This window comes from Quyinboa sediminis, assembly GCF_042219855.1.
Taxonomy (GTDB): Bacteria; Bacteroidota; Bacteroidia; order Bacteroidales; family UBA5342; genus JBHJHP01.
In genome coordinates this window covers 520384-635726 of record NZ_JBHJHP010000002.1, presented here as the reverse complement: position 1 = coordinate 635726, position 115343 = coordinate 520384, and the positions used below count along the sequence as shown (strand labels likewise).

Sequence of the window (115343 nt, the reverse complement as noted above, 5' to 3'; positions counted from 1 at the left end):
TAAAACCGCAGGGTGGAGCTTAGGCTCCATCCTTTTCACACTTTTCATCGGTTTCTTGGTGTACCGGATGCGCATACGCAAAATACGTCGTCAGGAAGCCCTGAAACGACAAATTAAGGAGTTGGAAATTAAGGCTATTCGCTCGCAAATGAACCCGCATTTTGTTTTCAATGCGCTCAATTCCATCCAATCACTCGTAAACAGTTCCCAATATAAAGAAACCAACATTTACCTGGCTAAATTTTCGGTATTGATGCGTAGTGTCCTCAATAACTCGGAACGTAGCATGGTAAGCCTGTCCGAAGAGCTGGAAGCCGTGAAACTGTATTGTGAACTGGAACAATTGCGCTTCGAATTTGAGCTGAGCATTGAGGTCGCATCCGATATCAACAGTGACCTGATTGAAATACCCGGGATGATCATCCAGCCCCTGGCCGAAAACGCGGTTGTGCACGGGTTATCGTCACTCGGTGGAAAGGGAAAGCTTAGCATTAAAGTAGATCGGTGCAGGGACAAAATCTGCGTTTATGTAACAGACAACGGAACCGGTCTGTCGCAACAAAAGGAGGACAAACTGAGCCAAAAAGGCTTTGGATTGAAACTTGTACAGGAACGCCTGGCTATTTTAAACCACAAAAACAAACAGGCCCGACTGACGGTGGAAAATAACAGTGAAAAAGACGGAACAACAGCTACTCTGATAATACCGGTTGATTAAATTTAAAGACATACAAATGAGCATTAAAAGTATTATAGTTGACGATGAGCCCAAAAGCAGGAGAAACCTGCGTGACCTGCTTACCGAATATTGCAAACAGGTAGAAATTATTGGCGAAGCAGCATCGGCTCCCGAAGCGTTGAAATTACTGCAACAAACACAGCCTGATTTATTGTTCCTCGACATTGAAATGCCGGGTGGCTCGGGTTTCGACCTGCTAAAATCACTTAATGACCAGTTTTTCGAAGTGATTTTTGTTACAGCATTCGACAAATACGGCATTCAGGCTGTAAAGTTTTGTGCCATCGACTACATACTTAAGCCCATTGATATATTTGAACTTTCGAAGGCAGTTGAAAAGGCTTCAACTCAGATTAACCGAAAAAAAGAAAACCAGCGCCTGGCAGAACTTGTAGCCAACATTGACCGCGCTGACGAAGAAAAACGCCTGGCCCTTCCCTTATCCGAGAAAATTGAATTTGTTGTGATCAAACACATTATCCGCATGGAGGCCGATGGTAATTATACGCGTATTTTTATTGAAGGCAACAAAGAATATATGGTATGCAAAACGCTGAAAGAATACCATGAAATACTTGAGGCCTACGGCTTTTTGCGAACCCACCAGTCTCACCTTATTAACTGCCAAAAGATCTCAGCCTACGTAAAATCAGATGGAGGCTATATTTTAATGGAAGGTGGGGATAATGTTCCCATCTCGCGCCAAAAAAGAGAAGAAGTGCTGAAAAGAATACTTTAAAATACCAAGCACCACTTTCAGAATATACATAAGAATTTGAAGCTTAAATTGTAATAAAATAAGCGGTTCGTATAAACAGAACAAGCATAATCCTTGTTATTCCAATTGGTTTTCAAAATACGCATTAAAGAATATTTATCAGCTTTTTGATGGCAAATTTGACTAATTTTGTGATCTTTAAAAATCAAATAATTAGTTTGACAATCTCAGAATTGAAATGCTGCACAGAAGTCCCGTAACTTTCGCACGAATTAATTATGTATAATTTCAATATATTATCATGAAACACATTTCTTATTTGCTGGTAGTTTCGCTATTCGCGATCATGGCGTCCTGCTCAAATGGTTCTAAAAAAACAAACACAGAAACAATGAACAATAATCCATTGCTTAGTGACAGTGGTCTGCCGTATGGTGCACCGGATTTCACAAAGATCACAAATGCAGATTTTCAACCTGCCATTGAACAGGGGATGAAGGAACAGATGGAGGAGATTAATGCAATAGCCAACAATAACGAAGAGCCGACTTTTGAAAATACTTTTGTTGCACTCGAAAAGAGCGGCCAGACTCTACACCATGCTTACGGTGTATTTAGTTTATTATCCGGGGCCAATACCAATCCGGAAATTCAACGCATAGAAGAGGAGGAGGCCCCCAGGCTGGCAGCTCATTCTGATGCCATATTTTTAAATGATAAGCTATTTCAGCGCGTAAAAAAGATTTATAACGAACGCGAAAGTCTGGATCTGGATCCGGAATCCAAAAGGCTGGTAGAATACTACTATCAGAAGTTTGAGCTGGCAGGTGCTAATCTTTCGGATGAGAAAAAAGCAGAACTGAAAAAACTGAACGGTGAAGAAGCGACTTTAAGTGCAAAATTCAGTAATAAGTTAATCGCGGCTGCCAAGGCCGGTGCCCTTGTCGTTGATGACGTAAATCAGCTGAAGGGATTATCGGATGCAGAAATAAGTGCTGCTGCTAAACAAGCCACTGATGCAGACAAAGACGGGAAGTATTTACTACCACTACAAAATACAACACAGCAACCGGATCTTCAGTATTTAAAAGATCGTGATACCCGTCATAAACTATTTGAAGCATCCTGGAACCGGGCAGAAAAGAACGATAGCAACGATACACGGGCTATCATTATCCGACTGGCTGAAATCAGGGCACAGCAGGCTAAAATTATGGGTTTTAAAAATTATGCGGAATGGGCACTTAAAGACCAGATGGCTAAAACACCGGAAGCTGTTAACAAACTACTCAACCGTTTAACCCCTGATGCCATGGCTAAAGCAAGAGAGGAGGCTGCAGATATTCAGGTGTTGATTGACAAGCAGAAGGGCGGATTTGAACTGGAGCCATGGGACTGGAATTTCTATTCAGAGCAGGTTCGTAAAGCTAAATACGACCTGGATGAGAGCCAGATTAAGCCGTATTTTGAATTGAATAATGTTCTGGAGAACGGTGTTTTTTATGCTGCTACACAGCTTTATGGAATAACCTTTAAAGAACGCAAGGATATACCGGTTTACCAGGATGATGTCCGTACGTTTGAACTGTTTAACGAAGATGGTTCATCCATCGGACTGTTCTACTGCGATTATTATAAACGCGATAATAAATCAGGTGGTGCCTGGATGGGTAATATCACAGAGCAGTCTAAACTACTGGGTAATAAACCGGTAATTTACAACGTATGTAATTTTTCCAAACCGGCACCGGGACAGCCGGCACTCATCAGCTACGATGATGTAACCACGATGTTCCATGAGTTTGGGCATGCTTTGCACGGATTTTTTGCTGACGAAGAATATCCAAGTATTTCAGGGACCAACGTTTCCCGTGATTTTGTAGAACTTCCATCACAGTTTAATGAGCACTGGGCATTATATCCGAGCGTGTTTGCACATTATGCCAAACATTATAAAACGGGTGAACCGATGCCGGAATCGCTCGTTAATAAGATTAAAAAATCGGTAACATTTAACCAGGGCTATGCCTTTACCGAGTTACTGGAAGCGTCAAAACTGGATATGGCCTGGCACACGATCAGTGCAGGACAAAAAATTGAAGATGCCGATGCATTCGAATTGAACGCCTTAAAGGAATCAGGTGCTTATATGAAAGAAGTACCACCACGTTACCGTTCAAGCTACTTCCTGCACATTTGGGGGAATGGCTATTCGGCAGGTTATTATGCCTATACCTGGGCTGCTATGCTGGATAATGATGCCTTTGAATGGTTCAGGGAAAATGGAGGGCTAACCCGTGAAAACGGACAGCGTTTCCGTGATATGATCCTGTCGCGGGGCAACTCAGAGGACCTTGAAAAGATGTACAAGGATTTCAGAGGGAAAGATCCGGAAATTGAGCCTTTGTTAAAATCAAGGGGTTTATTATAAAACATTAATCAGTTTAGTCAGGGCCTCACTTCAAGTGAGGCCCTGACTTTTTTAATATGTTCAGCCACATCCGGTTGATGCAAACATGCAAAAATGATGTGGCTGTTACTAAAAAAAATATGGCCTCTTTTACAGGGTATTCAAAATTTTTGTTCGGATGTAATTTGTTCTATTGGCTCAGCCTTACTCATATCGAAGTGTTTCGATCCCGATTGTTTTGTTTGTAAGCACAGTTTTATGGCCATTTATGCATGGCGTATCAGGTAATAGGTTAGGAAATGGTAATGGCCGGTTACAACCACTTAGAGAATGTGCGTAATAATAACTCATTAATCTCCATGATATTAGAATCTCATTTTTTCTGAAGACATATTACTTTATTCATCCATTAAATAAAAATTGCATGCAATTAAAAGTGTTTAAGTGGGGATTTGATCTTGCATCTTTGTCATAGTCGAAACAAACGTTATCGTCTAAATTTTCCTTTTCAGGGTTTTTATTTCAATCCTTATTTTTCAGAACATTATTGCTATTTAACCGTTGTTTTGATACGATAATAAGTCTTTCAAAAATAACTGATAATTAATGAATAGCATTCAGTATTTAGGCGGCCTCCCACGAAATGTATGGATTCTCACAATTGCGCAAGCTCTTATTTTATCGGTAAGTTCAATGGTCGTTTTTGTAGGTGGTTTAGTAGGTTCGAAGTTGGCCCCGATGGAAAACCTTGCTACACTTCCGGTTGCAAGCATCGTGGTTGGAACCGCTGTCACCATTCCGCCCGTTACCTTGCTAATGAATACATTTGGTCGCCGGCATTCGTTTTTTATCATCGGAATATATTCTATACTCGTAGCTTTTCTGGCCGCTTATGCTATTTCAATTTCAAACTTTTATCTTTTTTGTTTCAGTACTTTTTTGTTCGGTGCAACCTATTCGTGTGTTATGCAGTTTCGGTTTGCCTCCATGGAAAGTGTTTCCGAAGAACTGATTCCCAGAGCTGCTTCAATGGTTTTGGTTGGAGGAATAGTAGCTGCTTTCCTTGGACCAGAGATAGCTATGTTTGGAAAAGACATACTTCAGGTTGAATTTGCCGGATCATTTATGTTGCTTGCCGGATTATTTGTTGTCGCACTTTTGTTTTTGCTGGGTTTTAAAAATCCGGTCATACAGGAAGAGAAATCAGATATTCCACAAAGGCCTTTAAAAGTTATTCTGACGCAACGCATATTTTGGGTGGCACTATTAAGTGCGACTATTGGCTATGCAGTAATGAGTTTTATTATGACCGCAACTCCGGTGAGTATGCACGTAATGGATGGACATTCTCTCGGTCATACCAAATGGGTAATTCAAAGTCATATTATTGCCATGTTTTTGCCTTCGTTAATTGCAGCCTGGGTGATAAAAAAACTCGGGATTTCCAATATGATGATAATGGGTTTAATTGCATACCTGATATGTATTGCAATAGCATTTACCGGAAAACAACTTGGGAACTACTGGGTTTCGCTGGTGTTGCTCGGGATTGGCTGGAACTTCCTTTTTATTGGAGCCACTACTTTGTTGCCACAGACATATCAACCAGCCGAGCGTTTTAAAGTGCAGGCCGTTAACGACTTTGTAATATTTGGAATTCAGGCACTTGCATCACTTTCTGCAGGGTGGTTTATTTTTGCAGTTGGGTGGAAAATGTTACTACTTATTAATTTACCGTTTATTATTTTTCAGATGATTGTGGTTGCGAGGTGGAAAATAAAGAAAGGCTCAACCATGTCCTGAGTTTTGTTTTGTCTGATTTCCTGATTGACTTTGATTATCTCAATGTCCTCAATCATGGTATTCAATGAATTATAGTCCAGGGCTTAATTATATCGCAAAGCCACTATCCCAATGGTTTGTAGTCACGGTGTCCTTTGCAATCGGGAATACAAACAATGCATCGGGATCTCCGCTCTCCTCTATTCATATCTCAAACTTTCAACAGGATTTTTAGTTGCAGCTTTCCAGGATTGAAATGAAACGGTCAGTAATGCAATTCCCAACGCCAGCAAACCTGCCAGGGCAAAAATCCACCAACTCAACGAAGTTTTGTAAGCAAAATTTTCCAGCCATTTATGCATGGCAAAGAATGCAACGGGTATGGCAATGATAAAAGCGATAGAAACCCACTTTATAAAATCTTTGTTTAAAAGAGCCAGAATTTCTGAAACTTTGGCGCCATTGACTTTTCGGATGCCGATTTCCTTAATGCGCTTTTCAACCATGAAGGTAATCATACCATAAAGTCCCATAACTGAAAGGATGACTGAAAGTAAGGTAAGAATTATAAATATGCTGACAGAGTTGTTTTCTTTGTCATAATAATGAGCCAAAGCCTCATTGAGAAAAGTGTAGGTAAAAGTATGATTCGGTTCATACTCTGACCATTTTGATTCAAGAAACTTCAATGTCTGTTGCATATTGCTGCCATTTATTTTGACAGAAATCACCCCATAGGGGATTACACCTCTTGAAAGAACGAGCGGCCCGATTGGCTGATGCAATGAATTAAAATTGAAATCCCTGACAACACCCACAATCTCACCCCAGCCTGTATTATACATCCTGAATTTCTTTCCAATCGGATCATCGCAATTCAATTGATTTGCTAATGTTTCATTGATGATAAAAGCCTGAATATTCTGGTTCCGTATCCTGGCTGAGGAAAAATCTTCACCTTTGATCACGTTGATATTGTAAACATCAATAAAATCGTTATCAACGAACATGTAGTTGGATTCCTGGCGTTTATTTTCAGGTTGCCCTTCATAAGCATAACCATTGCCCCATTCACTCTCTGCAAAATGCGTGTTGGAATAAGCAACGCCATTTACCGAAGGATTACGTTGTAATTCCTCTTTAATGACATCCAGATGACCGGATATGTAGTTGCTGGATGGTAATACCACCGTAAGTTCGGGATTATATCCAAGCTTTGTTGATGCAATATAATCTACCTGCTTGTTGATTATAACCAGGGCAATGATGAGCGCAATGGCAATTCCAAATTGTGCAATAATAAGAGACATCCGTGTTTTTTCACCATTTTTATCCGCACTGAACTTCTTTCGAAGGGATTCTATCGGTGTTAACGATGATAAAATAAGTATGGGATAAAAGCACGACAGAATAACAATTAGTACGCCAATGCCAATCATGAGGAAAGCAGCATTATACCAATTTTCGAAAAGAACATGTTGCCCTCTGACGAAAAAATTTTCAAAAACCGGAGTGGTATAGTGAAGAACAATGATTGCTATAAGGGATGAGATTAACAGTAAAACACTAGTTTCAAAAACCAGTTGGAAAATAAGTTTTGTCTTTCCTGAACCAATGATTTTTTTAACGCTTATTTCCCGGTGTCTTTTCGATAAATTTGCGATGGAAAGATTCACAAAATTGGCCGAGACGATAATCAGGATTAGAAAAGCGGTTAAAAGATATACCGTCAGATAACGGTTGTCGTATTTAAACCAGTTGATGCCTTCATGTTCAATATGAACTGATTTTAGATGGACATCTGAAAGTGGCTGTAACTCAAAGGTTACCTCATTACCCATCTTGGGCATGTGCTTTTCAACAAATGACTTTAATTTTCCACTAAGTGCCGAGGTCGGAATGCCGGGTTTAAGAATAACATAGGTTGTTGCAATGTGGTTGTAGTCGTTTTCCATGTTCCAGCCTGCTTCCCTTTCTTTCATTGAAAGCAACATATTGAAACGGATATGTGAGTTTTGTGGAAAATCGTTGACAACAGCAGTAATAGTATAGCTTTGGTTTCGTGTATTTGTAATTGTTTTACCCACGGGATCTTCATTTGGGAAAAGTGTATTGGCTGTGCGTTCTGAAAGAACTGCAGTATATGGTCGGGTGAGGGCATTTTTAAAGTCCCCGGCAACTTTATTAAATGTCAGAATTTCAAACACTTTATTATCAGCAAATAATACCGTATTTATCTCAATCGGTTTTTTGGCTTGAGATACCATAAAGTTTGAAGCCCATGACAAGGACGTCGAAGTCTCAATTTCCGGAATCTCTTTTTCGAAGACATTAACCATCCATTCCGGAATGGTAGAGCTGTAAGATATGTCCTCTCCCGGATAATACTTCTTTTCTACGATCCTGTATATATTCTTTTGCTTATTATGAAAGCTATCATAGGATTTTTCGTACATAACCCAGGACGATACAAGAAGGACAATGGTTAAAGCTATTGCAAATCCAATTGTATTGATAAAAAAATATGTTTTATCCTTTAAAAAAAAGCGAATTGTGTGCTTAAGGTGATGTCGTATCATGATTTGGTTATTTTTATTTTTTACTCATAACGTAAGGCCTCCACCGGATTCCTCGTGGCTGCTTTCCAGCTTTGCCAGCTTACCGTTAGCAACGCAATTCCCAACGCGAGCAAACCGGACAAAGCAAAAATCCACCAACTCAAATTAGTTTTGTAAGCAAAGTTTTCAAGCCATTTATTCATGGCGTAGTACGCTATCGGTGCGGCAATAACAAAGGCTATGACTACCCATTTTACAAAGTCTTTATTGAGCATGGTCATCACTTCTGAAATTTTGGCCCCGTTTACTTTACGTATACCTATTTCTTTGATTTTTAACAAAGAAGAGAAATAGGATACACCCAGCAAACCAAGAACAGCTATCAAAATTGAAAGCAGGGTGAGCAAATTAATAATATTACTAAACCTTACCTCGTCGCGATAGACCGATTTAATACGCTGGTCAAAAAATTCGTATTCGAAGATGGTTTCTGGGAGGTATTTTTTTGCCATTTTTTTCATCAATTCAACCGTTTCAGAAGGGTTACCGGTAAATCGGATAATTGCATGCGAGATTTTATCAGGGGCGTAGTGTGCCACAAAAGGCGTTATTGACATTTGCATTGATTTGTTGTGAAAGTCGTTAACCACACCACAAATCTGATAGTTTTTGCCTCCAAGTTTAATTGTTTCCTTCAGTGGATCTGTTATGCCACGTTGGTCAATAAGAGTTTGGTTTACAATGCATTGGTTTGAGGCATTTTCTTTAAAATCATGACCCTTAATGAAGGATATTTCCAACGTTTTGAAAAAATCATAATCAATATTGATAAACTCCGTTGTTTTTATTTGCTGGTTACCCATACTATCGGTAAATACTTCACCATATATTGTACTAAATTCAGACAGAGGAAGAGAGTTTGTCGCTGCCACATTTTTGATGTTTGAGTGCCTTAATATCTCGGATTTAAAAAGCTTGTAAGCATGAATATCGCCGGGTGCAATATTCATTGAAATGAGAGATTCTTTGTTGAAGCCAATATCGCTTTCACGCATAAAGGTAAGTTGTTTTTGAATAAACATTGAAGCCGAAATCAAGGCAATAAATGCTATTAACTGGAAGGTTAACAGTGAATTAAAAACAATTTTTCCGGTCCTTCCTTTACTGTATTTATTTTGTAGAATTTCAATTGATTTAATTTTTCCACTAATGAATTGATTAATAAATGTTGACAGTAAAATGACAGATAATAAGCATATTATTACCGCGGGAATGATTTTATTTGAATCCAAACTGGCATTAAAAGCCACTTCATTGCCGACGAAATTGAGAAAGTAGGGCTGTGTAAGTTTAAACAATCCAAGTGTAATGATACCGGCTATAAAAGAGTAGATTAAAGCAGAAGTTGAGTTTTTAAGCAATAAATGGAATCTTTTAGCACCAGAAATTTTTTCAATTCCCCAGTAACGCAGCTGCCGTGTTTTTTCAATCGTTGATAAAAGAACATAATTGATAATTGAAATCAGGAGGATTAATATACCCAATGTTGTAAAGATTCGCAGACGTTTGTTGACGTGTAATTTGCTAAGCACCGTTAATAGAATCTTTGGTGTACGTTTTAGCTTGGCAAGTCCGGCATATTCCTGTGATAACTTATTCGCAAACGCTGAAGGTTCAGTTCCAGGGAGGAGTTCTACATAGTTTTTACATTGGTAGTTCCAGTCCGATTTATAATCGTTTTTTCCCTGTGTTTGCATAAAGTGCGGCAGGCTTCCAATCCAATGCAAGCAAACATTAGAATTGCTTGGCGGATTTTCAATGACTCCGGAAATTGTATACTCAATTGGTTGTTCATTTACAATAAGAGAAACAGGGGAGCCAATAATGTCGATCCTGCCAAAGTATTTCTTTGCAATGTCTCTCGATATTATTAACGGATTTGGAAAATTAAAGCTCTCCCCTGCATTTCCCGCGATAAAATCGAAGCGGAAGAAGTTGAAAAAATCCTGTTCAACAAATCCAATTTCCGAATAGTCTGACTTGATAAGATTGTCTTCCTGTTTTATATATACAGGTGTTTTTTTGATATCGAAGCTTGTGCTCTTAACTACTTCAGGATAATGATCAGCCAGAGAGTTGAATAGTACATAGGGTAAAGGAGATTGAAAATAGGCTTCGCCAAACTGGTCTCTGCTTTCCAGACTAAACTTGTTTTCGGCAGAATCCTGAAAATGATCGAAACTTGTTTCATGCAGCACATAGTAACCTGTTACCATAAAAACCCAAAGTCCAATTGTCAGCCCTGCTATTTTAAGAACTGAAATATATTTGTTCTTCATCAGGTTGCGAAGTTCTCTGATAAAATACTGTTTAATCATTTTATATTATATTTTAGCTGTGTGATCTTGTTATAATATCTATTCTTTTAATAAATCTATTATTCATATCTCAGACTTTCTACGGGGTTTTTAGTTGCAGCTTTCCAGGATTGAAAGGATACAGTTAGCAATGCAATTCCCAACGCTAACACTCCTGCCAGAGCAAATATCCACCAGCTCAACGAAGTTTTGTAAGCAAAGTTCTCCAGCCATTGATTTGCGGCGTACCATGAAATAGGAGAGGCAATTATAAAAGCAACGAGGACCCATTTCACAAAATCCCTGTTGAGCATAGCCATCACCTCACCAATTTTAGCTCCATTTATTTTTCGTATTCCAATTTCTTTTTTGCGTGTATTGACTGTCAGCAATGTTAATCCAAAAAGGCCTAATGAAGAAATAATAATGGCGATAATAGCAGCATATCCAATGATCTGACTCCATTGTTCTTCAGACTGATAACGATTATTTAATTGCTCGTTCCAGAATTTGAGATCCATATTCTTATCAGGAATAATATCCTTCCAGGCATTGCGAATAAAAGGGAGCAAGGAAGCCAACTGTTGCGGCTGATATCTTAAAAAAATAAAATTGCTCCGAAAGCCGGTTGTTGGTTGTCGTAAAATAAGCGGCATGATCTCTTCTTCCATCGAATCGTAGTGAAAATCTTTTACTATGCCGGTAATTTGGTATTTGGTTCCACTTACGTTGATGGTATTTCCAATAGGGTTTTCTTTCATGTCAAGGGAGGCCAGAAGTTTTTCATTGACGATGACTAATTCATCATTGCCATTTGCTTCCCTGAAGTTTTCCCCATCAATGAGTTTTAGTCCCAATGTGGGGATATAATTATTGTCTACATTTAAAACTCGGGTATTAAACCAGTCTCCATCCTCTTTAATAACGGCGTCTGATGATCTTCCTCCCATATAGTCACGGTCTGTTAAAGTAAGATTGATTACCGCAGGGTAACTTTTTAACAGGTTCTTAAATGAAAGTTTTTCGCTTTTTGTCAAATGGTAAATCCGAAGGTTGATTATATTTTCGGAAGAGAAGCCAAGATCTTTGTATTTCATGTAGTTAATCTGGCGTACAACTGATATGGTGAGAATAATTAAAAGAATTGAAAGGCCATATTGCGTTGTGACGAATAGCCGGGTGGCGCCAACACTTTTTCCAAATTTTATTTTTTTAGTTGAAAGTAAATTGGGTTGAATGTTCACCAGCTTTAACATTGGTATAATGCTGGTTGAAAAAGCAATAATGAGCAAACAGCCAATTACAAAAAGAACAACCATTGGGATGTTAATCAGGCTTTTATATATTTCAGTTGGGGCCAGATCATTAAAAACCGGCAGAGACAATACACAAATAACAGTACCCAAAGCAAATGCGACAACAGACAGAATTAAATTTTCAGCAAAGAAAATAGTAAAGATATTCATCTTTTTTGCACCCAAAGTATTGCGAATTCCAACTTCTCCGGCTTTCTTAAAGGCTTGACCAAGCGAAAGCATGATGAAATTAATACATGCAATAACCAGAATGAGCAATCCAATAAGTGAGAGAATATATAAACTGGATTTGCTGTTATTACTTTCATAGTCCGAAAGAACATTGCTGAGATGAGTTTCTTTTAATGATATCATGAATGGTTGAAAATCGTCTGCATCTGCGAGTGCCTTGTGCCCCTGAAGACGTTCGGTTAAATCCTGATAATAGGTTTTTACAACCGAACTGACCAGTGCTTCTGAGTTCGCGTTATCTCCTTTTCTTTCAGTTTGATAGAAGATGATAGAATTTCCAAACGTATTGTTGGACTTTGAAAAACTCCCTTCATATTTATATGGAATTAAGGCACTGAATTGAAGGGTGGAATTTTCAGGAACATCTTCCAGTATTCCTGAGATTACAAATAACTGATGACCCGAATTCATAAAAGAGGCTGTTTTACCTATTAATTCTTCAGTTCTACACTTGCTAATGGCGCAGAGTTTTTCAGCCAGATTTTCTGTAATGACCAACGCGTTTGGATTTTTGAAAAACTGATCTGGATCTCCATAAAGAACCTTGAAACCAAACATTTTAAAAAAATCAGATTCAGTAATACACAAAGTCTCTTCCAGTTTATTGTTTTCAAAGTTCAGCGTTTGTTTTTGTGCACTTCTAAAGGCTGTACTCAATTTTATTTGAGGAACTTTTTCTTTCAGGACTTGTGATAAATCAGGATTCAGAGAGGCAGATTCATTTACACTTCCATTAGCCCACTTCACTGAATAATTTACCCTGAAAATATCGTCTGCGTTTTTATGAAAACTATTATAGTTATACTCTTGCGTTACATAAAGAAAAATCAATAACAGACATGCAAATGCAACAGATAATCCGGTTACTGTAATAATGGAATTTACTTTATTCTTTAGGATGTTTCGAAATGCGTAAGTTATGTTTTTATTCATGTCTTAATGTCTTTAATTATTCATACCTGAGTGCCTCAACCGGATTCCTCGTAGCTGCTTTCCAGCTTTGCCAGCTTACGGTCAACAATGCAATTCCCAAGGCCAGTAACCCGGACAGGGCAAAAAACCACCAACTCAGGTTTGTTTTGTAGGCAAAGTTTTCGAGCCATTTGTGGATAAAATACCACGCTATTGGACTTGCAATAACAAATGCCAGTGTTACCCATAGCAATAGGTCTTTGTTCAGGAGGATCATTATTTCAGAAATTTTGGCGCCGTTTACCTTTCTCACCCCGATTTCTTTGGTCCGGTTCAGGCTGATAAGGAAAATCTGTCCCAGAATTCCCATACAGGTTAAGATAATGGCCACCAGAGAAAAAAATGTAACGGATTGAGCCAGCTTATCATCTTTTTTATACATCGCTTCAAACTGAACATCGTAAAATGAAAATTCCATTGGAACGTCCTTTAAAAGCGTTTTCCAAACCTGCTTTATCTGTGCCATTTGCTGGCCTGTATTTCCCGGAGCCAGTCTTAACGAGAGCGAACCGAATCTGTAATCCGGGTCATACATTAACATTAGTGGTTGAACTGCAGCGTAAAGCGATACTACATTAAAATTATCAACAACACCGACGACATCATACCCATCTCCATAGTTGTATTTTTTATTCTCTATGTTTTCCCAACCGTATGCTTTTATGGCGGCTTCATTCATCATGCACGCCTTCTTTTTGTCCCCGGGAAGGAAGTTTCTGCCTTCCTTTAAATGGATATCCATCGTTTGAAGAAAGTCGTCTGAAACGTGGACGCAATTCATTAAAAATGGTTTTTGGTCATCCCCACTTCCCATTCTGAGTTTTATCCAGCCCGGATGTCCGTCACTCAGGGTGGCATCGGTAACAAAGGGGAGCCTGGTCATCGATTCCCGAATCAAATCCTGATGTTCGTATTGGTAAGGTAATTCAAGCCTGACGAGATGTTTTTCATTGAATCCCAGGTCGTAATTTTTTACATAATTTAGCTGCTTAAAGATCATTATCGCGCCTGTTATCAATGCTATTGATACAGCCAACTGGAAGGTCAGCATAACCTGTTTTCCAAACATTTTTCCGGTTTTTTTGCGTGATCCGGATAAGAACTCAGTTATACTAAAACGGGAAATGACGTAAATGGGGGCAAGACTGTTTATGACCACAATACCTGCCAGTAAGCCCAGAAAAACAGGAATTATCTGGGAGAAGTTAATATCTGAAGGAAGAATTTCCCGGCCAAAAAATACGTTTGTATAAGGCATTAAAAGAAAGGTAAACAAAAAAGCCAATGCCAATGAAATAATTATTCCCATCGAAACTTCAATCAGAGAGTCCAGCAAAAGTTCTTTCCGGCCTGCTCCGCTTGTTTTATTAATTCCAATCTCCCTGAACTTCGCATACTGAACCGAGATGGTATAATTCAGATAATTGATGCTTGACAGGATCAGTATCAGTATAGCAATGGAAAGAAATACGATCAGCATCCTGGAATTTCCTTTGCTGTGTGCATCTTTAGCGCTCAGAGGAGACAAATAGATGTCTGATAAATTCTGAAGAGCCAGGCTTTCCGTATTGGCATTATAGTCATCAATAGTACTATTTAAGGTTTGAGTAAATTCATCCGCATCAGCTGTTTGATTTAACTTAACAATCAGGTTGGTCGGATAGATACATTTTCCATCTGCACATTCCTGTGAAATTTGAAAAGCCTTATTTTCACAGTTCAGAAGCAGTTCGGCCTTAAAACTTGAATTCTCAGGTATATCTTTTATAACAGCAGAAATCACACCTGTGAACCTTTCATGTTTTATGGTTCTTCCGAGTGGGTTCTGGTCTCCATACATTCTTTTAGCCATAGATTCTGAGATAGCCAACGAATTGATTGTATTAAAGGGCAGGTCGGATGAGCGCTGCAATATATCGATGGAGAATATACTGAAAAAGCTGTTCGTAGTACTAATAATTTGATCCACACGTGTATATGCATTGCTTTCAGTATCCTTAATGGTAATAGGAAAGCCGGATGAATATTCCATTGGGCATACGGCCTCCACCTGGGAATAATGTTGTGCCAGAATAGGGTAAAGCTTATAATCCAGATTGAACCTATCCCGATTTACGTCGTATACGCGGTAGATGTTTTTATAGCCTGGAAAATTTGCGTTTACATTGTGTTCGGCATTGTAGTATAAACCGATTAGGATACAGGCGGTAAATCCAATGGAAAACCCACCAATGATCAATAGGGAGTATAATTTATTTTTCAGGAGATTTCTGAAGGCCAGTTTTATTTTAAAGCGTAACATAAGCTCTTCTTTTAAAATGTTGTTTTTTAAAACTCAAACAACGTGCCTTTTGCTTAAGTGGCATTATACCAGGAGTATACAAATTTAAGAATAATCCGGAATGTCAAAATTATTAACAAAAGGTGTATGATTATTTGTCAAGTTAGGGTCTCCCTATAAGAGAGGCCCTGACTATTTTTCCAATTTCTAAACTTTTGTCAGTTTTCCACCCCTACCCCTAAGCTTGGTAGCCCTGAAGGGGATTAATCTTATCTATGGTTCGCTTACTGCCTATTTGTAATTAAAAATCACTGTTGTCCTGTTAAAGCTTCAGAGATTCCTCGCTACACTCGGAATGACAGGCATTTGCTGGCTGTTGGGCTGGAGGACTGTCATTCTGAGCGTAGTAAAATGAAGCGAAGAATCTTTAAGTTATAATGATTTTTAGCCGGACAACAATGATTAACACTCACGTTCTTCACAAATCCTGTTCAATACTCAATGCCATAAGCCCCTTTAGTCCCGATAATTATCGGGATGGGGTAAAATCTCACTATTCGTATCGCAACGCCTCAACAGGATTTTTTGTTGCTGCCCGCATAGCCAGCCAGCCAATGGTAATGAGTGCAACCGTAAAAACGATGGCTCCCGAAAAAATAAAAGGCCATATCCCAGGCGAAATGCGGTATGCAAAATTCTGTAACCATTGCTTCATGGCATAATATGCCAGTGGCCAAGCAATGATATTAGCCACAAGAATCCATTTTAAATAGTTTCTGGAAAAAACTAAAATGATATTTGACATGGTGGCTCCCAAAACTTTATGGACACCTATTTCTTTAAAGTGCTGTTCAATGGAGAAGGCCGTTAGTCCATACAATCCAAGGCAGGCAATGAATATGGCCAGAAAGGAGAAGTATTTAAAGAGCGAACCCATACGAAATTCACTGATATAGCTGGAGTTTAGGTCCTGATCAAAGAAATAATACTCCATGGGTTCATTGGGATAAAATCTCCTCCAGGTCTCTTTTACAAAGGTCATACTTTGAGGCAATGAATTAGGTTTCAGTCTGATGGAAACAGATCTGAAATATATGCCTGCTTCTTTGTCTGAAGGAATGCGCATTATGGTTGGTTCAATGGCATGGTGCAACGAATTAAAGTTAAAATCGCGTGCGATTCCAATAATTTTTCCTTTGCGACCCCAGAATGTTATTTCAGTTCCCAAGGGATTTTCCAATCCCATTTGATGTACTGCAGTTTCATTTAATACATACGCAGCTGTTTCATCCGACGGATGCTGGTCAGAAAAAAAGCGACCGGCTGCCATGTCAATCTTGTAGGTCGACTGAAAATCATTATCTACGTTCAGAACCCAAACACTGAATTTTCCCTCCTTCCCAGGCCAGTCTATTCCTTCTGTTTTTCCTAATGCGGCTGCATTGAGTGGTTCGGATCTGCATATGCTTTGAATTTCGGTATTCTGAAGCAACGTGTTTTTAAAAGCCTCATAGTTCTTCTGGATATCACCCTTAATTTTTATACACGCTATATTTTCTTTATCGAAACCAAGTTTTGCATTTTGTATAAATTTTAACTGGCTTAGCACAGTAATAGTGCTGATAATAATGATGATGGATAAAGTGAACTGAAAAATGATCAAAGCTTTTCGCAAACTCAGACTTTTGGTTCCTCCATCAAACTTGCCCTTTAATATTTTTACCGGCTGAAAAGAAGACATAAACACCGCTGGGTACAAACCAGAAATGATACCGGTAATTAAAACTGCAGAGACTATTGTGAGCAAAAAACCGGAGTTTGTTACACTTATAATCAGTGATTTGGCTGCAACACTGTTGAGTGTCGGCAACATCAGTTTTACCAGAATCAAAGCGATGCCCAATGCAACGAATGTAAGAATCAGTGTTTCGCCAAAGTATTGAATTACCAGGCGTTTGCGTCCGGCGCCTGCTACTTTTTTTATCCCGATCTCTTTTGCACGCTTTAAGGAAAGTGCATTGGAAAGGTTGATATAATTCATGCAGGCCATTAATAAAATGATCGCTGCTATGATACTGAAAATGTACACGTATTTTATATCGCCGGTAGAATTAAAGAAACTAACATGTGAGGTGTGGAGGTGAATTTTCTTTAAAGGAAGCAGAGAATAGCTCACTCCTTCCTCCTTGTAATTCGCCTGCTTGTATGCAGTAATTTTGGACGCCAGTTCGGTCTCATCTATCTTTCCCTGTACCTGAATATACGTTTCAGGAGACTGGTTTTTCCAGTTATCCCAATTTACGCCATACATTTTTATAAAATCGATTGGGATAAAGAATTCTCTCTTAAAATTGGTGTTTGCAGGAATATTCTTTAAAATCCCGCTTACACGCATCAAGCTCTTCTGACCCAAAAACGTTAATTCAATGCTTTTCCCCAATGGGTCCTGATCTCCAAAATATTTCTGACACATTCGTTGAGTCAGAATAATTGAATTCGGATCATCAAAAACATGTTCCGGGTCACCTTCGATAAACGGGAATGAGAAAATTTTAAAAAACTCAGGATCGGTTAACGCAATGTGCTCCGAATATCCATTATTCTGATACTTTAACAAGGGTTTTAACGACTCAGGAAGAGGAGAATAAGAAGTGGCATTGATCACTTCCGGAAGCGCACTTTTTGTGCCGGCAGCCAAACGCTGCGATGTGGCGCCACTCAGGCCTTTATTATCTTTCCGTAATACAATATAAATCTGATCCGCATTTTTGTGAAAGGTGTCGAAAGAAAGTTCATCCTGCACCCACATGCTGATGATCAGAAAACAGGCCAGGCCAATAGCGAGTCCCAGAATATTGATCAGGGAATAACGCTTGTACTTCCATAAACTGCGTATCGTAATGATGAATTCATTTTTAAACATCTGCTCCGGGTTTGATGATTGGTTAGTATTGATATGTTTTATAAACCAAAAAGAATGCCCTTTATGTAATTCGCATAATTACAGGATGTTAAAGAATGGTGTTTTTCAGAATCGTCAAGTAATTTGACGCGGATTGTCCAAATATTTGTCAGTGATCCACGAAAAAGAAGTGACACTTTAACACAATTATTATGACCTTATTCAGGTTCAAAAGTTATTGTCAGATTTCTGAAATTTCCATCCGATCCGTTTCCAACCCAAAAACCAACCCATCCCGTTTCCCTGCCGGATATTTGATTTACTACAAGCGAAGGTTCGTTAGCATTGTTAACAAAAACCTTTACCAGGGGAAAACGGATAAGAATTGTTGCATGGAACCAGGCATCCGGTTCAGGAACCGGAGAAAGGTTGTTTTCATATAAGTTTCTATTTGATGGGTTTCTGTTGCTTTTATTCATATCTCAGGCTATCTACAGGATTTTTGGTAGCAGCTCTCCACGACTGAAACGACACAGTCAGTATTGCAATCCCCAGCGCCAGGATACCTGCCAGTGCAAAAATCCACCAGCTAAGCTCTGTTTTGTAGGCAAAGTTTTCTAGCCAAGAGTGCATCACGTACCAGGCCACAGGAGTGGCAACAATAAAGGCAACGATGACCCATTTCACAAAATCTTTATTCAGCATGGCTAATATTTCATATACTTTAGCACCGTTTACTTTGCGGATGCCGATTTCCTTAATCCGTTGTTTTGACGCAAACAAAGCCAGAGCAAACAATCCCATGGCTGCAACGGCAATGGTGAGCAGCGAAAGAAACAAATACACTTTTCCAAAATTGTTGTCTGCGGTGTAGGCTGCATTAAAGGTATCATCAAGAAACGTATAGTGGAATTTTTCTTCTGGGTATAATTGCTCCCACAATGCAGTAATGCCGGCAATGGTTTCGGGCCTATCCTGCGGTGAAATCTTAATGAAATAATAACCAACAGTCCGGTTCCACCGAATACTGTTAAAGAAAACCACAGGTTGAATGGCATCTTTTAAGGACAGGTGATGATGGTCTTTTACAACGCCAATAATCCGGTTGTTACGGTTTTCAGCAAACAATGTTTTATTGATGGCTTCTGATGGTTTCAGACCAAGCTGTTTACATGCCGTTTCGTTCAGAATCACTTCATCGCCATCTTCCTGGAAAGCGGTACTGTACCTTTTGCCCTCCAGAAGTGGGACTGCGAAGAAATCAAAATAATCATAATCGATGTGCGCAACCGCAAATTGTTTTTTGTGTTGATCCTGTCCGCTCAGGTAAATATTATTACTGGATCGTTTGTAGTCTTCGCCCGCCTTGATCTCAGCCGTTGTAAAACCGGTAACACCCTGTATCTTCTGCACTTCGTTTCGGAAGGTTTCAAGGTTCATGCGCTCATTGGGTTTCTTGATCATTGTCATGGGGCTGAATGATACCAGTGTTTGTTCCATCTTCATTCCGGTTTCGCTTTGCTGCATAAACAGGAGTTGGCGGTATATGGTAAGAGTCCCGATAATCAGGAATATGGAAACGATAAACTGGAATACCACCAGCGTTGTTATGGAGAGTGGGGACTTTTTGTTGTTGGATTGCTTTGTGCCCCTGATTACAGTGGTAGTTCTTTTTCCTGAAAATATAAGTGGATAGACGGATGACAGTAATGTGCCGGAAACAGTTAGCAACGTACACCATTTTAGCAACATCCACCAGTTGGTCGGAAGAATGTCAAAACCGAAAATACCGCTCCCGTTTCTCAGAATTAAAAAGCTGAGTGTAAAACTGACGGTTCCGGCCAACACAAAAATCATAAAGGATTCAATGGCTGACCCGTAAAAAAAGTGAAGTTTTTTTGCACCTAATATGGAATGAATATTTTGGGAGCTTCTCATATTTATGGCCGAAGCCACAGACAGGTTGATGTAATTCAGTACAGATGTAATGATGAGCAAAATTGCAATTAAAAGAAAGGCAATGACTTTGATATGGCTTCCGTTGGCAAACATTTCGTTTTCTTTTTTTGAGTCCAGATGAATGCTTTTTACCGGTTTGAACTCAAACGTAACTTCCTCATTATTTTCTGCGAAATGACTGATGCAGGGAGAGATGGCTTTAGCATATTTATCTTCTACAGATTGTATCATACTGCCGTTTTTCAAACGAATATAAGTATAGCCTCTTCGTCCGTTCCACTGGCCCCTTGAATACGGATCACGGTCGGCAAATGAAGCGATATTGCTGTTATCAAGCTGCCCGGTTGCGTAATCGAAGTTTCGCATGTAATACAGCAGCGCTTTTCTTTGCAGGATCAGGTCGAATTTTATATGGCTGTTTTCCGGCACATCATCAAAAACAGAATTAACAATAAACTCCCAGCCTTCATTCAGTTTGAATGTTTTATTAACCGGATCCTGATCGCCAAACAAACGGCTCGCCAGCGATAGGCTAATGGCTGCATAATGAATATCGTTAAAAAGCTGATCGGTGTTATCCCCTGTTAAATGGCGCGGGAAGACTTTAAAAAACATGGAGTCTGTAAAAAACATGTTGATATTTTGCACGCTGGCTTCCGGTGTAAAAACCGTAATGATATCTTTATCAAGATGTGTTGCTGCCGCAATTTCAGGGAGGGCATTCATTAATACCGGACCCACACCATTGTAGTTTCGAGCAGTATTTTGAATAATATCTCCGTTTGACTTTTGCATCAGTTCCACACGATACATATTTCCGGCGTCTTCCCAGAAGCGGTCATAGCTTTTTTCTGATTCTATCCAGGAAAAAATAAACAGAAACACCGTAAATCCGATGGTCAGACCCAGGATTGAAATTCCCGGTGTTAGTTTGTTCTGTTTAAACCGGCGTAAAACGGCTAAAAAGTAAAGCTTCATATCTGTAATAATATATTTTGACTTTATTTTATTTTGTTAATTTTCGTATTGCGATACCCTAAATCCCCGATGTTTAAACTTCAGCTATCTTCACCCCTAAATCCCCTGAAGGGGACTTTTTTGTATCTCCGATTGGCTGATCTTCTATTTTGCAATTAACTTTCATTTTCTTCACATATATAGTTCAATGTACGTTCCCATAAGCCCCTTTAGGGGTTTGGGGTGATTTATTCATATTTCAGACTATCTACGGGATTTTTCGTTGCTGCTTTCCAACTTTGAAATGATACCGTCAGTAATGCAATACCCAGGGCCAGTAAACCGGCCAGAGCAAATATCCACCAGCTTACAGGTGTTTGATAAGCAAAGTTTACAAGCCATTTATGCATAGCATACCAGGCGATTGGAGTGGCGACCAGAAAGGCTACGGCTATCCATTTTATAAAACCCGCATTCAGCAAGACAAGTACTTCCGATATTGTGGCACCATTAACCTTACGGATACCGATTTCTTTGGTTCTGCGTTCTATAGAATACATCGAAATGCCCAAAATTCCAAGTGCTGAGATGACAATAGCGAGAATCGTAAACAACATGCTTATATTTTTCATGAAAACTTCCTGTTGATATTCTTTGGTAAGCATATCATCGAAAAACTGATAGCTGAACTCCCGGTTTCCTTTATATTTTCGGTAAGTGTCCCGAATATATTTTAAGGTTTCAACTTTATTATACGGCGATATTTTAATGTTCATCGTCATAATATTCTGAGGATCATTAGTGAGGATGATGGGCTCGATGGAATGATAAGCTGTTCGAAAGTTGAAATCTTTCACTACTCCTACAATGACGTAATTACCAAGGCGTTGCCCGATAGGATCATCAATACCTAAAGCTTCTTCAGCCTTCTCGTTAATAACAACAGGAAAAGATACAGTTGGTGCATCACTATTATTCTTGTTTGAATTGGATTTTTGCCATTCTTTCCAGTATGCACTAAAGTCCATATCCAGAAAATGTCCTTTTACAATCTGCAGGTTGTAAGTTTTGGCAAAATCTTCATCCACCCAGAACAGGGAAGCATGAAGACTGTCGGTTCTGCCCATCTGGTTCAACGGAAAGGAAGACAGCCACTTGAAATCAATTGGTGCATATACACTTGCACTCACACCAAGAATATTTGGGTTCCTCATCAACTCATCTTTAAATGCTCCGTTACCGTACCACAATCCTGTTGGAACCACAACAATGTTATCGTGATTTATCCCTGTATCCCGTTGCTGAATGAAATTAATTTGCTTGATGAAAACAGTAGTGGAAGAGACAAAAGCAATAGCAATAACAAACTGAGTGGTTACCAGTATTTTCAGGATCCGGTTAGGTGATCCTGTTACACTCCCTTTTTGTAAAATACGGTTTGGGTTTAAAGAAGAGAGGACAAATGAAGGATAGAGACCTGCAAGAATGCCCGTTCCCAGAATGAGCAGTAATAAGTTAAAAACAAGTTGGTAGGAAAAAATAAGGTGAATGTTTTTCCCTGTAAACTGGTTAAACGCAGGGAGCAATAACCAAAGTAATATAAACCCCAAAACTGCAGCCGCAAAGGTCTGTAATACTGATTCGCCTATGAACTGTTGTATAAAATGAGCTTTTCCGGCTCCATTTACTTTTTTAATGCCGATTTCAGTGGTACGTTCAGAAGCTCTTGCAACAGACAGCACGGAAAAATTAAATATGGCCATAAACAGTATTAATAATGCCAGTCCTGAAAATAGCCATACATATTTAATGCTGCTCATATTTTGGTCTAATCTATTCCTGTCATAATCAGAATACAGGTGGATATCGGCCAGCGGTTGGAACATGAGTTTATCTGTTAGCCGTGAATACCTGCTCACCTGGTTTGATATTCGCGATAAAAAAGGCTCGTCGATAATCGCATTTTTAGCCAGTTTTATATATGTACGGTTATATCCCTTGTCACGCCAATCGTTACCGAGATGAGCAAAACGAGAATTATTTTCTGATGCCATGTAGTCAAAATTGATGGTGCTGTTATGTGGAATACGGACAACGCCACCAATTTTATAGACATCTGTCCAACTGTATTTATCTGAAATCACAGTACTTCCAATAGCAATTTCATTACCAAATAATTTGTGGGCCAGGGTTTCGGAAATAACAATATTCGAAGGATCGGAGAAGGCAGTTTCGGCATTTCCTTCTATAAAACTGAAACCGGTAAATATTTTAAAGAAATCGCCACCCGACCAGCTCATTTCTGCTTCAATTTTATGATCGCTTCCTTCTAATTGCAAGGGTGATGTTTCGGAACTGTAAGAGATATAGGTAGCATATTCTATTTGAGGAAAGTCGTTTTTTAAGGTTTGAGCCAAAGGACGATAGCTTCCCGGAGTTTTTACAATTTTGTCAGCCTTTTTGGTCAGGGTCAATACCCGGTAGATGCGGCTGTAATCTTCATGAAATTTATCGTAGTTCAGTTCGTTATGAACCCAGAGATAAATAAGCAGACTGGCCATAATTCCTAACATAAAACCACTAAACGTAATGATGGTAAAGGCTGGTTTCTTTTTAAAATTGCGGAATGCTATTTTTAGTTGTTTCATTTCGGTTTATTTTATAACCACAAGTATTCTATCATTATCAGCCACAGCTTCTGAAAGCTTTTTAAGAACAGCTTTCTTCCCTTCAGGGGCATTTGAGTTTATAAAATTATTGGATTTTATGTGTTGTTTGAGTTCCCAGCCGAAAAGGGGAATCAGCATCTCGTTACCATTGTCTGAATTATAAGTTGTCGGCCATACCGGAAATCCACCATCAATATCATTTTCTAAAATATTCGCGGAGTAATCCAGCGAGTCTGCCTGTACTAACTCGAATTTGTAAGTGAAAATGTTAAACACACCATAATACTGTTTTACAAGTTTATTTTTACGATTATTGCTGCAATCATAATTATCTTTTAAAAATTCAATAAAAATATGGTTGTTAAATTCCGCAAATCCATTCGGAATAATTTTACCTTCCAGACTTACTCCCGGATCAATACCTTGTTGTTTATCTATTTTGTGTTTGCCGAGGTTAAAAACGTAAACGGGCAATAATCGGTTAGGCGGCAGGATTTGAAAAACTGTATCGTTATAATCAGTGCGAAGGTAATGTTTCCCATTTTTTTGATAATGAAATCCCCTGTCAACACCCCTCGTTAATGTTTTTGTGTAATTCTTCACCTGCTCGTATTTGGTAAATGTTGCAAGCGTATCTCCCCGGCTGTTAAATATTGCAAGCATGTTTTTACCACGTAGAGGATAAAAATAAGTGTTCTTGTTCAGAGCAAATGTTCTCATTGAATTTACCATGCTTCTAAAATCAAGCAAATCAGTGGAAGTATTCTTTTTAGAACCCATCGGAGGTATCCGGCCGTGGTTAAGGTCAAGTTCTACTTTGCCTAAGCCTATTATTGAACCAGATTTTTCAGGATTAAAACCTGATGGTGTAGTAACCGGTAAATTATTGCAGTCTAATCCCATAATGTATCGCTGTCCCGTGTAGCTATTTACATACGTATAGTACAGTTTATTCCCTTCATGCCAGAGGCTACTCCCTGATCCAATATGGGTACCTGTCCCGCTTGAAGTTACCACACTTTTTTCGGGATTATAGTGTACGCCGGTTATCTTATTGGATATTACATTTGAAATAAGTTCACCTTGTTTCGAATATAGAACTATCCCGTAAAGGTTTGAGGCAACAATATAATTGTCCAGCATTAGATAATGGAATTTCATTTGCGGGTGGAAGGAGGAATCGGGTTGTTCGATGCGGACATATTCAATTTCAGAGGCAAAATCAGATAGCTTAAAAGATTTGAAATTATGCAGGTTGCCTGCAATATCAATTATTTTGGGAGGGATACGTGGATCAACACTTCGGTCTTCTTTAAACCGAAATCCTTTGGGAAGTTTAGCTAAAGAATCGGCCAATTGTTTTTCATGTTCTTCTTTAAGTTGCTGCTCGTAAGCCAGTTGTTCTTCTTCAGTACGGATAGTTTGAGCCAGTGATTTTTCATCGGTTTTTAGTTTGTTGCGCTTACAACCTGATGCTAAAATAAAGACAACTATCAAAAATATAAGGTTTTGTATTTTCATCGTATAAGGTTTATTTCACAAGCATTATTAATCGTTCGTTCGTATCAGAGTTTAAAGTTTTTACAAACTGTTTAAGCTTTACAGCTTTTTCATTTGTTTCATCGATTTCTGTTTTTTCCAGATAACTTTTAAAATACCCAGGATATACAAGCATTCCCATGTCACACTGTGGAGTTGTAAAAGAGGGCCAAAACGGAAGACCTCTATCAATATCATTTTGCAGCAGAAGGGTAGGCTTATTTGCCTGATTGGGTGGGGCAGCTCCCTGATTTTTTTCAGTAAAAGTTTCTTCAGTGAGTGCCAATTGTGTTAATTCTTTAGTTTTTTTACTATAAATAGCTTTATAGTTTTCGTGCTCACCATTCTGATTATAATATATATAACTTAGAAATACATATTTTTTAGTCTCCAGAATCGACCGAATCATAATTTTATTCTTTAATCCAAGATTGGTTTGATACCAGTCTTCATCGGTAATTTTATACGAGCCCAAATTAAATACATAAACGGGTACCATGCGGTTAGGCGGAATGAGCCGAAAAATGGTATCGTTAAAACTCTTTTTGAATGAAAACATACCTTTGTATTCCCAGTTTAGTATTGACGGAACCGATCGGATTAATGTACTCGTTACCGGGCGTTCCAGCTTGTTGAACTGAGTAAATTTGCACAAGGTATCTCCCTGCAAATTAAAGGTTGCCAGCATACAACCATTCTCGGATGCACTAAGATGGGAATTTACCCCGGCATAAAAATTAGATGAAATTCCCAAAATCTGAGTGGAAGATAATCCTGGAGTACCACTTCGATAACCTTCTTTGCCCATAGCAATGGTCTCGCCTTTAGTGAATGAACCGTCATCAGTTCTCTCTTCAACTTTGGGAAATTGAAGTGTTGGGCTTGCTGTGCTTAACTCATAACTAAAAAGGGTGACTTTTTCATTCGGATAATCAGTAAATTTGTACAACACCCTGTTCCCTGCAACAGACACATGGTTTCCCCATATGCCACGATAGCTTTCTTTGTTGAAATATCCGAAAAGTTTTTGACCGCTTAATTCGCGTGATCTTATATTACTATTGGCAATAGGTTCGATGTATGCTCCGGTTTTTGAAAATCGATGCACCCCAAAATTGTTATAAAGAATAATATCGTCGTTGGTGAAACCAACATTTCCTCCCATGTGCGGTGAAAAGTACAAAGAATCGTCAGGGATGCTAAGTCGAATGTATTTTACTTCTGTGGCTATTTCACTTAAATTAAATTTTTTAACCGGAATCTTTTGGGTAAAATCAATAACAACGGGTGGATGATCAGGATCAACACCTCGATCTTCTTTAAACCGAAACCCTTTGGGAAGTTTAGCTAAAGAATCTGCCAATAGTTTTTCATGTTCTTCTCTAAGTTGCTGCTCGTAAGCCAGTTGTTCTTCTTCGGTACGGATAGTTTGAACCAGTGATTTTTCATCAGTTTTAAGTTTGTTGCGATTGCAACCTGATGTTAATATAAAGACAACAATCAAAAATATAAGATTTTGTATTTTCATCATATCAGGTTTATTTCACGAGCATTAGAATTTGATCCTCATCACCGACTTTTTCGGAAAGTTGTCGTAACCTTTCTTTTTTACTTTCTGTGGCTTTGGATTGTAAAAACAAAGGGGATTTTACATGGGCATTTATTTCAGAACCATTTAACGAGACCATAAATTCTCCATTCCGGCCAACCATAATATTATCCGGCCAAACCGGGAGACCTCCATCAATATCGTTGTAAAGGATGGGTGCATCATAGTCTGTAGGGTCACCTTTAACAATAAATAGCTTCTTCATTTTTTTATTATATATGGCATGATAGAGCTTCAAGCCTTTACTTCTGCGTGCGTTGGGGCAATCGTAGCTGTCTTTTGAAAAGGTTAAGAACAAATAGTCTTTGGCATCGGCAAAATCATAAGGAATAATCTTCCCTTTCAGATTAAAGCCGGGATCTTTACCTTGTAGCATCGTGAGTTTATAATCCTCAAGATTTAAAACATAAACCGGCAGCAAACGATTGGGAGGAATCAATTGAAAAACCGTATCGTTGAAATTCGTGCGATAAAACAGATTTCCGTTTTTTTCGTACCAGGTTCCTCCATCGGTTCCTCTGCCTACCGTTTTTGTATAGTTTTCAACGCGTTCATTTTTGGTAAAAGACGTAATCAGATCTCCTGTTTTGCTGTTTCTTACTACTAACATAGCCATTCCACCGGAGCGGTGTACGTAAACATTGCGGTCAGTTGTAAAAAGTCCCGAACTGCTATATAAAGAATATGCTGTCCGGCTCATTGCTCCATGGCTGGCAAACCGAGGAGGTTGTGGTGTTCTGCCGAAGTTAAAATCTACCGAGACTTTTCCGGCTCCCCTAATTTTATCAGGCTCCTCAATATCGTATTCCAAATCTTTTAATGGTTTATCATCGGAACAGTTGTATTCCATGATATAGCTTTGCCCCGTAGTAGTATTGAGATAGTGATAAAACAGATCATCTCCCCGGGCCCACAAATCAGTTCCTCCGCCTATCTTCATGTAATTACTCCATAGAGTGTGAACACGGTCCTGCTTTTCATCGTAGGAAAGGCCACTCATTTGATTTTTTACGATGGTTCGGATAAAGCGGCCATCTTTAGAGAAAAGAAATATGCCATACAAATTGGTGGCAACAATGTATTTGTCCATCATGTAATATTTGTATTTCATATTGGTAAGTAATGTGGAATCGGGAACCGGTTCCATCCGGATATATTCAATGGAAGATGCTACATCGGAAAGGCTGAATTCTTTAATGCTGTCTAGACTGTTGGCGATATCTATTACAAGAGGAGGATAATTGGGGTCAACATCTCTTTCTTCCTTAAACTGAAATCCTTTTGGCAGTTTTGCCAGGGAATCGGCTAATTCTTTCTCCTGCTGTTTTCGTTGCTCTGCTTCGTATACCTTTTGTTCCTCTTCGGTACGGATGGTTTGTGCCAGCGCCTTTTCGTTTACTTTAAGTTTATTCCGGTTACAGGAGACCGTTATACTCAGAACCATTATAATCAGCAAAAGGCTTGATAAATTCTGCATAACGGTATACCAATATCTTTTCATAATCAGGGTATTTTATTTTGCTGCTTTTTTATTCATATCTCAGACTATCTACGGGATTTCTTGTCGCTGCCTTCCAGCTTTGCCAACTTACAGTTAATAATGCAATCCCTACTGCGAGCAACCCGGGCAGGACAAAAATCCACCAACTGAGGTCTGTTTTATAAGCAAAATTTTCGAGCCATTTATGCATGGCATACCATAGAATTGGAAGGGCAATACAAAATGCAACCAAAATCCATTTGATATATTTTGTATTGAGCAGGACCATCACTTCTGCGATCCTGGCGCCATTAACCTTTCGGATGCCAATTTCTTTGGTGCGTTGTTGAATGGAATAGAGCGAAAACGCAAACAGTCCCATAATTGCGATAATGATGGTTAGTACAATAAAGAGTTTGGTGACAGAAAGAAGCTGTTCTTCTGACTGATAGGCGGCATTTAATTCTTTGTCCAGGAAAACCGGATCAATACTGGTATGGTAAACAGATTTTGAAATGCTCTTTAGTTGCGATGCGACAGCTGCGGTGTTCTTCTGATTATACCTGACCAGTAAAAACCGGTAATTGGTCGCTTCATCCGAATTCACAAAAAATGCAAAATTACCAACCGGGTTGTAAAGCGACTCATAGTTAATATCGTTAATGACCCCATTAACATGAAAGGGAACTTTTGATTCATTAGGTTCTTCGTCTTTTTTAAAACTCCCTGCTTGGATCTCATCTTGGGTATAATTTTTTGCCAGTTTATTATACAGTGTCCTGTTAATAAAGAAATTTGTACCGGTACTTACATTAAATGTATCAATTGTTTTGATGCCAAGGACAGGTAGTGCATCCGGATTTATCATTGCAAATTTCACAGAATAATTATCTTCAGATGTTCCGAGATTGGTATCCTGCAGCCGAAAACCCGGATAATGCATGGCACTTCCAACAGCCAGAATACCGGATACTGACTTTGCCTTTTCTTTAAATACACGAATATTGGTAGTCGTTCCAACCGGAGCCCTGAAAATCATGACATTTTCAGGAGAATAACCCAGATCTTTTGTATGAATGAAATTGATCTGTTTGTTCAGGAGCATTCCAAATCCGGCAATTCCAATGACCACAATAAACTGAAATACAATAAGTGGGATTACCTTTTTATTGGCTCCGTTTTTACGTTGTCGCACAGGTCTGCCTGAAGTCGTAAATATTGAAACCAAAATGACCAGAAGTGCCAGCAGAAGTAAAAATATCCAGAATGTCGCTGTAAAGGTATGAGGTACCCAGCCATTGAAGTAGTGATGACCGATTTCTGATTTGAAGAGTTGAATAACTGATAAAGTGATCACTACAGCAGGAGTGACCAGTAGCAGAACTTCCGACATCAGGCTCTTTATTTGCGATAATCTGCCGCTACCCAGAAAATGTAAAATTTGAGTTCGCTTTTCCCTGAATTGAGAGTGGGCAATATTCGTGATAAGAAAATTAAGGACCACTGTTATGAATAAAAGTATTCCGACTATCAGAAGTGTGTTAAGCTGAGATTGTTTTACAGCAGGTGATATGTCCCGTATCAGTTCAGGATTAAAATGAATGTCACCAAGCGGCTGAAGCTGCATCGAAAATGCCTCAACAGGTGGTCCGTGGGCATCTTTCAGGAGGGGAGTTACCATTTCAGGTAATTGCCGTTCAAACTCAGTGTCAGATACACCAGGAACCAGTGTCAGATAGGCATATGCACCATATACTTTCGATCGTTCAAGACGGGAAATGGTCTGTTCATAAAATCCTCTTTTAGAGTGGATCAGATCATACTGTAAATGTGAGTTTTGACTGTTTTTATCCAGAATGCCAACGATGGTGGCTGTTCTGTTTTCAGTTGTTCTTCCATTAAGATAGGTGATGTCTATTGTTTTGCCTATAGCATCTGCGCTGCCAAACAGAGCCTCTGCGGTTAATTCATTAATTAAAACAGTATTGGGAAGTGCCAGATCCGCAGTGTTACCCTCTTTTACCGGAATCTGAAAATAAGACATGAAACCTGTATCCGCATAAACCGGATTGGATATTCTGAACGTTTTTTTCTCTGCACCGACATCAAATTCCTCATCATTTTTATAAAATACAGTTGACCTCTCAACAGCAGGATTTTCGCTTAATACCTTATCGAATGTCGCAAAAGTACATGCCCAGATTGAACCCTCGTTGAGGCCCGTAATAATTCTGTAACTCCGGTCACTGTGCTTCACATTTTTATCAAAAGAATAGTGGTGATTCACAAACAGAAGGATTAAAACGGAAACCGTAAACGCAACAGATAATCCGGCAATGTTAATAATTGCAAGCGTTTTATTGTGAAGTAATGTGCGCAGTGCCAGTTTGATACTTTTCATCATTATTCTTCAATTTAAGGCGTTTTAATAGTTACTCATATCGAAGTGCTTCGATCCCGATACGCTTCACCATCGGCCCCGATAATTCGGGGGTCACTCATACCTCAATGCCTCAACCGGATTTCTCGTTGCTGCTTTCCAGCTTTGCCAGCTTACCGTGATCAACGCAATTCCCAGTGCCAGTAATCCGGCCAGGGCAAATATCCACCAGCTTAAAGTGGTTTTATATGCAAAATTTTCGAGCCACTTATTCATGACGTACCATGCAATGGGTGTGGCAATTACAAAGGCGATCACTACCCATTTTACAAAGTCTTTGTTAAGCATAGCCAGTATCTCTGAAATTTTTGCGCCGTTTACTTTACGGATACCGATTTCCTTTATCCGGTTTTCTACCATATTTAAAACCAGTCCCAACAAACCAAGGCAACATAAAAACAGGGCCAGACCGGCTATGATACTGATGGAATCTGCCAGCTTTTGTTCTTTGTTGTACTGCTGCGCAATTATATCATCATAAAACTGGTAATTAAAAGGGTATGCCGGGAAAAATTTCTTCCATGTTTTTTCAATTGAAGCAATGGTTTGTGGAATATTTGTACCGTCAATCCGAAGGGAAGCATTTGAAATATAATTACCCAACGGACTGAATTTTACACCGTCAATCTCCTGATGCATCGACTGACTGTTGAAATCAGCAATGAGCCCTACGATTTCATAATCGTGAATCTTTTTATGAATTGGGTTCTCGTAACCGCATTCTCTGGCAAGTTTTTCGGTTACAATACAAACCTTTTTGTCACCATGTAAAAAATTTCTGCCGGCAATCAGTTTCAGATCTAACACTGTAAAAAAGGATGTATCGCAATCAATGTCATTGTATTTTACATCATGGCCATTAATTTCCTGGTCGCTGTAAGAATGAATTCCCATTGGAACGCCATCCGATAATGTCAGATTCTCAACTCCCGGGATGCGTTGCAATTCAGCCGCATACGTTTTTATTGTTTGTGGATTATCTATGGAATAGTGCAAATTCTGTTTGATAAGATAGCTGGTCTCGAACCCCGGATTTTTATTTTTCATGAAATTTATTTGTTTGAAAATCATCGAGACAGAAGCAATGAGGGCAATTGCTGCTGCAAACTGAAACACTAACAAAATTCTTGAAAACGAGCTTAAGCGCATTCTGCCGGACAGCTTTTTCTGTAACAGGCTGACAGGATTAATACCTGAAAATAACCAGGCCGGGTATAACCCAATCGTAAAAAACAGAACCAATAATACACCCATAAAAGGAAGCATATACGATACGTGCGTCAGGATGTTCAGTTGTATTTCAGAACCAACGAGCTGGTTAAAAAATGGCAGCAGTATAAGCGATAAAACAATGGCAATGCCAAAAGATAAGCTGATCACCAAACTACCAGAAACAGTGTAATATCTGAACATGTTTTTTCGGTGTGCTCCGTTTACTTTAAGAATGCTCACCATTTTCGATTCAGCATTCAGATTAGACAAGTTTAGATTGACATAGTTTATACCAGCGATAAGTATTACGATTAACGTAATGGATAACAACAGGCTAAAAAGAGGGTGATTAAAATGGTTGAAGTGTTCATCCCTGAAATCAGTGTTGGAAAAAATATCGGCGAGGGGTTGCATCTCAATATTGGGCGTAAAACTGTACCATGGAAACCGGTACGTTGATTTTATCTGAGCGGTCACACTGGAAGGATCTGCATTTTTATTCAGTAAAACATAATAACTGAAGAGTTTAACCTTCCAGCTTCCGTTCTGGTTGCCAAAATTTCCTCCGCTCCAGGGCAATTTATCTGTATAAAGTGATACTATGGCATCTGATTTAAAATGCGATTTTGCTTTAATATCCTCAAAAACTCCGGAAACATAAGCCGTTGTAACCATATTTAGCCTGACCGGCTTCCCCAGTGGATTTTCCTCTCCAAACAGTTTTTCAGCCAGTGATTCGGATAAGACAATTTTATTGGGAGCATCAATCAAATGTTGCGTTGACCCTGTCATGATATTATAATCGAAGAGATCAAAAAAAGTTGAATCCGCGATAACCAGGTGACGAATACGTTGAACAACACCATCTTCTGTTGATAGCATAGACCCAAAAATGTTAACCCGGCAGGCTTTATCAACGCCGCTTACTGTTGTACCAAGGGTGTTATAATACTGATCATCGAGCCTGACCTGCTTTTTTGGTGTATTGACCAACCTGTAAATTCGGTCATAGTTTGTCTGATATTTATCAGAGCTTTGTTCATAGGCATAATAGGCCGATGTCAGAATCACCAGGGCAAGACATAGCGACAGGCTGACAACAGAAAATATCAAAAAGCGTTTTTGCCTTAAAAGGGATCTTATGACCAGTTTTATCAGGTTGTTCATTTCTGATTCAGTTATAATTATTCATACCTCAATGCCTCAATCCCGATTGTTTGTTTTGTGTCCCGATATGTTTTGCAATCGGGATTACAAACAATACATCGGGATCTCCGCACTTCTCGTTACTCATATCGAAGTGCTTCGACAGGATTTCTGGTTGCCGCATTCCAAGACCGGAACGACACGGTTATTAAAGCAATTCCTAATGCCATTACTCCGGCCAACGCAAATATCCACCAGCTCAGCGCTGTTTTGTATGCAAACTTCTCGAGCCATTTGTTCATGACATACCATGCAATGGGTGTGGCAATGACAAAAGCAATGACCACCCATTTTACAAAGCTTTTGTTGAGCATAACTAAAATCTCTGAAATCTCTGCTCCGTTAACTTTACGGATACCAATTTCTTTTATGCGTTTGGTTGTTGCATCTTCAATTAATCCTATCAAACCAAGGCAGGAAATTATTATCGCAATAATGGTAAACAGATTGATGGCTTTGGCCTGGTTTTCTTCTCTTTCATACATGCGTTGTATCCAGTCGTCATAAAACTGATATGATATTGGAATTTCAGGACTGAATTTTTTATAGGTATTTTTTATAAAGTCCATAGTACTGCCAATGTCACCACTTATTTTAATATTTAAATGATTTGCATATATACCGGGTTCTTTTGTAAGAATGAGGTTGCCAATATCGGTGTAGAGATTTTCGTAATTAAAATCTTTGACAACTCCAACCACCTTACGCCCAAATAATTTTTTATCAGAAATATTGTTCCATCCCAATGCTTTAAAAAGGTGTTCATTAATTAGCTGTGTATTATGATCAATATCTGAATCAATAAAATTTCTGCCTTGAACAATTTTGATGTTAAACATTGGGATAAAATCCTGATCAATGCTAAACTGTTTGCTGTTAATTTGTTTCTGCTCACCATTCACATCAAACGATCCGCTTGTACTTCCGGTGAGGTCCATTGGACTACCTGTTGAAGACGAAATTGCAGAAATACTATGAAACCTGGATAATTCATTTTTAAAAGATTCCCTGTCCTGTGGTGGCATTCCTGTAATACGCAGTTTCAGGATCTTCTCCTGATCAAACCCCAGATCCTTATTTTTTATAAATTCCAGTTGTTTGTGTATAACCAGAAGAGACATGATAAGGGCACATGTAATCACAAACTGAAAAGCCATTACCAACCCCTTTCGGTTATCGATTGAAAATTTTGTTTTAGACAGGTTTTTTAATGGTGTAGTTCTGGATAAAACCGTAGCAGGATAGATCCCTGCAATAATACCTGTGAGTAAAAACAGCAGGACACCAGAAAAAATCACCCTCGGTTGGGAAATAAGTATGTTAAAATCGAGGTGTATATTAATGAACGATGCAAACAGGGGTGCCAGAATAATAGCCAGAATTACAGCTATAATCATGGATAGCAATGTTGTAAAGAGGGATTCGGATAAAATCTGCCGGAATATATTCGTTTTGCTGGCTCCGGAAGTTCTTTTAATTCCGATTTCTTTCATCCTTTCCAGACCACCTGATACAGTCATATTCACATAATTAAAAATGGTCATAAAAAGAATGAGCAAGGCAATAACAGAAAGCAGGTAAATCATGCTTTTGTTGGCATGATTTAAACCATCATTTTGGGTCTCTGTGTCAAAATAAACCTGTTGAAAAGACTGGATGGATAGTTTTTCATCTTTAAAGGCCTGCCATCGCTCCAGTTTATTTTTAATCAGCTCATTAACGTTTTCAGGATTTGAACCGGGAGATAACATAATAAGAGCTTTATACATTACATGTTGCTCCTGGTTATACCCGATGTAATGTCTGCCTATTCTCATTTCAGAACTAACCAGGGCCTCAAAGCCGAACGAACTATTAGGGGGTAAATCATTTACAACGCCGACAATTGTTAAAGGCGTCTGATCGCCGAGATCTATCGTTTTTCCAACCGGATTTTCCAATCCGTAAAGTTTTTCACTCAAAGTTTTTGTAAGAATTATATTTTCTTTTACCGATAGTGTTGGGTCTTTTGACTGGTAGATAAACCGAAACGAAAACATGTTAATAAAATCGTCATCTGTACTTATGACTTTCATCTTTTGTCGTTCTCCAGCCTTTTTATACGTGATATCTCCAACATTGTAGAGGCAAATTTTTTGTACTTCAGGAATGGTTTCTTTTACATCATTTCGTAACGTTTGCGGTACCTGTGCATTATTGTTTACCTGTTTAATTCTGTAAATACGGTCGACATTCCTGAAACTTTTGTCTGTGCTGACTTCCTGAATTACAAATGAGACGATGATAAAAACAATTGCCATGCTTATGGCATAACCTCCTACGGTAATAATGGAAAACACCTTTTTACGTTGTAATGTCCGAAGGAATATTTTAAGGCTGTATTTCATAGTTGGTTCCGGATGAACCGGATGAATTATTTTATTTCAATTTTCGTTTAACTGTTGGCAGTTACACAACAGATTAATATAACGTGACTTTTATTCTGCACCTGCGATTATTGTTTCTTTTGGCACCGCTTCGTCACTTTTTATCATCCCGTCAGCAATTCTGATAATGCGTTTCCCATAGTTGGCAAAGTCTTCGTTATGGGTAACCTGGATGATGGTAATGCCATCTTCTTCGTTCAGTTTTTTCAGTAATTCCATAATCTGTCTTCCCTGTTCGGAATGCAGGTTTCCTGTCGGTTCATCGGCAAGCAGCAGTTTGGGCTTTCCGACAATGGCACGTGCAATGCCTACCAGTTGTTGTTGTCCACCTGAAAGTTGTTGCGGAAACAGATCTTTTTTAGCCACCATGTTGAACCGGTCCAGCATATCGGCTACCATGGCCTTCCGCTCTTTGGCCTTCACACCTTTATATATAAGGGGTGTTTCAATGTTTTCATAAACCGTCATCTCATCAATCAGGTGAAAGGCCTGAAAAATGAAGCCCACATAATTCCGGTGAAATTCCACTTTCTTTTTTTCTTTCAGGGTATGTGCCGGTTGATCCAGGAAGAAATATTCACCTTCACTGGGTTGATCCAGCATGCCGATTATATTTAACAGGGTCGATTTGCCTGCTCCACTGGGGCCCATAATGGTTAAAAATTCGCCCTCGTTAATGGTCAATGAGACGTCTTTCAACACAAACGTGCGTTGAAACTTGTTGTCGTAGTACTTGTAAAGCTTGTTAAGTTGTATCATTTTATTAAAGTTAATTTCTATGTATCCATGAAAATTTAAAATGCAATTTTAGAATTTCATGGAAAAATTAGTATATTTACCATGAAAATTTAAATATAACTTTTGTAATTCTATCAATATTACACTATTAAGGATATGATAAACAGAAGAATATTAAGTGAGATACTTGATTCGTTGAGTTATTTCCCTGTTGTTTCGATTATTGGTCCACGGCAGGTTGGAAAAACTACTCTGGCAAAGCAGCTTATGGATCAAGTTGAAAAACCAGGCATCTATCTTGATCTGGAAATTCAGTCTGATTTGTTTAAACTGAATGATCCGGAGTTATTCTTATCCAATCATTCCAACCATCTTGTCGTCATAGATGAAGTCCAGCATAAAAAGGAGCTTTATCCGTTGATTAGAGGCCTGGTAGATCAGGATCGCAAACCGGCACGTTTTCTTTTACTTGGGTCTGCTTCGCCTGAACTGATTCGGCATTCATCCGAGTCTCTGGCCGGTCGCATTGCTTATCATCGCCTGTTCCCTTTTGATTTAACCGAAGTTGCAGAATCCGTCAGTCAAAATGATCTGTGGATTAAAGGAGGATTTCCAAATGCGCTTTTCCCTCCAAAACCAGAACTGAGTCAGCGATGGATGGAAAACTTTATTGATACCTACCTTAACAGGGATTTGCTGCAACTTGGACTTAGTGCTTCTCCAAGGGTAATCCGCGATTTGTGGACAATGATGGCTCATCTCAATGGCCAGTTACTAAATGCGACAACAATCGGAAAATCGCTTGGGATAACAACGCCAACAGTAAAGCGATATATAGACTTTCTGGAAGATGCTTTTTTACTAAAAAGTCTCCAACCCTTTCACTGGAATATTTCTAAGCGTCTGGTAAAAACACCCAAGGTTTATTTAACCGATACAGGAATACTGCACCATTTACTGGGAATAAAAGATTTCTTTTCATTATCAGGAAATCCTGTAATTGGCAATTCCTGGGAAGCCTTTGTATTTAATCAGGTATATGCTGTTAGACCAGATGGTACAGGTATTTATTTTTATCGTACGCATCAGGGCACAGAAGTTGATTTGGTTTTTACACGTGGGCTTGCTGTAATAGCAACAGCAGAAATCAAGTATTCTAATTCACCGAAACTGACTAAAGGCAATTTTCAGGCTTTTGAGGACCTGAAATCTCCAATGAATTTTGTTATTACACCATCTTCTGATGATTATCTTATCAAAGAACGTATCAGGGTATGTTCCCTTAGTGATTTTATTTATAATTATTTATCAAAATTTTAACCATTTGTTATTCAGTGTCTCACTTAAAAGTCAGGCCCTGAGTGCTTGTATTGTAGTCTGTACTACAGCAACACATCGCCCAGTTGTTTTTTAACTTCTTCGGTTATGATTTGTCCGTCGAACAGATTTACTACGCGGTGGGCAAATTCTGAATCATGCAGAGAGTGTGTAACCATAATAATGGTTGTGCCTTCCCTGTTAAGTTCAGTGAGCAGGTTCATTACTTCCAGTCCGTTTTTGGAGTCGAGGTTACCGGTCGGTTCATCGGCAAGGATTAATTTTGGGTTTGCGACAACTGCACGGGCTATAGCCACACGTTGTTGCTGACCACCGGATAACTGTTGCGGAAAATGCTTGGCACGATGCGAGATTTTCATCCGGTTCAGCACTTTCTCTACCATTTCTTTGCGTTCCCTGGCTTTTAATTTCAGGTAGATAAGTGGCAGTTCTACGTTTTCATACACGTTCAGTTCATCGATAAGGTTAAAACTCTGAAATACGAAACCGATGTTCCCCTTGCGCAACTGTGTCCGGTTACGTTCTTTCAGCTTACCAACTTCTTCTCCATCGAAAAAATATTCTCCTTCACTTGGGTTATCCAGCAGGCCGATGATGTTCAATAAGGTGGATTTTCCACAGCCTGAAGGACCCATAACGGCAACAAATTCACCTTTTTCCACCTCAAAATTGACGGCGTCCAGTGCCAGGGTTTCAATATCTTCAGTCCTGAATATTTTTGAAAGATTTTTCGTTTTAATCATGTCGTTTTAATTTGGGCGTGTTTATTTTTTAGTTGCAATAGTCTAATCGTTATACTTTATTTTATCCGATCCGGTAACCGTCTGCGATCAGATAGTAATTGTTTGTTTGCTAATCCTGTGCCATAGTTCTAAGTTGCATAAATATAGCACTTTACAATAGAATAGTTGCCTGGGGTGTCAAATTTATTTACATAGAGTGCCAATTATTTATACAAACAGCCAATAGGTTTGCACCGGGATTTTATTTTTCTCAAAAGAACTGGTCTGTAAAAGATATTGACAAATGTGTAAAATATTTTTACACATGAAAAATAAGCATTAACTTTAACAGTCTGATATGATGCATTTTATTTGCCATATTAAATTTGGATTGATTTTAGCTTATAAGTTCCGGTTAACCGGTATTAATTATGACCCCGTTCAAAAAAGCAAACATACTGATTGTTGATGATAACAAAAGCATTCTAAGTGCGATAGAACTCTTGTTTAAAGGGAGATGTAATAAAGTCAGGACCTTGTCTTCACCGAATATGTTATTAAATGAATTGCAAAATGAAGCTTATGATGTGTTGTTGCTGGATATGAATTTTACGGCGGGGATAAATACGGGAAACGAAGGTATATATTGGTTACAGCGTGTTTTGGAGCTTAATCCGTCGGTGAGTGTGGTGATGATAACAGCATACGGAGATGTTGAACTGGCTGTAAAGGCAATCCGCATGGGAGCGACCGACTTTGTACTTAAACCCTGGGAAAATGAAAAAATGCTGGCTACCGTTGAATCGGCTTTCAGACTGAGTCAGTCAAAAAATGAAATAAACAAGCTTACCCGCAGACAGGATCAGCTGGTGGAAGAACTGAATAATAACCACCGGGAACTCATCGGAAATTCGCAGGCCTGGCTCAGCATACTGACCCTGGTTGGTAAGGTTGCAGCAACAAATGCCAATGTTCTGATTACAGGTGAAAACGGAACCGGAAAGGAGTTGATTGCCCGGGAGATTCATCGTCTGTCGCAACGGAGAAACAAAATTATGGTGACGGTGGATATGGGATCTATTTCCGAAACACTGTTCGAAAGTGAGCTGTTTGGGCATAAAAAAGGATCTTTTACCGATGCACATGCCGAACGTACCGGGAAAATTGAAACAGCAGGCGAAGGCACACTTTTTCTGGATGAAATAGGTAATCTTCCGCTTGCCATGCAGGCCAAATTATTATCCGTACTCCAAAACAGAAAAGTGACAAAACTTGGGGACAACAAGCCGGTTGACATCGATATCCGGCTGATTTGTGCCACCAACTGTAATCTTACCCAAATGGTAAATGAAGGAACATTCCGTGAAGATCTGCTCTACAGAATCAATACAATACAGATTGAATTACCGCCACTGAGGGAGCGACTGTCTGATATTCCGGAACTGGCCGCATTTTTTCTGGAAAAATATGCCCGTAAATATAATAAGCAGGGACTTCGTATCTCTTCATCTGCCATGGATAAGCTTACACGGTATTCGTGGCCCGGCAATGTAAGAGAACTTCAACATGCGGTTGAACGGGCAGTAATCCTTTGCGATCAACCGGAAATAGGAGCAGGCGATTTTATGTTTAAATCCGAAGAGCTGAACCGCAATGTAGATTATGAGGGAACGCTTGAAGACATGGAAAAGCGGCTTATTCAACGTGCTATAGATGCACAGAACGGAAACATGACAGCCGTAGCCGGTCAGCTGGGAATAACCAGGCAGACGCTTTATAATAAAATCAAACGGTATGGCTTATAAACGGTACAACCGGGTGCTGTTCTTCAGGGTTCTTTTATTGATCCTTTTAACCGCTGCGACAGGTTATGCTTTGGGTTCCGGTATGTCCTGGATGTATATCGCCGGCCTAACCGTTCTGGTGTTGTTAAGTGTTGCCGGTCTGATCGGTTTTATCAACACAACCAACAAGCAGATTACGTATTTTATTCAGGCCGTAAAAAACGAAGATACCACACTTCGCTTTCCTCCTGAAACCGGAAATAAAATTATAAATGAATTGCATGAAACCCTGAATGAACTTAATATTATTCTGCAGCAGACCAAACAGGAGAGCCGGATTAAAGAGCGCTATTTCAGTGAAATTCTGCAAAACATTGCCACAGGAGTGATGGTAGTCAGTGAGAAAGGCTTTATTACAGATGTCAACAGTGCCGTATTGGAGTTGACCGGACTACAGACACTGACTCACCTGTCACAGTTAAGCCGTCTGGATCAAAGATTTAAGGAGGACTTGGATAAGGTTGAAAACGGGCAGAAAAAGATGCTGACTTTTAACAGGGGGAATGAGCAGTTGCAGGTCATTGCACGCTGTTCTGAAATTAGCCTGAAGCATGAAAAAATCCGCTTGATTACTATACAGGATATCAGAGGGGAACTGGAGCGAAAGGAAATTGATTCCTGGGTAAAGCTGATCCGCGTACTCAGTCACGAAATTATGAATACCCTGGCTCCCGTTACATCCATAGCTCAGACGCTGAAAGGAATATGGAAGGAAAAAGTTAATACTGAGAAAAGCCCGGTTGATGAAGATGACATCAAAAGCACCATTGGCGGACTGGATGTAATAGGTGAAAGAGGGGAGGCACTGATTCGTTTTGTGCAGTCGTACCGTGCATTGACCCGTGCACCAGAACCCAAGCCTGATGTAATAGAATGTCATAACTTCTCGGACCGTCTAAAAATCCTGATTTCACCCCTGAAGGATAACTTCAAAGGCGAGATTACGTTTAAATCACCAGCAGCAGACTTTATGTTTACAGCCGATGAACAGATGATGGTTCAGGTGGTCATAAACCTGGTTAAAAACGCGATAGAAGCACTATCCTCTGTGCCTGACCCTGAAATTGAAATCAGTTGCAACAACACATCAGGATCAACGGAAATTATTGTATCGGATAATGGCCCCGGTATTCCATCAGAGATTCTGGATGAAATATTTATACCCTTTTTTACCACCAAAGAAAACGGATCCGGTATTGGCTTAAGCCTTTCACGACAAATTATGCGTCTGCATGGTGGAACACTGAAAGTAAATTCGACTCCCGAAACCGGTACAACGTTTACAATGGTGATACCTTCTTAACTCCTTTTAAAAATTTAGTGCTCTTATTTTGATGACACTTTTGCGTTCATCCGATGTATGAATAAAGTGCATGAATATGAGCTTCAAATACGTTGGTATTAGCATCCTTCTTTTAGCATTCTGGGGATGTAAGAAACCTCAGAGTGAGCAGGAAGCATTCAAAAGTGTGAAATCCACCTGTGAAGATATTACGGGGGTAAAAGGGTTATACTGGGATCTGGCAAACGGTGTGGCACGCGGAGATATTCCGGGCGGTGTGCCGGTTATTGCAAATCCTGATCCGAACATTTTCATATATACTGAATGGCCATTGCTTAGTGTTCAGTTTCCGGTTGGATACAGAGCTGATAAGCTGGGAGATGGCAATCCCAGTCTCATTGGTGTGGATGTGATCCGGAACGACAACATGGTGGTCTGGCGGTATTATAATAATATTTTTTCGGGTCAGCTGACCACAACGGACGTACTGCGTGCCGAGATCAACAATTTTTTAAACGGTTTTGGATTTACAGCGGATCAGATACAGATTGACTGCACCAATGGTCCTAAGACCCAACCGATCACATCGAGTTTATTTACAGGCTTCGAAAGCCGGCTGATCCAGGTTGGCGATATGACTGCCCAGTTTACAGCAAATGTTACCTATGCATCCGATTTGAATACTTCGTTTTATCATGCACAGGTGAGTTTTGCGCCAACCGGAGAATATGAAACCACAGTAATGGACGTTTTTCTACCCATTCACTGGCAACTTCTGGTTACCGATAAGGATTTTCAGGATTCTGACGGAGATGGGGTTATTGATAAAAATGACCGTGCGCCTTTTAACCCATCAATACAATAGCAGGAGAGGAAATTCTGACAATGGATTATAAATGAAATAATTCGGGTAAAACAATTGCGATGACATAGCTGTTTTAAGGTAAATTAACAGAAAGTTATCTGCGATGTCTTCCCGGGAATTGATTGAAGGTTTTAAAAATAATGCGACACATATCTTAAGCACGATATACAGCAGTCAGTACATAAAACTGGAGCGGTATGTACTGGCGAATAACGGTAACAGTGAGCAGGCCAAGGATATTTTCCAGGAGGCTTTTGTCGCACTGTGGAGGAATATCAGAGAAGACAGATTTGTTCCTGGAAGTGAGTCGGAGGTCAATGGTTACCTGTACCGCATTGCAAAAAACAAATGGCTGGATTATTTGCGTTCAGTTGGATATAAAAAGAAAACAGCTCTGGAAAACCAGCATGATGTGGCAGAAGAAGCTGAAGGAGATAAGGAACAAAAGTACAGGCTTGTTGAGCAGGGATTAAGGAAACTGGGTGAAAAATGCAGAGACATATTAAGCCGGTTTTATTTCAGAAAGCAGAGTATGGCTGATATAGCCGATGCTTTTGGTTGGACAGAAGCTTCTGCCCGTAACAATAAATACCGCTGCATTCAGCAGCTGCGGGAAAACCTGAATAGATTAAATGATGAATAAACCCCATAACATATCACAAAAAGAGTTTGAACAACTGGAACGCTATATCCTGAACCTTATGGATGAGGATGAGCGGCAAACGATGGATGCCGGAATCCAATCTGATGCGGTACTGAGGGATAAAGTCAATGAAATAAGACAATTGATGGAAGGTATACAGGAAGCGGAATTACGCGAAATAATGAATCAGTTTCATCAGGAAATTGAGAAGAACCGGTCATCGGGCAGGAAACGGACTGTTTTTCTTTTCAGCAGACCTTTCGCGGTGGCGGCCTCCGTTATTGTCATTCTGGCTTTATCAGTCTATCTGTTTATGAGACCCGACAGAAATCAACGTTTGTTTGCAGATTATTACCGCACCGATCCTGGCTTGGTTACTGCTATGAGCAGCAGCAATGCCGATTATGAATTTGATCGGGGCATGGTGGATTTCAAAACCGGCGATTATCAGGCTGCCATTAAACGCTGGCAACCGCTTTTAGACAGCCGGCCCGAAAGCGATACGCTGAATTATTTTATAGGATCCGCTTACCTGGCTGTCAGGGATGCGGGTTCAGCCATCCCGAAGCTTGAAAAAGTCGCAGAAGAAATGCATAGTGATTTCAGGAACGATGCCAGCTGGTACCTCGCCCTGGCATATCTGCTGAACAATCAAAACGAAAAAGCAATTAACATTCTCCAAAAGACCAGTCACCCCCGAAAGGATGAATTATTAAGAAAAATCGGGAATGAATGAAAACCCTTGCGGTCATATGTTTCTTATTTGTCACGTTATCAGGATTCTGTAATGTAGATGAGCAGTTGTCTGAACTTCAGAAGGCTGTATCAGAAAAGAATTACAGGACCGCACGTGTGTTGCTGCGGAGGGATACAATGGCACTGCGTGCACAGGGGAATTATCTTGAACTCAGTTATTTTATTTCCTATGCCGGCTTTATTGCAGATCATTTTGGTGAAAACGGTTCAAAAACCGTTGAAAACATGCGGGATTATATCCTGAACCATTCTCAAAATCTGCGTGATCAGCGTCAGGCCTGGCTTGAAATCCATACCTATTACCGGCGTATCGGCCAAAGCAGAAAAGCATACGATGCCAATGCCAGGGCACTCAAAATAAGTCAAAGCATCAAAGATATTGAACCGCGAGAACTGGCGATGATAGAACGTAACCTTGGCGTTCTTGCCAGTGATATGAACGAACCGGCACTGGCGAAATCCCATATTCTGAGAGCAGCCGGACAGTTTAAGCTGGATCCCAAAACTGATGACTCCGAAGAGCTGAATACCTTAAACAGTCTGGGAGCTATATACTGGTATGAGGCAAAGTACGATTCTGTGGCATATTACTGGTTACAGGCGCTGGCATTAATCGACAGCATGACCCCAACATTAACCAATCAGTATTATTACAGATCAATGCTTGAGGGGAACCTGTCAGCCCTGTATGATGTAATGGGTAAAACGCAGGAGAGTATTAATATCGCGAAACAGTCAATCGATCATATTCAGTATTTTACTGTTCATGCTAAAGACGATTCCAAATGGAACAGGGCAAATTTGTCGCTCTTTTATTCCGCCAATAATCTGGCTACGGTTTATCATGGTATCGGTAATTATGCTGAATCCCTGGAACTGCATCAGTATATTTACAATGAAAAGGTAAAGTATTATCCACCGGATCATCCTGAAATCTTTTTTACCGCCATACAGATCGGCATTTCGTATTATACGCTGCAACGCTTTAAGGAGGCCCGGAGCTGGCTGATGAAAGCGATAAATGGATATACCCAAAACGGTGAATCCTATCATAAAAATCTGGCTGATGCTTACAGTACTCTGGCCCTGGTCGCTGAACAGGAAAAGAATATATCTGAAGCTGATTCCTTTTACCATATCGCTGAAAAATATTACGAGGAAACATTCGGAGATAAGTTTGATTTTGTTTTTCTGAATTTCATTAAGAATGCCACAGTGTTTTATGCGCTTCACGGTGATCAGGATCATGCTCTTGCACTGGCACAAAAAGGACTGGATTATGTCTCTGCCGCTTATGGTAAAGTCTCCCTGGTCGGTTTTCGTCAGATGCTGAATGTCGGACAGGTATACTACAGCACGGACCAGTATATGAAGTCAAAACAGATTGCAGAGGAAAGTCTGGATATTCTGGATAAGCTACGCCGGGAAGCCTCGTCAGATCTCGATTCGGTCCGGATTAATTTCGACAAACCGGGAGCCATTCTGCTGAGGGCTAAATCGGCTTACCACCTTACAACGAATCGGAAAGTTGCTTTTCTCGACAGCATGTTGTATGAGTTAAACCAGGCCTATGCCATTCTGGAGAAGCGAAAAACCATTTATTCCGATCCGGATAATGTACAGGCCATGCTGTCGCAAAACCAGGATGCCATTGATTTTATGAAGGAGATACTGACGGAACTCTATGAAAAAACAGGTGAGGAAAAATACATCAATCAATTATTAAAACTGCAGGAGGAAACCGTCTATACTAAAATAAGATCGCATCTTAACCAGGTTGCAGGGATGCAGTTTTCGGGCCTGCCTGATTCTGTTTTGGTCCGTGAGAATAGCATCAAAACAAGGTTGAGCGACCTCCTGAATAATGAGGGAAACCTTTCGGAATATCTTTCGACGCTTAACCAGTGGGATGCTTTTCAGAAGAGGCTCAGGGACAGATACACCGATTATTACCGCTTACGCTATGCCGATATTTCCACAGCGGATATTAAACCGGAAGCATCAGCGCAGGTGATCCGCTATTTGTTTGTGGATTCCACGCTGCTTGCCATTGTTTTTCATGAGGGAAAGGAGGAGGTTTTCAGACTGTCTTTTGATCCCGCACTGGTAGAACAACTACCGGTTGTATGGAGCAATCCGACAGAAAGCGGCCGTATCTCTTACATGCTTTATCAGCAACTATGGGAACCGTTTGACAGCGTGCTGAACAAAGAGAGCGTACTGATTATTCCGGATGGAATACTGCATAATCTAAGCTTTGATCTGCTCACGGTGGAACCGGTTACGGATTTTAGTGCTTACAGCTCCAAAAGCCTTCTGGCAAGATATAACCTGTCATATCATTACAGCCTGTGGTTCTCTCATTTCAACCGGGCACAACAGTTTAATTCCAGCTATGCCGGGTTTGTCCCCGGATTTTCGGATCAGATGAAACAGAATTATGCACGTACAGTTCAGGATTCCACCCATATTGATAAAGCCTACCTGAGGCTTTTACCACAGCCGTTTACCGTAGCCTTATCAGAAGAAATCAGCCGGATGTTCAGTGGAGCAAGTTACCCATATGAACAATCAACCGTAAAGGAGTTCAGGGAACAGGCTTCGGGCAATAAAATTATTCATGTCGGTACACATGCTGAATCCAATAATGTCAGTCCGGTGTATTCACGTTTGATTTTTGCTAAAGATTCTGATCCGGTGCTCCAGGAAAATTCGCTCTTTGCCTACCAGATTTACGGAACGGATATGCATTCCAATCTCACTTTACTGACCGCATGCGAGACAGGTAAACCGCAATACAGACCGGGTGAGGGAATGATGTCGCTGGCGCATGCATTTCTTTATGCCGGATCCGAGAGCCTTTTGATCAGTCTGTGGAACCAGGATGAAAAAGCAGGGATGGAGATAACCGGTTCTTTTGTGAAGAACCTGGCAAAAGGACTGCCAAAAGATGAGGCATTACGCTATGCCAAACTAACTTACCTGGCACAGTCCAACAACCGGACACTCTCCCCTCAATACTGGGCAGGACTTGTAATCATTGGGAATTCTGATCCCGTTGCCGGTCTTAAAACCGGAATCCGGGTTTGGCAGATTGCCGGCGTTGCAGTCATCTTGTTTCTTCTCTTTTTACTTCTGTATAAGCGCCACTGATATCCTGATTATATTCTTTCACTCTTTGATGACATTTCACTTTTTATCCGATGTGTGTTAAAACCCGAAGGAGATGAGAAGTAAGATAACCGTCCTTTTTTGTGCAGTATTGGCAACCTTTGCGGTATCCTGCACGCAAACTTACAGACCGGTAAAAGAGGTCTTCAGCGTTCCGTTTCAGAGCAGGATAATCATAAGTGATAACGGTGATGGATCCGTTCATATTTCAGGACCTGTTCTGGAAGCCGGTTTTAATGCGCAAAGCAACGTGTCAGTATATGAACTTCGGATCGTAAGGGAGGATGGCTTAGAGGGCGATGCCTTTACTATTGCTGCTGATAAGCTGGTGCACAGGGATGGCCGGTTATTTTATGTAATCTCCGGATTGGCGAATTCAAATGGAATGGATATTCCTGAAGCTGACAAAGACAAAATGATTGAAATAATTCAGAATGATATGGATGATGTTAAAGTAAATTACAAGGCTCTGGAAGTCGGTGTATATCGTTACTGACAGTATTGTCAGAATATCATGTATTAACCCGTTAATCAACTGTATATGTTAAAGAATTTTATCGCATTGATGTGCATCACGTTATGTGCATCAACCGTTGCAAAAGCCCAGTACAAGTATTATGTTCCGACCCAGTACAATGGTATTTTTTATGGACAGCCAACCAGTACCAAAGCAACAGGAATGGGCCTGACTACGATTACCCAGGGAGGTATTGAAAACGCCGTGTATAATCCGGCCTCTCTCGGCGTTATTCATGAAAAATTTGAGTTTTACGACAGCTATGCCAGTGGTAACCAGGTGCGGTTGGGATCAAGTAACCGTTTTATCGGGTTGGCATACCGGATTAATGAAAAGATGGTGGCTGGCTTCAGCAGGATGCGCTATCTGGAAAAAAATACACCCTGGACCACAGTTATCGGAATACTTGATATGCCTGTGGATAAGCGTTCACAGCTGATGTATACCCTGAGTGGATCGTATAATCCAATGACAAACCTGTATGTTGGCGCTTCAGGTAACTGGCTGATAGAAAAATCGATAAATGATGTGACCACCAATAAGGTCTTTATTCTTTCTGTCGGTTCAGTGTATGACATGAATACAGACTGGATTAAATATGAAAACTTATCGGATCAGCGTATTCGTTTTGCCCTGAGTTTTGTGAACCTGTTAATGAAGAACCGCATAGAGCAGAGGTATGAAGAACACCTCAACTACAGGGATTTGCCTATTCATCTCACGCTGGGATCATCATACCACGGAACTTTACCTGTTGACTATTCCTTTGTAAAGCAATTTACCGGTTTTTTTAACAGCATGCCCGAAACTGTTGATTTGAGCTTTCATCTGCAGTTCAGGGAAACACTTCGGGGTCCTGAAAAAACAGTGGTCAACGGTAATTATGAAAGCAATACCTCTATTGGACTGGGAACGGAGGCCTTGTTTATGGATTTCTTTGCATTACGGCTTGGATATTTTTACGAAACTCGCCCTGATCAGGGGCCCGCAGACGGAGGTGGTTACTGGATGACGGATGATAAAAGAGGTTTGACCTTCGGTTATGGGTTTAAAGTACCGGTATATGAGCTGACAAAACAGAAAGTGCCTTTCAATGCCGATATTGATTTTGTGACATACCGTGTCTTAAATGAACTGGGAACAACTGTAACGGTGCCCTCTGTTTTTTCAGAAAACAACTTTCTCTTTTCCTTAGGAATCAAACTGACATGGGCGAATCAGGCTACTTTGGATTAGTCATTAATTCCTTAATGGCCTTTTTAATTCCTTTGGAGTCATAGCCGCAAATGTGGTGGAGTTCGGCCACAGAGCCATGCTCAATAAATTTATCAGGTACCCCAAGAAGTTTTATGCGTGGCGCATAACCGTTTCTGGCATTAAATTCCAGGATGGCAGAACCAAAGCCTCCTGTAATGGCGCCATCTTCCAGCGTAATGATTTTTGAGAAATGACGCATGATTTCATGCAGGAGTTTTTCATCCAGTGGTTTAACAAAGCGCATGTTATAAACCGCAACAGAAATACCGTCTTTCTCCAGCTTTTCTGCCAGAAATCTGGCTTTTATACCCAGTGGGCCAACAGAGAGAATAGCCAGGTCATTGCCTTCCTTAATGCACTCTCCCGTACCTATCTTAATGGGTTTCATGGGAAGTTCCCAGTCGGCATTAATCCCCTTTCCCCTTGGATAGCGGATTGCAAACGGTCCTGTATGATGGTTCAGGGCTGTAAACATCAGGTTGCGCAGTTCAACCTCATCCAGAGGAGACGAAATAACAAGGTTTGGCACACAACGCATGTAGGCCAGGTCAAAAACACCATGATGTGTGGCGCCATCTTCCCCAACCAGACCGCCGCGGTCAAGACAAAAGATAACATGCAGCTTCTGCAGGGCCACATCGTGAATCACCTGGTCGTAGGCCCGTTGCATAAAAGTGGAATAGATGTTACAAAAGGGTACGAAACCTTCTTTGGCCATTCCGGCAGAAAAAGTCACGGCATGCTGTTCTGCAATGCCAACATCATAAACCCTGTCGGGCATTTCCTGCATCATTATATCCAGGGATGAACCGGTGGTCATAGCCGGTGTAATACCTACTATGCGCTTATCAGCGCGCGCCAGTTCAAGAACGGTCTTTCCGAATACGTCCTGAAACTTGGGAGGTACACCCTCTTTAACATCTACAACACGTTCCCCGGTTATTTTATCGAACATTCCCGGGGCGTGCCATTCCGTTTGAGAATTCTCTGCCGGTTCAAAGCCCTTTCCTTTTTTGGTTTTAATATGTAAAACCTTTGGGCCTTTTATATTTTTCAGATCCTTCATTACTTCCGCCAAGTGTAAAACATCATGTCCGTCTACCGGACCAAAATAACGGATATTGAAGCCTTCAAAGATGTTGCCCTGTCGGGCTAAAATGGCTTTAATGGTGTTGTTTACCCGAACAATAACCTGTCTTCCTTCCTTTCCTACAACATGCATTTTAGAGAGTGCTTTCAGCATCTCGCTACGCATTTTATTGTACGTTTTAGAGGTTGATATATCCAGAAGATATTCAGTTATTCCACCTACATTGGGCGAGATGGCCATCTCATTATCGTTAAGAATAATAAGCAGGTTATTCGGGTTCACCGTGGCATTATTGAGTGCTTCGTAAGCCATACCACCGGTCAGTGCACCATCACCTATTACGGCTATTACATGTCGGTTATCGCCTTTTTTGCCTGAAGCGATGGCCATACCCAGAGCAGCCGAAATAGATGTTGAGGAGTGTCCGACACCGAAGGTATCGTATTCACTTTCAAAAATATTAGGGAAGCCGCTGATGCCGCCCAGTTTGCGATTAGTATGAAATTGTTCCCTTCTGCCGGTTAATATTTTATGTCCGTAAGCCTGATGGCCAACATCCCAGACAATGCGGTCGTCCGGGGTATTAAAAATATAGTGAAGGGCTACTGTAAGTTCTACAGTTCCGAGACTCGCACCAAAATGGCCCGGATTACACGAAACCACATCGATGATAAACTGGCGGAGTTCATCACACACCTCAGGTAAATCAGCCTTGTCCATCTTTCTCAGATCTGATGGAAAGTTGATCTTCTTTAAATGCCTGTAACCTCCGGTCATTGTACTAATTAATTAAAAAAATTTCCTGACCGGTTAAGAATCAGGAAAAGGTTCCCCTTACGGGGTATTGCTTGGTTAATAGATTATTTTTTTTCTTTTTCCTCAGGCTTACTGTCCTCTTTATTCATCTCTGAATCCATTTCGGATTTAGCCTTTTTGAATTCGTTCATTCCTTTACCCAATCCGCGCATCAGTTCAGGAATTTTTCGTCCGCCGAAAAGCAACAGTAATACAACTGCTATCAGAAGTATTTCCGGTATTCCGGGTGTAGAAATGAGAAATATTAAATTATTCATACCAATACTGAGTTTAATCAAACAAATTTAACCAATTTATTTAAACAGCCCTATGACATCGTTCATATTTGCATAAATAAGCAGGGAGAAGATAATCACCATTCCGGCAATCTGAGCATACTCTAAAAACTTCTCACTAGGCGTTCTTCCTGTAACCATTTCGTACAGCAAAATCACTACATGTCCTCCGTCAAGCGCAGGGATTGGCAGTAAATTCATTATGGCCAGGATGATGGACAGAAAAGCTGTCAAAGTCCAGAATGAATACCAGTCCCACACCGGCGGGAAAATAGACCCGATTTTTATGAATCCGCCAAGCTGTTTATAGGCTTTTGTCTCCGGTGCAAATATCAGTTTCAATTGTTTCAGGTAGTCTGTAATGGATTCAACGCCCTTGTTAAAACCAGCAGGGATAGACTCCAGGAATGTAAATTTTTGGGTTGAGAAGTCATAAAACTCTGACGGATGATGTGCATAAATGCCCAGTTTCCCTTCATCGGTAAGTGTTATATTAAATGTTTTTTGAACTCCATCCCGGTCAACAGTTATGCCAACGGTCTTTCCGGCATATTTCGCAAGGGAATCGGTGAACATATCGTAGAACGCCATCGGGTGTCCGTTAAATGCCACCAGTTTGTCTTCTGCTTTCATTCCAGCTTTTTGGGCCGGTGAGTCTTTTATAAAATCAGCGGCAACAAAAGGAGTACGCAGTTCGAACAGCATGGATTTATCATCACTGATCAGTTTTGCAAAATCGGCATTACTGATCGGCACTTCTATTGTTTTACCATCGCGTTCTACCGTTACATATTTGGCCTGATCCACTATTATGGTTGGTACTATTTTACTGAAACTCGGCACCTCTTCACCGTCAACGTTGATGATTTTATCACCGTCGCGGAATCCAATGTCGTAAGCAGTCTGGCTTACGGCCACGCCGTACTTCATATTCTGTGTGGGCAGGTACTGTTCACCCCATGTCCAGAGGACCATGGTATAGATAAAGAAGGCCAGAAGGACATTAAACAAGACACCTCCAATCATTATCAGCAGCCTTTGCCATGATGGCTTGCTTCTGAATTCATAGGGTTGTGGAGGTTGTTTCATCTGTTCCTTGTCCATAGACTCGTCAATCATTCCAGCTATTTTCACATAACCACCCAGCGGAAGCCATCCGATACCGTACTCTGTTTCACCAATTTTCTTTTTCCAGATGGCGAACCATGGATCAAAAAAGAGGCGGAATTTTTCTACACGGGTTTTAAAAATCCGGGCAAAAAGGAAGTGTCCGAATTCATGAATCATAACCAGTATAGAAAGACTGACAATGAGTTGGAGAGCTTGAATAAATATCGTCATTTAGTGTTCAAATTTTAAAAATCAGACAAATGTAAAACATTTTATCGACATACATATTGTACCCATTAAAACCAAACATTTATTAACATGTTCATTACCTGACTGAAAACCAGTGATAAAAAACGGATTTTTCGGATGAACTTCATTATAAGATATAGATCAGACCGTTGATTCAGGATCGGAATAAACAGGTGATAGAACCGGAAAAAAGAGAATCAGAAAAAGATTACCCTTAAAAATGCCCTTTAAATATGATGTTTTAAGATAATTATGCAATTTTGCAACCGGAACGTAAGGTAAAATAAATTCATATAACATGTCTGACAAAGGTAAGTCCCCGCGCGATTTATTTGGAAGTAAGCTGGGTGTGATTGCTGCGGCCGCCGGTTCTGCGGTTGGTTTGGGTAACATCTGGAAATTTCCCTACGAAGCCGGACAAAACGGAGGTGGTGCATTTCTTCTGGTGTATATTGGTTTTATCCTGGCCATAGGATTGCCGATTATGATTTCAGAATTTGTGATTGGCAGAAAATCCAGGGCCAACGCTGCCGGTGCATTTAAAAAACTGGCTCCGGGAAAACCCTGGTTTGTTGTCGGCTGGATGGGTGTTGGGGCTGCATTTATGATTCTGGCGTTTTATGGTGTTGTGGCAGGATGGACACTAGAATATATTAAAGAAGCCGTGACCAACTCCTTTGATGGGAAATCAACGCTGCAGCTCACAGAAAACTTTACAACATTTATGACGGATCCGGTACGTCCCATTATCTGGCAGGTGATTTTTATGTTACTCACCGGTGGTATTATTCTTGGAGGTGTTAAAAACGGGATAGAAAAATACACTAAAATACTGATGCCTTTACTTTTGATCATCATTATTGTGATGGGCATCAAATCCTTATCGCTGCCGGGCGGTGGTGACGGACTGAAGTTTCTGTTCTCTTTTCAGTTTGAAAAGATTAACTCATCAGTGCTTATCGAAGCTTTGGGACAGGCCTTTTTCTCTCTCAGCCTGGGGATGGGTGCTATCATCACTTACGGTTCATACGTTGACGGGCGATCAAATCTGACCCGTACGGCACTTCAGGTGACCTTTGTAGATACTTTGATTGCGGTTCTTGCCGGAGTGGCTATTTTCCCGGCTGTATTTGCATTTGGTATTGAACCATCGTTCGGCGAGGGACTTGTTTTTGTGGCGCTTCCCAGCATTTTTGAACAGATGAGTGGCGGTTACTTCTGGGGAATTCTGTTCTTTGTTCTGCTGGCTGTTGCAGCACTGACCTCAACCATTTCCCTGCTTGAGGTTATCGTAGCCTATTTGTCAGAAGAGTTTAAGATAAAGCGTAAAACTGCAACGATAACAGGAACCGTTATTGTTTCATTCCTGGGTGCATTGTGCTCGTTATCATTGGGTGCAGGTAGTGATATCCTCATCTTTGGTCAAAACTTTTTTGGTTTGCTTAATTTTACCGCATCAAATGTGTTATTGCCTCTTGGTGGTATGCTGATTGCCCTTTTTCTGGGCTGGCAGATTAAGCGCAACGATACCTACGAAGAGCTTTCGAACGGAGGGACCATTAAACTACGATTGTTCAGGGTATTCCTGGTGATCATTAAATTTATTGCACCAATCGCCATCGCGATGGTATTTTTGCATGAGATTGGATTGTTAAAGCTGAATGCATGAACGAACTGCTTTTTATCGGTTTTGTCCTTATTTTAATGGGCGTGAACCTGTATGCGTTTCGCAAGGGTATTACTTACATGTATATTCTGATTGCGGTTTACACCCTTATGATGAATATTTTTGTGGTGAAACAATTTAACCTGTTTGGTCTGGCTGTTACCGGGGGGAATGCGTTATACGGTGCCATCTTTTTACTGACAGACCTGCTATCAGAACATCATGGCGAAAAGCAGGCTGTAAAATCGGTGAAGATTGGATTTGGTGTCATGTTGCTGTTTGTGCTGTTTACACAGGTTTTAATATTGTTTGAACCGAACAGTTTTGACTACGCCGATGAAAGTGTCAGAACACTTTTTGCTGTCACACCGCGTATTTTAGCCGGATCGCTGCTGGCCTATTTTATTGCACAGCGCCTGGATATCTTTTTTTACAAGAAACTAAAGGAACTGACTAAAGGGAAATACCTTTTTATCCGTAACAACGGTTCAACCATGTTGTCACAACTGATAGACACTCTGATCTTTACTTCAGTTGGCCTAACGGCCTTTAGTTTTTTGCCGTTCGGCGGTGTAATAACGCCCGATATTTTCTGGCAGAATGTACTGTTCACCTATATCATCAAACTGATTGTGGCAGCGCTGGATACCCCTTTTCTTTACTTTAGTTACCGGTTAAAACCAGAAAGGAATTGAAGGCACGCGTTATTTTTAATTAAAAGGGTTTTGTATTAAAAACATTTATACTATTTTTGCCCCGCAAAATTATGGCGAGATAACTCAGTTGGTTAGAGCGTCCCGATCAAAATCGGGAAGGTCCTTAAGAACAACTGTTATTATATAAGAAGATATGGCGAGATAGCTCAGTTGGTTAGAGCGTCCCGATCAAAATCGGGAAGGTCCTTAAGAACAACTGTTATTATATAAGAAGATATGGCGAGATAGCTCAGTTGGTTAGAGCGTCCCGATCAAAATCGGGAAGGTCCTTAAGAACAACTGTTATTATATAAGAAGATATGGCGAGATAGCTCAGTTGGTTAGAGCGCATGATTCATAATCATGAGGTCCCGAGTTCAACCCTCGGTCTCGCTACGCTGATATAAAAAGGGATTGAGAGTTTTTTCAATCCCTTTTTATTGTCAAAATTTTCCCGGAGGCTGATTTTGGAGGCTGATTTTAAGTTAGACATTCCTAAATTTTCCCAAACTAATTTTATAATACAGATTACAGTATTAAAATTATCTAATCCTTTTGTTTACTAGTTTTAGTCTTATTTGTTGTAACGTTTCAATCTCTTCTTTATTTAATCCTAATACGTTACCCAGAATCTTGGCGTCATTTTTTCTAAGGATGTCATTTATATTACTTTTCTGTTCAAATTTTTTGGCAAATGTTCTAAATGTAACATTTGATATTTTTAGATATGGGAGTGGTAAATTCTTGAATTCACTAGGTGTTAATTCTAATACACCACCGCCGTAATATCTACCATCTATTTCGGAAAAAGACAGTGTCAGTGAATTATAGAATGAAAATATTAAACTATTTAAGTCATAACCATTCCTAGTGTTAATTCTATACGCAGAATCAGTAACGAGGGCTTCAGTGTTGTTTTTTAACAATTTTGGATAATTATGACTTCGTTTAAAGAAAAAGGCACTTGGAATTGTTGAAATATTCGGTATTACATACCATTTTTTTCTTTCTTTACATTTAAAACGATTAGGTATGTCTAAATCAACCCCTAGCTTAAGATATTCTATTAAATCAGGGACAATTTCATCAGAATTGTTAATTTGAATTAGTCTAGAAGGATATTTCTTCTCTAGTGCTGCAAAGTCATCCTCGTTAAATTCTACGTTTCCATTTACATATAATCCTTTTTGTATTATCGGTTTTGTATATTTTTTAAGATTATATTTTTCTTCTTTTTCTTTATTTATAATGAAATATTTATTAGCAGCAGTTACTATTCCTGGTTTTGATTCGCAGTAATCATTTATTCTATTCAATGAATTCTTTAGTTTGTTTAAAAAAGTAATCTCTTCATCGGTTAGAAAATGATGCGTCCATTTTACATTCGATTCAACCAATAAATTGTTTTTCTTTAATAGAAAATTTTCGTTGATTAACTCAAGCTTATTTGTAATATTTGTAAAGAACTCACCAGGATGCAAATGTTTTTTATAGGCAAATAGAACAATTGTATCCTGACCTTTACAGTCAAACATTAAATCATTAAAAGTAAATACTTCAATTCTACAAAATTGGCTTTTAAGGTAAGAACGTATATCTTCTGCGAATTTAACCTGAAGAAGCTCAGACGGTAGAACAAATGCTAAAACACCAAAATTCGTGAGTAAGGTTGTTGACTTGATCAAAAAACTAGTCCAAATATTTTTAATACTAGCATCTGAGAATCCTTCATTAGTCTGAATTTCTTGAGCAGCATCTATTTGTTCCTTTTTTAAAAGATTCCTTTTCACATATGGAGGATTGCCTATTACTAATGAAAATTTCTTATCTGTCTTGTAAAACAAGAAATCATCATTTATGAATGAGGCATTCTTACTCACCCATTTAGTTTTTGCTTTTTGTAATTCTTTATTGTCTAATTCAATAGCAGTAAGATTAATTTTGAGAATATTTTTGTTTAGCTCTGAGATAAAAGCTCCATCTCCAGCACTTGGCTCAAGAACAGATAAATATTTGATATCTTCAAAATGAGCCAAAACTCTTTTTGTGATAAAATGAGCCAAGTAATCAGGTGTATAATATGAACCTGTTTGTTTTTTGTTGCTCATAATTATAAACTATTGTAATAAGCAATTAAATTATCGTGAACCTGCACATATTTGAAACTTAGATCTTTTGCCCTATTTTCTATTTCAGTATATTTTTCTGTGGTGTTATCCATTTGAGACAACTCTTTGGCATATGCTTTAACTAAGAGTCTCAATTGATTTAATTCCCAAAGGAGTTTTATGGAGTAATTTCGTTCATCAAATTTAAATGCAATTTTCCACATCCATTTTCCTAATGGTGTTTTCCACATAATACTTCCATCGTTAGTTCTATATAGATGTTTTTCATATTCTATATCACATGGATCAATAAAACCCTCATCATTAATGTATGGAACTTTTACGTCTTTAGAAGGCCATTTGGATAATTTACAATTGTTACAAAACTTACAAGAATAAACCAAATTGTTATAATCTTCTGTTGAGATTATTCCTAAAGGTTCAAATAATGACTTAGGAATAAAATGATCAACTTCAAACCATGTATGTCTAAATCCATCATAGGATCCACAATATCCACAGTAATTATGAAAATCCACTTGTAAATCTGGTTTATGTTCAGTCCATCTCCCTTTGGCTGGAGATTTTGATGGAATGCTTCTCCTAACAGGCAAAATTTCTCTTACATTCATTTTTTCTTATTTTCATTAATTAATGATTGTAAGTATTCTTCAGCATCTCTTCTGATCTTTGATATATCCTTAATTTGTTTAACTGATCTTAGTTTCTCTGGGATCTCTTTTGCTTTAGATTTATCTAAGTTGAGTAATTCTCTTTGAAGAGAGATTAGTTCATCCTCTTCCAATGGGGTTAATTCATGATTACTGGATTTTAATAATAAACTTTCGATTGTATCCTTTTTCTTTTTGATATGATTACGATATTGTTCAATACTTCGTTTTAATGTTTCAATAAAATATTGAACTTTCTCATTATCATTATCTTCTTCTTCAAATATATCATCTTTGTCAAAAATTATCTTCAAATCTTCAACATAAGGTTCTGCTTGATCTACCTTATTTGTAAAAATAATGTGTGGGAAAAGTGGTTTTTTGTCGTAAAAGTAACTTTCTACTTGTTCTCCATTAAAAGTAACTATATTCGTTTCATTTAATTTATAATCAATCATTAGTAGATCTATGTCTGAATTAAATACTTGTTGCATTAATTCTTCCAAATTCATCCCTTTCTCTAAATTGTATCCTATTACCTCGAATCCATACTTTCTAAATCTTCTTTGATATTTTCTGACTTGATTAATATCTTCATCAATATAGCCTATTTTATAATCTGGTTTCATGTGTTATTTTCTTCTAATTGGAAATGTTATCAAAACTGAAAATCCTTGTGATTCTTCTAATATATCTATTGTACCATTATTATCACTAATCACTGCTTTTACTAAATACATTCCTAATCCAGTACCAATTTCTTTCCCTGTTCTATCTCTTTTTGATGTAGTAAAAGGCAAGAATATTTCTTCTTTATCATCTTCGAACACCTTATCTAATCCCATACCGTTATCATTATAAATGATATCGATGTACTCTTCTTTTAAGGTTGCAGTAATATTAATACTTCTTTGCTGAATTTTAGTTAATCTATTGAATGAATCTATAGAGTTGTTTATTAAGTTCGTGAATATTGTTGAAAAATCCATTTCAAAAGCCCTAAAATCGTATCCTTCTCCATTCAAATTGTCAACTATATTTAGGTGAATTTCTTTTCGTTTTAGTATTTTGTCCCAACTTTTTTCTAAAGAACTAAAAAACACGGAAAAATCAAACTTACCCCTTGTTCTTTTATCTTTTCTTATTGCAGTAAGGGCATAATCAACCCAATGGATAATTTTACTTGAGTTTTCATCTAATAATTCTATAATATTAATCCCATCGGTATACTCTATTGTTTGTTTTTTTATTTCTGGAACTATCAATTTATATATCCTTTCAAGCTCTTTTATTTCTAGAGAATTATCTTTAATTTCCTTAAGCTCGTGAGCAAAAGATGATACAATAAGCCCTAAGCTCGCCAAAGATCTAACCTGTACTAGTTCTTGTGTTTCCAGATCTCTCTTTTCATCTTCTATCGCTTTAAAAGTTTCTTTGAAAGTTTCTTCATATGTTTTTTTCTCCTCTTCTTCATTTTTTGATTCAAATAAATTTTGTTGATTTTTTTTACCATAAATAGATTCTTCTACTTTTTTCCTTTGTTCAACAATTTGATTTGCCAATATCACAGCTCTTTTTTGAATTTCTATTTCCTTTTTTTTCTCTCTCTCTTCTTTATTTTTTACAAATAAAGGATTTAGAACTTTGGTGCGATCAAACTCAAATTCGTGGATTACTCCTACAATTATCGATTTAAACGTATTAAATGCTTCATTCTCTTGTAGTGACCCCCTATCAGATTTATCTATAAGCAAAGGATTATTTTTCCTTGAAATTGTTATTATTCCAGCAGTTTGCTCTGGCCTTACCCTCCAATCCCCAACTCTTTGACCAGCTCCTGCTGGACTCTGGGCAACTCTTGATCCTAATTTTAACCAGTCATTAGAGGGATCTCCATATGGTCTAACTCTAAATGAATCTCTGTAGATTTTGACCCCACCAAATCTTTCTAGAGTTGATTTTCTTTCACTCGCTATTACTGATTTAAATGGATAACCTTCTTTTTGTGAATTTGAAAACTTTAGATAATAGAAAGTTAGTTCAAAACTACCTACGTCACGTAGAAGTCTTCGGTTTGAATTATTAAGATTCCATTTGAGTACTTTTTCAATTGATTTGGAATATTTGAATGTTTTGTTCTCAATTGTATTAAGATCATATGGTTTACTTTTGGAGTCATAAACATTTGGATAGTTTTTCTTCAATAATTTAATATCCAATTCATTTCGTGTAATTTCAATATCTACATTTAACGTTATTGCATTATATTCAGCAGTAAGTTTATAATCAAAGTCATTAAAAAAGGCAGTTTCAACATTTCCGTATTCCTTGGGTTGTTGTAAATGTTTGAAATAAACCTCGAACGGGATATTAAGTTCTTTTGGAGGGATTAAGGCTTCTAAACTTTTAAAAACACTTTTAATTTCGTCAAAATACCATTCATCTTTTAAATTAGAGATTTTGATTATTGTGCCGCTTTTAAAGTCAATGCCATTAATTAAATTCTCTATATTTTGATTATGAATAAAAAGAGCATTGATTTTACTTTCTAAATTAAGATTTACCGGGTCTAATTCCGCTTCAATCTGAGATATGGCTTTTTCCGAATCGTCAAATTGATTCCAGTCCATTTCCCAATAATAACCTGAGTTTTTTTGTGATTTTTTTGATAAAGTCCACATCTCTGTTTTGAGCCCAAGTCTATCTAAGGCAAATCTTCCAATTCCTTTTGCTCCAGTTTTAGTCCTTTTATCATCAGAAATAAAGTTTTTTTCCTTGTTCCCAGTACCAATTTGCATCCAATAGTTCTCAATAACTTCTTTTGTCATCCCTTCACCGTTATCTATAATGTACAAAGTGCTTTTTTCTTTAATAGGAACTTCAATATTGTTCCCATTATTTTCTTCTTGAGTATTTACTGGAACGTCAAAAAGTACAAAGCAGTTTTTAGCATCGGCATCATAGGAGTTTTTTACAAGTTCAATTATCGCTCCTTCTGGATTAGAGAAATTTTCTCTACCAAGTAATTTACCTGCTCTTGCAGAAACTTTAAAAGGTATTTTTGTCATTACTTACCGTTACTAATTTAACATTTCTACAAATTTCTGAAAGGATAAGAGATGGTTCGATATCCATTGCTCTAGCAATAAGAAATACTTCTTCTGCTGTTAATCTAGTCTTCTGGTTTAAACTCAACTCACTTAATCTAGAAGGGCTTATGCCAGTTCTTCTTGATATCTCAGCTTTATTAACTGACTTTCGTTTTAAAAACAGTCCTAATTCAGTCATAATAAAGTAATGTTTTAAACAAATGTATAGAAATAGGATAAATATTTAGATTTTCTGGATAGGAATTGTACAAATGCAAATTTAAAATTATAATATTTTGCATTTTGTAAACAACAATAATTTTATACAAAAGTAATATTTCACTTTATATTTTATTTAGTTTATTTTTTCCTTGATATTAATAGTATGTTGCTTTGTTTTTCGTTTACTGCTTTTTTTAATTCCTTTGATAATCCTGTCTCCGAATCTCTTATAAACAGTACTAAAGTCCAAATAAATATAACTAGAAAAGAACCACAATTTAAAAGAGTTTTGATTAAATCATTAGTTAGTATTTCGTATGTATAATCCAATGAATATGAAAGAATATAAATCCAAATCAGAACAATACTAAAACTCAGTATTTGATTTATCTTTGATACAGAGAAAGGATATTCTCTTGTTATTTTATTAAACTTAATTGTTGTTGGATTTAAAATTGTTGCAAAAAGAGGTCCTAATTCATCGTTTTCAAGCATATCAACATGTGTTTCCCAGTTTTTTTGCCAGTATTTACTTCCCCTGTTTGCTAAATACCAACCTATTGAAAACAATAGTCCAATTAATGATATAATAATGGTAAGTTCTTTGAAACTATCTGAGTTTATAGCGACAAAATAGCCAGCAAAAGAAGATGCAATAAAAGCCCAAAAATATGTTGTCCTTTTCCAATAAAGCTCAATTTCAAATTTCCTCACTTCAAGAGCATGTTCTAGCGTTTTTGTTAGGACATCTTTATTCTGTATTATTTTAGTCGAGAAATACTCTTTATAATCAGAACTATTTGATATTTCTTTTTCTATTTCCATTTTATCATATTAAAACATTTGGATGATAGTAATATAAGTTTTTAATTTTTAAATGTTTTGCCATCTCAACTACAATAGTTGAATATAAACACTACGCCATTAAACATCATTTGTGCTTAATGTTCTTTTAAACAAAGTTCATCCTTAAAACTGGTAAAGAAGTTTCCCCTTTAAAAGTAGTAAATATTATTTACATGATGACGTAATTAATCCAAAATGTTAGATTTCAATATACTGTATTAATATTTGGATTTAGGGATGGTTTTCAAGTATTGTATCAATAGTATATTAAAGATTCCTAAATAAAATCTAATACTTTAAACCATAACATTAAATTTAGCATCTAAGCTTTCATTAATTTCTGCTAAGGCTGTTAAACATTCCAAACGAATTCGTTTAAATTCTTTTAATTCCTCATCTGTTGCCTCAAGTAATTTCCAATACACGTAATTATTAGCATTAGTTAGCCTTCTACAAAGAAAGCCCGCATAGGCCAGGGTAAACATAATATGTTTTTCAAATTTTTCACTCTCTTTTAAAAGTGAAGCCATTTTCTTATTTGTTGAATTCTGATCACAAGCATAATCACTGCTTAAGACTAAATTCAAAACATTCTCAAATTCGGATTTTAATTCAAGTAATTCCATGATGTCTGGTTTATATAGGTAACAATTCCAAAATTAGTGAAAATTTATAATAACAATAGAAAAATATGATAATGTATTTGGGCATTAACGGATATAAAAAACATGCTTTATTATGTAAAACTCTTGTAATAATTTAGGTATAAAAAGATCCTTTTTATACTAATTCTTAAACCATCAATCTAAAACCATTAAGTGTATCATTATAAACTTTCGTATCGTGATAGTGCCCCATAATGACTTTCTGACCTGAGTGTCCAGTTATGACCTCTGCATTACCTCCGGTATAATTATTAAGCAGGGTGATATATGTTTTTCTAAGGTTTTTAAATGCAAGGTTTTTATCGGAGTTTAGCTGTTTGAAATAATGAGTAAAAGCCTTACTCATGTTATCCTTTAATGTAGTTCTGGTTCTGTTAGATTTAGGAGCTATAATATACCTGTCTTGTCCTTTATAATTTTTGTATCCTATTTTTATCAATAATTGTCTTAATTCAGGAATAACAGGGGTGTAAATATATTTCTTATCTTCTGTGCTATAAAGGTTGTTTCTTTGATTGTATTTATGGTCCTCAGTTACTATGTATATTGGATGCCCGTCCTTTTCATGAATATCTGAAAACTTCATGTTTATGACTTCGTCTCGTCTTCTACCTGTTAACAAGGCAAGTTGAAATGCATCTTTTAGCCATTCCTGGTAATGATATTTCTTTTCCCCTGATTCTAGTGTTTCGATTCCATCTTCAGGGGTAATAATATCAAGTAACTTATTAAACTCATCCTTAGAAATAGTTTCAATCCTATGAGTAGTTCGTTTTCTTATTACATTTTTAGATGAAAAATAATTAATAAGTCGATAGTGTTTTATTTCAATCAGGTATTTAAAGAATTCAGAAATGGTATCCATATGTCTATTGTAAGTTCTATTTGAAGGGGAATAATATTTGGTAATATAGTTGTGAAACATGGCAACATGTTCATTATTTATATGTCTGATTAACAATCTGTTAAGATTTACTTTATTTTCTTTTAAAGCCAAAATAAAACGTTTGAGATACCTAATAATTTGTTTGACATGTTCAGGGGATCTTTTCTTTTTCTGATGTTCAAACACATTATCGTTATTCAAATAATCAAGATACATTTGAATGCAGCCTTTCAAATCTTGTGGTAATGAATCATGTGATGTTTCTTCTTTAAGAGATTTATAATCATTTATCTGAAGTGATCGTTCAAAATCTAAAGTTGCTTTTATGGCTTCATCAATGTCTTTTGTTTTTAGTGTTTTTGTTCTTAGGGATGTCGTTCCTGGGATTGTCAGAAGTACTTTATACCTTTGTTTATCGATCGGATGATTACAATTACTGCTGAGCTTTAAAAACGATTTGGATTTATTTTTGCATTGGTTGCAAAATACATACAATCCTTTTGTCTGTTTAGATTTTGGTATTATTAATCTTTCCATAGTTTATCATCATTAAAGAAGTCCTTTGCTATATTGCTTGATGGGGTATAAGATGAATGGATGACAGAATCCCTTTTATTATCTGATTCACCCATAGTGAGTTCATATACCAGCACATAGTCTTCATCTAAACTTGCTTGATATATTTCTTTATAATTATTTGGATACAATGTCTGTAGGTTCTTTAGATTTATTAGATTAAGAACTCGTTCAATATCCTGATTCAACACGAACTTTCGCTGATTATCATTATATACTTTTACATTATTCCGAATACACCAAGCTTCAGTCGACCGGATATCTGTGTATCCAAGTCTTTCAGAAGCATCCTTAAGTGTAATTCGTTTTAAAAGCATATATAATATTTTGTAAATACATAAATAGCATCCACGATATTATTAAATGGCTAATTTAGAGCTGTATTTCACAGTTAAACGATCATACTTTACTCATCAATAAGCCCGTTTTAAGTATCGCACTTATCTTATAGTTAAAAGATGTGTAGAAGTTTATTCTTTTTCGAAATGTTTTAGAGGAAGTGAATCTTGAGTTTAGTGATGAATCAGGGAATAGAATATTATACATAATTTATTATGTATGTAATTATAAATTTAATAGTACGGTATACATACTATATTATGTAATCAGGATCAAAAACGGATAAGAATCTATAAGGTCAATAAGAATCAGGGAGGATGGTTTTAATGTATTAATATGGGAAGCATCATAACTTCATTACAATCCTGCCATTATAAACAAGTCGCTTAATTTAATGTCTTCATAATAATTTAAGACTGCTATTAAACTCCCAAGGTTAAAGTCACCATTTCCTTTTTCGATCCTCAAATAAGTATTTTGTGAAATATTTAGCTTTTCAGCGAAAACCTTATAATTAAATGAAGTTCTCTCTTTGCGCAGTCTTTTTAGCACTTTACCAATTTTATCAAGCGAATCAGAGGTATTAATATCCATTGTTGTATTCCTTTATTTTAAACAAAGATAAACAAAATGCACAATTTATTGTGCATTATTGAAGGGATTAGCTTATATTTGCACAATAAATTGTGCAAAACTTTAAAAAATACTTTATGATAAAAAGAAGAAATAGGATTGTTCTAATTAATAGTGAAGGAGATTTACTCTCGGTTATAATTAATCAAAGAGGTCAATTATATATTGAAGCTACCTTGTTGAATAATAATCAAAAGATTATTAATGAGACAAATAAAAATAAGATTGAATTATATCTAAAAGGAAGGATTACACTCCAATCACTACTATTACTAAGTTCGGATGGTCATTATATTTTTCCTAATAATAAGGAAAATGGTACGGCAAAATTTATTGAGATAAATTTAGGTATGCATCAGTCCGAATTGAGCTCTATTATTTATGGGAATGAATTATATCCTTTATTACCGGATTCAATGAAACCAAACTTATCAATTCATGAGATACTTGAATTTTTACCCGAAAAATGGAACGTATGGGAGTCAATGAAATTAGAGAAGTATGAAATTGCAAATGCTGGTTATACTATTTTTAAAGATAACGATGATATACAAATTGTTGAATTTGAACATGAACTCATCAACCCGGATGAGTATTATTTTTTAAAATGCAGGCTAAATCAGAACCAAACTCTGATGATTCGATTAATCCCGGAGTCACTTAAACTATATATCAACCAGATTACTTTAGCCGATTTGATAGATATTAGTGACTCTTTCATTTTGGATACTGATAACCAAATTATTTGTTCTTATAATCAAACTCAACATATTCAGTTAATAAAACGGACATGGTTATGTAACAGGTCGTATTACCAACTTCCCCATAGATTACGGGTTGAGAATCCATTAGGATGTTTAAAAAATTTACAGGATTCTACGATAAATGGGAGAGGTATACTGTCTGGTGATTTTAGAAGAGATTTTACTATTGATTTAAATACAATTTATGGTTAGAAGTAAGCTATTTGATAAATATGATATTCTGCTCGAAAAGTATTTTCCTTACACAGGCATCTTTTCAGATAAGATCCGATATGATGACAACATCGTCAATCCACTGGAAAAAGAATTAGGATTTGACAATCAAAGGGACTATCAACTGATACTGTTAAATGATACAGATAATGATATGATGCATGTTAGCCTTGCTCTTTTTGAGGTTATTCATATTAAACCAAAAGATAGTCAAACCAAGATGTTAGAAACACATGAAAAGGGAGAATCAACATTAATAATTGGTGATTTTGGTCATCTGAATACCATGAAGCTGAACCTGGGTAAAAGAAATTTGAAAACTCTAATTCGTAAAATATAAGAATGACAAAAAAACAGATGATAAAGAGCCTGGCAAAAATTTTCACAAAAGATCAAAAAGAATTTGACCTGTTGCATAAAAGGATTATAAGAAGTTTTAATCTAAACGAAGAACAAAAAACCCAGGTGCAATTTGGAATCATTGTTCCGGCTGATAAATCTCTTCAAAATTTCAATAATAAGTTAAATAGTCATAAGGAGCTAATTCATATAAGTGAAAAACTACAGCGCTCTAAATTTACTGCTTACCAATTCTTTCTGACAGAATTTCATAGATGTGGTGTTCATATTCCTGATATAGACATTGAGAAGTTGCAGGAAACGCCTGAAGAGTCAGTTAATGAACTCGAAATTTTCTTTTCACGATTTGTAGGACAATACTACTATAGAATTAATGATAAAAGGATCATAAAAGAACTACCTCTAAGGAAATTTCTGGAAAGATATCCTGATGTTCGGATTCTGATAGATATATGGTTTAGAAAAACAAAACAATATAGGTGAAATGACCATATACACTATTATGTAAAAGTGAATATTCCTTCACAAACAACATATAATGAGTGGATTACAAATCACATGATCTAATGGGCATTTCACTTTTAAGTAATAAATGACAAAACTGAATATTTTTAATGAGTAAAAAGTTCTCAAATACAACCGCAGATTATTTAAGCTGGGATCAGAACATAAATCTGATTCATAGGCTTTATACCGATGGGAATTATAAATTTTCTTTGTTGATAGCCCTTGGCTCTTTTTGGGGATTACGGATTTCAGATATTCTTAAATTAAAATGGGACAATATTCTGGATAAAACTGAAATTGTAATTAAAGAAAAGAAAACAGGTAAAAACCGGGAGATCAAAATAAATAACAAATTACAACTCCATATAAAAAGTTGCCAAGAAAAAATAAAACCATCCAGAAATGAGGATTTTATTTTCTTAAGTCAAAAGGGAACAGTTTACTCTGTTCAACGAATTAATGTAATTTTTAAATCAATAAAAAGAAAATACAACCTGAAAATTGGGAACTTCTCTACTCACTCGCTCAGAAAGACTTTCGGGCGTAAGATTTTTGAATCGACTGATAAATCTCAATCTGAGATGGCGCTTGCCAAATTATCAATAATTTTTAATCATTCAAGTGTTACGATTACCCGGCGATACCTGGGAATTACTAAAAAGGAGATCCAGGAAACCTATGATTTACTGAATTTTTGAAACATGATGAGCTCTTTTCATTATTTTGCTTACTTTATCAAATCTTCTTTCCTTCTGATATAATTTTTCGATTTCTATTTTATGTATTTCCCAAAAAACTTTATCAATGGGGTAAGTATGCAACAAATTTGTGGATATTGCAATTTGGAAATGAAAGTCCATAATGTATTCCCAGTGAATTTCAAAATATTGATTATTTAAATCGAGAACATAAGGGTATTTATATTTGTCAAATAAGTATTCAATTTGTTCTATCCAGTCAACCATATTTAAATATTCATTTTATTATTATATAGGATCAAATCTTAAAAAGTTGATAAAATATTGCTAATAACACTTTATTTATCATTTCAAATAATACCGAATTCCGGTTAACTCATTTTCTAATATTTTTTCTATAATTTCTTTTGTGATTTCAACTTTATCCGCTGAAACATAGATACCATCATGAACATTAATAAACTGAATTTCGGAGTTTAATAATTTACTCCATATCTTCCTAAAGAGTCTGCTTTCAAACCTTTGTAATATACAAGATGTATTTTTATATGAGGGAATTTTCTTTCCATCTCGATACATCTGAGTATTTTGAATTTTAAGGATATATTGCCCTAAAGAAGGGAATTGCCGGGATAGTTCGAAGAAAGATTTGGAATATCGATTCGAAAAAATACTACGCAGAAACTGCTTTTTTGCGTTGGATCTTTCGTATGGATAATATGAATAAACATCCCCCGAATTGACCGCCATAGTAAATTCATTTTGTCCTATTTCGTCTAAAAGCATTTTGGCGAGTAAAGTTGGCTGAGATTGCGCAAGGTCTAATCCAACAATATGGGTTGAGCCATCTAAATGGAGATAGTTTCTAAAAAAGGAGGGTAGAGTCGTAAAAATGGAGTGAAATCTATTACCGAAAGAATCAATTGATACAAATGAAGTTTTTTCAATTTTAGTCGATTCATTCCATAGAGTTATATAATCGTAATAAAATCGAGATTGATCAAGATATTCCTCTAATGTCATTATATGCATTCCTTTTGTTATTTCTTTCGTAGTTGCCAGGTTGTTAATGTATTCCATTTTTTCTTTTTTGTATTTTGAATATCTATGATGTAATTCTTTCTGGATTTCTTCCTGAGTAATATTGATTTTAATTTTCCATAGAATGTTAAATACTTTTTTGTCAATACCTTTCAGTGTGTTATAATTAGATTTATAATAGTTTTTGAGTCCATTTTTAACCCTTTTGGACTTTATTGAAGAAGAGATTTTAGTACTCTTTAAGGGTTTATCTGTTAGCAAGAATAATTTAAAATGCTTTCCATATTTAAAGTATTTTTCTTCAATTTTGATTATTTCATGAGAATGTAATTCATTAATGAACTCATTATATTGGTTTGTCAAAAGGTTTCTGAGCTGATCTGAAGAGAAGTAAACCATTTTTTTTGTTTCTTCATCTTCCATAAAATCAAAAACAGCATCCTTGTAGATTTGTATCCGATATATCTTCGATAAAAAAGAATTTAATCTTTCAACAGTTTCTTGGGAAACTGATGGTTTAACATTGTTGGCAATTTTTCGTAAAATTTCATTAAGATCCTGAAATATATAGTAATGCAATTCATATTGGATTGTTTTTTAGTAATAGGATTCAAAAACCAAATTACAATAGTTACTATATATAGTTTAAGAAATGGTCAAAGTTGATTAAAAAATGAAATACTCTATAAACCTTTTAGATAAAGGAATCAGATAGGATTAAAATGGAAAAACCTTCAATATAATGATAATAAGAAATTGAGTAAAAAATCAGAATAAAAAAAATACAATTCCCTAATTTTTTTTTTATATAAAGTATTTATATAAAATTTCAAACATTATATAAAAAGGATTACTTTACAATATAGATTTTGCTAATTTAATTAAAGTCAAGATTGGTTTTTAATCTAACCTCAACTACATTTTGTAAATGATTAGGTTGATTATGACTTCATATTTACATAAGTTATTCCTTGTGAATTAGGCAACTAATTAGAAAGAAATTCATTCTATGTTTTAATTGATTCTATCTCTTTATCCCAGTCACTAAAAAATTCGCCAAGTGTAAGGTTAAGGGCATCCAAAACTTGAATGAGTGTGGAGATTCTATAATTATCACCACTTTCTAAACGAAATATGGTGACTTTATTGAAATTGTGGATCTTACAAAAGGTTTCGTAATTGTTACAATTTTCTTTTCTAAGGTTACGGATTTTTTTACCGATAATTTCTCGGATTTCTTTGTCATCAAGTTGATACATGGTAATAAATTTACACAACAAAGTATGTAAAAAACTTTTAATTTTAAGCAGGTCAATCAAGTTTTTTGAGATAAATCAATATGTCAAATGTTACACTACCTTTTTATTTGTACATAAAATGTTATGTAATTTATTTAATTATTTACAGAAATTAATAGTCAAAAAAGCATAACTTAGCCAAAATCAGATAATTGAACTTCATAATAACAACTTCTTTAAAATGAATTTAAACTCGAAAACAAGTAATTCCGATTTATTTCTTTTTAATAAACTTGGATTAGTCCCATTTGATATAGATGATCAGGATAAGCATTACCTTGGAATTCACACACTTGACTCAAATCCAGTAGCATCAATTAAAATTTTTGTCACATGTATGCCAGCGCAGTTTTGGGAATTCGAAGTAACTACTATTGAAGGTCAGAAGTATGTGCTTCAAACAGGTTCAGGTCCGTTAAGTATTTTTTGGGAATCGATAGTATTAGTAGCTCAAAATATGTTGAGTATTAGACTACTAAATTAATAATAATTAAAGACTTAAAATTTCTTTCGAACATCCTTTTTATAAAGTAAATAATTGAGTTTTACGAATCTTTCAGATTTTTTATACCTATCCGTAGATATTAAGACTTGTTCAGTTGAAATTTCTGATCCAACAAAATTACAATTCATGAAAAGGCTTGAAACAGCAGTAGTTCCAGTCCCCATGAATGGGTCATATAAAATATCATTCATTTTCCCATAAATACGTATTAGATTATTTATTAGTTCTACTGAAAATGTTGAAATATTACCACCCCTACTTTTCCCATTTTTACAATAAAGAATGTTGTCTATCGGTGAATTATTGACTTTTCCATTTTTACTTATTGATGTCACTTTTTTATTAATATGAAAGGTGTCCAATTCTGTAATTCGTGCAAATACAAATATTAATTCATATTTACGGGTTAATCTATTGGTGCTTGATAATGGAGTGCTATTTGGTTTTACCCAACAAATTGTATCGACAACACGAAAGTTTGTTTTCTTTTCAATCTCCGTGATAGCACTGTAATGCAGTGAAGGATCAAGTTTCGAGTATGACATGTTAAAAAGCACAACCCTATTTTCTTCCAAAATAAGATTAAAATGTTTGAAAAGATGTGTTAGCCAGACAATGTATTTTTCACGGGGTAAGGAATCCTTATACTTATCATAACTCCTGCCAATGTTATATGGTGGAGAAGTAATAATTAGATCTACCTTTTGCCCTTTTGAAATAAGATTGTCAGCCATAAATTTCTCACATCGCTTCTCAAAGAATTTGTTTTTACTCATAACTTTTCCAGGTAATATTAATTACTAATTCTATCAACATATAGCCTGCAATTTAGCAAAAGTTGATTTTTAAAGGTGAAAAAGGTCAATTAAATTAAAGGAATGTTGATATAACAGTAAGGGAATTGGTCGTAATGATAAAATTATTTACATACATTATTATGTAAACATAGTAGTGTTAGCTGGTACTAAAAAGGGGGAGCTTACATTACAATTTGTACCTCCACACAATTATAAAGTCCGTCTTTATCTAATATTTGCATTTGGCAAATCCTTGGTTTTATCCGATACCCCCAATTCTACAAAATTCGACCGCTTCGCGGTAATAGATAAATTGTTAAATAGATAAAGCTCGCAATCGCTCACTCTTAATCCCGGACGCAACGCACAGAAAAGCCGGTCGACTTATAGTAGTCGTTGCGGTACACGCTGGCGTTGAGGTAGGTCAAGCTTCGGTAGTACGCGGTGGTACTAAGGTACTCAGTACTACTCCACCAGTAGCCGAGGTTGCCCGCGTTGTAGAACGTGCCACTGGCGTAGCGAAGGTACCCGCCCGGAAGGGCGGAAAAACCACTGCTGTTATTGCTTGCAGGATCATTACCAACAGCACCTTCATTTGATGAGCTGCTCCAACCTGTTTGGCTTGCCATGGATTTTGCAATTTTTTCTCTGCCACCACCGATTGTGCCATCGTAATTATATCCGTTATCTGCCAAATAGTTTTCCAATATTGTCCACTCCGCATCACTTGGCAAATGCCATCCATCAGGGCAAACACCCTGTACTAAGTTAGTACCGTCAAATGGAACACCATTTATTGCAGCTGCATAGGTATAAAGCGCTCCATAAACGTCTTTATTGGCATCATCATCATTATACCAGCAATATGCCTTGTCAGTGTTGTTATCGCCTAAAGCTGCCCAGTTATCATCACCTGTTACGTGAGGGATAGGTGTACCATTAGCATACTGAGTTACTTTAAGATTATCATCCATCCAAAGTTGCTCTCCTATCAACACTGTACCGTATTCATTGCCATCAATATCTGTTATATTTTCACCTATTTTGAAAGCAATAAAGACAGAATCTTCAGAAAAATCACATTCTGTCTGAATTGTCCATTTTAATTTATAATTACCTAACATTTCTCCTGTGAAAATTGTATTTGGATCATTTACATCTGAAAAACTACCTCCTGTACCATTTATAATACTCCATTTTCCGGTACCATGTCCAGGATCCGGTGAATTTCCCTCTAATGTTGTTGACGTTGCCTGTTCTAGAATATTTTGATCAGTTCCAGCATCTGCAAGTGTCGGCTGTGGCCAGCAATCAAAAGGAGTAGAATTCCAACCTTCACCATCAAACACCTGATACATTTTATCTGTTACATTATATACTTCGTCTCCTTTTTCAGGATTTAATGCAATTATTTCTTCCAGGGTTAAAACAGGTATATTATTCATTTTTAAACTACTCGTAAGGTTTTCAGCTGTTTTTGCGTGAAATGCATAAGGAACACTTAATACCTGGCTTGTACTTGTTATGGAATAATTATTACCACCTTCAGGATCTATTTCCGTTTTGATGAAGTAAACACCTGTTGACCAGTCTATATCAGAAAATATATCAGATGTAGTACCTCCACCAATATCAATACTTACCAAACCATTTTCATTTGTGGTTGGATTCTGTGTTTCAGTATAAACAGCTACTCCGTCTGCTGACTCCTTCAATATCGTTATTTGAATGCCTACTGTTTGATTACTCACTAATTCATTATCTATGTTTCTAATTACTGCTTGATAAGTCATCTTTTCAGGAACCTGTGCAAAAATAATCCCAGTAAACAGGATAGCTAATAAGGATATGGTTATTCGTTTCATATTAATTGGTTTTTATAATAAGTGAGGCAAATTTTAATCTTTCACGCAACGCACAGATAAACCAGCCGACTTATGTTTCCCTTGGCGTTTTACTTGGGTTCCATAATGGGCTAAATTTCTAAGGAGTGCAAAATCACTACCACTCTCTGAACTGCTCCACCAGTTACCTCCGTAGCCCAGATCATTACTAAATGATCCACTAAAAAAGCGGTATCCACCTGGAAGGGCAGCAAATCCAAAATCATCTGTACCATTTCCATTATACCAACCTGATGAGGCTTTTAGTTTACCTCCTTCATCTATTCCTCTCCAGTCATATTCATCTACTTGTATCTGACTCATCCCTAAAAATACTTCAAGTACCTTCCACTCTTCATCACTGGGCAGATGCCAACCTGTTGGACATACTCCCTGTACAGGATTTATGCCATCATATGGAGTTCCATTTGTAGCTGCCGCATAAGTATAAAGGGCCCCATATACATCTTTATTAGAAATATCATTATTATACCAGCAATATACTTTATCTGTTTCGTTATCACCCAGATTTGCCCAATTAGTATCACCAGTTATATTTTCAATGGGTGTACCATCAGAAAATTTTATTGCCTTTAGATTTTCAGCCATCCATTTCTGATTACCTATTGTAACAAATTTGTATACTGTTCCATCACGATTATCAGTATACGTTCCAGAACTATTTTCTACGAGATTAGCATTACTTATTCCTGGAATAATAACAAATTGATAATTCCCTAAAAATAATGTGTCCCCTGTTGTAGAAACTCTAATTGTTACATATGATTTTGTTACTGCATCTTGATCATCAGTTGGATCACTTACATTTTTAAGTTGGGTATTTACATTATTGTCTACAGCAGCAATATAGGCAAGTGTTTGGGGTTCTAAAACAGATTCAGCTGTTTTTGCATGGAATGCATATGGAACGCTTAATACCTGGCTTGTACTTGTGATTGAGTAATTTGTTCCACCTTCAGGATCTATTTCCGTTTTGATGAAGTAAACACCTGTGGACCAATCAATATCAGAAAATATATCAGACGTTGTTCCTCCACCAATATCTATACTTACCAGACCATTCTCATTTGTGGTTGGATTTTGTACTTCAGTATAAACAGCTTCACCTTCTGCCGATTCTTTTAATATAGTTACTTGAATACCTACAGTTTGGTTACTCACTAACTCATTATTAATATCTCTAATCACCGCCTGATAGGTCATCTTTTCCGGAACTTGTGCTAAAATAATTCCAGTAAAAAGAATGGATACTAAGATTATGGTTATTCGTTTCATATTATTTTATTTTTATAATCTTAAAGGTCATGTATTCTTCCTCTTTAACAATTACTTTTAAAAGATATGTAGAAGGAGATAGTTCTTTAAAAGAGATATTGGTAGTACCTGTTATTATTTTTGACTGCAACAATTTTCCTTTCAGATTGTATAACTTGTATGTCAAATCTTTGATGTCATTTTCTTTTAAACTGAGAGTTACAAGGTCAGTTGCAGGATTTGGGAATACTTTTAATTCAATATCATTCTCTAATAATTCATTATTCTTTGTTAAAACTGATATTTCAAATGGTTGTTGAACCCCTTCCGACAAGGAATAGTCAGAACTTGATTTTGTTTTGTAAACCATCTGGCCAATGGAATAACTTGCAGAACCACCACTTCCGGTTGCATTTGAGCCAACAGGGACGATTGTTTCCTGAGCATTAACTACTGAGAATAGAAATACAGTCACAAAGGTTAACAGACTTCGAGTTTTCATGGGATATTATTTGTAGGTCAATAAATTAAAGTCTTTTAAATTTAGAACTTTAATTTACAAATTCAAAGTATGTGTTCGATATTAAGGGAAATTACTAATGAATTTATTTAGCCATTATTTATTTCAATAAGGATGTGAATTCAATATTTAATTTTTACATTTATTGATATATTTCATAAAGGTTTTACAATTCATATAAAGCATAATATACTAATAATGGTATCTGATCACCAGTTTTAATGTTGCATTCAGCTTTTTTATAATACAATTCTTTTCAAAAATATCTTTTCAAGGTTTTCTTTAAAAATTCGTTTAAGTTCCCAGATTTGTACTATTCTTTCAGTTTTTCAATATTTTTTCTTATAATTGGAAATGTGTACGTAAACCCATATCCTTTAAAAAACTTATCTGATTCATTTGCCTGGCCATCTATCCACACATTTTTATGGATAAGGTAAAATGAAAATCTGTGATCCCTGTTAGTCCGATAAACGATGCCGATGTTTTGGTGTAAATTTGAGTATTTGAAATTTTCACTTGTAATACAATATCTTTGAAGTCCAAGCGAACCTTTATTGCCATTTTGAAGATTTGATTCATCGTGCACAACTTCGAGTTTATAGTTTTGAACACCCACAGCATAACGCACACCCAGACGAAAATTATTTATTGGGAAAAAAGTATAGCCGATACCAAATGCCGGACTGGGACTAACATGAAAAAAATTAGTTGCAAGACCGGTGTAAGTATAATAATCGTGTGGTATCTTAATCGTGATTTTTTTCAAATCATAAGTCCTCTTTTCATCATAAATCATTGGTTTTGAAAACGTAACATCAACATTCTTCATATTAACCCGTGTTACAAGGTTGGTAATATTTAAATCGGTTATATCACCGTCTCCGGGGAAAGGACTTGTTGCTCTCTGATTACTGGATTCAATACCAATTGATATCCCAATCTCCATTGGATAATCATATAAATTATTTTTTGCAAGTTGGTATGATGAGCAGCTATAGCTAAAAATAACTGCGCTTATGAGATATATAAAACTACATTTATTCAAATTTCTTAGATATGCCACTATTTCTGAAGTACAACCTTGCTAATTATAACATCTTCACCATAGTAGATTTTCAGAAAATATATGCCTGGATAATAATTTATTTTAGATATTGTATGTTCATTACTTTCAATATTGTCATCGATTAAAATTACCTCTCCTAAACTATTGATTAATTCTATTCGGTCAATCCTTCCTGAACCCGAAAGGACGTTTATGGTTGAGTGTGTTGGATTTGGGAAAATGATTATTTTATTGTCATCAAATAGGTTAATATTATTTTTTAATGCGAATTCTAAGGTGCCTAAAACCTTGTCTGTTGAATAGTCAAATCCATCATATACCGATAGTATAAACTGATATATCGTACCTAAAGAATCCACCGGAACATTAAACTTAGTTGTAACATCCCCTGGGGACTGAATTATTAGTTGTTCTCTGGAATACCATTTATATTGCAAATCATCCATATCAGGATCGTAGGATTCCGAACCATCTAAGTTATATGCTCCACCCTGAACTAAAACCAAATCATCCCCGGCATTTGCAACGGGTCTATTATTTTCTGGTATTACTTGCCAATTAATTGTTTCGGTTCCTAAACCATTATTTCCTGTTATGTATTTAATAATATTTCTTAAATCCACATTTAGGGAATAAGTACCCGTATTTGTTGAAATATTTCTTAATCCTTTTACGAGATAATTAGTTCCCGATTCTTTTAAAACAGACAAATCCGTTTGATCTATTATATTGAAATTATAATATAAACTCAGATCATTTCTATCAAAAGTAGAATCAATAACTGAATTACCAAAAGTTAATAAAATTGAATCCGGTAGTTCAAACTTATTTAACCGAATAATTTCTTTTGAAACAATTTGTAATGGATATGGATCGGAAAAGAATGAGATGCTTTGCCAGGCATCATTCCCCACACTATCAATAAATTGTAAATTCAAAGGTATAACTCCACGGTGTTTTAATACAATTGGTACATCAACTGTACTATTCTCTGCAAATACCGTATCAGCCAATAGCAATTTATCTGTATAATTATCCCTGAATACTTTTAATCTTAATTTGGGTTCTGATATTGCAACACTCAAAACAACATCATCAGCTGCTGTTTTCATATCTGTTGCTGAATATCCTAAGTCAGGAGAAATAGTTATATCATTTGAAGAAATTGGAGGTGTCCTGTCAACATTCCAGCTGAAGGTATTACTATTTGCCAGTGGATTTCCTGCAAGATCATAAATTCCATCAGGAATAACACTAAATTTATATTGTCCTTCATTAAACGTACTAAAGCCAAATCCTCTAACGATATATGTTTCAGGCGCATTCGAATCTACGGATAACTGATCGTTTGTGATATTCACCTCATCCATCATTAAATTGAAACTTTCATTTGTTATTCTGTTTACAGGTTCACTAAATGTTACTTGTATTCCAGCTACATGTTGTGGATCAATCTGACCTTCTTCTAGTTTATTAATACTAGTAATATATGGATTCTTAGTATCCAAATACCAGGATACGATAAAATTATATATCCCTGTATCCCCATCAAGTGTTTCTACGTGACTTAAATCGATGCTAAGCATATAATGTCCATCTTCCTGCATTAAATCCCTCAATCCTGTTATTAAAAATTCGTATCCATCTTCGTCATTAGGTGTAATCTTGAAATCATTCTCCAGAGTATCCCCTTCTAATAAATATCCTTTTTTATAATCCAAGGGATAATAATCCTGTCTATAATTACGCCAAAAATTAATGTATTCTTCTAATAAACCCTGGACAGGATCAGGGAAAATTATTAAAAGTGTATCAAAACTATCATTAAACCAATAGTCCAATTCTGGTATTTGTGGTGGTAATTTCAGTTTTATTTCATCTATATGCTGCGTCCAGTTATAACTACAATTCTCTAATCCGGAAATTCCATTAATACTGCTAATGTCTTTTGTTTTGATTGTTAATTTATAAATGCCTCTTCCCTGCGTATGCTTTGATATATCGATTTTAATGTTTGCACTATCTATAAGTGTTATTTTAAGTGTGCTATCGATAACATTTAAACCACTATCAATTGATAATTCAAAATCAGTATATGTAAGACTTGCAGGATTGAGCTCTTTATTAAACTTAATAAGGACACTATCCAATGGTTGACCAATTGTATCATTCTCAGGCACATTAGTGCTAACAATTAATAATGAAGTAGAATCCTTTAACTTCCAACTCATCAGGTAATCCATCTTTTGAACGCTACTAAAAGTATCTACAAAATGAACCATATTTTCATAAACAGGTTCTTTTGTATCCCGCAATGTTACATGTGTTAGCCAAATATTTGTTTTGGGAATAACCTGATTATCGGATAAGCGTATAATGTGTTCTATTTCATAATCTCCATTACCAGGATCAGCCAAGCGGCTATAATTCCATCCAACCTTTTCAGGGATAACTGTTAAAATATTGGTATCCCTTAAACCATAAAGGGTACTATCGAATGATACCGCATTAGTATTAGAAACGCTTAATACTTTATTCCCCTGTGACAAATAGATTGCATCTGGCAGAAAATCAACTTCTGCTGTATCATTAACCAGAAAATCCTTTCGCCCATCATCGGACTCACCATAAACACTAATGCTGCGTATAAGTTCATGTAATAATGCATCCCCTATTAAACTGGTATTATCATAAGCTGCTGCATTATCATGAGTAACAGTAATATCATAACTTACAAAGTGTCCCAGAAGTGTGCTGGTAAACAACCATTCTCCTATAGTTGAGTGCTGTGGAGCAATTGAACCAAAATCAATATTGATTAAGCCAAGTTCGGTGTCTTCACCATCCAGCTTTGACCCAATCAGATCAAAATCAATATAAAGTCCTTTTTCATTATCCACAATTTCTGGCTGTGCAGATTCAATCCTTACATTATTGGCAATACCGTACCCGTTATTATACAACATGACTGCAAGTTCTGCAGGAATAACCGGTTCTTCAATTGTGGTTAAAGGATCGTCTCCTAAAATATCCCTTTGCATAAAATAATGAATATTTAATTCAGGCCCGGGTTTTACCCCTAAAGTGACAGGGAATAAAGGTTTGGTGACATTGGTTCCTGTAAACGGATCGAGATATTTGATTGATCCTCCGAATGAATAGTTTACAACCGTATCTTTTGCAGCTTCATTTCCAGGGATAAATGTAATCTTTACTTCTCCTTTTTTAGTTTGAGGCAACGAGCCTGTTCCATCAATTGATGAAAAACCCGTAAAACTATCAAACCGGATATCAAACTTATCATTACACAAAATACCACCTTCATCAAAAATCTCAATATCAAGTTCAAAATTACGAATGGAATCTGCTGTATGCCCATTAAATACAGTTAGCGTCCCTTCAAATGCCTGACGTGTAATGGCCAGTTTTTGCTCAATTTCAAGGCTAACGGAAGCACAGACCGATGAAGCATCATTGTCTGTGAAATATCTAATTTCTCTTAATGAGTTTTCAAGTAATTCACTAATAGATTGTACATTTCTGGAATATGCATAATTTAATGCTGAATCACACTGAGAAATTGCAACTTCAAGAGCTGAATTATCTATGTAATTTTCACCGTTCACATCCTTTAATATCGTTTCAGATTTTAACTTAATATCAAGGGTATTGTTCCACCTTTCTGTAAAATAACGTATTTCACCTTCCGTAAATCCACTTTCCTTAAGGGTATCAATAATAGATATAACGTCATCCTCTTTTATCTTTATTTCTTCGAGGATATAAGGATCAAATTGTATAGCAAACTCTTTAAAATTGGGCTTTATCATCCATTCTATCTCACCCATAAATTCATTCATCCATTTATTATATCCATTTAAATAATATAAAACATAACCATAGTCTTCCGCACTTTGCTTCAATGATGTTGGCATTTTACCTCCATTGTTATTTTTTTCTTCTATATATTCCAATAAAATATCTGGAGGATCTAAATAACAAGTTCCAAGGGCTTCTCCTATATTATAAAAACAACTATAAAATGGTATACCTGTACCTATACATTCTGTCGCTTCAAAAAAATCAACCCCATCCTGAAATGATTTAATACATAATGCTATATCTTTTTCATCAACAATAAATCCAACTAAAGGCATTTCATCTAACATGCATTCAAATAAGGCAAGGGTTAGTCCAGACAAACACGGATCACAAAATATATCTTTCATAAATACAGGTAGATCTTTAACATCAGTAGACCCCACAAAACCTCCACCATCTCCATAAGTGCCAGACCTGGTAGGATATCCAAAAGCTCCTAGACCTCCACCAAATCCGAATGGTCCAATAAAGTTACTAATTGCTGTTGCTACTCCATTAGCTGTCTTATAAATATCATAAGAGATATATTGACAATTACCTAAATTAAATGATGCATATATGTTATTCCAAATTTGATCAAATCCACACTCATAATTATATCTCGCTGTTGCCATATGCAAACAACTGCTTGTTAAATAATTACCAATAACTGGATTTTGTCTCAATTTCATTATAACAGGTATAATCACTGAATCTTTAGCGTCAATGTTTGTTTTCTGCCAATCGTAAAAGAATTCATAAATGGTATGGTTATTAGGCAGAATAAATTCTACATCATTAGCCCTAATCCATCCCTCGTTCTTCAATATCACATCAAAGCTATATGTTTCTCCATCCTGGAGTTCAGGCATTTGATCCGGCATGTTAATGGAAACAACCGGGACTGGAACATTGGTTTCAAACTCCATATTGAGTTTTATGGTATAATAGTCTTCTATTTCTGTTTCCCTTACATCCCAGTAATATGTGATTGCATTAAACTGAAGAAAGATAACTTCTTTATTAATCCTTCCAGGTTCAATGTATATGTAGTTATTATAACTACTGTGCATATCTGCTGAAATTTCCAGCTTGTAAGTACCTTCAGGTATAGTATCAATAAAGACCTGACCGGAAGAATCGGTTAAACCTATAAAAATTGCTTTGCCTGAATAAGGATCAATCAAATAAACCAAGGCACTATCCAAATGTGGAGTTTCTTCTGTATAGTAGGTATATTCATCCACAACATCCACTAAAAGTGATCCTTTAGCCTCTGATACAGAAGTGATTTTAAATGGGATATATTCAGAAGTACCGTTTTCGACCCGTATTTTGACATTACCTTTTATCGGATAGTTCAATGGGATTTCTTCACCGGGTTCAATCTCTAAAATGACTTTAGCAGAATCCTTGCTGCCAAGATTCTCGTAGCTTGATGCAGAAATAAGCCTTAACCAACTTACATCTGGCAATAAAATATCTACCTTGCCGGTTTCACCAGCACCATTGTTCCATAAGTAGAATTCAAACAGTCTTTTATTGTCTTTGGTTACATTAATATCAATGGTATCCACCGATGTTTTTATCTGTCCAAATGGTGCCTGACAGTAGTAATAAGCATTAAACAGGCTATAAACACCTTCTTCGGATATAATTTTTACAGGCACTTCCACATATTCAAGGCCTTCGGTAACAGAATTGCCTTTTATTCTGTATTTTATCTCAATGACTGCATTCCCGGGAAGATATTCCAGGGTATCTGATACAAGTGTTAATCCTTCCGGCTCATTTTGCAACGAGAGCATCACGTTCGTTAATGGGTAGTTGCTCTTATTAACAATTTGTATCGTTCCTGTATCAACTTCATTTTGTATGACTTCCCAGATAATCCAATCTCCGGAATTTCGTTTTACATATGGAATATCAAACTCATCCTGTATTTCAATTTCTTCAGATCCGGGGAAAGCTGTTCCTATCTTAAAATGTCCTCTTTCGTACGTGTTGGGCTGAAATTTCCATGTAAACAATCCCTCTTCGTTGGTCTTTAGTCTTTCAATCTTTTTATGACCATCACTGTTTATTATATAAAGGTCAAGCTCTTTATATTTTGCCGGGCCACCTTTATAATACATGGCGCTTCCCTGTATTAATACAGGTTCCAGATAGAAAAAAACAGAATCGTCAACAGAGGCTAAAATCTCATAACTATTTAATACTTGTACTTCTACAGAATTTGAGGTATTGTTAAAATAGGCATCTTCTACAATGGCATGATCGCTGTTTAGCTGTAACAATAAATTGTATGTACCGCTGATAAATGGCACCGTGACCAAATCCCAAAAATGGAAGGATTGATCTGCATCTATTGCCTGTTTCAGTTCAAATGAACCAATAACCATATCATCTCCATCAATTTCTTTATCCGCTGATAAAACAACTTTTATATTCATCCCCTCAGGCAACCTGGTAAATCCATTATTAAATATCATGGTAGATATTTCGGATTGCGTACCAGCAATTAAGGTATCCTTAGGTATGCTAATATCTGAAACCTCCGCGTCAGGATAAACATTATCAGTTACAAACACCCATGCATTACCCGGTGTATATCCATCGCAGGTAGCAGTAATATTTACAAGCTGTTTGCCATCTTTTATAGTATCTATAACAGTTTGAATGGAAACTGTTTTAATGGAATCACCTGAATTGAAAATGAGGGAATCAGGTAATATTAACTCACTTTCATCATCTGAATTCAGATACACAATATCTTTTTTCGTTGAGTTATCTCTTTCAATGGTTAATATGCCATCCTGATTACCTTCATAAAGTATCTCGCTGTTTATACTTAATGTAATACCAAGCGCATTGTTACCAACCAATATTACCTTATCCTCTAATTTTTCAATATTTAAATCTGAACAATCACATGTGCTTTTATCTATTTCGGCCCATATTGTAATTTCGGTAGTCTGAAAATCATTAGGAACAGCATTAAAAGTCAGCGGAAATATTGTCTCCTGATCTTCTGAATTTAATATTATAAATTCAGGGACATTAATTAGTTCTGGATAACTTGAATATAGATTTAATTTTATTGAATTATCAATTTCTTTATTTTTAAAAACCTTGGACCATGATGCAATGCTTCCATTTTTAACAACTATGGTATCTACTGGTACACTTAACTCCAAATCATCTTTGTTTTTAATACACCGAATAGAAAATCCTAATGACAAATCTTCTCTATATCCACGAGCAATACCATTAATGTCGTTATAATAGCGAAGCCATCTAAAATTATAAATCTCTGAACTTGTCCACCACATACACCCCTGTCCCTCATACCCAAAATTACCATAATGACTTAATCTACAACCGCTTGGAAGTGCAGAAAAACCATATTCATCTGTGCCAGTACCATATAAATTCCAACCCGAAATGGCCATAATTTTCGTTACTTCACCTGCTCCCCTCAAACCAATAATATCTGCATCCTCTTGACTTATACCCAAATACATTTCAAGTACTTTCCATTCTTCATCGCTTGGTACATGCCATCCATCAGGACAAGCGCCCTGAATCGGATTTTTTCCATCAAAAGGAATTCCATTTACTGCAGCAGCATATGTATAATACGCACCATATTTTTGTGCATAAACTGTACTATCGTTATTGTACCAGCAATAAGCTTTGTCTGTAATATTATCTCCTAAATTTTGCCATTCGGAATCATCTTCAACTTTTTGAATTTTAGTTCCATCGGCATATCTGGTTACTTTTAAATTTTCGGCCATCCACCATTGGTCTTCAATTTTTACTGTTTTGTAGGTATTTCCGTCAATGTCTGTAACACTATCGTAAAGGATTTCGTTATTTTTTTCAGCAACTACCCTAATCAAGTCTGTTTTTATTATGGAGTCGGAACCGGCTGAATTAGTTACTATTAATCTTACAGTGTAAGTTTCCGCTAAATTATAAGTATGTAATGGATTTGGTTCTGTAGAAGTTCCTTCATCCCCGAAATCCCATAGCCAAGTTGTTGGATCATTTGTAGATTGGTCTGTAAACTGGATTTGTTCGCCTTCTTTAATTTCTGTTTTATCTGCAGTAAATTCTGCACCAGGCATATCTCCTTTAAATTCCTCATCTTTGACGCAACGGACTGATATTCCAATCGACTTATAATATAACCAACGGAGTATATCTGAGTTAGTGTCAACAAGGTCACGACTATATGATGCATCATCTTCACTTGTGTAAACTGTACTACTCCACCAACGACCAAAACTGCCCATTCGGTTAAATGAACCAACTACGCTATCTCGGTAGCCACCTGGAAGTGCGGAAAAGCCATAATCATCTGTACCATTTCCATTATTTAACCAACCTAATATTGCTTTTAATTTGTTCCCCTCAACTGTTCCTCTATAACCTATTGCATCCGCATTTTCTCGACTCATACCCAGATACATTTCAAGAACTTTCCACTCTTCATCACTAGGAACATGCCATCCATCCGGGCAGGCTCCCTGAACTGGATAAGTGCCATTAAAAGGAGTTCCGTTTGTTGCAGCAGCACAAGTATATAGAGCACCATAGGTTTGAGCGTAAGAAATACTGTCATTATCGTACCAGCAATAGGCTTTATCTGTATTATTATCCCCTAAATTTGCCCATTCTGTATTATCTTCTACTTTTGGGATTGGTGTTCCATCAGAATAATTGGTTACCCTAAGGTTTTCGGCCATCCACCACTGGTCTCCGATTTTTACTGTTTTGTAGGTATTTCCGTCAATGTCGGTTACAGTCCCGGAATCAGATGGTAATTTTTCAATTGAAATGGATTTTTGTTCAGTATTATTTAGTATTATATTCTGAGCATTAATAAAAGAAAATAAAGAAATTGTCAAAAAAGTTAAAAGACTTCGAGTTTTCATGGGATAATGTCTTAATATCAATAATTTACAGAATTCTAAATTTATAACATTTATTAACACAAGTCAATTGTCATAAATCATTTAGGTGAAATTACTTATGATTCTTTTTAGCCAGCAGGTAATTTGATAAAAGGGCAACTTTATAGATTTATGAAACGTAATAGATTCAGTTGGAGGCTGATTCTGGAGGCTGAAAATGTTGGAAAATGCTGTAAAATGTAAAGTGAATGCCCCTGAAATATGGGTTTTCAGGACACTTTTCATTTTTCATAATCATGAGGTCCCGAGTTCAACCCTCGGTCTCGCTACTGAAAAGAAGGGACGCATTGGTGTCCCTTTTTTATTTTAACCTGAATGTATGAGTTACTATGTTTACATCCTGAAAAGTGAGGTAAAAGATCGTTACTATATCGGCAGTTGTTCGGATGTTGAGAAACGTTTGGAAAGACATAATGCAGGGGCCACTCCATCAACAAAGCCTTACCGACCGTGGCAGGTAGTTTATATTGAAGAATATCTATCTAAAACAGAATCTTTGAAAAGAGAAAAGTATATAAAAAGGATGAAAAGCAAGACATATATTGAATTGTTAATCATTAAAAACAAAGAATAACTACAAGGTTAGAGCGTCCCGATTTTTAATCGGGAAGGTCCCGAGTTCCCCCGAATCCTCGGGGCGGTCTCGCTACAAAAAAGAAGGGACGCATTGGTGTCCCTTTTTTATTTTAACCTGAATGTATGAGTTACTATGTTTACATCCTGAAAAGCGAGTTAAAAGATCGTTACGTTATGCTTATTTAGATAGTATGTAGTTTTAAGCCCAATAATTTGAGATCAAAATTGTAACTGATCAATACTTTTTTTACTTTTATATTTCGATAATGCAAACCTGACGATGTTAGAAATTATTAAAGACCTAATTTCATTTATATAATTAGTCAATATCAAACCATAGTTATTTCTCAATGGAGTTGTAATGTGATTATTTTTTAATCTCTGGCAAATAAACTTTAATGTCAATTAAACCTTAAAAACTGGAGCAATGAAAAAATGGTGTACCTTATTATTGTTGGTATTATCAGTGAATCTGATAAATGCTCAAAATTATGTTCTGACAGCAGATGATGTGGTTATTGTCGATGGATACATCGTGGCATGTAATGCACTTCAAAGCGTCAATATTGAGATCCCGTCTGCAATAAACGGACAGGAAATTGTGGGAATCGCTGAACCTGAAGATGGTGGGGAAGGAGGCGTTTTCAGAAGTAAAAATATTCAGTCTCTAAAATTCTCAGAAACTATAAAATATATAGGTAGTTATTCCTTTGCAGACAATTCTATTACAAATCTCGATTTTAGTCAGGCCTATAATTTAGATTCAATTGGGAATAATGCGTTTAGCGATAATCCCATTTCAAGTATTGATTTTAGTAACTGTGTAAATTTGTCAAAAATAGGCTCATTTGTATTTTGCTCTGCTTCAGTAGAATCTTTTATTCTTCCAGGTATTGCTGGACAAAAATGGTATGGGTTCGAACTGGGTCAGGCAGAACCCGAAATTCCGGCAAGCATTTCTGACGTGGGAGATATGGTAAGTGCCTGTACTTATTTAATTTATAAAAAGGAAGTTCATGTTTCAGAAGATAATCCATATATCTTAGCTGATTCCGATGTTGAAACCAGCGGAAGCATGATTTATGCCGTAAATCATAAATTCATCGGCAAGTATATATTGATTCCTGAGAGTTTTGATAATGTGGAAATTAAATCCATTGTATGGAATAGTACAGCTAAAGCGGGGGCATTTTCAAATTTAGGATTATTAGGCGTGACTCTGCCCCAAAGTATTGAATATATTAACAAATACTCATTTGCTAACAATTCAATACAGAGCGTTAACTTTAGTCAGCTTTCAAAACTAAAGTTAATTGGTGAATATGCATTTGCCGGCAATCCAATGACCTATTTTATTCTACCTGAAAATACAAGCGAAGATGCTTTTGCAGGGTGGATTGATTCAAATGGTCAATTGTATAACAGTGGAGATACTATTCGCGATTTCACACTTTCGTATGAGGTATATCTTACTGAGGCTTCTTTGATCATTAATATAATTGGGGATTTTGATCATGCAACGATAACTATAAACGATAAAACATACATTTCAAATGGCCATACTTCAATTCCGAGTTTAAGCAACGGTAAATATCCATATACTATAGAAGCTGATGGATACCTGGTTTTCTATGATACTGTTGAAATAAATGGTTCAAGACAAATAGTTTTTGCAGAATTAGAGGAAACACCTTACGATAGTCCGTTTGGTGTAGAGAATTCTTCCTACAATGTTTTACAAATAATCCCTGATGCTTTCATGACGGATTCAATTTTTTATGTTGAAGATATCTCTATTTTGAATCAGGTTTACAAAACATTCAGGTCAAGAGAGAGAGCAGGAGATTTTTATATACGTGTATCAAGTGATTATTCAAAAATCTATCAATACATTAATGACGCTGAGTATCTGGTGATGGATTTAGATCTAGAGAAGAATGATACGTTTTTGTTGCACTATGAAAATTCAGCGGATACAATTCTTGTTGATTCTGTGTATTATGTAGATTCAAAAAAACATGTTCGACTTAATTTCTTAGAAAACGAATTTGGATTTGAAAGATTTGAGTTTATTGAAGGCTTAGGCACAAATCATGGTTTGTTTTATCAAAACACAGCACCATTTGATTTTTATGAGAAATGGTTTCTTCTTTTATGTGCTTACAGGGATGGAGAAAACTTTTACATAAATCATTTTAATGAATTTAGTGGACATTGCGCCGTTTCTCATTTGCTTAATACAGATGAGAACACATTAGATTGTCGAACAGTTGTTTATCCAAATCCTGTTGTAGACATACTAACAATCAACAATATTAATGGTATCGAAAGAATTGAACTGTACGATTTGAGTGGCAGACAGGTTGAGATAGTTAAACACAATATTGCAAAACTAGATTTGTCTTATTTAGAACCGGGTGATTATCTACTGAAGGTTGTTAGAACTGCAGGAACTCAGGTTGTGAAAATATCGAAATGGTAATTTAACATAGAGGGCGTGGTTTTAAAGCTAAACATACAAATTATTGGATTTGATCATGAAAACCAAGGTGGAATGTGCTGATAATGCTCTGATTTTATTTTTTCAAAAATCGTCGCCGTGTTTCTCTTTTGGCATTAGAGGCTTTAATATTGCCACCACCCCAACTTAAACCGGATTTACGGGATCTGAATGGGGAGTCATTCATTCCCCAGCCTTGATAGGTGTCCTTGTCATTAGTTTTGCTGTCTTCATTCTTATGTTCAGGCGATGATGAAGATTGATTTACGCTCTGTTTTGATCTGTAAGGTGTATTTTTCTCAACCATAACCAAGGGTAAACAAACCACAAACAGCAGCACCAGGCCGGCAATAAGGAAGATGTCCTCATAAGGTAGCGTGATAAATAGTCCAAGCAGGCGGATTACTAAAAGCAAAGCGCCTGCAATACCTGATATATTTATAATTTTCTTAATCAACAGTTTTTATGTTTTGGGATTTCTTATTTATGAAATGAAGTACCAGTATCCCTGCGCGTGCAATAATAAAGGTTATAATTCCCATTAAAGGGCCAAGCAAGGCTTTTTTGAGTCCGCCCGACAGCATGCTGGGTGCAAATTCGCCCGAGGCGGCTACGTTATCAAATGCTTCAATCAGGCCTAATGTACGCCCAAGGTAGCCCCAGGCAATGGCAAACCATCCTAATGAAATCAACAGTTTGATGGTGCGGTCGTATTTGTTTTGTTGGGGCAAAGCCCGTACAAAGAGAACAATTTCAATGATCAGAATAATTATAATCGGATAGCTGATGAATAGTCCTGCATCCTGTAGTTTTTCAAATAGTGCCATGATAATGAGGTTTTAACGATTCAAATGTATTTTTATCCTTTTTTATTGCGTCCCTTACGGGACTTCATTTTTTATACCTAATAAACTTTTTACCTATATAAAGTCCCTCAGGGGCTGTCCCGGAGGGACAAGACATTGGTAAAAGTAATATACCGTTAATAAAATTGTCCTGTAGGGACAAGATGTTATGTTCTCCGAACAATAACGATTCAAATGTATGAATTAAAAAAATTCAATTTTACAAAATGCGACCAGTGACTGGTTTACGGGTTTGTTTAGCACAATAAGGACTTTAAACTAAACAGCAAACAGAAAAAGGGCGTAAAACGGTTGAACACCGATAATTCCTTCAATTCTGATACTTTTTCGTTAATATTGTTCAGGAATATTAGTTATGAGCAGGATAGACCTCTTTGATTTAAACGAATTAAAACGGGGTAAGACATTACCTTTTCATCTGCTTTTCTGGGTGGCAGTATGGTTCTTTTATGTTTATTTTTTCAGCTACAACTCTACCGATGAAGTGTATGTTACCTGGTTCTCCAGTGGCTTGCTTCCGGTTACTATGATCACCACTTACCTAACCATTTTTAAGTTGATCCCGGAGTATTTACAAAAGAAGAGATATGGTAAATTTGCGCTTTATTCTTTTTACCTGCTTATTTTTACGTCCTACGCAATCGTGCTGATAATCTATGCCTGTCTGATCCTAATCCTGAAGTTTAATGTGACCAACATGCCTCCAATGAGCAAGAATTTTACCTTTGTGCTCATCCTGGTTTATCTTGTTACAGGCCTGGTAGCATCTGCCAATATTGTCAGCAGAAACAGCAAAATGGCGGCTCTTAATAAAGAACTTGAGAATAAGATTCTGAATACACAGCTGCAACTGAAAGAACAGGAGCTGAGCTACCTGAAACAACAAATTCAACCCCATTTTTTATTCAATACACTGAACACGATTTATGGGTTTGCCATCAAACAGTCCACGCAAACCCCGGATATCATTTTAAAGCTGTCCAACCTTTTGGATTATATCTTATACCAGGTAAATAAGCCGGCTGTCAGATTAAAAGACGAAATAGAACATATAAGAGAATACATCGAACTGGAGGAGATCAGGTTTTCTGATGTATTGGAGGTCAGCTTTGAAACCAGTAAGATATCAGAAGACACTGAAATAGCGCCGATGATGCTCATCCCATTCGTTGAAAACGCCTTCAAACACGGATCGGTGATACGCAATAAACACCGGATTAGTATAACCGTGAAAATGGAAGATAACGCCTTGTATTTTCGGGTTGACAATTCCTTTAAGCCTGATCATCAGACAACAGGAAATGGCGGAATAGGGATAGAGAACATTAAAAAGCGGCTGGAGTTAAACTATAAGGGAGCTTATCACCTTGATCAGTTTACAGAAAGTGGCCTGTATACCACAATTTTGATCATAGAGAATATTAACCAAATGCAACAATGAGCCCAAAATCTATAAAGTGCCTGATCGTAGATGATGAAGCCATCGCCAGGGATGTACTGGAGAATCACCTTTCCAAAATCAGTTCGGTAGAGATTACCGGAATTTGTAAAAATGCCCTGGAAGCATTTAATATTCTTCAGCATCAATCAGTCGATCTGATGTTTCTGGACATCAATATGCCGGAGATATCAGGATTGTCGCTGGCCAAAACGGTTAGCAGGGATGTGAAAATAATTTTTACGACGGCTTACCGTGAATATGCTGTGGATGGATTTGACCTGAAAGCGGTGGATTACCTGCTCAAACCAATTTCATTTGAACGCCTCCTGCAATCCGTGCAGAAGTATTTTGATGAACAGCATGTTATTGCAGAAACACATAAGGATGAAGCAGGTAAAGAGAGGAATGATTTTATGTTCGTGCGTTCCGACCGTAAAATGATAAAAATAAACTTTAACGAGATCGTTTTTATTGAAAGTCTGAGCGATTACCTTAAAATTCACACAACTGAAGCCGTAATTGTTACGCGTGAAACCCTTTCCAATATTGAAGCCGTACTGCCGCAGGGCCGTTTTTTGAGAGTTCACAGATCCTATATTGTGGCGCCAAAGTATATTGATTCCTATACCAAAGAATACTTAGAGATCGGGAAAAATTCCATCCCAATCAGCAGAAGCTATAAAAAAGAGGTGATGGAACAGCTGGAGCAAATGGGATTGATGCAGTAACAAAGGAAGCTACAGCATAATCACAGGATAAAACCGGTTTAAACATCTAATATCAGCACCAGTCCTTAGAATAAATCCCTGTGTTGTTCCAAAGCCTCAATCAGCACATCAATATCTTCTTTGTTATTGAAAATATTAACAGATACCCGTACGCCCTGTCCACGTGGACTGACGATGATGTTTTTGTCCCGGAGTTCTGAGACAAGCTCGGTTGCCTGCGTGGTTTTTATAATGGTAATCCCGGACATGTATTTTTCATCTTCAGGACTGGTCAGTTCAGCCCCAAGTGCTTTCAGTTTTTTTTGAAGGTAAGTTGTGAGCCCAAGCACATGCGAGGTGACTTGTTCTTTACCGATGCGTTTAAACAATTCCAGGGCTCCTTTCAGTGCAAATACCGGAGCGAAATGCGGACAACCGGATTCAACCACGGAGGCACGCGCTTCCGGCTCAAATTTCAGGTTGTCCATTTGTTCCGGATCTTCAATGCTGAGCCAGCCTGCAAACGGAAGTTTCCCTCCGGTAAGCCATTTTTTACTGATATACAGTCCGCCAATACCATATCCTGCCGTAGCCCACTTCAGACCGGTAAAGACAAGGAAATCGATGTTCCATTTTTTAACATCCACAGGAAATACCGGAATGGCCTGCGTGGCGTTAACCACAAAAATCAGGTTTTTTCGCCTGCATAATTCTCCAAGAGCTTCCAGGTCCTGCCGGAACCCGGTGCAATATTGCACATAGCTGGTCATCAGGATTTTTACATCCGGATCAAGACTTGCTTCAATTTTTTCAATGGGATAGCGGAATCCGTCCTCCGGTTCAACCATTTTTAAGGCGACACCCTGGTTTAGCCATGGAAAAGTGGATGAAGGAAACTCGTCTTGCATGGTGAGTACTTTGCCCTTGTTCCTGTTCATCTGGGCTACCAGGTTCATCCCATGAGAGGTGTTGGTGGTAAAGGCGATCTCGCTGACATCGGCACCAATGTATGAGGCCACCATCTGGCGGGTTACTTCTGTTCGTTCCAGCCATTCTTCATATAAATTATCACCCTGGGCCAACATCTCATCATAAAATTGCTTTGCCTGTTGAGCAGCACTTGACGAAAGGGGTGAGCCACCAGCGGGATTCAGATACACAAACGCTTTGCAAACGGGAAATTCCTTTCTGACTTCTTTCCAAATATCCATAGTCTCTGACTTTAAGAATATGCAATTAATACATTTTTACAGGAAAAACCTGCAGTTTATAAATTATAATCATTATAAAATATGATATTGTAAGCAAATAAACTGAAATTCTATGTGCTTTCATAATCAATTGACATTTAATGCAATAAATCAGGATTGAGCATTTAGCGCATCTTAATAAGCTCCGGATTTTTTGTCATTTATTATCTTCAAACGTACAGGTAAATAGCTCAAGTGAGATTATTAATTATATTTGCTACAGCCGGTTAACCCGGGAAACGACTTTAATTCAACTATTATTTACAATATCTAACTTTTTTAAAATGGCTAATATTAAATTTTATTTAGGAGAAGAAATTCCATTGGAAATGCACAAGGTAAGAATGGTGCAACGCCTCGATCTGGTTCCGATCGATCGCAGGCTGAAAGCAATTGAAGAGGCTGGCAATAACACCTTCTTACTGTACAACAAAGATATTTACCTGGATATGTTAACTGACAGTGGTGTAAACGCCATGAGCGACAAGCAGACAGCATCGATGCTGATCGTGGACGACAGTTATGCAGGCTCAGCAACTTACACCCGTTTAAAGGATAAGCTGAATGAAATTTTCGGTAAGAAGTATTTTCTCCCGGTTCACCAGGGACGTGCCTGCGAAAACCTGTTATCGCTCGCTTTTGTAAGAAAAGACACTTATGTCCCAATGAACTATCACTTTACCACAACCAAAGCCCACATTATGGTCAATGGTGGTAAAGTACTGGAATTGCACATGCCCGAAGCATTAAATCCGGTGAGTTCTGAACCGTTTAAGGGAAACCTGAATCTGGATGATCTGCAGAAGTTAATTGACAAGGAAGGGGCTGAAAAAATTTCATTTATCCGTATTGAAGCCGGAACCAACCTGATTGGCGGACAGCCGGTTGCTTTGGATAACTTTATTGCAACCAGTAAACTAGCAAGGAAATACAACATTCCGTTTGTTATAGATGCCAGTTTGCTTGCCGATAACTTACATTTCATTAAAACCAGAGAAGAGAAATACAAAAATCATTCGATCCGTGAGATAACAAAAATTTTGTCGGATACGGCAGATATCATTTATTTCTCGGCCCGAAAACTGGGACACGTACGTGGTGGAGGTATTATTACAAACGATGAAGCGGTGTATAAAAAACTGCTTGAAATGCTGCCGTTATATGAGGGATTCTCTACGTATGGTGGTATGTCAACCCGCGAAATGGAAGCCATGACCATTGGTCTGGACGAAACCATGGATGAAGAGATGATCAACCAGGGACCGATATTCATCAAATTTATGGTGGATGAACTGGTTAAACTTGGAATTCCGGTAATTACGCCTTCAGGAGGACTTGGAGCACACATCGATGCCATGGCATTTCTGTCGCACGTGCCGCAGAAAGAATACCGTGCAGGTTCGCTGGCAGCTGCCATGTACCTGGTAAGTGGTGTAAGAGGTATGGAGCGTGGAACCATTTCCGAAGAACGCGAAGAGGATGGCAGTGATCATTTTGCAGCCGTTGAACTTTTGAGACTGGCACTGCCGCGCCGCGTGTTTACCCTGTCGCAGGTTAAGTACACTGTTGACCGCTTAGCATGGTTGTATGAGAACAGAAAACTCATCGGGGGTCTGGAGTTTTACGAGGAACCTAAAGTATTGCGTTTCTTCTTTGGTAAATTAAAACCAACCTCAGACTGGCAGGAAAAACTGGTGGCTAAGTTTAAAGCAGACTTTGGCGACAGCCTTTAGTCCCTGAATAAAATTTAATAAGATAGAATCCGGGAATCGTTGATTTCCGGATTTTTTTTATCAATAAAGCGGATTATAAAAAGAGATTACAGAAAAAAGTAGGACAGGATCACGGCAAAAATAAGGCTGGGGATCATGTTGATAATTTTAAGGTTTTTAATCTCCAGAATATTGATACCAAGGCCTATCAGCAGCAAACCACCCACTGCAGTCAGTTCGTTGATAATTGGGTCCGTAAAGAAGTTTTGTAAGGAACCGGCAAAAAGTGTCAGACTGCCCTGGTAAATGATCAGTGGAATCGCAGAAAAAATCACGCCGATGCCAAGCGATGCCGCCAATGCAATGGATGAAAATCCGTCGAGGACAGACTTCGCCAGCAACAGGTTTGGATCGCCACCCAGTCCTTCCTCAAACGCACCCAGTATGGCCATCGACCCCATGCAATACAGCAGAAATGAAGTGACAAACCCGTTGGAGAAATTTTCATTTTTCGATTTTACACGCTTTTTTAACCATTCACTGAACCGGTTAATTAATAAGTCTAAACGTAAAAGTTCGCCTGCTATGGCGCCCAGAACAATGCTGAAAATCAGAACCAGAAAATTGCCGGTTTTGGCGGCCATGTGAATTCCCAGGAAAAGGGTAAACAATCCGATGCCCTGAAAAACAATCCGGGTTATATTTTTCGGCATTCTGGAATGAATTAAAAGTCCGATGATACTGCCAATAATAATCGCACCGGCATTGATGAGTGTTCCCAGCATAATAATAAGTTGTTTTGTTGTTTATGTCCTGATCCTAACCGGAACATGAGCTGGACAAAAGTAAACCTGTGATTGTGCATAAAAGTAGTAATTTATAAGGATCCCAATATCATCTTTGTTGGATTTACGTCTATGTGTAACACAAGAAAGGATTGAAGTAAGGGTTTAATTTCAAAGGTTAATTTTAAAAAAGTCAGAGAAGAACGGGTAATTTCTTTAATTTAGCGGCATTGATTTAAACCCGTTATATAGTTTTTAAAATGATGAAATATCTACATTACGTCTCCATCTTTATTTTCATAATCTGGTTTTCATTTACAGTGGCAGCCCGTTCCGGTTCAGAACAGGTTCGTCTAACAGCGCCGGAAGGAAATTCGTACCAGTGGCTTTATAACGGACAGCTTATCGGAGCGCAGGATTCGCAACAAATTATTGCGGCACAGAGTGGTACATATACTGTGCTGGTATCCATGAATGATGGAACTGTTGAGACAAAATCATATGTTGTAAATGCCACAACCGGAAAAGTAACGGTATTTGTAATCGGTGACAGTACGGCATCCGTTTATGGTTCAGATCTTTATCCGCGAACCGGATGGGCACAGGTATTACAGCCCTTTTTTAATTCAGATAACGTTGTAGTGAACGATCAGGCTGCATCCGGAAGAAGTTCCAAAAGTTTTTATGACGAAGGGAAATGGAACACAGTATATAACATGCTGAAAGCCGGCGATTATGTCCTGATTCAGTTTGCACACAACGATGAAAAGACAACGGACCCGACCCGATATACAGATCCTGCGACGACCTACAGGGACTATCTGAAAATTTTTGGAAACGGGGCGAAAGAAAAAGGGGCGTATCCGGTATTCATCTCTTCCATTCCCAGAAATAACTGGAGTGGCACTCAGATAAAACAGGCTCATGCGGCATACACGCAGGCGATGAAAGAAGTGGCAGCAGAACTGGAAGCACCGTTTATTGACATGGAAGCCAGCACCATGGCTTTTTTAAATTCCAGGGGGAAATCATATGCTACCGACAGCATTTTTAATAACCTTAAATCCGGAGTCTGGCAAAATTATCCCGATGGAAATTCAGACGGTACTCACCTGCAACAAAACGGAGCCTTTGAACTATGTAAGGTTTTGGTTGCTGATTTAAAACAAGTGACTGCTTTCAGTGAGATTCAGAGCCTCACATCGAATCTTGTTCCTGCTATCAGGATTAATGCCATGGCTGATCCTGATCTGAAAGGAAAGGTTACAGGCTACGGTGTATATGCAAAAGGTACAACTGTTACGTTAACGGCCTCACCGGTTAACGGATACCGGTTTGTAAACTGGACGCTGGTCAATTCAACGGATGTCTATAGCACAGAAAAAAGCATCTCTCTGACTACAGACACATTAAGTTTGGATTTCCGGGCCCACTTTGAGCTAATTACCGCACTTCAGGAGCATAAGGTAGAGGACATAAAAGTATATCCTAATCCTGCTACCAATTATGTGAATGTAGATGTAAAGGCTCAGAGATGGCAGATCGATATCCTGGATCTTAGCGGACGGGTTATGTTATCGGGACAGAATATTAAATCGATAGATTTGAGAGGTGTAACATCAGGAACCTATCTGGTTCATATTAAAACATCAGAACAGGAGGACTTCCTAAGGTTTCAGATCAGATAATAAACCAGGCTGTTTTAAAATCAGGTGTAATTATGAAATTAGATGTTCAATATTACTAGCTTATATCTGCATATAAAAAAAGGGTAGTAACTTAACTACCCTTAATCAAAACCACAAATAACCCTTAGTATCCCTTTTCTGACATTAGTTAATAAACTAAGTTATCAGTATATTTTTCTAATTCTACATATTTACTTTACCATAGTGATTTGGATGACATATACAACATTATCCATTGTCATAGTAATATATGTCTCAATCTTATCTTCAGCACTATAATAAACTCCATTGTATTTTTTCCCATCTAAATCAAGCCCATCATAACCATTCATTACATAGGTTCCAGTTGAATCTGTATAGTTTTGACTTGGTATGTCAAACGCAAAACCATTACTTGCCAATTCAATTTTATTTCCCTGGAATTCGATATCGCCCCCAACATAAAAATCGATACCGGAATCATCCGTAGTTGATTTTTTCACAAGGTAATTCTCCGTTAAATCAAAATCACTTCCCAGATAGGATAGAGTATTATTATCTAAGACATAAAATTTCCATGTTGCTTGGTAATTACCTATTGCCTGATCTCTAATATCATCGTTTTTGTCTTTTTCACATGAGGTGGTAACTAATAATATCAACGATAATAGAATAAAACTTATCTTTTTCATTTTTAATTGTATATAAATTATTATGTTAAACTAATCCTGTATTGTGTATTTCCTGTCAGTTTTTGAACGTTACTATAACATATTAGCTTCAAAAGGGATTTTTATGAAGTCTGTGGTTTTGAATTTAAAGTATAAAGACTACAGTTTATATTGTAAAATTCTGTTGAGCTGAAAATACAAACAGGTTCTTTAATTGATACTGTTTGAAATGGGTTTATTAAATCAAACCCTACATCGAGATGTAGTAAATTTTTTACGTTCTGTTTAATTTCAGTTAAATTTAATTAAGATCCCTTTGAAGTCGTCGGGACTAATGATGATAGCGTCAAAAGGTTTAACCTTCCCTTTTTTCTCTCTTCTTTTTGCTTTACGTACGATTTCGTTAGTTCTATCGGATAGTGAACCGCCACCGAGTATCGATAAAGTTGCAGAAAATTCATCAACTTCTTCAAATTTATCATTGGGATATGAAAACATGTAAATTGGTACATTTGAAATCCTTTTTACATCTGATTGGAGGCTGATTTCGTCTTTAAATTTTATTACTATTCCGGAATAATCGTCCGGATTTATTATAATTGCATCAAAATCTTCAATATCCCCTTTTTTAACTTTTCTCTTTGCTTTATTGATAATTTCTTTCACTTTATCAGTAACACTTATTTGCTCACTATTATTACTAAGTGCATCAGATAAAGCTGACATTGTAGCTGATAATGTTGTAACCTCATCAAATTCTACAGTAGGATATGAATAAATAAAAACAGGTATGTTTAGAACTTTCTCAACAGTTGCTTTTTCTGATAACTCATCTTGAGCGAAAAATGGAATGGTAATTAACAGGCCAATTAAAGCAAATACAATTTTTTTCATTTTATGATTAATAAATTTGGTAATTCCTACTCTTATCGATTTTGGGTTACTCGCCTTATGGATTTATTTTTAATAGCTTCATAAGGATTTTTACTATTTATTTGGGAGGTTACCCCTTTTTCAACCTATTTGACAATATTATGATTTGGGACTATTCGATTTACTGGCATTTATGTAAAAGGTTTTGAATAGAAATTTGGTTTTATCGTTCTCTATACAATTTCTCGCAATCGTTTCATCGGAGTAAAACGATGATAAAATGTTAGTACAGTTGTTGTTATTAGTCATAGTTATGAAAAAATATAAGGGTTCATTCAATCAAACATCAATCAATTTTATCAACAAACATAAAATAATAAATCAATGCGAAATTAACATTTTATTTATTTAAAACGAATAATAGAGATATAGTTTTAAAAAATTATCTCTTAAATATGAATTAGATGCTTGCAAGTATTTGAAAATTAGGGCCTAAGTTATTCGCTATCGTTGTTCAGTTACAGCTCTTAATGAAAAGGGGAATACTCAACAAGATAAACATTTCAATTCTGTACAGAAACGTTATTTATTACAGGCTAATCATTTTTTTGATCAGCCTGTTTGAGTGTCGGATTAAACTGCAACAGCTTTTACAGAAGTTTTTGTTCTGAGCGGTTTACCTCCACGGATCAGCAGCCAGACAGCAAAACCAACCTCGCCAATGGCCATTGGAGCGCTAAGGATCATTTCAATCTGTTCAACCTGTCCGATGTATTCAGGGAATAAAAATTTAGCGGCATGAATGCCAAAATAACTAAGACCTGAAAAGATCAGCAGGACAGCCCATATCCGCGGAATAAAATCCGACAAATAAACCAACATTCCCAAACCGATCAGGTGCAGGCCGAACAGGATCAAACCGAATGACCAGGTACTTTTAAACGATTCGAGATGGGAGTTCATTCGTACTATTGAGTCAGTTGTTCCGGCAGTTGACGTAAGTGGCAATATGGCGATTAGGTGATAAATCGCAACAGCCAGAATTCCTGCATAAACCATTCTGATTGTTGCTGTTGTCAATGCAAGTTTTTGATTTACCGACTTCAGATAAAGATAGAGGGACCATGCCACCAGCACATCTGTTATAAGAATAATGATCCACCCGGCTATTCCCTGTTTGAACATGGACCCGGCTAACGATATATTCTGAAATGTAAGATCCGGATGATCATTCACGACTAAATTAGTATAAATATATCCGTATGCTATTGCTGCAGCTATCGCCATAATAATGATTGAACTTCCTGCTGTTAATGCGTATTTTCTGTCTGTTGTTTTCATGATTTTATAATTTTATGATTGAACCATTATGATAACATTTCCTCTTTTATGACCTTTGGCAATGTATTCATGTGCCATGGCCACTTTTTCGAGCGGAAACTGGCGATCGATAACTGTTTTTAATTTTCCATCCCTGAATATTTCACTAAGTTCTGATAATAGTGTTTTGAGTTCATGATCCTTTTTCATGCCTGAAGCAGAAAATTTAGCTTTTTGTTTTCCGCTGATGCTGGTTTTAAGCATTTGAAGCAACAACGATAATTTCAAGACGGGCGAAACGTAAACGCCACCTTCTTTTAAAACCTTACGTGACTTTTTAAACGAGCTCTTACCGACGGTGTCAAACACCACATCAAATTTCCGGCGAATTTCGGTAAAGTCCACTTTGGTATAATCCAGCACCATGTCGGCTCCCAGGGATTTTACAAGTCCGGTATTTTTTGTGCTGGTCACCCCAACCACTTCGGCCCCGAGGTATTTGGCCAGTTGCACCGCAGCTGTTCCAAGGCTTCCGGATGCGCCGTTAATCAGCACCGATTGTCCGGGTTTGATTTTTGCTACTTCTTTAAGGAAAGAGAACGATGTCAGATGTCCGTCGCAATACGCAGCGGCTTCAGCAAAGCTCATGTTATCCGGCATTGTTAGAATAACGCCTGTTTCAGGAACCGAAACATATTCCGCGTTGGTGCTGAATCCAAGTGTTGTTTCACCAAATACACGGTCACCTGTTTTAAAGGCAGTCACCTGATCTCCTGTGGCTTCAACCACACCGGAAAATCCTGTTCCCGGAATGGGATGTTTGGGTTTTAATAATCCGGTCATTAAGCGGCCAAAATAGGGTTTGCCGGTACGCATCATTCCATCGGCTGTTGTTGCTGTAGTTGCATAAATCTTAACCAACACCTCATTGTTTCCTGCAAATGGTTTTGCCACATTTTGCAGTTGCAGTACTGCAGGAGATCCGTATCCCGTTGCCACGATTGCTTTCATATTGATTGTTTTCATATCTGTTGTATTTAATTGATTACGAATGATTATGATGCAAATTAACGGCAACGTAAGTTTCCCGGCGTTCTGAATAACACAGAAGGAGTTCGGAATTATAATGCTGGACTTAAAATTTGGTATAGGATTAAGAATTTAAGGTTTAGCCGGTAAGTTAGCGACCCTAGTGATTTATCGTTTTGTTTCTCCGTGGTTTATTTAACCACAAAGGACACGAAAAATTGCACAAAGGACGCTTAGTAAGTTTTATAGCTGTTTGTTTTTTATGGATCCGGGAAGTTGTGCTAATCTACATCTGGTTTATTTTATCAGTTCTGCAACATGCCACAGGTCATCCATGTTGTGATGTACAAATGATTTACCACAGTACACCATAAGTTAACGGGTTACAGGTTTTTACCGGCTGCTATGTGACCACTGTGATTTCCCTTTGTATTTCTCCGTGGTTTATTTAACCACAAAGGACACGAAGAATTGCACAAAGCTCGCTAAGTAAATATTATGGTTGGATGTTATTTATGGATCCGGGAAGTCGCGCTAATCTACACCTGGTTTATGTTACCAGTTCTTCCACATGCCACAGGTCATCCATGTTGTGATGTACAAATAATTTACCACAGTACACCATAAGTTAACGGGTTACAGGTTTTTACCGGCAGCTTTGTGACCACTGTGATTCCCTTTGTGTTTCTCCGTGGTTTATTTAACCACAAAGGGCACTAAGAATTGCACAAAGGACGCTAAGTGAATTTTATAATGGGATATTATTCATGAATCGGGGATGTCGGACCATTACTAACCTGGTTTATTTTATCAGTTCTGCAACATGCCACAGGTCATCCATGTTGTAGTGCTCAAATGATTTTCCGCAGTACACCATAAGTTAACGGGTTACAGGTTTTTACCGGCAGCTTTGTGACCACTGTGATTTACCTTTGTGTTTCTCCGTGGTTTATTTAACAACAAAGGGCACTAAGAATTGCACAAAGGACACAAGCTAAGTTTTATGGTAGGATGTTATTTATGGATCCGGGAAGCCGTGCTAATGTACACCTGGTTTATGTTATCAGTTCTGCCACATGCCACAGGTCATCCATGTTGTGATGTGCAAATGTTTTTCCGTAGTACACCATAAGTTAACGGTTTACAGGGTTTTACCGGCAGCTTTGTGACCACTGTGATTCCCTTTGTGTTTCTCCGTGGTTTATTTAACCACAAAGGGCACTAAGAATTGCACAAAGGACACAAGCTAAGTTTTATGGTAGGATGTTATTTATGGATCCGGGAAGCCGTGCTAGTGTACACATGGTCTATTTTAGAAGTTCTGCCACATAACTGCAACATCGTAGTATTCAATTCATATTCTGCAATGCAAAATCATGATGTCCGTAATTATTTTCTGCATGTTATATTCAGTTGTTTACGGGTTTCACATTTTCGCATGTAGCTTTATGATCTTAGTGATTTATCGTTTTGTTTCTCCGTGGTTTATTTAACCACAGAGGACACGAAGAATTGCACAAAGGACACAAGCTAAGTTTTATGGTAGGATGTTATTTATGGATCCGGGAAGTCGTGCTTATCTACACCTGGTTTATTTTATCAGTTCTGCAACATGCCACAGGTCATCCATGTTGTGATGTACAAATGATTTACCACAGTACACCATAAGTTAACGGGTTACAGGTTTTTACCGGCAGCTTTGTGACCACTGTGATGTATCGTTTTGTTTCTCCGTGGTTTATTTAACCACAGAGGACACGAAGAATTGCACAAAGGACGCTAAGTAAATTTTATGGTTGGATGTTATTCATGAATCGGGGAAGTCGTGCTAGTGTACACATGGTCTATTTTACCAGTTCTGCCACATGCCACAGGTCATCCATGTTGTAGTGTTCAAATGATTTTCCGCAGTACACCATAAGTTAACGGGTTACAGGGTTTTACCGGCAGCTTTGTGACCACTGTGATTTACCTTTGTGTTTCTCCGTGGTTTATTTAACCACAGAGGACACGAAGAATTGCACAAAGGACACAAGCTAAGTTTTATTGTAGGATGTTATTTATGGATCCGGGAAGCGGTGCTAATCTACAGCTGGTCTATTTTATCAGTTCTGCCACATGCCACAGGTCATCCATGTTGTAGTGTTCAAATGATTTTCCGCAGTGTACTATGATCACATCCTTGTCAGGAATAACATAGATGTTCTGTCCAAGGTTACCGCTGGCTGAAAACTGAAATGTGGAATCACAATTGGTGTTTCCCCACCACTGGTAGGAATAGTACATGTGTTTACAATTGTTTCCCCTAAACCAGTCAGGATACACATCACGGGGAATGGATTTATTTTCAAGTGTGGATTTGCGAACCCAGTTTTCTGATATGATTTGTTTCCCTTCCCAGTTTCCGTTCTTAAGGTAAAGTCGCCCAAACCGGGCATAATCAATAGCACGGGCTATGAGTCTGCTGGGCATATATTCAAAGCCGGATTTTTTACTGTCTATCGAAAAAAGTGCATCGTAGGCCATGGTTTTGGACCAGAGTTTTTCCTGTAAATATTCGGATACCGTTTTATGTGTAGCTCTTTCAATAATCAGCCCCAAATAACTTGTGTTGTAGTTGCAGTATTGAAATTTCTTACCGGGTTCTGAGGCAATATCCACTTTTTTAAGAAGGAGCTTTCGAACATTCGGATGATAATAGCCAATGGCTTCATCATGCCAGGGAAGATGAATATAAGTACCGGGGAAATAACCTTCAAAGTATTTCAGTCCGGACCGCATTTCCAGCAAATTTTTAATCGTTATTTTTTCAAAATCCTTATTCCGCTCTTTCAGTTCGGGAATATAGGTTGTCATCGGATCATTAACGTCCTTAATATAACCATCATCGATGGCTGCACCAATTAAAAATGAAATAAACGACTTGGCCATGGATTGTGAATGAAAATAGGAATCCCTGCTAAAACCGTTGAAATATTTTTCATAAAGAATAGTGTCTTTTCGGATGAAAATCAAGGCCGTGGTTTGTGATTTTTCGGCCCACTCATCCAGTGAGGTAAATCCGGATTGTTTTATCCTGTCCTGAAATAAGGACGCCACATATGCCTCCTGTGGATTTTCATAAAACTGAAACGTACTGTCCGAACCTTTAATTACCCTGTTTTCATACAGTTTATAGTCGTACACATCAGCCACATTTTGTGTGATTAAGCGGTAAACATAAACCGGCGAATATTTAACGGACAACACAATGAGAAAAAATAATATGAGTGCCAGTGGAGTCAGAAGAATTATTTTAATTGCCTTTTTCATCTTGATAATTTTAAATTTAATCATGCCGTAAATGTAAAATCAATCTACCGGACAAAAGTTCTGCATTATAATACCGAACCTATTTGTCCTGAAAAGATCAGGAAAGCTGTTTTAAAAAGGCGCTTGGTGTCAGGCCGGTTTCTTTTTTAAAAAACGTATTAAAAACAGTTTTTGAATTAAACCCGCTTTCATAAGCCAGACCCAAAAGTGATATGTGTGCATTGGAGGCATCACCTGCCAGGGTTTTAAAATGCTCCACACGGTAATGGTTAATAAACGCATTAAAGTTCTTTCCAATTTTCTCATTCAGGAGCCATGAAAGGTGATTTGGGTGCATGCCGATCTGTTCCGCAAGGGATCGAAGGGATAAATCCGGATTCAGATATGGTTCGTTTTCACGGATGTATTCCAGCAATGATTCCAGGTAGACTTCACTGGTTTCTTCGCTTAATAAGGGTGGTTTTTGTTCCGATACCGGGTCATACAGCTTGATTTCAGGATACAGTTGATAATAAAAGGTTTGATACTCCGGCTCCCCGGTTAATCCTTTGACCAACGGATCGGTGAAACTTAAAAGAAAAATTGACGATTTTACCTTCAATGATTTTTCGAGCAATTCGAAAGCGTCATCATATTTTTTAAGATTGGCATAAGCCAGAAAAAGATAGGAATGTGCCTGAAAGGCCACAGGGTCTTCTGCCCTTTGTTCCAGTCTGAAAATATGTTCGCTGGTTCTCTCCGTGTCGCCTTTCAGGATATAGGCCAGACAGGACATGCCCAGGTATTCGTCCGGAATAATGATATCATCCGGCATGGCCTTAAGTGCACTCAGCACCTCATCCGGTCTGTCAAGCATCAGAAGGGCATAGGTCCGGACTGTAAATGCAGGAATATTTTTGGGATTACGCTTAAGCAGATCATCATAAAGATCCAATGCTTTACTATAACTGCCGGTTCTGTACAGATAATACGCCTTGTAAAACTGTGTTTCCTGGTTTAACGGATCAATGGAAAGAGCTAATTCAAGGTGTTGCCACGCTTTATCCATCTTTCCGGAAATGATATAAAGAAAGGCCATGTATTGCTGTGCCTCTGGGTAACTGGGTTTAAGTTCAATAGCTTTGAGAGCATGGCTGTAAGCATCGGTATAGCTGCAATCGGTAAAGAACGAAAGATTAGCCAGCTGGTAATGTACGCCTGCGTTTTCTGGATTAAGAGCGAAGGCCTTTTGGGTGTGCTCTGCTGCTTTCATCCAGGCTTCAGTCCGGGGCATAAACTCTGTTGTGGCCATAAAACCGTATGCATCGGCCAGGCCTACATGCGATTCGGTATGGTTAGGATCCAGTTCCAATGCTTTTTCATAAAGACCAATGGCCGTTTTAACATCCGCCGGGTTCCATTTATTAAAATAGTAGTTGGCCTTTAAAGCCAGCACATAGGCATCGGCATTGTCCGTTTGCTTTTGTACCAGGTGATCGCCAATCTCAAAATGCCCGACATGTTCCCTCAGCTTTTCCGCAATAATCAGACTGATCTCATCCTGTATTTCAAAAATGTTTTCAAATTTCCGGTCCCAGGTTTCGGACCAGAAATGGATATCGGTTTCTGCCTCAATCAGCTGTGCCGTGATCCGGATCATATTTCCGGCTTTTCGTACACTTCCTTCCAGAATGGTGGCAACATGCAGTTGTTTGGCTATCTGACCAATGGGGATATTTTTGTTTTTAAAATAAAAAGAGGAGGTTCTGGAAATAACATTCAGAGTGTTAATTTTAGCCAGCGCATTGATGATTTCTTCTGTTATACCGTCGCTGAAAAACTCATTTTCCGGATCTGAGCTCATGTTCATAAAGGGAAGGACGGCGATGGTATTGGTGTTCATGTTTTACCGGTTTAATATACTAACATACAAAGGGCTGTTTTTGCTTAAACAGTGCATGAAATTGTTGTTTGTTGAATAGCAAAGATGAATATGTCTGGGTTTTGGATGTAAAATTTATTTCTGATCGTGTTTTTTTCATTCACAACAGATTGAAATGTGTTGTAATTTTGATCTGAAAATCAAGAGCAGTTTTCTTGATCACTTTAGTATTCACATTTTAAACTGTTCGTTATGTCAAAAAATCATGAATCTCAGAAAAACACCAAGAAAGATCCTGCCAAATCGCTGAAAGAAAAGCGTCTGGAAAAAAAGGCGAAAAAGGAAATGAAATCGAAATCATAAGCTGTTAGTTGCTGCATTGTCTTCTGAAAAGAGTTAGTTTGTTACAAGCTGACTCTTTTTTTTATTGTTTCAGTATTAAGTTTTCAATCCTGTTCTCGAAGTTACCGGTAATGGAAATAAATTTCAGGTTTTCGAAATATGAAGTGAAAAAGTAGGATATTTATTATTTAAAATCATAACAAATAAGGATTGACGCATATAATGTAATGCACTATTATTGCAACTCAGTTTAAGTAGACGTTGCGATAATGAAATATACAATTGCACAGTTAAAGCGGGGAGAACGGGGCATCATTGAACAGTTTTCCACAGAGGATATACCGGTTAAGTTCCAGGAGGTGGGATGTCTGCCGGGGAATGAAGTACAACTGTTTCAGTTTTCGCCTTTTAACGATTTGGTTTACCTGATTATTAACGACAGTCATTTTGCAATAAGAAAAGAGACGGCGGCTTTAATACAGATAAGGAGAGTGGAGTAACACATGGGGAACCAGCTTAATGTTGCATTAATTGGAAATCCAAACACCGGTAAAACATCGGTATTCAATCAGCTTACAGGTCTGAACCAGAAAGTCGGTAACTATCCGGGTATAACGGTTGAGAAGAAAGAAGGACTGTGCCGGCTTCCGGATGGTTCAAGAGCGCATATTATTGATCTTCCCGGCACCTATAGTCTGAATTCAACCTCTCCGGATGAAATCGTCGCGACCAATGTGTTGTTGAACAGCAAAGATGAGGATTATCCTGATGTGGCAGTTGTTGTCGCAGATATTGAAAACCTGAAGCGTAATCTTTTATTGTACACACAAATCAAGGATTTGAATATCCCAACCATTTTTGTCATTAACATGGCTGATGTGATGACACGGAAAGGAATAAGCATCGATATTGATTTGCTGGAAAGGGAATTGCACACTAAGATTGCATTGGTCAGTGCCCGCAAAGGAACCGGGATAGATAACCTAAAACAACTGATTCAGGATTACAATAGTCTTTCTCTTATGTCCTGTGTGAAATTTACAGATATTGATCCGCACTATTTTAAAACATTCGGCGAGGGAATTTCCCTGGAACAGGCCTATAGAAAGTGGTTGACCATTACACGGGAAACAGCTGACATGAACGGGGAAGAAACCGGTGAAGCATTTTATGGCAAACGGATCACAGAACTGAAACGGTTACAGCAAAAAGAGACTATCCTGCGCTATCATTTCATCAACAAGCTGATTAAGGAAGGGTATAAAAAAGAGTTATCAAAAGCCACAGACTGGAGAAGCAGACTGGACAGGATTTTAACGCACAGGATTTTTGGATACATCATTTTTTTCATGATCCTTTTACTTGTCTTTCAGGGCATTTACAACTGGAGCAGCTATCCTATGGATTTGATTGACCGGTTATTTACCGACCTGGCAGAATGGGTAAACAATACCATGCCCCCAGGTGCACTCACCGACCTTGTATCTGAAGGGATTATCCCCGGAATCGGAGGGATTGTGATTTTTGTTCCCCAGATTGCGTTTTTGTTTCTGTTTATATCCCTGTTGGAAGAGAGCGGCTATATGAGCCGTGTGGTCTTTTTGATGGATCGCATAATGCGACGGTTCGGGCTTAACGGTAAAAGTGTGGTGCCGTTGATCTCAGGTACCGCCTGTGCCATTCCGGCAATTATGGCAACCCGAAGCATCGACGACTGGAAAGAGCGCCTGATCACCATCCTTATTACGCCGTTTATAACCTGTTCAGCTCGTCTGCCGGTTTATCTTATCATTATAGCACTGGTTATTCCGGATCAAACTGTAATGGGACTGAATTTACAGGGCCTGACGCTAATGGGTTTGTATGTGCTTGGTTTTGTTATGGCCTTTTTATCAGCCTTGATTCTGAATAAAGTATTGAAAATGAAAGCACGGTCGTTTTTTATTGCGGAAATGCCGGCGTATAAACTACCGCTGGCGAAAAATGTGGCTCTTACCGTTGTTGAAAAGACCAGAAGTTTTGTGGTAGGCGCCGGAAAGATTATACTGGCCATATCCATTGTGTTATGGTTTCTGGCATCCAACGGGCCGGGAAATGACTTTAAAAATGCCGAATCCATAGTTAAGTCGGAACAATATTTACCGGGTCAAACAGAACAGGATATGAAAACAGCGATAGCCGCTTACAAACTGCAGCACTCTTATATTGGAAAAATCGGCCATGCCATTGAACCGGTTATCCGTCCGCTGGGCTACGACTGGAAGATTGGTATTGCATTAATCAGCTCCTTTGCAGCCCGTGAGGTTTTTGTGGGAACACTGGCCACTGTATACAGTGTGGGCAGTGACGAGGAATCTACCATTAAAAACCGTATGATACAGGAGACAGATCCGGAGACGGGGAAAAAGGTTTTTAATTTTGCCACAGGGGTATCACTGTTGCTTTTTTATGCCTTTGCCCTTCAGTGTATGAGCACTCTGGCAATTGTAAAGCGTGAGACCAACAGTTGGAAGTGGCCGTTGCTTCAGCTGATATTTATGTCAGGATTTGCATATCTGGCATCCATGTCGGCCTATCAGTTATTAACTTAAAGATTTTGATTATGTTTGATTTTCAGACCATTATGGTTTATATCATATTAGCCGCCACCGTCGGCGCCATCATCAAACGGGTGTTTTTTAAGAAAAAGAAACATACGAAATCCTCCTGCGGTGAGGTGAACTGCAATTGTCACTGACAATATGTTTGCGCTTCATCTACTTTCGTCCGATAGAAATCGCTTCGTGAATTACAGGACGATTATCTGACTTAATGCGAAGCAATTTTAATTCAGCGCTGGTTCTTTCGGCCAGACTATCACCATCTACAAACACTCTGCCGGTATTTACCGGTATATAAATATCGTAGGGATCGTCATAATCATCCAACATTAAAAGTGCCATTTGATATTTTCGGATACCATCCTCTGTGATCATTCCCGATACAACCTCCAGCCATTTATAATAAGCAGTATCAGTATTAAAGTATTCTTCACCCTCCTGTATGGTGAAAGTTGAAAAATAATCATCATTGCCGGAGATAAAGGTTCCTTTTCCCAGGGAGTGAGATCTGACATTACCACCGGCATCTAAACCGTCAATTTCAACATCAACAGTTAAGGCATCATTATTCTGGTTATAAACATGATAGCGCTGGTCGTACCAGACAGAAGCCTCACTTTGTGTTTCGCCTGGAACAGAACTTGCTTTCATTACCATAGGTTTGACTAAATAATACCCTTCTATATCGGGCGGGTTTTTGCCTTCGTTAATTGACATCCCCATATCGCGTAACGACTGAATGGTGCTGTCAGGCACAAAATTTTTAATATCGTCACTGAATCCTTTGCTGTCATCGGTCTTTTTACATGAGATTGCAGAAATAACCAATACAAAAGAGATAATCACATAGCATGAACCTTTCATAATGTATATGTTAACGGATTAATAGTTTACAAATTTTGGGGAGTAATACGGGTCTTTTAAAGATGGTTCAATTTAAGCAAATATAATACGCATACAAAATATGTCAGTATTTTCTTTGTAAGAACACGACGTTCAGAAATCATTTAAGGTGAAAATTAACCGGTTATATACCTTTAATAAATGCTTCCATCCGCTTAAAATGAGATCCTTTCCAGAACACTTTATCGCAGGAGGAGCAGAAGTAAAACTCATCATAGATTTCAGCTGTATCCGGTTCTACCATATTTAGTATCTCGCTTTTAGCCTTTGGGCTCAGGATTGAATTGCATTCCATGCATCTGGTAAAGGGTTTAAACTGACTGTACAAATCGAATTTTAAGACGATCTCACTCAATTGCTCTTCCTTTTCAGTAGATCTGACATAATACCCATGCGTTACTCTTTTCGATTTCAGCAACAGTTTATCACGGGTCAGTATAATACGGTTTTCATGCGCGGCTGTTTCAATGATTTCCTTATCACCAAAGTCATTTCTGTATAAGGAGTCAAATCCCAGCATGCGAAGATATCCGGCCAGTTTTCCAAGGTGAGCATCAAGAATAAAAGTGCTTGTGCATAGTGGAGTATGATATTGGGGGTTTATTTTACTGATATCAAGTTGCTCAAAAACAGGATAGAGAGAAACATAATCATTTTCTTTTAGTTTATGGCCGAACCGGACTGGTGTGCTGTTTAACAGAATCAGATCAACTTCTGACAACGGAATACCGAGAGAGACAATTATGTCCTCTATGGTCACCGGCATTTTGACAGACATTGAAAACGATTTCTGCTTCTTATTCTGAGGAAGAAAGTCGTTCAGTTCTGCATAACACCGTATAATGATGGGCTTAAGAATTTTATGTATTGGATGAGAAATCATCGCTGCATTTCTTCGGTTCCCTTAAAGTTATAAATTTTTATTATTTATGACTTAACCTTATGTCCATCCAAATGTAGCAAGTTCACGGGACTCCCCTAAAGTGGGAGGCTTTAGGTCCCCTTCAGGGGATTTAGGGGTGATTTTGTAAAAACTACTTACAATCCGTAAGTAAAAATAATTCTGATATTACTTTTTGAACAGCCTCTGTATGCTCAATGTATTTCTTTTTACGTTAATGGTTTAAAACCACCATCTTTTTTGTATCAGTACTTCCGTTTTCGTAGTGGTTAACAACGATGATGATACCGTTCTGTGCCTGCAAGTCGTTTACAGAAATAAGCTGACCCGATACAGTGTATAATTCCTGTTGAATTACTGCACCTTTTGCTGACTCCCGGTTAAAAAAAAACTGAGACGTACTGGTATTAAAGTTACTGCTTACATCTACCGGATTAATTCCCCTGTGTGTGGGTGTGACCGGCTTTATGGTGCCGTCTTCGTTAAAATAGAGCCTGTCAATGCAAACCTCACGATGATAACCAGGTCCGTCGTTCAGATAGTTTTTGTTGATCCGGTGATAGACGATATACCATTCATCGCGTCCGGGAATTTGTATAATGGAATTGTGAGCCGTTCCGTAGATCTCATTATCCGGATCCTGCTTAATCACGATAGGCTGACTGGCTACATTGATCGGTCCGGTGGGCGAATCAGATGTACCATAAGCCACATGGTAATTGGGTGAACCGGTATCATCAACCGACCAGAGGAAGTAGTAAAGTCCGTCTCTGTAAAACACGTAAGTTCCTTCCCTGAAAGCGTATGTTGCCAGTGTACCTCCCTGAGGGGTAATTACCTTAATGGTTTCCTCTTTAACGGACGTCATATCATCATTCAGTTCGGCCACAGCCATGTAGCCGTTTCCCCAGTAAATATAAGTTTTACCTGATACGGGATCTTCGAATACGTCACTGTCGATGATTTGCCCGCCGACACCATCCGGATTGGAGCTGATCATGGGTGAACCGGAATCCACAAAAGGCCCGGTAGGATAATCCGATACAGCCACACCGGTTTTCTTTCCTCCGCTTTCACCGCTGAAGTAAAAGTAATACCGGTACTGATTATCAGCAATCTTCTTTTCTATGATACAAGGAGCCCATGCATTTCCCGTTGCCCAGCTGACCTGGTCGGTGCTGAGATCAAGAAAGGTTCCCTGGTTAGTCCAGTTTACAAGGTCCGGCGATGAATAAACATCAAAATAATATCCGCCCCATCCGGGATAACCATCAGTGGTAGGATAGATATAGAAGAGGCCGGTCTGCTCAGAATAGAGCACTTCCGGGTCGGCATGAAAATCCGGGATTACCGGGTTAGCCCAGATCTCAGTAGTGACATTATAGGTAACTGAATTTCCGTTCAGTGTAAATGTATATGCCACACTACCGTTTGTAAAATCCTGATTGCCAACAGGAGTTATCGTTGTTCCGGGGGTGGCATATAATTCCGGATCAAACGATGAAAGATCAACACCATAATATACCGGAATATGAATGTTCTTACTTGTGCTGTTTATGTCAATACCTGCATCCCGTATATTCTTGTTCCGTGCGCCAATGCCTGAAATTGAATTCAGGGCAGTAGATGGGAAAGCTTCTATCAGCCTGTTTACTTCAGCTTCAGAAATGGCTATGGATGTTCCATGTCGTGCATCCATGGAATAATTGTCCATCACATAACTGAAGTTTTTCAGATCCGGTGTCTCACAGAACTGATAATGTCCCGCTCCATAGCAGTCATACATCAGAATCCATTTATCCTGATCAATTAACCTGAAAACACCGGCTCCCTCAACGGCTTCATCCGTCTGATCCACATTGTCAAGAGGTGTACTCCATTGCGATCCGGGCGTTTCACCATCCTGTGGGGTAAGCGTTTCTGCAGTGACCTCGCTGATGCCTCCTATGCCTTCATTTTTGAAGAACATATGATAAAGCTTATCCACATCGCTGAAAATAATATCACCGTCTATGGTAGCCGAGCCTCTGTCAAACAGATACTGCGGTTCACCTTCAAGGTCGGTGAAGTCTGCATTGGCGTAGCAGTAAAATATCTTATCGTAAGTTACTTTTCCGTCACTGGTCAGCAATGAGAAATAAACCATGTATTTTCCGGCATCGGGATCGTAAACGGTTTGTGGTGCCCATACACGCAACACATTAGCCCACTGATCGGGCCAGCGTGTAGGAAAATTAACGGTCGCACTGGTCCAGTTAACCAGGTCAGTTGATTTAAGTAACACAATACCACGGTTGCTGCTCCATCCTTCGCTGGATTTCATATCGGTAACCACCATATAAAATGTTTTGCCATCTTCGCAACGCAGGATATGGGGGTCACGGACAGCTTTTTTCAGTGCAATATCAGCTGAATTAATTACCGGATTACCATTGTTTAAAGCCGTATAATTAAACCCATCGTTGCTTAAGGCAAAATGGATCTGTTCCTGCGACTGGGCATTACCGGTAAAATAGGTAAACAGATAGGCCGAACGGTCCTCTTTTTCTGCAATATAAATGGTAAAATCTTTTGTTTTGGTCACATCGCCTTTCGTCACAGTTGCAGTCATTGTAACCTGTTTTTTACCTTGTCCCAGTGGCGATGGCTTAAGTACACGACCCGATGTATTGATGAAATCAGGAGCGTCTGTGCTCCAGCTGACTTTTGATCCTTCAGCTGTTTTATAGGGCAGGATAACACTGCTTCTTGCATTTGTTGTATTGCCTCCAATTTCAAGTCCCGAAAGGTCAATATCCACACTTTCTTCATCGGAATATTGGGGTAAAACAGTTATTTCAACCGGTGTGGAAGCCGAATAGGCATTGCGTGTGAGTGTTGCTGTCATGGTCACACTTATCGGATCGGAACCGAAAGAAGGCCGGTAAACCGTTCCGTCCGAAGTTACAACTGATTCATCAGAACTTGACCAGGAAATGGAAATATCGTTACTCACACTTCCCGGCAAGGCAATTTTAGAACGGATTTCATCCTTATTCTCAATGGTAACACTGCTTAATGCTGCTGTAACAATCATGCTGTCCAGGGTGTGGTTCAGTACAGCTGTTTCAGCACTGATACTTTCTATTTCAGTTCTGTTAATGGCCCCTTTGTAAATCCTGAAATTACTGTAAACCGCGTTTTTCAGATAACCATCACCGGCATAACAGGAACGTCCAAGGTAATTGTATCCTGTTGAGCCAAGCGATCCGGGAAGTTTACTGATGGTGCCATTGGCGATCAGATCCGCATCGAGGTAAATATAACTATGACCATTCAGCTGGGTGTAGGTCAGATTGACCCACTTGCCTTTCATCATAGGCACGCCTGCATCAAGCTCTTCTTCGCTCCAGTATCCGGTATTCGAAATGGCATAGCGGGTGGAGATAGCAGTTAAAAACATGTTTCCGTTAGCATCCGTTCCCATATTATCTGAATTGGCAAACGTCCAGATAAAATTACCATTTCCTGTCACTGAAGTACTTTCAGGGATATAAATATTCGTTGAAACAGAAAAACTATCCAGTGTGGCAATGACATCACCAAATGCAGCACTAAAGTCAAAATAACCGTTCTGGTCGCCAAGATCCAGAACAGGAACTGCGCCAAAGGTAGTCAGTTGTGCACCGTTATGCAGCGATCCGGTATATGTATCTTCGCTGTCAGATGCTGAACTGAAATCAAACTCTGCCAGTAATTCAACGGCATCAGAACTGGTTTTAAGGCCGGATAATGCTTCTATCTGTACTGAACTGAGCGCACCGTCATAAATTCTGAAGTCAGCATATTTGGCATTTCTAAGATAGGAATCTGCAGCGTAACAGGATCTTCCCAGGTAATTGTAGCTGGTTTTGCCTAGTTCTGACGGTGTCATGGCAATTTCTCCGCTAACCGTCAGAAGACCATTGTAGTAAAGAGATCCTGTCCCGTTTTGCTGTACATAAGTAACCGTTATCCAGGCACCTTTTTGTAGCGCTGAACCGGTTTGAATGCCCTCTTCACCTGTCCACCGGTTTGGCGTTATGGCATACCTGCCGTTTTTTGCACTAAAAAACAGGCACCCATTGGCATCTGTTGCAATATTATTTGAATTGGCTATTGTCCATACAAAGTTCCCGTTGGACGTTATGGAAGTAGATGAAGGAATATATAGTTTACAGAAAACCGTGAAGTCCTGAAGGGTCGTTACAAGATTTCCCAATCCGGTGCCCATATTAACATACCCGTTTCCGCTTCCCAGTTCAATAACCTGCATGTTGTCAAACGAAACGATTGAAGCTCCGTTCACTAGATCAGCGGAAAAGCCGTTGCCCGATGCATCACTGATGGTTGTGGCATTTAAGGCCTCTGTTGCAGGATTATAGTGTAACTTAAGTGTCTGTGCCGAAAGAATATTAACCGACGAAAGAAGAATTACGGTTAACAAAACGAGTTTAAAAATGTGTTTGCAGGTTTTAGCCATTTCTGTATATTTTCAATAATTAAAAGATGTGTTTTTTTACCACAGTTGCAAAAATAAGCTTTCAAAGCCATATAAGAAGAGAATAATTGTGCAAAGAGTTTCATTTTTTCGATTACGCAGAACCAATAATGTGCCGGAAATGATATTGATAGGAAGAAATGTTGTACTTTCATCTCCGATTTTTTTAGAGCATGGATAATCTTTGGTACAAATTTCTGGATCTTTATTCGGGCAGTTATACCCAAAAAATACTCATTGAGGCGCTTGATCTGTTAAATCAGCTTTGGCCCTACCTTGTTGCCGGAATTGTGCTGTCATCACTGGTTAAAGTTTTTGTATCACGACAAGCCATCGCAGCTATTTTTACCGGGCGGCGAAATGCGATGACCATTGTACTTGCAGCACTGTTAGGTGTACTGTCTCCGCTTGGCAGTTATATCATTATTCCGCTAAGCGCGGCCCTGTTTGTTGTTGGTATACCTTTACCCGTATTGATGGCATTAATGGTCTCTTCTCCTATCATAAATCCGAATCTCTTTTTTCTTACAGCCGGAGCCATGGGTTATGAAATGGCAGTCATGCGGGTTGTATCTGCTTTTTTGCTGGGTGTGACAGCAGGCTATCTTACACAGTTTCTGATCAGAAAGAAAAAACTTACGCCAGAAGCAATTTTAAGGTCTTCACCCGATCTGGAAGCCTGGATACAGACGGAGCAGGATATCAGTTTTAAGGCATTTTTCAGGGATCTGTACCGGATGACCAGGTATGTCAGCAAATACTTTTTTCTGGCCATCGTTCTGGCGGCAGCAATCAAGATTCTGGTCAATCCCTATTACGTGGTTCGGTTTTTAAGTGAAAACTCCTTTTTATCTGTGTTGATCACAACAGGTGCGGGTGTCCCGTTTTACGTTTGTGGTGGAG

The 115343-nt window shown here is 37.9% G+C and carries 80 protein-coding genes and 1 tRNA gene (2 of these 81 only partly in view); 30 read left to right on the top strand and 51 right to left on the bottom strand.

Annotated features, from left to right (window positions below):
* The 4 genes from ACE1EF_RS07695 to ACE1EF_RS07680 all read left to right on the top strand — a co-directional run.
* Positions 1 to 718: the 3' end of a sensor histidine kinase gene (locus ACE1EF_RS07695; protein WP_375720056.1), read on the top strand. 1985 nt of this gene lie to the left of the window's left edge; only the last 718 of its 2703 coding nucleotides appear in the window; its start codon lies off the left edge, out of view; the stop codon is at positions 716 to 718.
* Positions 719 to 734: 16 nt separating this feature from the next.
* Entirely contained in the window at positions 735 to 1478 is a 744-nt protein-coding gene (locus tag ACE1EF_RS07690) for a LytR/AlgR family response regulator transcription factor (RefSeq protein ID WP_375720055.1), read from the top strand.
* A gap of 280 nt (positions 1479 to 1758) precedes the next feature.
* Complete coding sequence (dcp, locus tag ACE1EF_RS07685) at positions 1759 to 3888, top strand: peptidyl-dipeptidase Dcp (protein ID WP_375720054.1); 2130 nt, start codon at positions 1759 to 1761, stop codon at positions 3886 to 3888.
* Between the two features lie 585 nt (positions 3889 to 4473).
* On the top strand, positions 4474 to 5670 hold the full coding sequence (locus ACE1EF_RS07680; RefSeq protein ID WP_375720053.1) for an MFS transporter: 1197 nt from the start codon (positions 4474 to 4476) through the stop codon (positions 5668 to 5670).
* 179 nt (positions 5671 to 5849) lie between these two features.
* Here ACE1EF_RS07680 and ACE1EF_RS07675 read toward each other — a convergent pair whose 3' ends face one another.
* The 15 genes from ACE1EF_RS07675 to ACE1EF_RS07605 form a co-directional block, all read right to left on the bottom strand.
* A complete protein-coding gene (locus tag ACE1EF_RS07675; RefSeq protein WP_375720052.1) occupies positions 5850 to 8228 on the bottom strand; it encodes an ABC transporter permease in 2379 nt (792 codons plus the stop codon).
* A gap of 20 nt (positions 8229 to 8248) precedes the next feature.
* The gene (locus tag ACE1EF_RS07670; RefSeq protein ID WP_375720051.1) at positions 8249 to 10585 is read right to left on the bottom strand and encodes an ABC transporter permease; all 2337 of its coding nucleotides are present in this window, start codon (positions 10583 to 10585) and stop codon (positions 8249 to 8251) included.
* Between the two features lie 59 nt (positions 10586 to 10644).
* On the bottom strand, positions 10645 to 13044 hold the full coding sequence (locus tag ACE1EF_RS07665) for an ABC transporter permease (RefSeq protein WP_375720050.1): 2400 nt from the start codon (positions 13042 to 13044) through the stop codon (positions 10645 to 10647).
* 16 nt (positions 13045 to 13060) lie between these two features.
* Positions 13061 to 15385 carry an ABC transporter permease gene (locus ACE1EF_RS07660; protein WP_375720049.1) on the bottom strand — a complete coding sequence of 775 codons (2325 nt, stop codon included), beginning with the start codon at positions 15383 to 15385 and terminating at the stop codon, positions 13061 to 13063.
* 532 nt (positions 15386 to 15917) lie between these two features.
* Positions 15918 to 18287, bottom strand: a complete 2370-nt coding sequence (locus ACE1EF_RS07655) for an ABC transporter permease (protein WP_375720048.1) — start codon at positions 18285 to 18287, stop codon at positions 15918 to 15920.
* 197 nt (positions 18288 to 18484) lie between these two features.
* A complete protein-coding gene (locus tag ACE1EF_RS07650; RefSeq protein WP_375720047.1) occupies positions 18485 to 18745 on the bottom strand; it encodes a hypothetical protein in 261 nt (86 codons plus the stop codon).
* A complete protein-coding gene (locus tag ACE1EF_RS07645; RefSeq protein ID WP_375720046.1) occupies positions 18738 to 21203 on the bottom strand; it encodes an ABC transporter permease in 2466 nt (821 codons plus the stop codon). Before ACE1EF_RS07645 ends, ACE1EF_RS07650 begins: the two co-directional genes overlap by 8 nt.
* Positions 21204 to 21430: 227 nt before the next feature.
* Positions 21431 to 23830: an ABC transporter permease gene (locus tag ACE1EF_RS07640; protein WP_375720045.1), complete on the bottom strand. Its 2400-nt coding sequence runs from the start codon at positions 23828 to 23830 to the stop codon at positions 21431 to 21433.
* A 6-nt stretch (positions 23831 to 23836) separates the two neighbouring features.
* A complete protein-coding gene (locus ACE1EF_RS07635; protein WP_375720044.1) occupies positions 23837 to 25372 on the bottom strand; it encodes a DUF4933 domain-containing protein in 1536 nt (511 codons plus the stop codon).
* Between the two features lie 10 nt (positions 25373 to 25382).
* Positions 25383 to 26921, bottom strand: coding sequence for a DUF4933 domain-containing protein (locus ACE1EF_RS07630; protein ID WP_375720043.1), 1539 nt, complete (start codon positions 26919 to 26921; stop codon positions 25383 to 25385).
* A gap of 7 nt (positions 26922 to 26928) precedes the next feature.
* On the bottom strand, positions 26929 to 28500 hold the full coding sequence (locus ACE1EF_RS07625; RefSeq protein ID WP_375720042.1) for a DUF4933 domain-containing protein: 1572 nt from the start codon (positions 28498 to 28500) through the stop codon (positions 26929 to 26931).
* Positions 28501 to 28528: 28 nt separating this feature from the next.
* Complete coding sequence (locus ACE1EF_RS07620; RefSeq protein WP_375720041.1) at positions 28529 to 30883, bottom strand: ABC transporter permease; 2355 nt, start codon at positions 30881 to 30883, stop codon at positions 28529 to 28531.
* A gap of 90 nt (positions 30884 to 30973) precedes the next feature.
* Positions 30974 to 33298 carry an ABC transporter permease gene (locus ACE1EF_RS07615; RefSeq protein WP_375720040.1) on the bottom strand — a complete coding sequence of 775 codons (2325 nt, stop codon included), beginning with the start codon at positions 33296 to 33298 and terminating at the stop codon, positions 30974 to 30976.
* A 119-nt stretch (positions 33299 to 33417) separates the two neighbouring features.
* Positions 33418 to 35724 (bottom strand): ABC transporter permease, encoded by a 2307-nt coding sequence (locus ACE1EF_RS07610; RefSeq protein ID WP_375720039.1) that lies wholly within the window; start codon positions 35722 to 35724, stop codon positions 33418 to 33420.
* 90 nt (positions 35725 to 35814) lie between these two features.
* On the bottom strand, positions 35815 to 36522 hold the full coding sequence (locus tag ACE1EF_RS07605) for an ABC transporter ATP-binding protein (RefSeq protein WP_375720038.1): 708 nt from the start codon (positions 36520 to 36522) through the stop codon (positions 35815 to 35817).
* Positions 36523 to 36657: 135 nt separating this feature from the next.
* Here ACE1EF_RS07605 and ACE1EF_RS07600 point away from each other — a divergent pair, with 135 nt between their 5' ends.
* Positions 36658 to 37821 (top strand): ATP-binding protein, encoded by a 1164-nt coding sequence (locus tag ACE1EF_RS07600; RefSeq protein ID WP_375720037.1) that lies wholly within the window; start codon positions 36658 to 36660, stop codon positions 37819 to 37821.
* Between the two features lie 62 nt (positions 37822 to 37883).
* On the opposite strand, the gene ACE1EF_RS07595 is transcribed toward ACE1EF_RS07600, so the two are convergent.
* Positions 37884 to 38582 carry an ABC transporter ATP-binding protein gene (locus ACE1EF_RS07595; RefSeq protein WP_375720036.1) on the bottom strand — a complete coding sequence of 233 codons (699 nt, stop codon included), beginning with the start codon at positions 38580 to 38582 and terminating at the stop codon, positions 37884 to 37886.
* Between the two features lie 410 nt (positions 38583 to 38992).
* Here ACE1EF_RS07595 and ACE1EF_RS07590 point away from each other — a divergent pair, with 410 nt between their 5' ends.
* The 8 genes from ACE1EF_RS07590 to ACE1EF_RS07555 all read left to right on the top strand — a co-directional run bounded on the left by ACE1EF_RS07590 (position 38993) and on the right by ACE1EF_RS07555 (position 48875).
* Entirely contained in the window at positions 38993 to 40366 is a 1374-nt protein-coding gene (locus ACE1EF_RS07590) for a sigma-54-dependent transcriptional regulator (protein ID WP_375720035.1), read from the top strand.
* A complete protein-coding gene (locus tag ACE1EF_RS07585; protein WP_375720034.1) occupies positions 40356 to 41708 on the top strand; it encodes a sensor histidine kinase in 1353 nt (450 codons plus the stop codon). The genes ACE1EF_RS07590 and ACE1EF_RS07585 overlap by 11 nt, the downstream gene beginning before the upstream one ends.
* 76 nt (positions 41709 to 41784) lie before the next feature.
* Positions 41785 to 42552 carry a hypothetical protein gene (locus ACE1EF_RS07580; protein WP_375720033.1) on the top strand — a complete coding sequence of 256 codons (768 nt, stop codon included), beginning with the start codon at positions 41785 to 41787 and terminating at the stop codon, positions 42550 to 42552.
* 103 nt (positions 42553 to 42655) lie between these two features.
* The gene (locus ACE1EF_RS07575) at positions 42656 to 43195 is read left to right on the top strand and encodes an RNA polymerase sigma factor (protein ID WP_375720032.1); all 540 of its coding nucleotides are present in this window, start codon (positions 42656 to 42658) and stop codon (positions 43193 to 43195) included.
* Positions 43185 to 43931 (top strand): tetratricopeptide repeat protein, encoded by a 747-nt coding sequence (locus tag ACE1EF_RS07570; RefSeq protein ID WP_375720031.1) that lies wholly within the window; start codon positions 43185 to 43187, stop codon positions 43929 to 43931. Before ACE1EF_RS07575 ends, ACE1EF_RS07570 begins: the two co-directional genes overlap by 11 nt.
* On the top strand, positions 43928 to 47104 hold the full coding sequence (locus tag ACE1EF_RS07565; protein WP_375720030.1) for a CHAT domain-containing protein: 3177 nt from the start codon (positions 43928 to 43930) through the stop codon (positions 47102 to 47104). Before ACE1EF_RS07570 ends, ACE1EF_RS07565 begins: the two co-directional genes overlap by 4 nt.
* Before the next feature lie 73 nt (positions 47105 to 47177).
* Complete coding sequence (locus ACE1EF_RS07560) at positions 47178 to 47618, top strand: hypothetical protein (protein ID WP_375720029.1); 441 nt, start codon at positions 47178 to 47180, stop codon at positions 47616 to 47618.
* A 45-nt stretch (positions 47619 to 47663) separates the two neighbouring features.
* Positions 47664 to 48875 (top strand): PorV/PorQ family protein, encoded by a 1212-nt coding sequence (locus ACE1EF_RS07555; RefSeq protein WP_375720028.1) that lies wholly within the window; start codon positions 47664 to 47666, stop codon positions 48873 to 48875.
* On the opposite strand, the gene dxs is transcribed toward ACE1EF_RS07555, so the two are convergent.
* The 3 genes from dxs to rseP all read right to left on the bottom strand — a co-directional run bounded on the left by dxs (position 48862) and on the right by rseP (position 52418).
* Positions 48862 to 50763 carry a 1-deoxy-D-xylulose-5-phosphate synthase gene (gene dxs, locus ACE1EF_RS07550; RefSeq protein ID WP_375720027.1) on the bottom strand — a complete coding sequence of 634 codons (1902 nt, stop codon included), beginning with the start codon at positions 50761 to 50763 and terminating at the stop codon, positions 48862 to 48864. The genes ACE1EF_RS07555 and dxs overlap by 14 nt on opposite strands.
* Positions 50764 to 50846: 83 nt before the next feature.
* Positions 50847 to 51059: a Sec-independent protein translocase subunit TatA/TatB gene (locus ACE1EF_RS07545; RefSeq protein WP_375720026.1), complete on the bottom strand. Its 213-nt coding sequence runs from the start codon at positions 51057 to 51059 to the stop codon at positions 50847 to 50849.
* A 36-nt stretch (positions 51060 to 51095) separates the two neighbouring features.
* Positions 51096 to 52418, bottom strand: coding sequence for an RIP metalloprotease RseP (gene rseP, locus ACE1EF_RS07540; protein WP_375720025.1), 1323 nt, complete (start codon positions 52416 to 52418; stop codon positions 51096 to 51098).
* Positions 52419 to 52734: 316 nt separating this feature from the next.
* Between rseP and ACE1EF_RS07535 the strand changes: the two genes are divergently transcribed.
* From ACE1EF_RS07535 to ACE1EF_RS07525, 3 genes are all read left to right on the top strand, one after another.
* Complete coding sequence (locus ACE1EF_RS07535; protein WP_375720024.1) at positions 52735 to 54105, top strand: sodium-dependent transporter; 1371 nt, start codon at positions 52735 to 52737, stop codon at positions 54103 to 54105.
* Positions 54102 to 54797 carry a queuosine precursor transporter gene (locus ACE1EF_RS07530; RefSeq protein ID WP_375720023.1) on the top strand — a complete coding sequence of 232 codons (696 nt, stop codon included), beginning with the start codon at positions 54102 to 54104 and terminating at the stop codon, positions 54795 to 54797. The genes ACE1EF_RS07535 and ACE1EF_RS07530 overlap by 4 nt, the downstream gene beginning before the upstream one ends.
* Positions 54798 to 55119: 322 nt before the next feature.
* Positions 55120 to 55193, top strand: a tRNA-Met gene (locus ACE1EF_RS07525).
* 146 nt (positions 55194 to 55339) lie between these two features.
* On the opposite strand, the gene ACE1EF_RS07520 is transcribed toward ACE1EF_RS07525, so the two are convergent.
* The 10 genes from ACE1EF_RS07520 to ACE1EF_RS07475 form a co-directional block, all read right to left on the bottom strand.
* On the bottom strand, positions 55340 to 56905 hold the full coding sequence (locus ACE1EF_RS07520; protein ID WP_375720022.1) for an Eco57I restriction-modification methylase domain-containing protein: 1566 nt from the start codon (positions 56903 to 56905) through the stop codon (positions 55340 to 55342).
* A gap of 2 nt (positions 56906 to 56907) precedes the next feature.
* Positions 56908 to 57537: an HNH endonuclease gene (locus tag ACE1EF_RS07515; RefSeq protein WP_375720021.1), complete on the bottom strand. Its 630-nt coding sequence runs from the start codon at positions 57535 to 57537 to the stop codon at positions 56908 to 56910.
* On the bottom strand, positions 57534 to 58205 hold the full coding sequence (locus ACE1EF_RS07510; protein WP_375720020.1) for a hypothetical protein: 672 nt from the start codon (positions 58203 to 58205) through the stop codon (positions 57534 to 57536). Before ACE1EF_RS07510 ends, ACE1EF_RS07515 begins: the two co-directional genes overlap by 4 nt.
* A 3-nt stretch (positions 58206 to 58208) precedes the next feature.
* Complete coding sequence (locus tag ACE1EF_RS07505; RefSeq protein ID WP_375720019.1) at positions 58209 to 60644, bottom strand: ATP-binding protein; 2436 nt, start codon at positions 60642 to 60644, stop codon at positions 58209 to 58211.
* Positions 60625 to 60864 carry a helix-turn-helix domain-containing protein gene (locus ACE1EF_RS07500; protein WP_375720018.1) on the bottom strand — a complete coding sequence of 80 codons (240 nt, stop codon included), beginning with the start codon at positions 60862 to 60864 and terminating at the stop codon, positions 60625 to 60627. The genes ACE1EF_RS07505 and ACE1EF_RS07500 overlap by 20 nt, the downstream gene beginning before the upstream one ends.
* 161 nt (positions 60865 to 61025) lie before the next feature.
* A complete protein-coding gene (locus ACE1EF_RS07495; protein ID WP_375720017.1) occupies positions 61026 to 61712 on the bottom strand; it encodes a RipA family octameric membrane protein in 687 nt (228 codons plus the stop codon).
* Between the two features lie 317 nt (positions 61713 to 62029).
* Positions 62030 to 62359, bottom strand: coding sequence for a hypothetical protein (locus tag ACE1EF_RS07490; RefSeq protein ID WP_375720016.1), 330 nt, complete (start codon positions 62357 to 62359; stop codon positions 62030 to 62032).
* 166 nt (positions 62360 to 62525) lie between these two features.
* On the bottom strand, positions 62526 to 63821 hold the full coding sequence (locus ACE1EF_RS07485; protein ID WP_375720015.1) for a tyrosine-type recombinase/integrase: 1296 nt from the start codon (positions 63819 to 63821) through the stop codon (positions 62526 to 62528).
* Positions 63809 to 64177: a hypothetical protein gene (locus tag ACE1EF_RS07480; RefSeq protein WP_375720014.1), complete on the bottom strand. Its 369-nt coding sequence runs from the start codon at positions 64175 to 64177 to the stop codon at positions 63809 to 63811. Before ACE1EF_RS07480 ends, ACE1EF_RS07485 begins: the two co-directional genes overlap by 13 nt.
* Before the next feature lie 379 nt (positions 64178 to 64556).
* A complete protein-coding gene (locus ACE1EF_RS07475) occupies positions 64557 to 64793 on the bottom strand; it encodes a helix-turn-helix domain-containing protein (protein WP_375720013.1) in 237 nt (78 codons plus the stop codon).
* A 116-nt stretch (positions 64794 to 64909) separates the two neighbouring features.
* Between ACE1EF_RS07475 and ACE1EF_RS07470 the strand changes: the two genes are divergently transcribed.
* The 4 genes from ACE1EF_RS07470 to ACE1EF_RS07455 all read left to right on the top strand — a co-directional run bounded on the left by ACE1EF_RS07470 (position 64910) and on the right by ACE1EF_RS07455 (position 67374).
* The gene (locus tag ACE1EF_RS07470) at positions 64910 to 65788 is read left to right on the top strand and encodes a hypothetical protein (RefSeq protein ID WP_375720012.1); all 879 of its coding nucleotides are present in this window, start codon (positions 64910 to 64912) and stop codon (positions 65786 to 65788) included.
* Positions 65781 to 66149: an ATP-dependent Clp protease adaptor ClpS gene (locus tag ACE1EF_RS07465; RefSeq protein ID WP_375720011.1), complete on the top strand. Its 369-nt coding sequence runs from the start codon at positions 65781 to 65783 to the stop codon at positions 66147 to 66149. Before ACE1EF_RS07470 ends, ACE1EF_RS07465 begins: the two co-directional genes overlap by 8 nt.
* Positions 66150 to 66151: 2 nt before the next feature.
* The gene (locus ACE1EF_RS07460) at positions 66152 to 66652 is read left to right on the top strand and encodes a hypothetical protein (RefSeq protein WP_375720010.1); all 501 of its coding nucleotides are present in this window, start codon (positions 66152 to 66154) and stop codon (positions 66650 to 66652) included.
* Between the two features lie 131 nt (positions 66653 to 66783).
* On the top strand, positions 66784 to 67374 hold the full coding sequence (locus tag ACE1EF_RS07455; RefSeq protein ID WP_375720009.1) for a tyrosine-type recombinase/integrase: 591 nt from the start codon (positions 66784 to 66786) through the stop codon (positions 67372 to 67374).
* Here the strand turns inward: ACE1EF_RS07455 and ACE1EF_RS07450 are convergent.
* The 3 genes from ACE1EF_RS07450 to ACE1EF_RS07440 all read right to left on the bottom strand — a co-directional run bounded on the left by ACE1EF_RS07450 (position 67360) and on the right by ACE1EF_RS07440 (position 69674).
* Complete coding sequence (locus ACE1EF_RS07450; protein WP_375720008.1) at positions 67360 to 67641, bottom strand: hypothetical protein; 282 nt, start codon at positions 67639 to 67641, stop codon at positions 67360 to 67362. The genes ACE1EF_RS07455 and ACE1EF_RS07450 overlap by 15 nt on opposite strands.
* 78 nt (positions 67642 to 67719) lie before the next feature.
* Complete coding sequence (locus tag ACE1EF_RS07445) at positions 67720 to 68994, bottom strand: hypothetical protein (protein ID WP_375720007.1); 1275 nt, start codon at positions 68992 to 68994, stop codon at positions 67720 to 67722.
* Positions 68995 to 69422: 428 nt separating this feature from the next.
* Positions 69423 to 69674 (bottom strand): helix-turn-helix domain-containing protein, encoded by a 252-nt coding sequence (locus ACE1EF_RS07440; protein ID WP_375720006.1) that lies wholly within the window; start codon positions 69672 to 69674, stop codon positions 69423 to 69425.
* 220 nt (positions 69675 to 69894) lie between these two features.
* Here ACE1EF_RS07440 and ACE1EF_RS07435 point away from each other — a divergent pair, with 220 nt between their 5' ends.
* Entirely contained in the window at positions 69895 to 70197 is a 303-nt protein-coding gene (locus tag ACE1EF_RS07435; RefSeq protein WP_375720005.1) for a hypothetical protein, read from the top strand.
* 14 nt (positions 70198 to 70211) lie between these two features.
* On the opposite strand, the gene ACE1EF_RS07430 is transcribed toward ACE1EF_RS07435, so the two are convergent.
* The 6 genes from ACE1EF_RS07430 to ACE1EF_RS07405 form a co-directional block, all read right to left on the bottom strand.
* Positions 70212 to 70994, bottom strand: a complete 783-nt coding sequence (locus ACE1EF_RS07430) for a DNA-methyltransferase (RefSeq protein WP_375720004.1) — start codon at positions 70992 to 70994, stop codon at positions 70212 to 70214.
* 368 nt (positions 70995 to 71362) lie between these two features.
* Positions 71363 to 72880: an FISUMP domain-containing protein gene (locus ACE1EF_RS07425; RefSeq protein WP_375720003.1), complete on the bottom strand. Its 1518-nt coding sequence runs from the start codon at positions 72878 to 72880 to the stop codon at positions 71363 to 71365.
* A gap of 33 nt (positions 72881 to 72913) precedes the next feature.
* Positions 72914 to 74194 carry a fibrobacter succinogenes major paralogous domain-containing protein gene (locus tag ACE1EF_RS07420; RefSeq protein WP_375720002.1) on the bottom strand — a complete coding sequence of 427 codons (1281 nt, stop codon included), beginning with the start codon at positions 74192 to 74194 and terminating at the stop codon, positions 72914 to 72916.
* A 1-nt stretch (position 74195) separates the two neighbouring features.
* The gene (locus ACE1EF_RS07415) at positions 74196 to 74675 is read right to left on the bottom strand and encodes a T9SS type A sorting domain-containing protein (RefSeq protein WP_375720001.1); all 480 of its coding nucleotides are present in this window, start codon (positions 74673 to 74675) and stop codon (positions 74196 to 74198) included.
* Positions 74676 to 75006: 331 nt separating this feature from the next.
* Positions 75007 to 75642 carry a hypothetical protein gene (locus tag ACE1EF_RS07410; protein ID WP_375720000.1) on the bottom strand — a complete coding sequence of 212 codons (636 nt, stop codon included), beginning with the start codon at positions 75640 to 75642 and terminating at the stop codon, positions 75007 to 75009.
* 116 nt (positions 75643 to 75758) lie between these two features.
* Positions 75759 to 84566 carry an FISUMP domain-containing protein gene (locus ACE1EF_RS07405; protein WP_375719999.1) on the bottom strand — a complete coding sequence of 2936 codons (8808 nt, stop codon included), beginning with the start codon at positions 84564 to 84566 and terminating at the stop codon, positions 75759 to 75761.
* Between the two features lie 358 nt (positions 84567 to 84924).
* On the opposite strand from ACE1EF_RS07405, the gene ACE1EF_RS07400 reads away from it, so the two are divergent.
* Entirely contained in the window at positions 84925 to 85179 is a 255-nt protein-coding gene (locus ACE1EF_RS07400; RefSeq protein WP_375719998.1) for a GIY-YIG nuclease family protein, read from the top strand.
* Positions 85180 to 85608: 429 nt separating this feature from the next.
* On the top strand, positions 85609 to 87663 hold the full coding sequence (locus ACE1EF_RS07395) for a leucine-rich repeat protein (protein ID WP_375719997.1): 2055 nt from the start codon (positions 85609 to 85611) through the stop codon (positions 87661 to 87663).
* Positions 87664 to 87757: 94 nt separating this feature from the next.
* On the opposite strand, the gene ACE1EF_RS07390 is transcribed toward ACE1EF_RS07395, so the two are convergent.
* Together ACE1EF_RS07390 and ACE1EF_RS07385 are read right to left on the bottom strand one after the other, a co-directional pair.
* Positions 87758 to 88138: a hypothetical protein gene (locus ACE1EF_RS07390; protein ID WP_375719996.1), complete on the bottom strand. Its 381-nt coding sequence runs from the start codon at positions 88136 to 88138 to the stop codon at positions 87758 to 87760.
* Positions 88131 to 88508, bottom strand: coding sequence for a MotA/TolQ/ExbB proton channel family protein (locus ACE1EF_RS07385; RefSeq protein WP_375719995.1), 378 nt, complete (start codon positions 88506 to 88508; stop codon positions 88131 to 88133). The genes ACE1EF_RS07390 and ACE1EF_RS07385 overlap by 8 nt, the downstream gene beginning before the upstream one ends.
* 394 nt (positions 88509 to 88902) lie before the next feature.
* On the opposite strand from ACE1EF_RS07385, the gene ACE1EF_RS07380 reads away from it, so the two are divergent.
* Together ACE1EF_RS07380 and ACE1EF_RS07375 are read left to right on the top strand one after the other, a co-directional pair.
* Positions 88903 to 89988, top strand: a complete 1086-nt coding sequence (locus ACE1EF_RS07380; protein WP_375719994.1) for a sensor histidine kinase — start codon at positions 88903 to 88905, stop codon at positions 89986 to 89988.
* Positions 89985 to 90716: a LytR/AlgR family response regulator transcription factor gene (locus ACE1EF_RS07375; RefSeq protein WP_375719993.1), complete on the top strand. Its 732-nt coding sequence runs from the start codon at positions 89985 to 89987 to the stop codon at positions 90714 to 90716. The genes ACE1EF_RS07380 and ACE1EF_RS07375 overlap by 4 nt, the downstream gene beginning before the upstream one ends.
* 65 nt (positions 90717 to 90781) lie before the next feature.
* Here ACE1EF_RS07375 and ACE1EF_RS07370 read toward each other — a convergent pair whose 3' ends face one another.
* Positions 90782 to 91906 (bottom strand): aminotransferase class V-fold PLP-dependent enzyme, encoded by a 1125-nt coding sequence (locus ACE1EF_RS07370; RefSeq protein ID WP_375719992.1) that lies wholly within the window; start codon positions 91904 to 91906, stop codon positions 90782 to 90784.
* Between the two features lie 323 nt (positions 91907 to 92229).
* On the opposite strand from ACE1EF_RS07370, the gene ACE1EF_RS07365 reads away from it, so the two are divergent.
* Positions 92230 to 93678 carry a tryptophanase gene (locus ACE1EF_RS07365; RefSeq protein WP_375719991.1) on the top strand — a complete coding sequence of 483 codons (1449 nt, stop codon included), beginning with the start codon at positions 92230 to 92232 and terminating at the stop codon, positions 93676 to 93678.
* 86 nt (positions 93679 to 93764) lie between these two features.
* Here ACE1EF_RS07365 and ACE1EF_RS07360 read toward each other — a convergent pair whose 3' ends face one another.
* Complete coding sequence (locus ACE1EF_RS07360) at positions 93765 to 94442, bottom strand: DUF554 domain-containing protein (protein WP_375719990.1); 678 nt, start codon at positions 94440 to 94442, stop codon at positions 93765 to 93767.
* A gap of 260 nt (positions 94443 to 94702) precedes the next feature.
* Between ACE1EF_RS07360 and ACE1EF_RS07355 the strand changes: the two genes are divergently transcribed.
* Positions 94703 to 96130 carry a T9SS type A sorting domain-containing protein gene (locus tag ACE1EF_RS07355; protein WP_375719989.1) on the top strand — a complete coding sequence of 476 codons (1428 nt, stop codon included), beginning with the start codon at positions 94703 to 94705 and terminating at the stop codon, positions 96128 to 96130.
* 191 nt (positions 96131 to 96321) lie between these two features.
* On the opposite strand, the gene ACE1EF_RS07350 is transcribed toward ACE1EF_RS07355, so the two are convergent.
* From ACE1EF_RS07350 to ACE1EF_RS07325, 6 genes are all read right to left on the bottom strand, one after another.
* Complete coding sequence (locus tag ACE1EF_RS07350) at positions 96322 to 96801, bottom strand: hypothetical protein (protein WP_375719988.1); 480 nt, start codon at positions 96799 to 96801, stop codon at positions 96322 to 96324.
* Positions 96802 to 97071: 270 nt separating this feature from the next.
* A complete protein-coding gene (locus ACE1EF_RS07345) occupies positions 97072 to 97674 on the bottom strand; it encodes a hypothetical protein (RefSeq protein WP_375719987.1) in 603 nt (200 codons plus the stop codon).
* 612 nt (positions 97675 to 98286) lie between these two features.
* A complete protein-coding gene (locus ACE1EF_RS07340; protein WP_375719986.1) occupies positions 98287 to 98994 on the bottom strand; it encodes a DUF4386 domain-containing protein in 708 nt (235 codons plus the stop codon).
* 12 nt (positions 98995 to 99006) lie between these two features.
* The gene (locus ACE1EF_RS07335; protein WP_375719985.1) at positions 99007 to 99999 is read right to left on the bottom strand and encodes an NAD(P)-dependent alcohol dehydrogenase; all 993 of its coding nucleotides are present in this window, start codon (positions 99997 to 99999) and stop codon (positions 99007 to 99009) included.
* 2100 nt (positions 100000 to 102099) lie between these two features.
* Positions 102100 to 103314, bottom strand: a complete 1215-nt coding sequence (locus ACE1EF_RS07330; protein ID WP_375719984.1) for a serine hydrolase domain-containing protein — start codon at positions 103312 to 103314, stop codon at positions 102100 to 102102.
* A 97-nt stretch (positions 103315 to 103411) separates the two neighbouring features.
* Complete coding sequence (locus ACE1EF_RS07325; protein ID WP_375719983.1) at positions 103412 to 105196, bottom strand: helix-turn-helix domain-containing protein; 1785 nt, start codon at positions 105194 to 105196, stop codon at positions 103412 to 103414.
* Positions 105197 to 105786: 590 nt separating this feature from the next.
* Here ACE1EF_RS07325 and ACE1EF_RS07320 point away from each other — a divergent pair.
* On the top strand, positions 105787 to 106017 hold the full coding sequence (locus ACE1EF_RS07320) for a FeoA family protein (RefSeq protein WP_375719982.1): 231 nt from the start codon (positions 105787 to 105789) through the stop codon (positions 106015 to 106017).
* A gap of 3 nt (positions 106018 to 106020) precedes the next feature.
* On the top strand, positions 106021 to 108108 hold the full coding sequence (feoB, locus tag ACE1EF_RS07315; protein WP_375719981.1) for a ferrous iron transport protein B: 2088 nt from the start codon (positions 106021 to 106023) through the stop codon (positions 108106 to 108108).
* A 165-nt stretch (positions 108109 to 108273) separates the two neighbouring features.
* Here feoB and ACE1EF_RS07305 read toward each other — a convergent pair whose 3' ends face one another.
* From ACE1EF_RS07305 to ACE1EF_RS07295, 3 genes are all read right to left on the bottom strand, one after another.
* Entirely contained in the window at positions 108274 to 108981 is a 708-nt protein-coding gene (locus ACE1EF_RS07305; protein ID WP_375719979.1) for a hypothetical protein, read from the bottom strand.
* Positions 108982 to 109144: 163 nt separating this feature from the next.
* Entirely contained in the window at positions 109145 to 109903 is a 759-nt protein-coding gene (locus ACE1EF_RS07300; protein WP_375719978.1) for a Mut7-C RNAse domain-containing protein, read from the bottom strand.
* Positions 109904 to 110135: 232 nt separating this feature from the next.
* A complete protein-coding gene (locus ACE1EF_RS07295; protein WP_375719977.1) occupies positions 110136 to 114422 on the bottom strand; it encodes a family 43 glycosylhydrolase in 4287 nt (1428 codons plus the stop codon).
* A gap of 191 nt (positions 114423 to 114613) precedes the next feature.
* Between ACE1EF_RS07295 and ACE1EF_RS07290 the strand changes: the two genes are divergently transcribed.
* Positions 114614 to 115343, top strand: the 5' portion of a protein-coding gene (locus ACE1EF_RS07290; protein ID WP_375719976.1) for a permease. The gene runs 206 nt beyond the window's last position; only the first 730 of its 936 coding nucleotides appear in the window; the start codon lies at positions 114614 to 114616; its stop codon lies beyond the right edge, outside the window.

Excerpts from the sequence above, each read along its gene's own strand:
- ACE1EF_RS07690 (WP_375720055.1), top strand. The coding sequence starts at position 735 with ATGAGCATTAAAAGTATTATAGTTGACGATGAGCCCAAAAGCAGGAGA.
- dcp (WP_375720054.1), top strand. The coding sequence starts at position 1,759 with ATGAAACACATTTCTTATTTGCTGGTAGTTTCGCTATTCGCGATCATG.
- ACE1EF_RS07680 (WP_375720053.1), top strand. The coding sequence starts at position 4,474 with ATGAATAGCATTCAGTATTTAGGCGGCCTCCCACGAAATGTATGGATT.
- ACE1EF_RS07675 (WP_375720052.1), bottom strand. The coding sequence starts at position 8,228 with ATGATACGACATCACCTTAAGCACACAATTCGCTTTTTTTTAAAGGAT.
- ACE1EF_RS07670 (WP_375720051.1), bottom strand. The coding sequence starts at position 10,585 with ATGATTAAACAGTATTTTATCAGAGAACTTCGCAACCTGATGAAGAAC.
- ACE1EF_RS07665 (WP_375720050.1), bottom strand. The coding sequence starts at position 13,044 with ATGAATAAAAACATAACTTACGCATTTCGAAACATCCTAAAGAATAAA.
- ACE1EF_RS07660 (WP_375720049.1), bottom strand. The coding sequence starts at position 15,385 with ATGTTACGCTTTAAAATAAAACTGGCCTTCAGAAATCTCCTGAAAAAT.
- ACE1EF_RS07655 (WP_375720048.1), bottom strand. The coding sequence starts at position 18,287 with ATGTTTAAAAATGAATTCATCATTACGATACGCAGTTTATGGAAGTAC.
- ACE1EF_RS07650 (WP_375720047.1), bottom strand. The coding sequence starts at position 18,745 with ATGAATAAAAGCAACAGAAACCCATCAAATAGAAACTTATATGAAAAC.
- ACE1EF_RS07645 (WP_375720046.1), bottom strand. The coding sequence starts at position 21,203 with ATGAAGCTTTACTTTTTAGCCGTTTTACGCCGGTTTAAACAGAACAAA.
- ACE1EF_RS07640 (WP_375720045.1), bottom strand. The coding sequence starts at position 23,830 with ATGAAACAACTAAAAATAGCATTCCGCAATTTTAAAAAGAAACCAGCC.
- ACE1EF_RS07635 (WP_375720044.1), bottom strand. The coding sequence starts at position 25,372 with ATGAAAATACAAAACCTTATATTTTTGATAGTTGTCTTTATTTTAGCA.
- ACE1EF_RS07630 (WP_375720043.1), bottom strand. The coding sequence starts at position 26,921 with ATGATGAAAATACAAAATCTTATATTTTTGATTGTTGTCTTTATATTA.
- ACE1EF_RS07625 (WP_375720042.1), bottom strand. The coding sequence starts at position 28,500 with ATGAAAAGATATTGGTATACCGTTATGCAGAATTTATCAAGCCTTTTG.
- ACE1EF_RS07620 (WP_375720041.1), bottom strand. The coding sequence starts at position 30,883 with ATGATGAAAAGTATCAAACTGGCACTGCGCACATTACTTCACAATAAA.
- ACE1EF_RS07615 (WP_375720040.1), bottom strand. The coding sequence starts at position 33,298 with ATGAACAACCTGATAAAACTGGTCATAAGATCCCTTTTAAGGCAAAAA.
- ACE1EF_RS07610 (WP_375720039.1), bottom strand. The coding sequence starts at position 35,724 with ATGAAATACAGCCTTAAAATATTCCTTCGGACATTACAACGTAAAAAG.
- ACE1EF_RS07605 (WP_375720038.1), bottom strand. The coding sequence starts at position 36,522 with ATGATACAACTTAACAAGCTTTACAAGTACTACGACAACAAGTTTCAA.
- ACE1EF_RS07600 (WP_375720037.1), top strand. The coding sequence starts at position 36,658 with ATGATAAACAGAAGAATATTAAGTGAGATACTTGATTCGTTGAGTTAT.
- ACE1EF_RS07595 (WP_375720036.1), bottom strand. The coding sequence starts at position 38,582 with ATGATTAAAACGAAAAATCTTTCAAAAATATTCAGGACTGAAGATATT.
- ACE1EF_RS07590 (WP_375720035.1), top strand. The coding sequence starts at position 38,993 with ATGACCCCGTTCAAAAAAGCAAACATACTGATTGTTGATGATAACAAA.
- ACE1EF_RS07585 (WP_375720034.1), top strand. The coding sequence starts at position 40,356 with ATGGCTTATAAACGGTACAACCGGGTGCTGTTCTTCAGGGTTCTTTTA.
- ACE1EF_RS07580 (WP_375720033.1), top strand. The coding sequence starts at position 41,785 with ATGAGCTTCAAATACGTTGGTATTAGCATCCTTCTTTTAGCATTCTGG.
- ACE1EF_RS07575 (WP_375720032.1), top strand. The coding sequence starts at position 42,656 with ATGTCTTCCCGGGAATTGATTGAAGGTTTTAAAAATAATGCGACACAT.
- ACE1EF_RS07570 (WP_375720031.1), top strand. The coding sequence starts at position 43,185 with ATGATGAATAAACCCCATAACATATCACAAAAAGAGTTTGAACAACTG.
- ACE1EF_RS07565 (WP_375720030.1), top strand. The coding sequence starts at position 43,928 with ATGAAAACCCTTGCGGTCATATGTTTCTTATTTGTCACGTTATCAGGA.
- ACE1EF_RS07560 (WP_375720029.1), top strand. The coding sequence starts at position 47,178 with ATGAGAAGTAAGATAACCGTCCTTTTTTGTGCAGTATTGGCAACCTTT.
- ACE1EF_RS07555 (WP_375720028.1), top strand. The coding sequence starts at position 47,664 with ATGTTAAAGAATTTTATCGCATTGATGTGCATCACGTTATGTGCATCA.
- dxs (WP_375720027.1), bottom strand. The coding sequence starts at position 50,763 with ATGACCGGAGGTTACAGGCATTTAAAGAAGATCAACTTTCCATCAGAT.
- ACE1EF_RS07545 (WP_375720026.1), bottom strand. The coding sequence starts at position 51,059 with ATGAATAATTTAATATTTCTCATTTCTACACCCGGAATACCGGAAATA.
- rseP (WP_375720025.1), bottom strand. The coding sequence starts at position 52,418 with ATGACGATATTTATTCAAGCTCTCCAACTCATTGTCAGTCTTTCTATA.
- ACE1EF_RS07535 (WP_375720024.1), top strand. The coding sequence starts at position 52,735 with ATGTCTGACAAAGGTAAGTCCCCGCGCGATTTATTTGGAAGTAAGCTG.
- ACE1EF_RS07530 (WP_375720023.1), top strand. The coding sequence starts at position 54,102 with ATGAACGAACTGCTTTTTATCGGTTTTGTCCTTATTTTAATGGGCGTG.
- ACE1EF_RS07520 (WP_375720022.1), bottom strand. The coding sequence starts at position 56,905 with ATGAGCAACAAAAAACAAACAGGTTCATATTATACACCTGATTACTTG.
- ACE1EF_RS07515 (WP_375720021.1), bottom strand. The coding sequence starts at position 57,537 with ATGAATGTAAGAGAAATTTTGCCTGTTAGGAGAAGCATTCCATCAAAA.
- ACE1EF_RS07510 (WP_375720020.1), bottom strand. The coding sequence starts at position 58,205 with ATGAAACCAGATTATAAAATAGGCTATATTGATGAAGATATTAATCAA.
- ACE1EF_RS07505 (WP_375720019.1), bottom strand. The coding sequence starts at position 60,644 with ATGACAAAAATACCTTTTAAAGTTTCTGCAAGAGCAGGTAAATTACTT.
- ACE1EF_RS07500 (WP_375720018.1), bottom strand. The coding sequence starts at position 60,864 with ATGACTGAATTAGGACTGTTTTTAAAACGAAAGTCAGTTAATAAAGCT.
- ACE1EF_RS07495 (WP_375720017.1), bottom strand. The coding sequence starts at position 61,712 with ATGGAAATAGAAAAAGAAATATCAAATAGTTCTGATTATAAAGAGTAT.
- ACE1EF_RS07490 (WP_375720016.1), bottom strand. The coding sequence starts at position 62,359 with ATGGAATTACTTGAATTAAAATCCGAATTTGAGAATGTTTTGAATTTA.
- ACE1EF_RS07485 (WP_375720015.1), bottom strand. The coding sequence starts at position 63,821 with ATGGAAAGATTAATAATACCAAAATCTAAACAGACAAAAGGATTGTAT.
- ACE1EF_RS07480 (WP_375720014.1), bottom strand. The coding sequence starts at position 64,177 with ATGCTTTTAAAACGAATTACACTTAAGGATGCTTCTGAAAGACTTGGA.
- ACE1EF_RS07475 (WP_375720013.1), bottom strand. The coding sequence starts at position 64,793 with ATGGATATTAATACCTCTGATTCGCTTGATAAAATTGGTAAAGTGCTA.
- ACE1EF_RS07470 (WP_375720012.1), top strand. The coding sequence starts at position 64,910 with ATGATAAAAAGAAGAAATAGGATTGTTCTAATTAATAGTGAAGGAGAT.
- ACE1EF_RS07465 (WP_375720011.1), top strand. The coding sequence starts at position 65,781 with ATGGTTAGAAGTAAGCTATTTGATAAATATGATATTCTGCTCGAAAAG.
- ACE1EF_RS07460 (WP_375720010.1), top strand. The coding sequence starts at position 66,152 with ATGACAAAAAAACAGATGATAAAGAGCCTGGCAAAAATTTTCACAAAA.
- ACE1EF_RS07455 (WP_375720009.1), top strand. The coding sequence starts at position 66,784 with ATGAGTAAAAAGTTCTCAAATACAACCGCAGATTATTTAAGCTGGGAT.
- ACE1EF_RS07450 (WP_375720008.1), bottom strand. The coding sequence starts at position 67,641 with ATGGTTGACTGGATAGAACAAATTGAATACTTATTTGACAAATATAAA.
- ACE1EF_RS07440 (WP_375720006.1), bottom strand. The coding sequence starts at position 69,674 with ATGTATCAACTTGATGACAAAGAAATCCGAGAAATTATCGGTAAAAAA.
- ACE1EF_RS07435 (WP_375720005.1), top strand. The coding sequence starts at position 69,895 with ATGAATTTAAACTCGAAAACAAGTAATTCCGATTTATTTCTTTTTAAT.
- ACE1EF_RS07430 (WP_375720004.1), bottom strand. The coding sequence starts at position 70,994 with ATGAGTAAAAACAAATTCTTTGAGAAGCGATGTGAGAAATTTATGGCT.
- ACE1EF_RS07425 (WP_375720003.1), bottom strand. The coding sequence starts at position 72,880 with ATGAAACGAATAACCATATCCTTATTAGCTATCCTGTTTACTGGGATT.
- ACE1EF_RS07420 (WP_375720002.1), bottom strand. The coding sequence starts at position 74,194 with ATGAAACGAATAACCATAATCTTAGTATCCATTCTTTTTACTGGAATT.
- ACE1EF_RS07415 (WP_375720001.1), bottom strand. The coding sequence starts at position 74,675 with ATGAAAACTCGAAGTCTGTTAACCTTTGTGACTGTATTTCTATTCTCA.
- ACE1EF_RS07410 (WP_375720000.1), bottom strand. The coding sequence starts at position 75,642 with ATGGAGATTGGGATATCAATTGGTATTGAATCCAGTAATCAGAGAGCA.
- ACE1EF_RS07405 (WP_375719999.1), bottom strand. The coding sequence starts at position 84,566 with ATGAAAACTCGAAGTCTTTTAACTTTTTTGACAATTTCTTTATTTTCT.
- ACE1EF_RS07400 (WP_375719998.1), top strand. The coding sequence starts at position 84,925 with ATGAGTTACTATGTTTACATCCTGAAAAGTGAGGTAAAAGATCGTTAC.
- ACE1EF_RS07395 (WP_375719997.1), top strand. The coding sequence starts at position 85,609 with ATGAAAAAATGGTGTACCTTATTATTGTTGGTATTATCAGTGAATCTG.
- ACE1EF_RS07385 (WP_375719995.1), bottom strand. The coding sequence starts at position 88,508 with ATGGCACTATTTGAAAAACTACAGGATGCAGGACTATTCATCAGCTAT.
- ACE1EF_RS07380 (WP_375719994.1), top strand. The coding sequence starts at position 88,903 with ATGAGCAGGATAGACCTCTTTGATTTAAACGAATTAAAACGGGGTAAG.
- ACE1EF_RS07375 (WP_375719993.1), top strand. The coding sequence starts at position 89,985 with ATGAGCCCAAAATCTATAAAGTGCCTGATCGTAGATGATGAAGCCATC.
- ACE1EF_RS07370 (WP_375719992.1), bottom strand. The coding sequence starts at position 91,906 with ATGGATATTTGGAAAGAAGTCAGAAAGGAATTTCCCGTTTGCAAAGCG.
- ACE1EF_RS07365 (WP_375719991.1), top strand. The coding sequence starts at position 92,230 with ATGGCTAATATTAAATTTTATTTAGGAGAAGAAATTCCATTGGAAATG.
- ACE1EF_RS07360 (WP_375719990.1), bottom strand. The coding sequence starts at position 94,442 with ATGCTGGGAACACTCATCAATGCCGGTGCGATTATTATTGGCAGTATC.
- ACE1EF_RS07355 (WP_375719989.1), top strand. The coding sequence starts at position 94,703 with ATGATGAAATATCTACATTACGTCTCCATCTTTATTTTCATAATCTGG.
- ACE1EF_RS07350 (WP_375719988.1), bottom strand. The coding sequence starts at position 96,801 with ATGAAAAAGATAAGTTTTATTCTATTATCGTTGATATTATTAGTTACC.
- ACE1EF_RS07345 (WP_375719987.1), bottom strand. The coding sequence starts at position 97,674 with ATGAAAAAAATTGTATTTGCTTTAATTGGCCTGTTAATTACCATTCCA.
- ACE1EF_RS07340 (WP_375719986.1), bottom strand. The coding sequence starts at position 98,994 with ATGAAAACAACAGACAGAAAATACGCATTAACAGCAGGAAGTTCAATC.
- ACE1EF_RS07335 (WP_375719985.1), bottom strand. The coding sequence starts at position 99,999 with ATGAAAACAATCAATATGAAAGCAATCGTGGCAACGGGATACGGATCT.
- ACE1EF_RS07330 (WP_375719984.1), bottom strand. The coding sequence starts at position 103,314 with ATGAAAAAGGCAATTAAAATAATTCTTCTGACTCCACTGGCACTCATA.
- ACE1EF_RS07325 (WP_375719983.1), bottom strand. The coding sequence starts at position 105,196 with ATGAACACCAATACCATCGCCGTCCTTCCCTTTATGAACATGAGCTCA.
- ACE1EF_RS07320 (WP_375719982.1), top strand. The coding sequence starts at position 105,787 with ATGAAATATACAATTGCACAGTTAAAGCGGGGAGAACGGGGCATCATT.
- feoB (WP_375719981.1), top strand. The coding sequence starts at position 106,021 with ATGGGGAACCAGCTTAATGTTGCATTAATTGGAAATCCAAACACCGGT.
- ACE1EF_RS07305 (WP_375719979.1), bottom strand. The coding sequence starts at position 108,981 with ATGAAAGGTTCATGCTATGTGATTATCTCTTTTGTATTGGTTATTTCT.
- ACE1EF_RS07300 (WP_375719978.1), bottom strand. The coding sequence starts at position 109,903 with ATGATTTCTCATCCAATACATAAAATTCTTAAGCCCATCATTATACGG.
- ACE1EF_RS07295 (WP_375719977.1), bottom strand. The coding sequence starts at position 114,422 with ATGGCTAAAACCTGCAAACACATTTTTAAACTCGTTTTGTTAACCGTA.